Origin of the sequence: Streptomyces sp. NBC_00019, assembly GCF_045041015.1 — a bacterium.
Taxonomy (GTDB): domain Bacteria; phylum Actinomycetota; class Actinomycetes; order Streptomycetales; family Streptomycetaceae; genus Streptomyces.
In genome coordinates this window covers 4,318,624-4,433,966 of sequence record NZ_CP108302.1, presented here as the reverse complement: position 1 = coordinate 4,433,966, position 115,343 = coordinate 4,318,624, and the positions used below count along the sequence as shown (strand labels likewise).

The 115,343-nt window shown below is 69.4% G+C and carries 87 protein-coding genes, 3 rRNA genes, 1 other RNA gene and 4 pseudogenes (2 of these 95 only partly in view); 58 read left to right on the top strand and 37 right to left on the bottom strand.

The genetic code is table 11. The features are described 5' to 3' along the window. Positions 1-25 carry the 3' portion of a hypothetical protein gene (locus OHU89_RS20785; protein ID WP_405644881.1) on the top strand. Its footprint begins 590 nt before the window's first position, so 25 of the gene's 615 nt are visible here — the last part of the coding sequence; the start codon falls outside the window, past its left edge; its stop codon occupies positions 23-25. Between the two features lie 17 nt (positions 26-42). Here OHU89_RS20785 and OHU89_RS20780 read toward each other — a convergent pair whose 3' ends face one another. After that, on the bottom strand, positions 43-978 hold the full coding sequence (locus tag OHU89_RS20780; RefSeq protein ID WP_405644879.1) for an RDD family protein: 936 nt from the start codon (positions 976-978) through the stop codon (positions 43-45). 130 nt (positions 979-1,108) lie between these two features. On the opposite strand from OHU89_RS20780, the gene OHU89_RS20775 reads away from it, so the two are divergent. The 4 genes from OHU89_RS20775 to rrf all read left to right on the top strand — a co-directional run bounded on the left by OHU89_RS20775 (position 1,109) and on the right by rrf (position 7,848). After that, entirely contained in the window at positions 1,109-2,116 is a 1,008-nt protein-coding gene (locus OHU89_RS20775) for a stage II sporulation protein M (RefSeq protein ID WP_405644877.1), read from the top strand. A gap of 560 nt (positions 2,117-2,676) precedes the next feature. Further along, positions 2,677-4,202: ribosomal RNA gene (locus tag OHU89_RS20770) — 16S ribosomal RNA — on the top strand. 310 nt (positions 4,203-4,512) lie between these two features. Continuing rightward, positions 4,513-7,635: ribosomal RNA gene (locus tag OHU89_RS20765) — 23S ribosomal RNA — on the top strand. Positions 7,636-7,731: 96 nt separating this feature from the next. Then, positions 7,732-7,848: ribosomal RNA gene (gene rrf / locus OHU89_RS20760) — 5S ribosomal RNA — on the top strand. The 16S, 23S and 5S rRNA genes sit together here, the layout of an rRNA operon. Positions 7,849-7,940: 92 nt before the next feature. Here the strand turns inward: rrf and OHU89_RS20755 are convergent. From OHU89_RS20755 to OHU89_RS20735, 5 genes are read right to left on the bottom strand one after another with little or no spacing between them, the layout of a single operon-like run. After that, the gene (locus tag OHU89_RS20755; protein WP_405644875.1) at positions 7,941-9,251 is read right to left on the bottom strand and encodes a DUF58 domain-containing protein; all 1,311 of its coding nucleotides are present in this window, start codon (positions 9,249-9,251) and stop codon (positions 7,941-7,943) included. Then, positions 9,251-10,240 carry an AAA family ATPase gene (locus OHU89_RS20750; RefSeq protein WP_384163497.1) on the bottom strand — a complete coding sequence of 330 codons (990 nt, stop codon included), beginning with the start codon at positions 10,238-10,240 and terminating at the stop codon, positions 9,251-9,253. The genes OHU89_RS20755 and OHU89_RS20750 overlap by 1 nt, the downstream gene beginning before the upstream one ends. Further along, the gene (locus OHU89_RS20745; RefSeq protein ID WP_405644873.1) at positions 10,240-11,430 is read right to left on the bottom strand and encodes a DUF4350 domain-containing protein; all 1,191 of its coding nucleotides are present in this window, start codon (positions 11,428-11,430) and stop codon (positions 10,240-10,242) included. Before OHU89_RS20745 ends, OHU89_RS20750 begins: the two co-directional genes overlap by 1 nt. Then, positions 11,427-12,149: a DUF4129 domain-containing protein gene (locus OHU89_RS20740; RefSeq protein WP_405644871.1), complete on the bottom strand. Its 723-nt coding sequence runs from the start codon at positions 12,147-12,149 to the stop codon at positions 11,427-11,429. Before OHU89_RS20740 ends, OHU89_RS20745 begins: the two co-directional genes overlap by 4 nt. Positions 12,150-12,192: 43 nt before the next feature. Next, positions 12,193-13,521: a hypothetical protein gene (locus OHU89_RS20735; protein ID WP_405644870.1), complete on the bottom strand. Its 1,329-nt coding sequence runs from the start codon at positions 13,519-13,521 to the stop codon at positions 12,193-12,195. 140 nt (positions 13,522-13,661) lie between these two features. Here OHU89_RS20735 and mtnA point away from each other — a divergent pair, with 140 nt between their 5' ends. From mtnA to OHU89_RS20695, 8 genes and pseudogenes are all read left to right on the top strand, one after another. After that, positions 13,662-14,804, top strand: a complete 1,143-nt coding sequence (gene mtnA / locus OHU89_RS20730; RefSeq protein WP_405644869.1) for an S-methyl-5-thioribose-1-phosphate isomerase — start codon at positions 13,662-13,664, stop codon at positions 14,802-14,804. A 198-nt stretch (positions 14,805-15,002) separates the two neighbouring features. Further along, the gene (gene mtrA, locus OHU89_RS20725; protein ID WP_199924729.1) at positions 15,003-15,692 is read left to right on the top strand and encodes a two-component system response regulator MtrA; all 690 of its coding nucleotides are present in this window, start codon (positions 15,003-15,005) and stop codon (positions 15,690-15,692) included. Position 15,693: 1 nt separating this feature from the next. Beyond that, positions 15,694-17,739: an MtrAB system histidine kinase MtrB gene (mtrB, locus tag OHU89_RS20720; protein ID WP_405644868.1), complete on the top strand. Its 2,046-nt coding sequence runs from the start codon at positions 15,694-15,696 to the stop codon at positions 17,737-17,739. Continuing rightward, a complete protein-coding gene (locus tag OHU89_RS20715) occupies positions 17,729-19,576 on the top strand; it encodes an LpqB family beta-propeller domain-containing protein (RefSeq protein WP_405644866.1) in 1,848 nt (615 codons plus the stop codon). The genes mtrB and OHU89_RS20715 overlap by 11 nt, the downstream gene beginning before the upstream one ends. 122 nt (positions 19,577-19,698) lie before the next feature. Then, positions 19,699-20,025 (top strand): annotated as a pseudogene (locus tag OHU89_RS20710) (ComF family protein); the annotation flags it as partial. Between the two features lie 510 nt (positions 20,026-20,535). Then, positions 20,536-21,222: a ComF family protein gene (locus OHU89_RS20705; protein ID WP_405654588.1), complete on the top strand. Its 687-nt coding sequence runs from the start codon at positions 20,536-20,538 to the stop codon at positions 21,220-21,222. Positions 21,223-21,533: 311 nt separating this feature from the next. Continuing rightward, entirely contained in the window at positions 21,534-22,226 is a 693-nt protein-coding gene (hpf, locus tag OHU89_RS20700) for a ribosome hibernation-promoting factor, HPF/YfiA family (protein WP_405644865.1), read from the top strand. A 201-nt stretch (positions 22,227-22,427) separates the two neighbouring features. Next, positions 22,428-23,174 (top strand): response regulator transcription factor, encoded by a 747-nt coding sequence (locus tag OHU89_RS20695; RefSeq protein WP_365402026.1) that lies wholly within the window; start codon positions 22,428-22,430, stop codon positions 23,172-23,174. A 25-nt stretch (positions 23,175-23,199) separates the two neighbouring features. On the opposite strand, the gene OHU89_RS20690 is transcribed toward OHU89_RS20695, so the two are convergent. Both OHU89_RS20690 and OHU89_RS20685 read right to left on the bottom strand, forming a co-directional pair. After that, on the bottom strand, positions 23,200-24,372 hold the full coding sequence (locus OHU89_RS20690) for a winged helix-turn-helix domain-containing protein (protein ID WP_405644863.1): 1,173 nt from the start codon (positions 24,370-24,372) through the stop codon (positions 23,200-23,202). 247 nt (positions 24,373-24,619) lie between these two features. After that, on the bottom strand, positions 24,620-25,204 hold the full coding sequence (locus tag OHU89_RS20685; RefSeq protein WP_405644862.1) for a GNAT family N-acetyltransferase: 585 nt from the start codon (positions 25,202-25,204) through the stop codon (positions 24,620-24,622). A gap of 270 nt (positions 25,205-25,474) precedes the next feature. Between OHU89_RS20685 and secA the strand changes: the two genes are divergently transcribed. Beyond that, a complete protein-coding gene (gene secA, locus OHU89_RS20680) occupies positions 25,475-28,312 on the top strand; it encodes a preprotein translocase subunit SecA (protein ID WP_266891607.1) in 2,838 nt (945 codons plus the stop codon). A gap of 133 nt (positions 28,313-28,445) precedes the next feature. On the opposite strand, the gene OHU89_RS20675 is transcribed toward secA, so the two are convergent. After that, positions 28,446-29,063, bottom strand: coding sequence for an Rv3235 family protein (locus tag OHU89_RS20675; RefSeq protein WP_405644859.1), 618 nt, complete (start codon positions 29,061-29,063; stop codon positions 28,446-28,448). A gap of 321 nt (positions 29,064-29,384) precedes the next feature. Here OHU89_RS20675 and OHU89_RS20670 point away from each other — a divergent pair, with 321 nt between their 5' ends. Beyond that, positions 29,385-29,900, top strand: coding sequence for a DUF6912 family protein (locus OHU89_RS20670; RefSeq protein ID WP_405644857.1), 516 nt, complete (start codon positions 29,385-29,387; stop codon positions 29,898-29,900). Between the two features lie 69 nt (positions 29,901-29,969). After that, positions 29,970-30,644 (top strand): HAD family hydrolase, encoded by a 675-nt coding sequence (locus OHU89_RS20665; protein WP_266891613.1) that lies wholly within the window; start codon positions 29,970-29,972, stop codon positions 30,642-30,644. Positions 30,645-30,770: 126 nt separating this feature from the next. Here OHU89_RS20665 and OHU89_RS20660 read toward each other — a convergent pair whose 3' ends face one another. After that, the gene (locus OHU89_RS20660) at positions 30,771-31,337 is read right to left on the bottom strand and encodes a DJ-1/PfpI family protein (RefSeq protein WP_046260964.1); all 567 of its coding nucleotides are present in this window, start codon (positions 31,335-31,337) and stop codon (positions 30,771-30,773) included. Positions 31,338-31,846: 509 nt separating this feature from the next. Here OHU89_RS20660 and OHU89_RS20655 point away from each other — a divergent pair. The 3 genes from OHU89_RS20655 to OHU89_RS20645 all read left to right on the top strand — a co-directional run bounded on the left by OHU89_RS20655 (position 31,847) and on the right by OHU89_RS20645 (position 39,122). Continuing rightward, positions 31,847-36,778: an NAD-glutamate dehydrogenase gene (locus OHU89_RS20655; protein ID WP_405644853.1), complete on the top strand. Its 4,932-nt coding sequence runs from the start codon at positions 31,847-31,849 to the stop codon at positions 36,776-36,778. Positions 36,779-36,903: 125 nt separating this feature from the next. Continuing rightward, positions 36,904-37,365, top strand: a complete 462-nt coding sequence (locus OHU89_RS20650; RefSeq protein WP_405644851.1) for a GtrA family protein — start codon at positions 36,904-36,906, stop codon at positions 37,363-37,365. Between the two features lie 143 nt (positions 37,366-37,508). Continuing rightward, complete coding sequence (locus tag OHU89_RS20645) at positions 37,509-39,122, top strand: IS1634 family transposase (RefSeq protein ID WP_405638699.1); 1,614 nt, start codon at positions 37,509-37,511, stop codon at positions 39,120-39,122. Between the two features lie 24 nt (positions 39,123-39,146). On the opposite strand, the gene OHU89_RS20640 is transcribed toward OHU89_RS20645, so the two are convergent. Further along, entirely contained in the window at positions 39,147-40,019 is an 873-nt protein-coding gene (locus OHU89_RS20640) for an ABC transporter ATP-binding protein (protein WP_405654587.1), read from the bottom strand. Then, complete coding sequence (locus OHU89_RS20635; RefSeq protein ID WP_266891623.1) at positions 39,994-40,923, bottom strand: ABC transporter permease; 930 nt, start codon at positions 40,921-40,923, stop codon at positions 39,994-39,996. The genes OHU89_RS20640 and OHU89_RS20635 overlap by 26 nt, the downstream gene beginning before the upstream one ends. 198 nt (positions 40,924-41,121) lie before the next feature. Here OHU89_RS20635 and OHU89_RS20630 point away from each other — a divergent pair, with 198 nt between their 5' ends. Next, positions 41,122-41,748, top strand: coding sequence for a TetR/AcrR family transcriptional regulator (locus tag OHU89_RS20630; RefSeq protein ID WP_405644849.1), 627 nt, complete (start codon positions 41,122-41,124; stop codon positions 41,746-41,748). Here the strand turns inward: OHU89_RS20630 and OHU89_RS20625 are convergent. Continuing rightward, on the bottom strand, positions 41,697-42,479 hold the full coding sequence (locus tag OHU89_RS20625) for a Crp/Fnr family transcriptional regulator (protein WP_405644847.1): 783 nt from the start codon (positions 42,477-42,479) through the stop codon (positions 41,697-41,699). The genes OHU89_RS20630 and OHU89_RS20625 overlap by 52 nt on opposite strands. Positions 42,480-42,594: 115 nt before the next feature. On the opposite strand from OHU89_RS20625, the gene OHU89_RS20620 reads away from it, so the two are divergent. Further along, complete coding sequence (locus OHU89_RS20620; protein ID WP_405644846.1) at positions 42,595-42,870, top strand: YciI family protein; 276 nt, start codon at positions 42,595-42,597, stop codon at positions 42,868-42,870. On the opposite strand, the gene OHU89_RS20615 is transcribed toward OHU89_RS20620, so the two are convergent. The 4 genes and pseudogenes from OHU89_RS20615 to OHU89_RS20600 form a co-directional block, all read right to left on the bottom strand. Next, positions 42,855-43,787: an ADP-ribosylglycohydrolase family protein gene (locus tag OHU89_RS20615; RefSeq protein ID WP_405644844.1), complete on the bottom strand. Its 933-nt coding sequence runs from the start codon at positions 43,785-43,787 to the stop codon at positions 42,855-42,857. The genes OHU89_RS20620 and OHU89_RS20615 overlap by 16 nt on opposite strands. 99 nt (positions 43,788-43,886) lie before the next feature. Further along, on the bottom strand, positions 43,887-44,885 hold the full coding sequence (gene galE / locus OHU89_RS20610) for a UDP-glucose 4-epimerase GalE (protein ID WP_405644843.1): 999 nt from the start codon (positions 44,883-44,885) through the stop codon (positions 43,887-43,889). A gap of 159 nt (positions 44,886-45,044) precedes the next feature. Next, positions 45,045-45,707 (bottom strand): annotated as a pseudogene (locus OHU89_RS20605) (glycosyltransferase family 2 protein); the annotation flags it as partial. Between the two features lie 153 nt (positions 45,708-45,860). Next, entirely contained in the window at positions 45,861-46,328 is a 468-nt protein-coding gene (locus OHU89_RS20600; RefSeq protein ID WP_361496496.1) for a MarR family transcriptional regulator, read from the bottom strand. Between the two features lie 136 nt (positions 46,329-46,464). Between OHU89_RS20600 and OHU89_RS20595 the strand changes: the two genes are divergently transcribed. Then, on the top strand, positions 46,465-46,878 hold the full coding sequence (locus OHU89_RS20595) for an organic hydroperoxide resistance protein (RefSeq protein WP_266891637.1): 414 nt from the start codon (positions 46,465-46,467) through the stop codon (positions 46,876-46,878). On the opposite strand, the gene OHU89_RS20590 is transcribed toward OHU89_RS20595, so the two are convergent. The 6 genes from OHU89_RS20590 to OHU89_RS20565 all read right to left on the bottom strand — a co-directional run bounded on the left by OHU89_RS20590 (position 46,868) and on the right by OHU89_RS20565 (position 58,492). Continuing rightward, positions 46,868-48,256, bottom strand: a complete 1,389-nt coding sequence (locus OHU89_RS20590) for a hypothetical protein (RefSeq protein ID WP_405644841.1) — start codon at positions 48,254-48,256, stop codon at positions 46,868-46,870. The genes OHU89_RS20595 and OHU89_RS20590 overlap by 11 nt on opposite strands. A 183-nt stretch (positions 48,257-48,439) precedes the next feature. After that, positions 48,440-50,698 carry a CDP-glycerol glycerophosphotransferase family protein gene (locus tag OHU89_RS20585; RefSeq protein WP_405644839.1) on the bottom strand — a complete coding sequence of 753 codons (2,259 nt, stop codon included), beginning with the start codon at positions 50,696-50,698 and terminating at the stop codon, positions 48,440-48,442. Positions 50,699-50,862: 164 nt separating this feature from the next. Continuing rightward, positions 50,863-51,744 (bottom strand): carbohydrate ABC transporter permease, encoded by an 882-nt coding sequence (locus OHU89_RS20580; protein ID WP_405644837.1) that lies wholly within the window; start codon positions 51,742-51,744, stop codon positions 50,863-50,865. Next, positions 51,741-53,093 carry a carbohydrate ABC transporter permease gene (locus OHU89_RS20575; protein ID WP_405644835.1) on the bottom strand — a complete coding sequence of 451 codons (1,353 nt, stop codon included), beginning with the start codon at positions 53,091-53,093 and terminating at the stop codon, positions 51,741-51,743. The genes OHU89_RS20580 and OHU89_RS20575 overlap by 4 nt, the downstream gene beginning before the upstream one ends. Before the next feature lie 4 nt (positions 53,094-53,097). Next, positions 53,098-54,471, bottom strand: a complete 1,374-nt coding sequence (locus OHU89_RS20570) for an ABC transporter substrate-binding protein (RefSeq protein WP_405644833.1) — start codon at positions 54,469-54,471, stop codon at positions 53,098-53,100. Between the two features lie 184 nt (positions 54,472-54,655). After that, on the bottom strand, positions 54,656-58,492 hold the full coding sequence (locus OHU89_RS20565; protein ID WP_405654586.1) for an FtsK/SpoIIIE domain-containing protein: 3,837 nt from the start codon (positions 58,490-58,492) through the stop codon (positions 54,656-54,658). 330 nt (positions 58,493-58,822) lie between these two features. Between OHU89_RS20565 and OHU89_RS20560 the strand changes: the two genes are divergently transcribed. The 4 genes from OHU89_RS20560 to OHU89_RS20545 all read left to right on the top strand — a co-directional run bounded on the left by OHU89_RS20560 (position 58,823) and on the right by OHU89_RS20545 (position 63,904). Further along, positions 58,823-60,445: a serine/threonine-protein kinase gene (locus tag OHU89_RS20560; RefSeq protein ID WP_405654583.1), complete on the top strand. Its 1,623-nt coding sequence runs from the start codon at positions 58,823-58,825 to the stop codon at positions 60,443-60,445. Between the two features lie 133 nt (positions 60,446-60,578). Continuing rightward, the gene (locus tag OHU89_RS20555; RefSeq protein ID WP_266891649.1) at positions 60,579-61,817 is read left to right on the top strand and encodes a serine/threonine-protein kinase; all 1,239 of its coding nucleotides are present in this window, start codon (positions 60,579-60,581) and stop codon (positions 61,815-61,817) included. Between the two features lie 82 nt (positions 61,818-61,899). Further along, positions 61,900-63,003 (top strand): peptide chain release factor 2, encoded by a 1,104-nt coding sequence (prfB, locus tag OHU89_RS20550; RefSeq protein WP_266891651.1) that lies wholly within the window; start codon positions 61,900-61,902, stop codon positions 63,001-63,003. A 289-nt stretch (positions 63,004-63,292) separates the two neighbouring features. After that, positions 63,293-63,904, top strand: a complete 612-nt coding sequence (locus tag OHU89_RS20545) for a hypothetical protein (protein ID WP_405644830.1) — start codon at positions 63,293-63,295, stop codon at positions 63,902-63,904. A gap of 96 nt (positions 63,905-64,000) precedes the next feature. Here OHU89_RS20545 and OHU89_RS20540 read toward each other — a convergent pair whose 3' ends face one another. After that, entirely contained in the window at positions 64,001-64,192 is a 192-nt protein-coding gene (locus OHU89_RS20540) for a hypothetical protein (protein ID WP_307029951.1), read from the bottom strand. Between the two features lie 231 nt (positions 64,193-64,423). On the opposite strand from OHU89_RS20540, the gene ftsE reads away from it, so the two are divergent. The 5 genes from ftsE to ssrA all read left to right on the top strand — a co-directional run bounded on the left by ftsE (position 64,424) and on the right by ssrA (position 68,389). Then, positions 64,424-65,113, top strand: coding sequence for a cell division ATP-binding protein FtsE (ftsE, locus tag OHU89_RS20535; RefSeq protein WP_030780423.1), 690 nt, complete (start codon positions 64,424-64,426; stop codon positions 65,111-65,113). Between the two features lie 34 nt (positions 65,114-65,147). Next, positions 65,148-66,065 (top strand): permease-like cell division protein FtsX, encoded by a 918-nt coding sequence (ftsX, locus tag OHU89_RS20530; protein ID WP_405644828.1) that lies wholly within the window; start codon positions 65,148-65,150, stop codon positions 66,063-66,065. A 67-nt stretch (positions 66,066-66,132) separates the two neighbouring features. Further along, positions 66,133-67,302 (top strand): S41 family peptidase, encoded by a 1,170-nt coding sequence (locus OHU89_RS20525; RefSeq protein ID WP_405644826.1) that lies wholly within the window; start codon positions 66,133-66,135, stop codon positions 67,300-67,302. Between the two features lie 58 nt (positions 67,303-67,360). Continuing rightward, positions 67,361-67,903, top strand: coding sequence for an SsrA-binding protein SmpB (smpB, locus tag OHU89_RS20520; protein ID WP_266899558.1), 543 nt, complete (start codon positions 67,361-67,363; stop codon positions 67,901-67,903). Positions 67,904-68,001: 98 nt separating this feature from the next. Next, positions 68,002-68,389, top strand: a transfer-messenger RNA (tmRNA) gene (gene ssrA / locus OHU89_RS20515). 1,123 nt (positions 68,390-69,512) lie between these two features. Here the strand turns inward: ssrA and OHU89_RS20510 are convergent. Further along, positions 69,513-69,950 (bottom strand): hypothetical protein, encoded by a 438-nt coding sequence (locus OHU89_RS20510; protein ID WP_405644824.1) that lies wholly within the window; start codon positions 69,948-69,950, stop codon positions 69,513-69,515. A 243-nt stretch (positions 69,951-70,193) separates the two neighbouring features. Between OHU89_RS20510 and OHU89_RS20505 the strand changes: the two genes are divergently transcribed. The 4 genes and pseudogenes from OHU89_RS20505 (at position 70,194) to OHU89_RS20490 (ending at position 72,684) form a co-directional block, all read left to right on the top strand. Beyond that, a complete protein-coding gene (locus tag OHU89_RS20505; RefSeq protein WP_405655110.1) occupies positions 70,194-70,367 on the top strand; it encodes a hypothetical protein in 174 nt (57 codons plus the stop codon). Then, positions 70,337-70,489 (top strand): annotated as a pseudogene (locus tag OHU89_RS20500) (DUF4232 domain-containing protein); the annotation flags it as partial. The gene OHU89_RS20505 and the pseudogene OHU89_RS20500, both read left to right, overlap by 31 nt. 449 nt (positions 70,490-70,938) lie before the next feature. Further along, positions 70,939-71,169, top strand: coding sequence for a hypothetical protein (locus OHU89_RS20495; protein WP_405655108.1), 231 nt, complete (start codon positions 70,939-70,941; stop codon positions 71,167-71,169). Positions 71,170-71,448: 279 nt separating this feature from the next. Further along, positions 71,449-72,684, top strand: coding sequence for an RNA-guided endonuclease InsQ/TnpB family protein (locus OHU89_RS20490; RefSeq protein WP_405644822.1), 1,236 nt, complete (start codon positions 71,449-71,451; stop codon positions 72,682-72,684). A gap of 91 nt (positions 72,685-72,775) precedes the next feature. On the opposite strand, the gene OHU89_RS20485 is transcribed toward OHU89_RS20490, so the two are convergent. From OHU89_RS20485 to OHU89_RS20455, 7 genes are all read right to left on the bottom strand, one after another. Further along, on the bottom strand, positions 72,776-75,682 hold the full coding sequence (locus OHU89_RS20485; RefSeq protein WP_405644821.1) for a glycoside hydrolase family 3 C-terminal domain-containing protein: 2,907 nt from the start codon (positions 75,680-75,682) through the stop codon (positions 72,776-72,778). 58 nt (positions 75,683-75,740) lie between these two features. Then, complete coding sequence (locus tag OHU89_RS20480) at positions 75,741-76,751, bottom strand: LacI family DNA-binding transcriptional regulator (RefSeq protein ID WP_046260942.1); 1,011 nt, start codon at positions 76,749-76,751, stop codon at positions 75,741-75,743. Next, positions 76,751-79,000 (bottom strand): alpha-xylosidase, encoded by a 2,250-nt coding sequence (gene yicI, locus OHU89_RS20475; protein ID WP_405644820.1) that lies wholly within the window; start codon positions 78,998-79,000, stop codon positions 76,751-76,753. Before yicI ends, OHU89_RS20480 begins: the two co-directional genes overlap by 1 nt. 11 nt (positions 79,001-79,011) lie before the next feature. Beyond that, positions 79,012-79,836 (bottom strand): carbohydrate ABC transporter permease, encoded by an 825-nt coding sequence (locus OHU89_RS20470; RefSeq protein WP_266891672.1) that lies wholly within the window; start codon positions 79,834-79,836, stop codon positions 79,012-79,014. Further along, the gene (locus OHU89_RS20465; protein ID WP_266891674.1) at positions 79,833-80,777 is read right to left on the bottom strand and encodes a carbohydrate ABC transporter permease; all 945 of its coding nucleotides are present in this window, start codon (positions 80,775-80,777) and stop codon (positions 79,833-79,835) included. Before OHU89_RS20465 ends, OHU89_RS20470 begins: the two co-directional genes overlap by 4 nt. Continuing rightward, on the bottom strand, positions 80,774-82,045 hold the full coding sequence (locus tag OHU89_RS20460) for an ABC transporter substrate-binding protein (protein WP_405644818.1): 1,272 nt from the start codon (positions 82,043-82,045) through the stop codon (positions 80,774-80,776). Before OHU89_RS20460 ends, OHU89_RS20465 begins: the two co-directional genes overlap by 4 nt. A 165-nt stretch (positions 82,046-82,210) precedes the next feature. Beyond that, positions 82,211-83,569 carry an MFS transporter gene (locus OHU89_RS20455; RefSeq protein WP_405644816.1) on the bottom strand — a complete coding sequence of 453 codons (1,359 nt, stop codon included), beginning with the start codon at positions 83,567-83,569 and terminating at the stop codon, positions 82,211-82,213. Positions 83,570-84,007: 438 nt separating this feature from the next. Here OHU89_RS20455 and OHU89_RS20450 point away from each other — a divergent pair, with 438 nt between their 5' ends. The 5 genes and pseudogenes from OHU89_RS20450 (at position 84,008) to OHU89_RS20430 (ending at position 90,267) form a co-directional block, all read left to right on the top strand. Further along, entirely contained in the window at positions 84,008-85,231 is a 1,224-nt protein-coding gene (locus OHU89_RS20450; RefSeq protein ID WP_405644814.1) for an RNA-guided endonuclease InsQ/TnpB family protein, read from the top strand. A 94-nt stretch (positions 85,232-85,325) separates the two neighbouring features. Further along, a pseudogene (locus OHU89_RS20445) lies at positions 85,326-85,794 on the top strand (LysR family transcriptional regulator); the annotation flags it as partial. A 311-nt stretch (positions 85,795-86,105) separates the two neighbouring features. Further along, on the top strand, positions 86,106-86,843 hold the full coding sequence (locus OHU89_RS20440) for a hypothetical protein (protein ID WP_405644812.1): 738 nt from the start codon (positions 86,106-86,108) through the stop codon (positions 86,841-86,843). Further along, positions 86,843-89,038 carry a glycosyltransferase gene (locus tag OHU89_RS20435; protein WP_405644810.1) on the top strand — a complete coding sequence of 732 codons (2,196 nt, stop codon included), beginning with the start codon at positions 86,843-86,845 and terminating at the stop codon, positions 89,036-89,038. Before OHU89_RS20440 ends, OHU89_RS20435 begins: the two co-directional genes overlap by 1 nt. Continuing rightward, entirely contained in the window at positions 89,035-90,267 is a 1,233-nt protein-coding gene (locus tag OHU89_RS20430) for an acyltransferase (RefSeq protein ID WP_405644808.1), read from the top strand. The genes OHU89_RS20435 and OHU89_RS20430 overlap by 4 nt, the downstream gene beginning before the upstream one ends. Before the next feature lie 87 nt (positions 90,268-90,354). Here OHU89_RS20430 and OHU89_RS20425 read toward each other — a convergent pair whose 3' ends face one another. The 3 genes from OHU89_RS20425 to OHU89_RS20415 form a co-directional block, all read right to left on the bottom strand. Next, positions 90,355-90,591 carry a helix-turn-helix transcriptional regulator gene (locus OHU89_RS20425; protein ID WP_266891688.1) on the bottom strand — a complete coding sequence of 79 codons (237 nt, stop codon included), beginning with the start codon at positions 90,589-90,591 and terminating at the stop codon, positions 90,355-90,357. Further along, positions 90,591-91,214, bottom strand: coding sequence for a hypothetical protein (locus OHU89_RS20420; protein WP_405644807.1), 624 nt, complete (start codon positions 91,212-91,214; stop codon positions 90,591-90,593). The genes OHU89_RS20425 and OHU89_RS20420 overlap by 1 nt, the downstream gene beginning before the upstream one ends. Positions 91,215-91,301: 87 nt before the next feature. Beyond that, complete coding sequence (locus tag OHU89_RS20415; RefSeq protein WP_405644805.1) at positions 91,302-91,988, bottom strand: hypothetical protein; 687 nt, start codon at positions 91,986-91,988, stop codon at positions 91,302-91,304. A 163-nt stretch (positions 91,989-92,151) separates the two neighbouring features. Between OHU89_RS20415 and OHU89_RS20410 the strand changes: the two genes are divergently transcribed. The 3 genes from OHU89_RS20410 (at position 92,152) to OHU89_RS20400 (ending at position 95,952) form a co-directional block, all read left to right on the top strand. Then, entirely contained in the window at positions 92,152-93,072 is a 921-nt protein-coding gene (locus tag OHU89_RS20410) for a hypothetical protein (RefSeq protein WP_405644804.1), read from the top strand. 216 nt (positions 93,073-93,288) lie between these two features. Continuing rightward, entirely contained in the window at positions 93,289-94,674 is a 1,386-nt protein-coding gene (locus tag OHU89_RS20405; RefSeq protein ID WP_405644802.1) for a nitrate/nitrite transporter, read from the top strand. A 123-nt stretch (positions 94,675-94,797) separates the two neighbouring features. Continuing rightward, positions 94,798-95,952, top strand: coding sequence for a uroporphyrinogen-III synthase (locus OHU89_RS20400; RefSeq protein ID WP_405644800.1), 1,155 nt, complete (start codon positions 94,798-94,800; stop codon positions 95,950-95,952). Between the two features lie 174 nt (positions 95,953-96,126). Here the strand turns inward: OHU89_RS20400 and OHU89_RS20395 are convergent, their stop codons facing one another. Then, positions 96,127-96,609: a DUF1772 domain-containing protein gene (locus OHU89_RS20395; RefSeq protein WP_405644798.1), complete on the bottom strand. Its 483-nt coding sequence runs from the start codon at positions 96,607-96,609 to the stop codon at positions 96,127-96,129. A gap of 195 nt (positions 96,610-96,804) precedes the next feature. Here OHU89_RS20395 and OHU89_RS20390 point away from each other — a divergent pair, with 195 nt between their 5' ends. The 6 genes from OHU89_RS20390 (at position 96,805) to OHU89_RS20365 (ending at position 103,931) form a co-directional block, all read left to right on the top strand. Next, positions 96,805-97,401 (top strand): CGNR zinc finger domain-containing protein, encoded by a 597-nt coding sequence (locus OHU89_RS20390; protein ID WP_405644796.1) that lies wholly within the window; start codon positions 96,805-96,807, stop codon positions 97,399-97,401. Positions 97,402-97,719: 318 nt separating this feature from the next. Beyond that, positions 97,720-98,241 carry a sigma-70 family RNA polymerase sigma factor gene (locus OHU89_RS20385; RefSeq protein ID WP_010039908.1) on the top strand — a complete coding sequence of 174 codons (522 nt, stop codon included), beginning with the start codon at positions 97,720-97,722 and terminating at the stop codon, positions 98,239-98,241. Next, positions 98,241-99,068 (top strand): zf-HC2 domain-containing protein, encoded by an 828-nt coding sequence (locus OHU89_RS20380; protein WP_405644794.1) that lies wholly within the window; start codon positions 98,241-98,243, stop codon positions 99,066-99,068. Before OHU89_RS20385 ends, OHU89_RS20380 begins: the two co-directional genes overlap by 1 nt. Positions 99,069-99,137: 69 nt before the next feature. Further along, positions 99,138-101,606 (top strand): HelD family protein, encoded by a 2,469-nt coding sequence (locus tag OHU89_RS20375; protein ID WP_405644792.1) that lies wholly within the window; start codon positions 99,138-99,140, stop codon positions 101,604-101,606. 298 nt (positions 101,607-101,904) lie between these two features. Next, the gene (locus OHU89_RS20370) at positions 101,905-103,317 is read left to right on the top strand and encodes an NAD-dependent malic enzyme (RefSeq protein ID WP_365406670.1); all 1,413 of its coding nucleotides are present in this window, start codon (positions 101,905-101,907) and stop codon (positions 103,315-103,317) included. 332 nt (positions 103,318-103,649) lie between these two features. After that, positions 103,650-103,931, top strand: a complete 282-nt coding sequence (locus tag OHU89_RS20365; RefSeq protein WP_007382399.1) for an HU family DNA-binding protein — start codon at positions 103,650-103,652, stop codon at positions 103,929-103,931. Between the two features lie 99 nt (positions 103,932-104,030). On the opposite strand, the gene murA is transcribed toward OHU89_RS20365, so the two are convergent. After that, positions 104,031-105,377: a UDP-N-acetylglucosamine 1-carboxyvinyltransferase gene (gene murA, locus OHU89_RS20360; RefSeq protein ID WP_046258926.1), complete on the bottom strand. Its 1,347-nt coding sequence runs from the start codon at positions 105,375-105,377 to the stop codon at positions 104,031-104,033. Positions 105,378-105,630: 253 nt separating this feature from the next. On the opposite strand from murA, the gene OHU89_RS20355 reads away from it, so the two are divergent. From OHU89_RS20355 to OHU89_RS20315, 9 genes are all read left to right on the top strand, one after another. Then, positions 105,631-106,203, top strand: coding sequence for a YqgE/AlgH family protein (locus OHU89_RS20355; protein ID WP_405644789.1), 573 nt, complete (start codon positions 105,631-105,633; stop codon positions 106,201-106,203). 29 nt (positions 106,204-106,232) lie between these two features. Continuing rightward, complete coding sequence (locus OHU89_RS20350; protein WP_046259009.1) at positions 106,233-106,532, top strand: DUF3039 domain-containing protein; 300 nt, start codon at positions 106,233-106,235, stop codon at positions 106,530-106,532. A gap of 206 nt (positions 106,533-106,738) precedes the next feature. After that, a complete protein-coding gene (locus tag OHU89_RS20345) occupies positions 106,739-108,040 on the top strand; it encodes an extracellular solute-binding protein (protein WP_405644787.1) in 1,302 nt (433 codons plus the stop codon). A gap of 35 nt (positions 108,041-108,075) precedes the next feature. Continuing rightward, positions 108,076-109,041 carry a carbohydrate ABC transporter permease gene (locus OHU89_RS20340; protein WP_405654580.1) on the top strand — a complete coding sequence of 322 codons (966 nt, stop codon included), beginning with the start codon at positions 108,076-108,078 and terminating at the stop codon, positions 109,039-109,041. Continuing rightward, on the top strand, positions 109,038-109,895 hold the full coding sequence (locus OHU89_RS20335) for a carbohydrate ABC transporter permease (RefSeq protein ID WP_405644785.1): 858 nt from the start codon (positions 109,038-109,040) through the stop codon (positions 109,893-109,895). Before OHU89_RS20340 ends, OHU89_RS20335 begins: the two co-directional genes overlap by 4 nt. A gap of 1 nt (position 109,896) precedes the next feature. Next, a complete protein-coding gene (locus OHU89_RS20330) occupies positions 109,897-111,516 on the top strand; it encodes a beta-N-acetylhexosaminidase (RefSeq protein ID WP_405644783.1) in 1,620 nt (539 codons plus the stop codon). Positions 111,517-111,768: 252 nt separating this feature from the next. After that, complete coding sequence (locus OHU89_RS20325) at positions 111,769-112,662, top strand: FAD binding domain-containing protein (protein ID WP_405644781.1); 894 nt, start codon at positions 111,769-111,771, stop codon at positions 112,660-112,662. Beyond that, complete coding sequence (locus OHU89_RS20320; RefSeq protein ID WP_405644779.1) at positions 112,659-114,242, top strand: 2Fe-2S iron-sulfur cluster-binding protein; 1,584 nt, start codon at positions 112,659-112,661, stop codon at positions 114,240-114,242. Before OHU89_RS20325 ends, OHU89_RS20320 begins: the two co-directional genes overlap by 4 nt. Then, positions 114,239-115,343, top strand: the beginning of a protein-coding gene (locus OHU89_RS20315) for a xanthine dehydrogenase family protein molybdopterin-binding subunit (RefSeq protein ID WP_405644777.1). The gene runs 1,205 nt beyond the window's last position; only the first 1,105 of its 2,310 coding nucleotides appear in the window; the start codon lies at positions 114,239-114,241; the stop codon falls past the right edge of the window. Before OHU89_RS20320 ends, OHU89_RS20315 begins: the two co-directional genes overlap by 4 nt.

The following is a 115,343-nucleotide window of genomic DNA, read 5'->3' as shown; positions in this document are numbered from 1 at the left end:
ATCGCCGCCGTCCGTCTTCGTGTGAGCTGGGGGCGGTAGGGCTTACGCAGGAGGCGCGAATCCGCTACCAGGACGCTCAGGCGACGGCGTCTCCCGCGTCTCCGCGGGACCGGCACCGGGTGCCGGAGGCTGAGGCGCTGCAGCGGAGCCGTAGAAGGGAGGCGGAGCCGCGGTAGCCGGTGAGAGCGAAGGCGGCTGAGCAGGCTGCGTTCCGTGCACCCCCGCCGATCCGTTCCCGAAAGCGCGCCGAGCCTCCCGGGCTTGCCGCTCCTGCACCACCGCCGCGAGATACGCCGCCGGCGGAACACCCTGTGGCGCCGGGGTCCCCGTACGCGCCGCGACGTCCGCGGCGAGCCGCTCGGCCATCGCCCAGCCGACCTGCGGGTCCAACTGCTGCATCCGCCCCAGGTACTGCCGGATGGCGAGCCACAACCCGTCAGGAACGGCCGACAGGTCCAGCCCGGAGAAACGCCCGGCCAGCCAGGGCGGCGGCGGAGGCAGGAACCCCGCATGTGCGACCGGAACTCGCTCCCGTACGACCAGAGTCCCCGCGAACACGTCCCCGAGCCGTCGCCCCCGCGCCGAAACGAGCGACGCGACACAGGCGACGACCCCGAACGTCAGCAGGATCTCGATGACGCCGATCCCGCCGCGCACCAGCGCATGCCGGAATCGGATCGGCCCGCCGTCGTCCCGCACCACACGCAGCCCGAACGCCATCTTCCCGAGCGAGCGGCCGTGGCTCAGCGTCTCGACCGCGATGGGACCGCCCACCATGACCAGCACGAACGCCGCGAGAGACACCGCGAACTGGGCCACCTCGTCCAGGGAAGCCGTGGAAGCCACCAGCGCGATGGTCACGACCACATAGACGATCACACCCACCAGCAGATCGAGCAGTACGGCCAAGGCCCTGCTCGGCAGCCGCGCAGGACGCAGCTCCAGCGCCACCGCCTCGCCCGTCACCAGCTCACTCACGTCCGCCGTCCTTCCCCTGGCCCGCCCCGAGAACGGCCAGTCTGCCAAGCTGAGGGCGCATCGCACCGCAGTACGACAAGCTGACACCCACGACGAGTCGCCGACGAGCAGCCGAGGAGCAGCCGAACCGATGGACCTCGACGTCTTCGTCTCCGCTCACCGAGCGGAGTGGGATCGCCTCGACGCCCTGCTCCGACGCCAGCGAAGGCTGACCGGCACCGAGGCCGACGAACTCGTCACTCTCTATCAACGCACGGCCACCCACCTCTCCCTGATCCAGTCCAGTGCCCCCGACCCACAGCTGACAGGCAGGCTCAGCCAACTCGTGGCACGCGCGCGTAGTGCCGTGACAGGCACCCGCCGCGCCTCCTGGCGCGACGTCACGCGCTTCCTGACGCACGGTTTCCCCGCGGCGGTCTACAGAGCACGTCATTGGTGGGTCCCCACTGCGCTTCTCTCCACAGCCCTGGCAGCCCTCCTGGGCTGGTGGATCGGCACCCACCCTGAAGTACAGGCCACCATCGCGGCCCCCAGCGAGCTCCGCGAGCTCACCCGCCCGGGCGGGCAGTACGAGTCGTACTACTCGAGCCACCCCGCGGCCTCCTTCGCCGCCCAGGTCTGGACGAACAACGCGTGGGCCGCCGCGCAGTGCCTGATCCTCGGCGTCTTCCTCGGCCTCCCAGTCCTCTGGATCCTCTTCCAGAACATGCTCAACCTCGGCGTCGGCTTCGGCCTGATGTCCTCGGCAGGCCGTCTCGACACCTTCCTCGGCCTGGTCCTGCCCCACGGACTGCTGGAGCTGACCGCGGTGTTCGTCGCCGCGGGAACAGGCATGCGCCTCGGCTGGACCGTCATCGACCCGGGCCCACGCACGCGTCGAGCCGCCCTCGCAGAGGAAGGCCGTGCGGCGATCGGCATGGCCATAGGCCTCGCCCTCATCCTCTTCGTCTCCGGAGCCATCGAAGGCTTCGTCACCCCGTCCGGCCTGCCCACCTGGGCGCGCATCAGCATCGGGGTCGTCGCCGAACTGGTCTTCCTTGCGTACGTCTACATCCTCGGCGGGCGCGCTGCCCGGGCCGGAGAATCGGGCGACGTCGCGGAGGCCGAACGCAGCGCCACGGTCCCCATGGCGGCCTGATGTGCGTACGGGGCTGCTGAGCTGCTAGTGTCCTCTTCGCCCCGCAGGAACCGTTGACACGGAGAGCGTGGGGAGGTAGATTCGAACAGTTGCCTAGAACTGGATCTCGTCCGGTCGGCAACAGTGAGTGTTTGTCTGCTTCTTGAAACTTCGTTTTCGAAGAAGCCCCTCCCGATGATTCGGAAATGAGTGGCCGGTCAGTCCGGCCCGGAACTTCTGATAAAGTCGGAACCGCCGGAAAGGGAAACGCGGAAGCGGAAACCTGGAAAGCACCGAGGAAATCGGAACCGGAAACGGTCTGATAGAGTCGGAAACGCAAGACCGAAGGGAAAAGCCCGGAGGAAAGCCCGAGAGGGTGAGTACAAAGGAAGCGTCCGTTCCTTGAGAACTCAACAGCGTGCCAAAAATCAACGCCAGATTAGTTGATACCCCGTCTCCGGCCGTCATGGTCGTAGATGAGGTTCCTTTGAAGAAATACACAGCGAGGACGCTGTGAACCATCGGCTTATTCCGCCGGTGGTTCCGCTCTCGTGATGTGTGCACCCGATTACGGGTAAACATTCACGGAGAGTTTGATCCTGGCTCAGGACGAACGCTGGCGGCGTGCTTAACACATGCAAGTCGAACGATGAACCACTTCGGTGGGGATTAGTGGCGAACGGGTGAGTAACACGTGGGCAATCTGCCCTTCACTCTGGGACAAGCCCTGGAAACGGGGTCTAATACCGGATACCACTACCGCAGGCATCTGTGGTGGTTGAAAGCTCCGGCGGTGAAGGATGAGCCCGCGGCCTATCAGCTTGTTGGTGAGGTAATGGCTCACCAAGGCGACGACGGGTAGCCGGCCTGAGAGGGCGACCGGCCACACTGGGACTGAGACACGGCCCAGACTCCTACGGGAGGCAGCAGTGGGGAATATTGCACAATGGGCGAAAGCCTGATGCAGCGACGCCGCGTGAGGGATGACGGCCTTCGGGTTGTAAACCTCTTTCAGCAGGGAAGAAGCGAAAGTGACGGTACCTGCAGAAGAAGCGCCGGCTAACTACGTGCCAGCAGCCGCGGTAATACGTAGGGCGCAAGCGTTGTCCGGAATTATTGGGCGTAAAGAGCTCGTAGGCGGCTTGTCACGTCGGGTGTGAAAGCCCGGGGCTTAACCCCGGGTCTGCATTCGATACGGGCTAGCTAGAGTGTGGTAGGGGAGATCGGAATTCCTGGTGTAGCGGTGAAATGCGCAGATATCAGGAGGAACACCGGTGGCGAAGGCGGATCTCTGGGCCATTACTGACGCTGAGGAGCGAAAGCGTGGGGAGCGAACAGGATTAGATACCCTGGTAGTCCACGCCGTAAACGGTGGGAACTAGGTGTTGGCGACATTCCACGTCGTCGGTGCCGCAGCTAACGCATTAAGTTCCCCGCCTGGGGAGTACGGCCGCAAGGCTAAAACTCAAAGGAATTGACGGGGGCCCGCACAAGCAGCGGAGCATGTGGCTTAATTCGACGCAACGCGAAGAACCTTACCAAGGCTTGACATACGCCGGAAAGCATCAGAGATGGTGCCCCCCTTGTGGTCGGTGTACAGGTGGTGCATGGCTGTCGTCAGCTCGTGTCGTGAGATGTTGGGTTAAGTCCCGCAACGAGCGCAACCCTTGTCCTGTGTTGCCAGCATGCCCTTCGGGGTGATGGGGACTCACAGGAGACCGCCGGGGTCAACTCGGAGGAAGGTGGGGACGACGTCAAGTCATCATGCCCCTTATGTCTTGGGCTGCACACGTGCTACAATGGCAGGTACAATGAGCTGCGATACCGTGAGGTGGAGCGAATCTCAAAAAGCCTGTCTCAGTTCGGATTGGGGTCTGCAACTCGACCCCATGAAGTCGGAGTTGCTAGTAATCGCAGATCAGCATTGCTGCGGTGAATACGTTCCCGGGCCTTGTACACACCGCCCGTCACGTCACGAAAGTCGGTAACACCCGAAGCCGGTGGCCCAACCCCTTGTGGGAGGGAGCTGTCGAAGGTGGGACTGGCGATTGGGACGAAGTCGTAACAAGGTAGCCGTACCGGAAGGTGCGGCTGGATCACCTCCTTTCTAAGGAGCACTTCTTACCGGGTTCGCTCGGTCAGAGGCCAGTACATCGGCGAATGTCTGATGCTGGTTGCTCATGGGTGGAACGTTGATTATTCGGCACTCTCAGTCATCTCGGGCTGCAAGTACTGCTCTTCGGAGCGTGGAAAGCTGATCACGAGTGGCGAGGGTGCCGGGCACGCTGTTGGGTGTCTGAGGGTATGGCCGTATCGGCTGCCTTCAGTGCCGGCCCCAGTGCACTCGAACCGGATGGTTCGGGGTGATGGGTGGCTGGTCGTTGTTTGAGAACTGCACAGTGGACGCGAGCATCTGTGGCCAAGTTTTTAAGGGCGCACGGTGGATGCCTTGGCACCAGGAACCGATGAAGGACGTGGGAGGCCACGATAGTCCCCGGGGAGCCGTCAACCAGGCTTTGATCCGGGGGTTTCCGAATGGGGAAACCCGGCAGTCGTCATGGGCTGTCACCCATACCTGAACACATAGGGTATGTGGAGGGAACGCGGGGAAGTGAAACATCTCAGTACCCGCAGGAAGAGAAAACAACCGTGATTCCGGGAGTAGTGGCGAGCGAAACCGGATGAGGCCAAACCGTATGCGTGTGAGACCCGGCAGGGGTTGCGCATTCGGGGTTGTGGGATCTCTCTTTCACAGTCTGCCGGCTGTGAGACGAGTCAGAAACCGTATGGATAGGCGAAGGACATGCGAAAGGTCCGGCGTAGAGGGTAAGACCCCCGTAGCTGAAATCTGTACGGCTCGTTTGAGAGACACCCAAGTAGCACGGGGCCCGAGAAATCCCGTGTGAATCTGGCGGGACCACCCGCTAAGCCTAAATATTCCCTGGTGACCGATAGCGGATAGTACCGTGAGGGAATGGTGAAAAGTACCGCGGGAGCGGAGTGAAATAGTACCTGAAACCGTGTGCCTACAAGCCGTGGGAGCGTCGCGCATTGAGTTTACTCAATGCGTCGTGACTGCGTGCCTTTTGAAGAATGAGCCTGCGAGTTTGCGGTGTGTTGCGAGGTTAACCCGTGTGGGGAAGCCGTAGCGAAAGCGAGTCCGAATAGGGCGGTATAGTAGCGCGCTCAAGACCCGAAGCGGAGTGATCTAGCCATGGGCAGGTTGAAGCGGAGGTAAGACTTCGTGGAGGACCGAACCCACCAGGGTTGAAAACCTGGGGGATGACCTGTGGTTAGGGGTGAAAGGCCAATCAAACTCCGTGATAGCTGGTTCTCCCCGAAATGCATTTAGGTGCAGCGTCGTGTGTTTCTTGCCGGAGGTAGAGCACTGGATAGGCGATGGGCCCTACCGGGTTACTGACCTTAGCCAAACTCCGAATGCCGGTAAGTGAGAGCACGGCAGTGAGACTGTGGGGGATAAGCTCCATGGTCGAGAGGGAAACAGCCCAGAGCATCGACTAAGGCCCCTAAGCGTACGCTAAGTGGGAAAGGATGTGGAGTCGCAGAGACAACCAGGAGGTTGGCTTAGAAGCAGCCACCCTTGAAAGAGTGCGTAATAGCTCACTGGTCTAGTGATTCCGCGCCGACAATGTAGCGGGGCTCAAGCGTACCGCCGAAGTCGTGTCATTCCAGCATGAGGGCCAACGCCCGCTGGGATGGGTAGGGGAGCGTCGTGTGCCGGGTGAAGCCGCGCCGGAAGGCAGTGGTGGACGGTTCACGAGTGAGAATGCAGGCATGAGTAGCGATACACACGTGAGAAACGTGTGCGCCGATTGACTAAGGGTTCCTGGGTCAAGCTGATCTGCCCAGGGTAAGTCGGGACCTAAGGCGAGGCCGACAGGCGTAGTCGATGGATAACCGGTTGATATTCCGGTACCCGCTGTGAAGCGTCAAACATCGAACCCATTAATGCTAAGGCCGTGAAGCCGTTCCGGACCCTTCGGGGAAAGGAAAGTGGTGGAGCCGCCGAACCAAGGTGGTAGTAGGTGAGTGATGGGGTGACGCAGGAAGGTAGTCCAGCCCGGGCGGTGGTTGTCCCGGGGTAAGGGTGTAGGCCGAGTGGTAGGCAAATCCGCCACTCACCAGGGCTGAGACCTGATGCCGAGCCGATTGTGGTGAAGTGGATGATCCTATGCTGTCGAGAAAAGCCTCTAGCGAGTTTCATGGCGGCCCGTACCCTAAACCGACTCAGGTGGTCAGGTAGAGAATACCGAGGCGTTCGGGTGAACTATGGTTAAGGAACTCGGCAAAATGCCCCCGTAACTTCGGGAGAAGGGGGGCCATCACTGGTGATCCGATTTACTCGGTGAGCTGGGGGTGGCCGCAGAGACCAGCGAGAAGCGACTGTTTACTAAAAACACAGGTCCGTGCGAAGCCGTAAGGCGATGTATACGGACTGACGCCTGCCCGGTGCTGGAACGTTAAGGGGACCGGTTAGTCCGACTTCGGTCGGGCGAAGCTGAGAACTTAAGCGCCAGTAAACGGCGGTGGTAACTATAACCATCCTAAGGTAGCGAAATTCCTTGTCGGGTAAGTTCCGACCTGCACGAATGGCGTAACGACTTCTCGACTGTCTCAACCATAGGCCCGGTGAAATTGCACTACGAGTAAAGATGCTCGTTTCGCGCAGCAGGACGGAAAGACCCCGGGACCTTTACTACAGTTTGATATTGGTGTTCGGTTCGGCTTGTGTAGGATAGCTGGGAGACTGTGAACTCTGGACGCCAGTTCAGGGGGAGTCGTCGTTGAAATACCAGTCTGGTCGTGCTGGATGTCTAACCTGGGTCCGTGATCCGGATCAGGGACAGTGTCTGATGGGTAGTTTAACTGGGGCGGTTGCCTCCTAAAGAGTAACGGAGGCGCCCAAAGGTTCCCTCAGCCTGGTTGGCAATCAGGTGTTGAGTGTAAGTGCACAAGGGAGCTTGACTGTGAGACCGACGGGTCGAGCAGGGACGAAAGTCGGGACTAGTGATCCGGCGGTGGCTTGTGGAAGCGCCGTCGCTCAACGGATAAAAGGTACCCCGGGGATAACAGGCTGATCTTCCCCAAGAGTCCATATCGACGGGATGGTTTGGCACCTCGATGTCGGCTCGTCGCATCCTGGGGCTGGAGTCGGTCCCAAGGGTTGGGCTGTTCGCCCATTAAAGCGGTACGCGAGCTGGGTTTAGAACGTCGTGAGACAGTTCGGTCCCTATCCGCTGCGCGCGCAGGAATATTGAGAAGGGCTGTCCCTAGTACGAGAGGACCGGGACGGACGAACCTCTGGTGTGCCAGTTGTTCTGCCAAGGGCATGGCTGGTTGGCTACGTTCGGGAGGGATAACCGCTGAAAGCATCTAAGCGGGAAGCCTGCTTCGAGATGAGTATTCCCACCCCCTTGAGGGGTTAAGGCTCCCAGTAGACGACTGGGTTGATAGGCCGGATCTGGAAGCACGGTAACGTGCGGAGGTGACCGGTACTAATAGGCCGAGGGCTTGTCCTCAGTTGCTCGCGTCCACTGTGTTGGTTCTGAAACCACGAACAGCCCCATACCCGTAAACCGGGTGTGGTGCGGCATAGTTCGACAGTTTCATAGTGTTTCGGTGGTCATAGCGTGAGGGAAACGCCCGGTTACATTCCGAACCCGGAAGCTAAGCCTTACAGCGCCGATGGTACTGCAGGGGGGACCCTGTGGGAGAGTAGGACACCGCCGAACAAACTTTAGAAAAGGCCCACGCCATCATGGCGTGGGCCTTTTTCTATTTCAAGACCTTTCTTTTCTTTCCGATTTCCTTTCCGAGTGCTGAATTACAGGCGTCCCGCCGTCTTCAGGGCCAGATACGCATCAGCCAGTGCCGGGGCCAGCTCATCCGGTGTTGCGTCGACGACGGTGACACCGTGACGTCGGAGCTGTTCCGCGGTGCGATGACGTTCGCTCTGTGCTTGGGCGGCTGATGCGGCCTCGTAGACGGCATTGGTGTTTCCGCGGGCTTTTGCCATGCGGGAGACATGGGGGTCGGCCACGGATGCCACGAGGACGGTGTGGCGCTGGGTGAGCTGGGAGAGGACGGGAAGCAGTCCTTCTTCGACCGGGGCGGCGTCGAGGGTTGTCAGCAGCACGATCAGGGAGCGGCGTGGGGCAGTCTTGAGCGCAGTGGCCGTAAGGCCGCGTGCGTCTGTTTCGACGAGTTCCGGTTCGAGTGTCGCCATTGCGTTGACCAGGGACGGTAGGACGTCGCTTGCTGTGCGCCCCTGGACCAGGGCGCGTAGCCGGCGGTCGTAGGCGAGGAGGTCGACGCGGTCGCCGGCGCGGGAGGCGAGTGCTGCCAGGAGTAGTGCCGCGTCCATGGAGGCGTCGAGGCGTGGGGCGTCGTCCACACGGCCGGCTGAAGTACGGCCGGTGTCGAGGACGACGAGGATGTGGCGGTCGCGTTCGGGGCGCCAGGTGCGTACGGCGACCGCGGACTGGCGGGCTGTGGCGCGCCAGTCGATGGAGCGGGTGTCGTCGCCGGGGACGTATTCGCGAAGGCTGTCGAATTCTGTGCCCTCGCCGCGGGTGAGCACGCTGGTGCGGCCGTCGAGTTCGCGTAGTCGGGCGAGCTTCGAGGGGAGGTGCTTGCGGCTGGTGAACGGGGGCAGGACGCGTACCGTCCAGGGGGCGTTGTGGGTGCCTTGGCGGGAGAAGAGGCCGAGGGGGCCGTAGGAGCGGATCGTCACGCGGTCGGCCTGACGGTCGCCTCGGCGGGTGGGACGTAGGTGGGTTGTGAGGCGGCGGCGTTCACCGGCGGGGACTGTGAGGCGGTGGCGGGAGGCCGTTGTCTCCGTGCCTGGGAGCCAGCTGCTGGGGGGCCAGGCGTCGCGGAGGTGAGCCCGGAGCGGGCGGTTGGACGGGTTGGTGACCGTCAGCGTGACGTCGGCCGCCTCTCCCAGGCGTACGGAAGTGTCGCCGGAGCGGGTCAGGCGCAGGCGGCGTACGGGGGCTGCGAGGGCGAAGTCGCAGGCGCAGGCCAGGGCCAGGGGGGCGTTCACGGCGAGGAGGCCCGTCAGGCCGGGTTCCCAGATGCCGATGGGGATCGAGCCCAGGGCCGCGAGGAGTGCGGCGCGTCCGGTGAGTGCCATCAGCGGGGGACGGGGACGTGGGCGAGGATCGCGTGGATGACGGAGTCGGCTGTCACGCCCTCCATTTCGGCCTCCGGGCGGAGTTGTACGCGGTGCCGGAGGGTGGGGAGCGCGAGGGCCTTCACGTCGTCGGGGATGACGTAGTCGCGGCCCGTCAGCCAGGCCCAGGCGCGGGAGGTCGCGAGGAGGGCCGTGGCGCCTCGGGGGGACACGCCGAGGGTGAGGGACGGGGATTCGCGGGTGGCGCGGCAGATGTCGACGACGTAGGCCGTGATCTCGGGGGAGATGGTCGTCTTCGCGACCGCTGCTCGGGCGGCTTCCAGGTCTGCGGGGCCTGCTACCGGGCGGATGCCGGCGGCGTGCAGGTCGCGGGGGTTGAAGCCTTCGGCGTGGCGGGTGAGGACGTCGATCTCGTCCTGGCGGGAGGGGAGGGGGATGGTGAGTTTGAGGAGGAAACGGTCCAGCTGGGCTTCGGGGAGGGGGTAGGTGCCCTCGTATTCCACCGGGTTCTGGGTCGCGGCGACCAGGAAGGGGTCCGGGAGTGGGCGTGGGGTGCCGTCGACCGTGACCTGGCGTTCCTCCATCGCTTCGAGGAGGGACGACTGGGTCTTGGGGGGCGTGCGGTTGATCTCGTCCGCGAGGAGGAGGTTGGTGAAGACCGGGCCGGGCTGGAAGGAGAACTCGGCGGATCGGGTGTCGTAGACGAGGGAGCCCGTCACGTCGCTCGGCATGAGGTCCGGGGTGAACTGGATTCGCTTGGTGTCGAGTTCGAGTGCGGATGCGAGGGCGCGGACGAGCAACGTTTTGGCGACCCCAGGGACTCCTTCTAGTAGAACGTGTCCGCGGCAGAGAAGGGCGACGACAAGACCGGTCACGGCGGGATCCTGGCCGACCACGGCTTTGGCGATCTCGGCGCGCAGGGCTTCCAGGGAGGCCCGGGCGGTGTCCGGATCCCCGGTGTACCCGGCGTTGTCAGTGGTCGGGGCCATCATGAACGGCGTACCTCTCTTTCGAGGGCGTCGAGTTGGTCGGCGAGAGAGACGAGGGCTGCGTCGTCGCTGGGCGGCGGGCCGAAGAGCAGGGTGGGCAGTGCCTGTCCGTCGTTGTGGAGATGCGCGGACAGAGCGGGGAGCAGGGCTTCGGGCGCGTGTGCCTGGGCGACGGCAACGCCTACGAGGGGGGCGAGGCGGGTGCGGGTGGTGGAGCGGAGAGCGGCGGCCGCGCGGTCGCGGGCGTTGGTCTTGCGGTAGAGGCGGGCTCGGCCTTCGACGGTTTCGGAGGCGCGGATCGCCACGGGGAGTCTTTCGGGCACGAGGGGGCCGAGCCGGCGTGCCCGCCAGAGGGCGGCCAGGGCTGCGGCGACGAAGAGTTGCAGGGTGCCCCAGCGCCAGCCCGAGGGGAGCAGGTCGAAGAAGCTGCGTTCGTCGTCGTCGGCGGCCGACGCGTCGGAGAGCGAGGGGAGGTACCAGACCAGATGGGGGCGGGAGCCGAGGAGTTGGAGGGCGAGGGAGGCGTTGCCCTGCTCGTCGAGGCGGTCATTGCGGAGGATGTCGGGCGCGCCGAGCACGACGGTGTCGCCGCCTCCGGTCGCCGGGACGCGCAGCAGGGTGGCCAGGCGCTGGCTGGGGTAGCAGGAGTCCGCGTCGAGGTGGGTGGTGGTGTAGCGGATGCCGCCGGTGTCGGCGGCGCCCGCGCGCCGGGCGGCGGGCAGGTCGCAGTCGGGCTCGAGCGTGGAGTCGGCGCTGGTGGCGGGGTCTGCCGTGACGTCGGGGGCGAGCCCTTCGACGGACGCGCTGCCGGGGGCGACGAGGACGGTGCGGCCGCCGGATTCGGCGGTCGTGGAGTGCAGACGGGTCTGTTGACGGTGCGTCAGCAGGTCGGGGAGCGCGACCAGGAGGGTGGTGTCCGGGCCGACCGCGGCGCGTGCCTCGTCCAGGGTGGCGACCACACGCGTGGACACCCCGCGGTCGGCGAGAAGTTCGGCGACGGCGCGGCTGCCGTAGGGGTCGGCGGAGCGCGGGTCGAGGTTGCCGTGCCGGGCGTCGGAGCGCATCACGGCGATCGTCACGGCCGCGGCCAGGAGGGCGATGAGGGCGAGTGCGATGCCTCGCGTGCGGGTCCACAGCTGGCGTGCGGTGGGCGAGGCCGAGGTGGACGGGAGGGTGGCCTCGGTGGTCATTCGGCGGCTCCCTGGCGGGTGTTGGGGGCCGCGCTATGGGTGCTGCTCGCGAGTTGGGGTTTGGTGCGTTCGAGGTCGCGGTCGAGTTCGGCGATGCGCTGGTACGACTGCTGGCTCGCCCTGCGGCCGCCGTATGTGACGTCGTCGAAGTCGCGGGCGGCGGTGTGCAGCCGGTCCGCGCGGGAGGGCAGGGTGCGGGAGGCTTCCGCGGCGGCTTCGTCGGCGGTGCGGCCGGGGCGGATGTCGAGGAGGGCGCGTTCCTCGAGGGAGCGGACGATGGCCCGCATGCGTTCCTGGACCGCGTGGTTCCAGTGGCCCTGGGCGGCGTGCGCCTCGGCGGCCGCGCGGTGTTCGACGGCGCTGCGGGGGCGGTCGTCGAACAGGGCGGCGGAGGAGGCGGGTTCGCGGCGCGGGGTGCCGAGGCGCCACCACAGGGCGCCCAGGACCGCGAGGACGGCCAGGACGATGACGACCAGGCCGAGCGCGCCGCCGGGGGTCGCGGTCGCGGCTGTGCCGAACAGTTTGCCGACCCAGTCCCAGAAGGCGTTGAGGGCACGCTGGAACCAGCTGGGGTCGTTCTCGTGGTACAGGCGCTTGGACAGCTCGCGTCGTGCCGCCTCCCGCGCGGGATCACGCGGGACGGTGATCGGCGGTTCGCCGTCGGAGCGCGACAGCGACAGCACGAAAGTGTCGCCGGCGCGCACGACTGCGCTCGGCATCGCCGGCAGCGATGCCAGAACTCCCCCCGTCAGGCTCACCGCATCAGCCTCCGGGCGTGGGGCCGGGTGTGCCGGAGCCGGAGTCCTGGATGCCGGCCGCGCGGGAGAGTTCGAGGTCGAGGGCCTCGCGGCGGATGCGCTGGTCGATGTAGAGGAGCACGGTGACGCCCGCGGTGATCGGGAAGGTGATCATGGCGCCGATCACCGAGCCGATGCCGCTGACGATGAGGTACGTCCAGCCGAGATCGCTTCCGCTGTTCACGAGGCCGGTGAAGCCCTCGCCGTCCAGGGCGGAGGCGATGAAGGCGAAGGGGAGGACGACGATCGAGGCGACGATGTTGGCGATGAGCGTGGCGAGCAGCTGGATGCCGAAGACGCGCCACCAGGAGCCGCGGACCAGCTTCGCGGAGCGGCTCAGCGACTTGAGGATGCTCTGCTTCTCCAGCATCAGCGCGGGCGAGGCGAGGGAGAAGCGGACCATCAGCCACAGGGCGACGACGCCGGTGGCGAGGCTGCCGAGGACGATGAGGGCTGCTCCCGCGTCGCCGGCTCCCGCGACGACGGCGAGGATGCCCGGCAGGGCTCCGACCGCGACGACGGCGACGGCGATGAGGATCAACAGGAAGATCAGGCCGAAGAGCTTGGCCACCTGAGGCCGGGCGTCGCGCCAGGCCTCGCCGGTGGTCACCGACTTGCCGAGGACCGCGCGGCTGGTGACCGTCGTGAGCAGGGCGGTCGCCACGATCGTGCCGATCAGCGAGATCAGGAAGACGACACCGGTGCTGAGCATGGCGTCGCCCAGGGCGCGGGTCAGTTCGTCGACGCTGGCACTGGGGTCGTCGAGAGCCGCGGTGCTGGCGTCGTTGAGGACCAGGCCCTCGAGGAGGATGACGACGATCTGCGTGACGACCGCGACGGTCAGGGAGATGCCCAGGACCGTGCGCCAGTAGGTGCGCATGGTGGAGACCGCGCCGTCGAGGATCTCGCCCACGCCGAGCGGGCGCAGCGGGATCACACCGGGTTTGGCCGCCGGCGGGGGGCCGCCCCAGCCGCTTCCCCAGCCTCCGTACCCGCCGTGTCCGCCTTGGCCGGCACCGGGACCGCCGGGGCCAGCCGGGGGACGGGCGCCCCAGCCCGGGCCGGGCGGTGGGGGCGGCGGGGTCTGGCCGGGGTTCGCCGGTCCGGTCGGTGCGGACCACTGGGCGGGTGGCGGCTGCTCCTTGGACCACTTCGAGCCGGGGCCCTGCGGGGCCGTGCCGGGCTGGTCCGAGGGGTCGGGACGGTCTGCGGGCTCGGCAGGGCCGGACGCACCGGGCTCCTGCCCGTCGGACGGGGCAGATCCGGGCGAGGCCCAGCCCGGAGTGTCTTTCATCGTCGCTCCTTCACGGTGCCCGTCCGCGGTCGCGGTGGCAGGTTGGCAGCCATCGTGCCATGGGGTGGTCGCCGGGGGACCGGGCACGGTATCGGCTGCACACCTTCAATTGTCCGCCGGATACGGGGCAGACTGACCGCATGGCTGATCAGTACGCGCAATCCGGCGAGGACAGCAGGCCGACCGGGATACCGACGATCCGCTGGGAAGAGCCACCCGAAGGTCCCGTCGTGGTCCTTCTGGACCAGACGAGGCTGCCGGCCGAGGAGGTCGAGCTGGTCTGTACGGACGCGCCCGCGCTGGTGGAGGCGATCCGTTCGCTCGCTGTGCGCGGGGCGCCGGTGCTCGGCATCGCGGGGGCGTACGGCGTCGCGCTCGCCGCCGCGCGCGGCTTCGACGTGGACGAGGCCGCGACCGGGCTCGCGGGTGCCCGGCCCACCGCGGTGAACCTTTCTGTCGGCGTGCGGCGGGCGCAGTCCGCGTATCGGGCCGCGCTCGCCAGGAGCGGCGACGCGGGGCAGGCCGCGGTGGCGGCGCTGGTCGCGGCGCGGGCGTTGCACCGGGAGGACGCCGAGGCCAGTGCTCGGATGGCGGAGCGAGGGCTGGTGCTGTTGGACGAGTTGTTGCCCGGCGGTGGGCATCGGATCCTCACGCACTGCAACACCGGTTCGCTGGTTTCGGGTGGCGAGGGGACGGCGTTCGCGGTCGTGCTCGCGGCGCATCGGGTAGGGCGGCTGAGGCGCCTGTGGGTGGACGAGACGCGTCCGCTGCTGCAGGGTGCTCGCCTGACGGCGTACGAGGCGGCTCGCAGCGGGATGGCGTACACCCTGCTCACCGACAACGCGGCGGGGTCGCTGTTCGCGGCGGGGGAGGTGGACGCGGTGCTGATCGGGGCGGACCGGATCGCGGCCGACGGGTCGGTGGCGAACAAGGTGGGGAGCTATCCGCTCGCGGTGCTCGCGCGGTACCACCATGTGCCGTTCATCGTGGTGGCGCCGGTGACGACGGTGGATCCGGACACGCCGGACGGGGCGTCCATCGAGGTCGAGCAGCGCCCCGGGTTCGAGGTGACCGAGGTCGCCGCGCCGCAGGTGCCGGTGACGGGAGCGGGGGGCGGGATGCCGGTGGCGCCGCTGGGGACCCAGGCGTACAACCCGGCGTTCGACGTGACGCCGCCCGAGCTGGTCACGGCGATCGTCACGGAGGAGGGCGTTGTTTCGCCGGTGACGGCCGAGGCGCTGGAGGAGCTGTGCGCCCGGTCGCGCGAGGTGACCATCGGGTAGCGGTCCGATGGCGGGCGATGCCCGGCCGAAAGCCGTAGGGCCGACCATGAGGTGAAGGTGCGCCTACGCTGGGTGGCTGACAGCCGTTACTGACATCGACGTCGCCGGACGGGGGCAGACAGTGACGACCTGGTACGACTATCGTCACGGGCCAGTGACCCTGCTCACCAGCGCCTCTGTCACTGTTATGAGAATGGGATGATGGCGTTTATGAAGGGACGAGTCCTTGTCGTCGACGACGACACCGCACTGGCCGAGATGCTCGGCATTGTGCTGCGTGGTGAAGGTTTTGAGCCGTCTTTCGTAGCCGACGGCGACAAGGCGCTGGCCGCATTCCGTGAGACCAAACCCGACCTGGTGCTCCTGGACCTGATGCTGCCCGGTCGGGACGGCATCGAGGTGTGCCGCCTGATCAGGGCGGAGTCCGGGGTGCCGATCGTGATGCTCACGGCGAAGAGCGACACCGTCGATGTCGTCGTGGGCCTGGAGTCGGGTGCCGATGACTACATCGTGAAGCCGTTCAAGCCGAAGGAGCTCGTCGCCCGCATCCGGGCGCGGCTGCGGAGGTCGGAGGAGCCGGCGCCCGAGCAGCTCTCCATCGGTGACCTTGTCATCGACGTGGCCGGTCACTCCGTGAAGCGGGACGGGCAGTCGATCGCGCTGACGCCGCTGGAGTTCGACCTGCTGGTCGCGCTGGCGCGCAAGCCGTGGCAGGTGTTCACCCGTGAGGTGCTGCTCGAGCAGGTGTGGGGTTACCGGCATGCCGCCGATACCCGTCTGGTCAACGTGCATGTGCAGCGGCTGCGCTCCAAGGTCGAGAAGGACCCGGAGCGGCCCGAGATCGTGGTGACCGTTCGTGGCGTGGGATACAAGGCAGGACCCAGCTGACATGTCCGGAGACAGTGCCGCTTCGTCGCCCGGGCGGACCGGGGCCCGTGCGGAGCGGCCTGTCGGCCGGAAGACGTCGGGATCCCGCTGGGGACGTTTCTTCGAGGGCGGGCTGCTGCAGGGCGGAGTCCAGGGCAGCCCGGTCCTGAGGCTGTTCATGCGCTGGGTGCGACGGCCGCTGCTGCCTGTCATGCGGCTGTGGCGGCGCAACATCCAGCTCAAGGTCGTCGTCACCACGCTGCTGATGTCGCTGGGCGTGGTGCTGCTGCTCGGGTTCGTCGTCATCGGGCAGGTGCGCAACGGGCTGCTCGACGCCAAGGTGAAGGCGTCGCAGAGCCAGGCCACGGGTGGCTTCTCGGTGGCCAAGCAGAAGGCCGACGCGGCGGTGAGCGCGGGCGGCGAGGACGCCGCGGGCGCGGACGGGCGGGCCAACCAGAACGTCAGCCAGTGGATGGGCGACCTCGTGGAGTCCCTCTCCAGTGGCGGCCAGGGCGCCTTCGACGTCGTCACGCTGCCTGCGGGTGGAGACAGCGGGGGGCGCGGTCCGCGCGCCTCCGGCAACGTCTTTCCGACGACGAGTGTGCCCCAGGACCTGCGGGACCGCGTCGACAGCAGCCTGCTCCCGGCCCAGAGCTACACCCGGATCGTGTACACCGACGGTCAGGAGTCGCAGCCTGCGCTGATCATCGGCAAACAGGTCAACGACCCGAACAACGAGCCGTACCAGCTCTACTACCTCTTCCCGCTCACCCAGGAGGAGAAGTCGCTGAGCCTGGTCAAGGGGACGCTGGCGACGGCCGGGCTCTTCGTCGTCGTACTCCTGGGGGCCATTGCCTGGCTGGTGGTGCGTCAGGTCGTCACGCCGGTGCGGATGGCGGCCGGGATCGCCGAGCGGCTGTCCGCGGGGCGTCTGCAGGAACGTATGAAGGTCACCGGTGAGGACGACATCGCCCGGCTCGGTGAGGCCTTCAACAAGATGGCGCAGAACCTTCAGTTGAAGATCCAGCAGCTGGAGGACCTGTCGCGGATGCAGCGGCGGTTCGTGTCCGACGTGTCGCACGAGCTGCGGACGCCGCTGACGACCGTACGCATGGCCGCGGACGTCATCCATGACGCGCGCGAGGACTTCGATCCGGTGACCGCGCGGTCGGCGGAACTGCTCGCCGACCAGTTGGACCGGTTCGAGTCGCTGCTCGCCGACCTGCTGGAGATCAGCCGGTTCGACGCGGGTGCGGCGGCGCTGGAGGCGGAGCCGATCGATCTGCGGGTGGTCGTGCAGCGGGTCGTCAGCGGGGCCGCGCCGCTCGCCGAGCGCAAGGGCACGCGGATACGCGTCCTGGGCGACCAGCAACCCGTGGTCGCCGAGGCCGACGCCCGGCGTGTGGAGCGGGTGCTGCGCAACCTCGTCGTCAACGCCGTGGAGCACGGCGAGGGCAAGGATGTCGTGGTCAAGCTGGCCTCGGCGGGCGGGGCGGTCGCGGTCGCGGTGCGCGACTACGGCGTGGGGCTCAAGCCCGGTGAGGCGACCCGGGTCTTCAGCCGCTTCTGGCGGGCCGACCCGGCACGCGCGCGTACCACCGGTGGTACGGGTCTGGGGCTGTCCATCGCCCTGGAGGATGCGCGGCTTCACGGCGGCTGGCTGCAGGCGTGGGGCGAGCCGGGTGGTGGCTCGCAGTTCCGGCTGACGCTGCCCAGGACGGCGGACGAGCCGTTGCGGGGCTCACCGATACCGCTGGAGCCCAAGGACTCACGCCGTAATCGTGGACTTAATGACGCCGGCCTGTCCCGCGCGGGGGACGGGGAGAAGCGCGCCACCGTGCCGGTGCAGACATCGAGCGAGCCGGCGCCGCTCGCGCCGAGGATGTCCGCCGCCCCCACCGCGGATCCGACGGCGCTGCCCGGCAACGGCGCGCGCGTGGTCCCGCGGCCCACCGGGGGAGCGAGGCCGGCGGACGACACGGGCGTCGCGGACTCGCAGTCCTCGGATGCCCGGAACGGCGGTCCTGAGGACCGGAACAAGCAAGGGGAGGCAAGTCGTGGGCGCTGACCGCATGGGGGGCGGCCGGCGGGGGCCGGTGCGCACGGTGGTGTCGGTCGCCTGCGGCGCCGTACTGCTGGCGGGGTGCGCCTCGATGCCGGACAGCGGGGACCTGCGCGGGGTGGAGTCCACGCCGCGGCAGGACCCGCAGGTACGGGTCTACGCACTTCCGCCCCGGGAGAACGCCGAGGCGCCGGAGATCGTGGACGGCTTTCTCGAAGCGCTGACCAGCGACGACTCCGATTTCGAGACGGCGCGAAAGTATCTGACCGCCGACGTCGCGCGCACCTGGAAGCCCGAGGCGTCGCTCACGGTGCTCGCGGACGGGCCGGACTCGTCCGAGAAGCTTTCGAGCGGCGGGAAGGACTCGTCCGACGCCGTGTTCTCGCTGACCGGCAAGAAGGTCGCCACCGTCGACGGACAGCAGGTGTACTCGCCCGCCGACGGCCAGTACGACAGGACGCTGCACCTCGTGCGTGAGAAGAAGTCCAAGCAGTGGCGCATCGACTCGCCGCCGCTGGGCGTGGTCATGGGCAAGTCGGACTTCCTGCGTAACTACACGTCGGTCAACAGGTACTACTTCGCCTCGAACTCCTCGACCGAGTCGGACGGTCAGCCGGTGGCCGTCGCCGACCCCGTCTATGTGCGCAAGAAGGTCGACCCGATGACACAGACCGTGAGTCTGCTGCTCGCCGGGCCCTCTCGCTGGCTGAATCCGGTCGTCAGGTCGAGCTTCCCCACCGGTACGGCGCTGAAGAAGGACGTCACCCAGTTGACGCCCGACGACCAGAACCGGCTGACGGTGCCGCTGAATGCCAAGGCGGACCGGGTCGGTTCGAAGAAGTGCCGCGAGATGGCCGCCCAACTCCTGTTCACGTTGCGGGACCTGACCCCCACCGGGGTGAGCTCGGTCGAACTGCAGCGCTCCGACGGCACGCAGCTGTGCGACCCCCTCGACGAGAGCGGCGCCGAGACCGCGGTGGTGCACGAGATCACGAAGGACGGCTACCAGTACTTCATCGACAACAAGCACCGCCTCGTCAGGCTGGCGAGCGCGAGCGCCAACCCGGAGTCCTACGCGGCGGTGCCGGGTGCGCTCGGTGAGGGTGAGAAGGAGCTGCGGTCGGCCGCGGTGTCCCGGGACGAGCGCAAGGCGGCCGGGGTGTCCCTCGACGGCAAAGCGCTGTACGTCGGGTCGCTCGTGTCTGGGACCTCGCTCGGCGAGCCGGTCCTGAGCAGCGACGGCAAGACGCAGAACGACCGGCTCACCACGCCCAGTTGGGACGGCGAGGGCGATCTGTGGGTGGCCGACCGCGACCCCGACCACCCTCGGCTGCTGCTTCTGAAGAAGGGTGCGGGCGAGCCCATCGAGGTCGACACCACGGGGCTCGACGGACGTATCGACGCGGTGCGGATGGCCGCCGACGGAGTGCGGATCGCGCTCATCGTGGAGAAGAAGGGCGGTAAGAAGTCCCTCTACGTCGGGCGGATCGAGCGGGGTGACAAGGCCAGCGGGCAGAAGCCCATCGCGGTCGTCGAACCTCGCTCGGTGGCACCGCAGTTGGTGGAGGTCACCGCCATGTCGTGGGCTGGGGACAGTCGGCTCGTGGTGGTGGGGCGCGAGGACGGTGGCGTGCAGCAGATGGCGTACGTCCAGGTCGACGGCTCCACTCCGGTGGGGTCGGCGCCTGCCGCGCTGACGGGTGTGAAGGCCCTGGCCTCGTCGGAGGACGAGCAGCTGCCGTTGATGGCGTACTCGGAGGAGGACGGCATCGTCCGGCTCCTGTCCGGGGCGAAGTGGCAGCAGGTGGTGAAGGACGGGACGGCGCCGGTCTATCCCGGGTAGGTGCGGCCCGGGTCGGTGTGGTGGGCGGTTTCTGACCGGGGCACGAGCGGTGCCGGGAGTTGTCCACAGGGGGTTGTCCACAGGGGTGGTCGGGCGGCGCGGGCGTTGGCACAGTGGTGGGCATGCGGGGGTGGTGGCAGGACCTGACCGACCTGGTGCTGCCGGCCGAGTGCGGTGGCTGCGGGAGGGCTCGCACGGTGCTCTGTCCGGAATGCCGTGCCGCCCTGAGCGGGACCGTGCCGTGCCGGGTGCGACCGGAGCCGGAGCCGACGGGGCTGCCGGCGGTGTATGCGGCTGCGCGGTACGCCGACGAGGTGCGGGCGGTGCTGCTGGCGCACAAGGAACGTGGCGCACTGACCTTGGCGGCGCCGCTGGGCGCGGCTCTGGCGGGGGCGGTGCGGGCGGGGCTGCGGGAGGCGTGGGCCGGGGGTGCGGCGGGGGGCTGCGGTGCGGTCACGGGGGTTGGTGCGCGGCCGACGGGGGCCGGCTGGGGCTCTGAGGGGCCTGGGTGGGGTTCTGAGGGGGCTGAGCGGGGGCGTCGTGTCGTTGGTCCGGGGTGCTCCCGCGAGGGGCCTGGGGTGGCTGGTGGCGCGTTCGGAGGCCTGACAGGGGGTGGTGGTCGGGAGTCCGTAGGGCCTGGGTGGGCCGGAGGTGTCGCGGGGTGGGGTCTGGCGGAGCCCGTGGAGGGGCGGACGGGTGATTCTGCGGTAGGTGCCGACTGGGGGTCGGAGGGTGCCTCGGTCGGGTGTGGTGGCGGTTTGGCGGGGGCGGGTGGTCGAGGTTCCTTGAGCGCGGCCGCGGGGCGTGGCGGCGGTTCCGCGGGCGCCGGGGCGGAGCACGGCGGCGGTTTGGTGGGCGTGCGCGTAGGTGCGAGCGAAGGCGCGGAGCGTGGTGGCGGATTGGCGGGCGCCTGGGCGGGGTGTGGCGGCGGTTCGGCGGAGGTCGGTGGTCGGGGAGCGGTGGGTGGTGCTGCGGGGTTTGCTGGGGTTGCTGTCGGGCCTGGGGTGAAGTCGGCGGGAGACGGTTCCGGGTTTGTGGCGGCAGCGGGAGCCGGGGGTTCAGGAGCGGGGGGCGGGGTCGTGTTGCTTGTTCCTGTGCCGTCTGCGCGGCGGGTGGTGGGGGCTCGGGGGCATGATCCGGCGCGGCGGATCGCGCTTGCGGCGGCGGGGGAGCTGCGGCGCAGCGGGGTGGCGGCGCGGGTGGTCGGGGTGTTGCGGCAGCGGCGTGCCGTGGCTGATCAGTCGGGGCTCGATTCGCGGGAGCGGCTGGAGAATCTCGCGGGTGCGCTCGAGGTCGTTCCCGGTGGTGGGCGGTTGCTTCTCGGCGGTCCGGTCGTGCTCGTCGACGACCTGATGACGACGGGGGCGTCCCTGACGGAGGCGGCGCGTGCCGTGCGGGCGGCTACGGCTCCGGCTGCGGAGGCGGTCGCGCGGGGGCGTGAGGGCGGCTCGGTCGCGTACGGCTCAGCCGTAACGGCTGTGTACGGCGCGGCCGCTCGGGAAGGCACAAGGGGACGGAGGAATCGATTGGCGGAGGCAGACATGGGCCGTGGGCCCGGAATGGTGCGGACCTATCGTGCCGGTGACGTCATCTGCGCGGCTGTGGTCGCGGCGGCGCCAGGTTCTTTCGAAATAAACCGGAACTGACTGCGAAGTTGCATCGTTGCAGGTAATGAGAGGGCCAATTCACCTGAACGGAGGTACGCCGCGGTAGAGGGTGACGACATCCGTCCGGGCGAGATATGTTCGGTTGTGAGGAAAGGCGCAGGCCACACCTCTCATATCCGATTGCCGTGCCGCGGGTTTTTCACAATCACCCGTCCCGGTGGAGTGGAGATCTTGCCCACGGGGGAGGAGGTGGACGTCACCGAGTCCGAGGTTCCGGGGCTCACCGGGACCTGGTGCAAAAGGGAGATGCTCCGCCAGAGGCGCGGAGTGATCCGGGAACGGAGTTCTGCGTGGACATCGTCGTCAAGGGCCGCAAGACCGAGGTGCCCGAGCGGTTCCGCAAGCACGTGGCCGAGAAGCTGAAGCTGGAGAAGATCCAGAAGCTCGACGGCAAGGTGATCAGCCTCGACGTCGAGGTGTCCAAGGAGCCGAACCCCCGACAGGCCGACCGCTGTGACCGAGTGGAGATCACGCTCCGCTCCCGCGGTCCGGTGATCCGGGCGGAGGCGGCAGCAAGTGATCCGTACGCGGCGCTCGACCTGGCGGCGGAAAAGCTCGACGCCCGGCTGCGCAAGCAGCACGACAAGCGTTACTCCCGTCGCGGCTCACGCCGGCTCACGGCGGCCGAGGTCCCCGACCACGTCCCGGGCGCGGCGACGCTCAACGGGAACGGCAACCCGGTCCATGAGCAGGAGTCGGACGGCGTCCCCACCAAGAAGATCGGCTCGCTGGAAGTGAAGGGCGAAGGCCCCCTCATCGTCCGCGAGAAGACCCACGTCGCCTCCCCGATGACCCTTGACCAGGCTCTTTACGAGATGGAGCTGGTCGGGCACGACTTCTATCTGTTCGTCGACTCCGAGACCAAGGAACCGAGTGTCGTCTACCGGCGGCACGCCTACGACTACGGCGTCATCCACCTCAGCACGGACCCGATGGTCGCCCAGGCGCCGCCGCCCGCGGCCGGCGGCACGCTGGGTGGCTGACGCGCCCGGCTGACGGCTGAGCGGTGCCCCTGGAGCGCGTGTGCGCCCCCAGGGGCACCGGTGTGCGACCACTTCGCGCCCGGCTCTGTCACCGCAGTGTCGTCCGGGCATGAAATCATGGCCGCATCGGCCCAACCGGTGGGTCGTTGCCTTGGGTTGGCGATGGCACATGACCAGCCACAGCCTTCAGGGGGAGGAACGATGGCGGACAGCTTCGGACCGATGCATGACGGGGACGCCGGCGACGGCGTCGTCGGCATGGGATCGGACACGGGCTCACCACGCAAGGAGCCCATCCGTGTTCTGGTCGTCGACGACCATGCCCTCTTCCGACGGGGACTGGAGATCGTGCTCGCGGCCGAGGAGGACATCCAGGTCGTGGGCGAGGCGGGCGACGGCGCCGAGGCCGTCGACAAGGCCGCCGATCTGCTGCCCGACATCGTCCTGATGGACGTACGGATGCCCAAGCGGGGCGGTATCGAGGCGTGCACCTCCATCAAGGAGGTGGCACCCAGCGCCAAGATCATCATGTTGACGATCAGCGATGAGGAAGCCGACCTCTACGAGGCGATCAAGGCGGGCGCGACCGGATATCTCCTCAAGGAGATCTCCACGGACGAGGTGGCCACCGCCATTCGCGCGGTGGCCGACGGGCAGTCGCAGATCAGCCCGTCCATGGCGTCGAAACTGCTCACCGAGTTCAAATCGATGATCCAGCGGACGGATGAACGCCGACTTGTGCCCGCGCCGCGGCTGACGGACCGGGAGCTGGAGGTTCTCAAACTCGTCGCCACGGGTATGAACAACCGCGATATCGCGAAGGAGTTGTTCATCTCCGAGAACACCGTGAAGAACCACGTGCGCAACATCCTGGAGAAGCTGCAGCTGCACTCCAGGATGGAGGCCGTCGTCTATGCGATGCGGGAGAAGATCCTCGAGATCCGCTGAGGTCCGTTGAGGCCCGGCGGTTCCGTCAAGCCAGTGCTCGGGTGAGTTCACTGGTCAGGGGCTCGCGGAGTTCCGGCGCGTCCACTCTTTCGACGCGTACGTCCGTGCAGTCCACCCAGCTCGCCGCCTCGACCAGCGCCTGGGCCACCGCCGGGACCGCCTTCGGGCCGTCCAGGGTGACCTGCCTGGCGACGAGGGTGCGGCCCTCGCGCGCCGGGTCGACGCGGCCGACGAGACGGCCGCCGGCCAGGACCGGCATCGCGAAGTAGCCGTACACCCGCTTCGGCTTGGGGACGTAGGCCTCCAGGCGGTGGGTGAAGCCGAAGATCCGCTCCGTGCGCGCGCGTTCCCAGATCAGGGAGTCGAAGGGCGACAGGAGGGTCGTACGGTGGCGGCCGCGCGGGGGTGTCTCCAGGGCCGCGGGGTCTGCCCAGGCCGGCTTGGACCAGCCCTCGACCGTGACCGGGACCAGGCCCGAGTCGTCGATCACCGCGTCGACCTGGTCGCCCTTGAGGCGGTGGTAGTCGGCGATGTCCGCGCGGGTGCCGACGCCGAGGGACTGGCCGGCGAGGCGGACGAGGGTGCGCAGGCACTCGGCGTCGTCCAGGTCGTCGTGCAGCAGGGCTGTGGGGACGGCGCGTTCTGCCAGGTCGTACACGCGCTTCCAGCCGCGGCGCTCCACGCAGACCACCTCGCCGTACATGAGCGCGCGCTCCACGGCGACCTTTGTGCCGGACCAGTCCCACCACTCGCTGGTCTTCTTCGCGCCGCCCAACTCCGTGGCGGTGAGGGGGCCTTCGGAGCGGAGTTGCTTGATGACCTGGTCGTAGGTGCCGTCCGGGAGGGTGTGGTTCCAGTGGGGGCGGCTGCGGTAGGCGCGGCGGCGGAAGGCGAAGTGGGGCCATTCCTCGATGGGGAGGATGCAGGCGGCGTGGGACCAGTACTCGAAGGCGTGGGTGTCCGTCCAATAGGCGTCCTCGACCGTTTTGCGGCCTACGGCTCCCAGGCGGGCGTACGGGATGAGTTCGTGGGAGCGGGCCAGGACCGAGATGGTGTCGAGTTGGACCGCGCCGAGGTGGCGAAGGGTGCCGCGGACGCCGGCCTTGCGATTGGGGGTGCCGAGGAAGCCCTGGGCGTGGAGGGCGATGCGGCGGGCCTCGTCTGCGGAGAGCGCTGCGGTGGGGCGCGGGGTCGTCATGCTTCCGCACGATAGGAGGTGGGACTGACAGTGGGAGGTGACCTGGGGGTTCTTTGGGGAGTGCGCTGTGTTGGGGTGCTGTCGGGGTATTTCGCCCCCGCCGCCCCTACCCGTCCCGTCCTCCAGGGGCGCTGCCCCTTCGACCCCGTCCCTTCGACCCTGCCCCTGGGGGCTCCGCCCCCAGACCCCGTCGGCCCTGAAGGGGCCTCGTCCTCAAACGCCGGACGGGCTGAAAGCACGGGGCAGGTCAGGAGGTGGATGGTGTGTGCGCCGGCAGATATGGCGCCGTTGACGGCAGACCCAGGTCCGAGGGCAGCAGGGAACCCACCCAGCAGTCTCGTCGTACGCCCTTGTTGTTGACCGCGGAGCGGAGGGTGCCTTCGAGGGTGAAGCCGGCGCGTTCCGCCACCGCGCGGGAGGGGGTGTTGCCTACTTCCGCGCGCCATTCGATGCGGTCGATGGAGAGGGCTGTGAAGGCCCAGCGGGCGGTCGTGGTGGTGGCCTCGGTGATGTAGCCGTTGCCGCGGTGCTCCTTCGTGGCCCAGAAGCCGATTTCGGCGACGCCGAGGGAGCGCATGGTGATGCCGAGCATGCCGACGAGTTCGCCGGAGGGAAGGAAGACGCCGAAGGTGAACATGGAGTTGTTGGCCCAGCCGTCGGGGGCGAACTGTTCCGTGAAGGCCTGTGCGTGCTCGTGGAGATAGGGCGAGGGGAACTGGGAGAGCCAGCGCTGCATCTCGGGGTCCTGGGCGGCGGCGTACACGGCGTCGGTGTCGTCGGGACCGACGGTGCGCAGAACCAGGCGGCCGGTGGTGAGCGTGACGGGTTCCATCGGCCGATTCTGCTCGGGATTCGGCCGCGGACGCCATCTTTTTGCTCTGTGTGAGCGGGCGATCACACTTCGCGCAAATCGTCGGGGGAGCGCGGCACCATCCGCAACCTCCGTCCGTTGTCCCCTTTGACGGAGATTTGAAGCAGCGGACGGTCGGCGTCCTCGGCAGGCTCCCGGCGTGGCCGGGTCCTCGCATACGATGGCCGTTGCTCAGTCAAGTCAAATGGAAACCGACCGTCCCAGGCCCGACCGGCAAGGAGACTTACCCCCGTGTCCGTCCTCTCGAAGATCATGCGTGCAGGCGAAGGCAAGATCCTGCGCAAGCTGCACCGCATCGCGGACCAGGTCAACTCCATCGAAGAGGACTTCGTCGACCTCTCCGACGCCGAGCTGCGGGCCCTCACTGATGAGTACAAGCAGCGGTACATCGATGGTGAGACGCTGGACGACCTGCTGCCCGAGGCGTTCGCCACCGTGCGCGAGGGCGCCAAGCGCGCGCTCGGCCAGCGTCATTACGACGTGCAGATCATGGGTGGCGCCGCCCTCCACCTCGGCTACGTGGCCGAGATGAAGACCGGCGAGGGCAAGACCCTCGTCGGCACCCTGCCCGCGTATCTGAACGCGCTGTCCGGCAAGGGCGTCCACCTGATCACGGTCAACGACTATCTGGCCGAGCGCGACTCCGAGATGATGGGCCGCGTCCACAAGTTCCTGGGCCTGGACGTCGGTTGCATCCTCGCCAACATGACGCCCGCCCAGCGCCGTGAGCAGTACGCGTGCGACATCACGTACGGCACGAACAACGAGTTCGGCTTCGACTACCTGCGCGACAACATGGCGTGGTCCAAGGACGAGCTCGTCCAGCGCGGCCACAACTTCGCGATCGTCGACGAGGTCGACTCCATCCTGGTCGACGAGGCCCGTACGCCGCTGATCATCTCCGGCCCGGCCGACCAGGCCACCAAGTGGTACGGCGACTTCGCCAAGCTGGTCACCCGCCTGAAGAGGGGCGAGGCCGGCAACCAGCTCAAGGGCATCGAGGAGACCGGCGACTACGAGGTCGACGAGAAGAAGCGCACGGTCGCCATCCACGAGCCCGGTGTCGCCAAGGTCGAGGACTGGCTGGGCATCGACAACCTCTACGAGTCGGTGAACACCCCTCTGGTGGGCTACCTGAACAACGCCATCAAGGCGAAGGAGCTCTTCAAGAAGGACAAGGACTACGTCGTCATGGACGGCGAAGTCATGATCGTCGACGAGCACACCGGCCGTATCCTCGCCGGCCGCCGCTACAACGAGGGCATGCACCAGGCGATCGAGGCGAAGGAAGGGGTGGACATCAAGGACGAGAACCAGACGCTCGCCACGATCACCCTCCAGAACTTCTTCCGCCTCTACAAGCGCCACGACCACAACGACAAGGAACAGCCCGGCCTCTGCGGCATGACCGGTACGGCGATGACCGAGGCCGCCGAGTTCCACCAGATCTACAAGCTCGGCGTCGTCCCGATCCCGACCAACCGGCCCATGGTCCGCAAGGACCAGTCGGACCTGATCTACCGCACCGAGGTCGCGAAGTTCGAGGCGGTCGTCGACGACATCGTCGAGAAGCACGAGAAGGGCCAGCCGATCCTCGTCGGTACGACGTCGGTCGAGAAGTCCGAGTACCTCTCGCAGCAGCTCAGCAAGCGCGGAGTCCAGCACGAGGTGCTGAACGCCAAGCAGCACGACCGGGAGGCGACGATCGTCGCCCAGGCCGGCCGCAAGGGTGCCGTGACCGTGGCCACCAACATGGCCGGCCGTGGTACCGACATCAAGCTCGGCGGCAACCCCGAGGACCTCGCCGAGGCCGAGCTGCGCCAGCGCGGCCTCGACCCCGAGGAGCACATCGAGGAGTGGGCGCAGGCACTGCCCGCCGCCCTGGAGCGTGCCGAGCAGGCGGTCAAGGCGGAGTTCGAGGAGGTCAAGGACCTCGGCGGGCTCTACGTCCTCGGTACCGAGCGGCACGAGTCGCGTCGTATCGACAACCAGCTGCGCGGTCGTTCCGGCCGTCAGGGCGACCCGGGTGAGTCCCGCTTCTACCTGTCGCTCGGCGACGACCTGATGCGTCTGTTCAAGGCCCAGATGGTCGAGCGCGTGATGTCGATGGCGAACGTCCCGGACGACGTGCCGATCGAGAACAAGATGGTCACGCGCGCGATCGCGTCCGCCCAGTCGCAGGTCGAGCAGCAGAACTTCGAGACGCGTAAGAACGTCCTGAAGTACGACGAGGTCCTCAACCGCCAGCGCGAGGTCATCTACGGCGAGCGGCGCCGCGTCCTGGAGGGCGAGGACCTGCACGAGCAGGTACAGCACTTCATGAACGACACGATCGACGCGTACATCGGCGCGGAGACCGCCGAGGGCTTCGCGGAGGACTGGGACCTCGACCGGCTGTGGGGCGCGTTCAAGCAGCTCTACCCGGTGAAGATCACCGTCGAGGAGCTGGAGGACGCGGCCGGTGACCGGGCCGGGCTGACCGCCGACTTCATCTCCGAGTCCATCAAGGACGACATCCACGAGCAGTACGAGGGGCGCGAGGCGCAGCTCGGCTCCGAGATCATGCGTGAGCTGGAGCGCCGGGTCGTGCTGTCGGTCCTGGACCGCAAGTGGCGCGAGCACCTCTACGAGATGGACTACCTCCAGGAGGGCATCGGCCTGCGCGCGATGGCGCAGAAGGACCCGCTGGTCGAGTACCAGCGCGAGGGCTTCGACATGTTCACCGCCATGATGGAGGGCATCAAGGAGGAGTCCGTCGGCTACCTGTTCAACCTGGAGGTCCAGGTCGAGCAGCAGGTCGAGGAGGTCCCGGTCGAGGACGACAAGCCGTCGCTCGACAAGCAGGACTCGGTGCCGGCGCAGGCGGGTGCGCGTCCGGAGATCCGTGCGAAGGGGCTCGACGCTCCGCAGCGTCGGGATCTGCACTTCTCCGCGCCGACCGTGGACGGCGAGGGTGGTGTCGTCGAGGGCGAGTTCGCCGACGACGAAGAGCCGGTGCGGTCCGAGGCGGATGGCCTCACGCGGGCGGAGCGGCGCAAGCAGTCGCGTGGGCGGCGCCGCAAGAAGTGACGGTGTCCGCGACGCTGTAGCGGTGTGAAGGGCCGGGCCACCTGGGGTGGCCCGGCCCTTCGGCGTTCGTCTGCGGGTGCGTGGGGGGCACCCGCACCGCCTGTGCGGGCCTGTCCTGCGAGGGCTCCTGGTGTCAGGCGTCGTCCGTGCGGCTGCCCCTGGGGCCGCCCAGTTCCACCGCTGCGCAGCGCCAGCGGCGGTCCCGGCCCTGTTCCAGGCGGAAGGCCATGGCGCGGAGCTGGTCGCCGGCGCCGATGCGGGCGAAGGCCTCGACCGCGCCGTCGCGGGGGACGTAGTAGCCGATGTCGCGGACGACGGGGCGGGTGCCGTGGGTGCGGAGGGGGCCGCGTTCGGCGAGCACGGCGAGTTCGTCGTAGGCCTGGCCGATGGTGTGCCGGAGCATCGAGTGGACGGGGCGCTGGCCGCTGAGGACCGCGAGGAGGAGGTCGGCGAAGAGGTCGGTGGGGCGAGGCTGGGGAATGGGCCCGCGAGGGGTCTGGGAGGGGACGACAGGGGCGCCGAGGGGCCTTTCGCGGGCCTCTGAGTGAGCCGTCGGCGGGCGGTTGTCGGCGGGGGCGGTGCGCGGGCCGGTGCCGGTCCGTGAGCGCGGCGGGCGGCCGTCGTCCGCGGCGGTGCGGGGCGTGCCGCCGGTCGGGGTGCGGGGCGGGGTGGTGCCGGGGCGGCGTGCGTCACGGCGGCCCGGGGGGCGGGTGCCCGGACGGTTCTGTGCCCTGGTCATGACCTTGTTCATGGGGTCCCCGTTCGGTGAGCCCGGAGTTGTACCGGGCGGTAACTTTTCGTGTTGGGGATCTTGTACGGGGCCGCGGGTGGCAGCGGCAAGGAAGCCCAGGGTCAGGTCGAGCGGCCGGAATGTTCACTTATCCGAGTGAGCGAGGCGGGCTGAAGGCCATGACCGCGGGGGCACACCGGGTGAGTTCCCGGACCGGGGTGGACGCCTGCGGACGTAGAGGCAGGGACTCGAAAGGGGACGCCCGCACGTATCCTGAAGGCCTTCACCGAGGCCCCGGCGGAGCACTCAGACCCCGCCCTCCGACCACGAAAGCGGCAGCCCATGCGCGTCTACGTCCCCCTGACCCTCTCCGGTCTCGCCGAGGCGTACAAGACGGGCGAGCTGGGGTCCGGACCGCTCGTCGCCTACGCCGTGACGCCCGCGTTGCGCGAGTGGTACCTCTCCGACGACATCGAGGAGCTGGAGTACGCGGCGCTGAACCGGGCCGCGCTCGCCTCGCTGCGGCTGCTGGCGGCCGATCCTGAGGCGGTACGGCGCCGGGTCGTGGTCGCCGTCGACGTGCCCGACGGCGCGGCGGTCTCCGACCCCGACCGAGGGCTCGACCCGGCCGCGCTGGGCGAGGTGCGGGTCGACCGGGCCGTACCGCTGGGCAAGGCGGCCGCCGTGCACGTCGACGCGGGTGACGCCGAGACGGATGTGACCGCGGCCGCGCAGGCGCTCGCGGCGGCGGACGGCGGGGACGACGACGCGCAGTTCGTCGTGGACGGAGCCGAGGACCACGAACTGCTCTGGTTCGCCACGCAGGAGATCCCGAACCTGGTCGGGCTGGGGAACTGAGGGGCCGGCCGTGCCTCTGTGACCTGCTGGTCACTTGATTGTCAGTGGCGGCGGGTACATTTTTTTGACATGGGGAAGCAAACGGGCGCGCACATTGTGTGGGACTGGAACGGGACGCTGTTCCACGACAATGATGCGATCATCGGGGCGACGAACGCGGCGTTCGCCGAGCTGGGACTCGCGCCGATCACGATGGAGCGGTATCGGGCGCTGTACTGCGTGCCGGTGCCGAAGTTCTACGAGCGGCTGTTGGGGCGGCTGCCGACCGACGCCGAGTGGGTCGTCATGGACGAGACCTTCCATCGGTACTACACCGAGCATCGGGTCGGTTGCGGGCTCACGGTGGGTGCGGCCGAGCTGCTCGCGGGGTGGCGGTCGGCGGGGCGCAGCCAGTCGATCCTCAGCATGTACGGGCACGAGGAACTGCTTCCGCTGGTCCGGGGGTTCGGGATCGAGGCGCACTTCATACGCGTCGACGGACGGACCGGGCCCTCCGGGGGCAGCAAGGCCGAGCACATGACGCGACACCTCGCGGCACTGACGGGGGCGGCGGGAGTGGACCCTGCGCGGACCGTGGTGATCGGGGACGCGGCCGACGACGCGGTGGCGGCGCGGCATGTGGGGGCGCGGGCCGTGCTGTACACGGGGGGTTCGCACAGCCGGGCCAGTCTGGAGGAGGTCGGGGTGCCGGTGGTGGACACTCTGGCGGAGGCGGTTGTGGAGGCGGAGCGGCTCGCGGCGTAGCTGCGGGGCCGGCTCATCAGGTTCCCGGGGGCGGGGGCTGAGCGGTGGCGGTGCGTGGGTCGGTGGGATCCGCGCGACCAGCCTCCACCCAGCCGCAGTCGAACGGCTACCTCACCGGCACGCCCCTCACGTCACCGGCGCCTTCGCCCGCAGGATCGTCAAGAACTCGCGCATCCAGCGGGAGTGGTCCGGCCAGGCCCGGGCAGAGACCAGCGTGCCGTCCACGACCGCCTCGGCGTCCTGGAAGGTGGCCCCGGCCGCCTGCATGTCGAGTTCCAGGGCGGGGTAGGCCGTGACGCGGCGGCCGCGGAGGCCGTCGATCGCGGCGGTGAGCAGGGGACCGTGGCAGATCTGGGCGACCGGCTTGTCCGCGTCGAAGAAGGACTTGACGATCTTGCGGAGCTCGGGGTCGTTGCGCAGGTACTCGGGGGCGCGGCCGCCGGGGATGACGATCGCGGCGTACTGACCGGGGTCGACCTCGGCGAAGGCGAGGTCGGCGGGCCAGGTGTAGCCGGGCTTCTCGGTGTAGGTGTCGAAGCCGGGTTCGAAGTCGTGGACGACGAACCGGAGCTTCTTGCGGGTGGGGGCCGCGATGTGGACGTCGTAGCCCTCTTCACGGAGGCGCTGGTAGGGGTACAGGACCTCCAGTGACTCCGCTGCGTCGCCGGTGACGATCAGGATTTTGGCTGTCATGTCGGCAATGTGCATCCGGAACAGGCCCTTGCCAAGGGGGCTGGCCGATGACGCCCACCGCATGATGTGCCGCTCTCTGCCCCTGTGCAGAACGTCAAAGTTCTACCCCCGGTTTTGTACACATACGGCTCATGACGGGCCCCCTGTAAGGAGCGATAGCCTTAGTGGCGTGATCAGCGCGATAGCTCGCGGGGGCATCGTTGCCCCTGCCCTGCGCCCGGAGAGCACGGACCACATCCGTGACCGGGCGGCGGTCGCTGGTCTTCGCGGGCGGGGCGGGGGCACATGGGCCCCCGGGGCGCCGCGCACATCCCCTGGAGCGGCGTCGCAGAGAGCAGCGTCACATCCGTCGGGCGTGCCAAGAATGGCTGATAACCCCCCGCTCATCTCACCTTGCGGCATAGCGTCGGAGCAGACCGGACACCCCGCGTCACGGCGTCACGTCGCAAGGGAAGAGACCGTACTTCCTTCAACGTCACGCAACGGCGCGCGACAGGAGCCAGAGGACAATGCAGACCAAGCTGGACGAAGCCAAGGCCGAGCTGCTCGAGAGGGCCGCCCGGGTAGCTGAGAACAGCCCGGTCGGGGGGCACCTACCCACCGGGACGACGGACGAGAGCACCCCTGACCGGGAGACCGTGCTCGCGTTCCTCCAGCGCTACTACCTGCACACCGCCCCGGAGGATCTCACCGGTCGTGACCCGATCGATGTCTTCGGAGCCGCTTACTCGCACTATCGGCTGGCTGAGAACCGGCCGCAGGGCACTGCCAGTGTGCGGGTCCTCACGCCCACCGTGGAAGAGAACGGATGGGCGTGCACACATTCGATCGTCGAGGTCGTCACCGACGACATGCCCTTCCTCGTCGACTCCGTCACCAACGAGCTGACCCGGCAGGGGCGCGGCATCCATGTCGTCATCCACCCGCAGGTCGTCGTCCGGCGGGACGTCACCGGCAAGCTCATCGAGGTGCTCGCCCAGCGCCCCAGCGGCGAGCTTCCGCACGACGCGCACACCGAGTCCTGGATCCACGTCGAGATCGACCGCGAGACCGACCGCGCGGACCTGAAGCAGATCACCGCCGATCTGCTGCGCGTCCTGTCGGACGTCCGCGAGACCGTCGAGGACTGGGAGAAGATGCGGGACTCGGCGCTGCGGATGGCCGAGGAGCTGCCCGCCGAGCCCGTCGCCTCCGACCTGCGTGAGCAGGACATCGAGGAGGCCCGCGAGCTGCTGCGCTGGCTGGCCGCCGATCACTTCACCTTCCTCGGCTACCGCGAGTACCAGCTCCGCGAGGACGACTCCCTCGTCGCCGTGCCGGGCACCGGCCTCGGCATCCTGCGCTCCGACCCGCATCACGCCGAGGACGAGAGCCACCCCGTCAGCCCCTCCTTCGAGCGGCTGCCCGCCGACGCCCGCGCCAAGGCGCGCGAGCACAAGCTCCTGGTGCTGACCAAGGCCAACAGCCGGGCGACCGTGCACCGGCCGTCGTACCTGGACTACATCGGTGTGAAGAAGTTCGACGCCGAGGGCAATGTCGTCGGTGAGCGCCGCTTCCTCGGGCTCTTCTCCTCCGCCGCCTACACCGAGTCCGTCCGCCGGGTCCCCGTCATCCGTCGCAAGGTCGACGAGGTGCTGCAGCGCGCGGGCTTCTCGCCCAACAGCCACGACGGGCGTGACCTGCTCCAGATCCTGGAGACCTACCCGCGCGACGAGCTCTTCCAGACCCCGCCCGACGAGCTGCAGTCGATCGTCACCTCCGTGCTGTACCTCCAGGAGCGGCGGCGGCTGCGGCTCTACCTGCGCCAGGACGAGTACGGGCGCTACTACTCCGCCCTCGTGTACCTGCCGCGCGACCGGTACACGACCGGGGTGCGCCTCAGGATCATCGACATCCTGAAGGAGGAACTCGGCGGCACCAGCGTCGACTTCACGGCCTGGAACACCGAGTCGATCCTGTCCCGGCTGCACTTCGTGGTCCGGGTCCCGCAGGGCACCGAGCTGCCGCAGCTCAGCGACACCGACAAGGAGCGCATCGAGGCGCGGCTGGTCGAGGCCGCGCGGTCGTGGGCCGACGGATTCGCCGAGGCCCTCAACGCCGAACTCGGCGAGGAGCGCGCCGCCGAGCTGCTGCGCCGGTACGGCAACGCCTTCCCCGAGGGCTACAAGGCCGACCACACCTCGCGCTCCGCGGTCGCCGACCTCGTTCACCTGGAGAAGCTCACCGAGGAGAACAACTTCGCGCTGAGCCTGTACGAGCCGGTCGGCGCCGCCCCCGAGGAGCGCCGCTTCAAGATCTACCGCAAGGGTGCCGCGATCACCCTGTCCGCCGTGCTGCCGGTCCTCAACCGGCTCGGCGTCGAGGTCATCGACGAGCGGCCCTACGAGCTGCGCTGCTCGGACCGCAGCATCGCCTGGATCTACGACTTCGGGCTGCGCATGCCCAAGTCGCAGAACGGCGCCGGGGACTACCTGGGCGACGACGGCCGCGAGCGCTTCCAGGAGGCCTTCGCGGCGACCTGGACCGGCCTGGCGGAGAACGACGGCTTCAACGCCCTCGTGCTGAGCGCCGGGCTGAACTGGCGGCAGGCGACGGTGCTGCGGGCGTACGCCAAGTACCTGCGGCAGGCGGGCTCCACCTTCTCGCAGGACTACATGGAGGACACCCTCCGCAACAACGTCCACACCACCCGGCTGCTCGTCTCCCTGTTCGAGGCGCGCATGTCGCCGGACCGGCAGCGCGCCGGGCACGAGATCGTGGACGCCCTCCTCGAAGAGGTCGACGCCGCACTCGACCAGGTCGCCTCGCTCGACGAGGACCGGATCCTCAGGTCGTTCCTGACCGTCATCAAGGCGACCCTGCGCACGAACTTCTTCCAGGAGGCGCTCGGCGGCAAGCCGCACGAGTACGTGTCCATGAAGTTCGACCCGCAGATGATCCCGGACCTTCCGGCGCCGCGCCCGGCGTTCGAGATCTGGGTGTACTCGCCGCGCGTCGAGGGCGTGCACCTCAGGTTCGGCAAGGTCGCGCGCGGTGGTCTGCGCTGGTCCGACCGGCGTGAGGACTTCCGGACCGAGATCCTCGGCCTGGTCAAGGCGCAGATGGTCAAGAACACCGTCATCGTGCCGGTCGGCGCCAAGGGCGGCTTCGTCGCCAAGCAGCTGCCCGACCCGGGCGTGGACCGGGACGCGTGGCTGGCCGAGGGCATCGCCAGCTACAAGACGTTCATCTCGGCGCTGCTCGACATCACCGACAACATGGTGGCCGGCGAGGTCGTGCCGCCCGCCGACGTCGTCCGGCACGACGAGGACGACACCTACCTCGTCGTCGCCGCAGACAAGGGCACCGCGACCTTCTCGGACATCGCCAACGGGGTCGCCGAGTCGTACAACTTCTGGCTCGGCGACGCCTTCGCCTCCGGCGGCTCCGCGGGCTACGACCACAAGGGCATGGGCATCACCGCGCGCGGTGCCTGGGAGTCCGTCAAGCGGCACTTCCAGGAACTGGATGTGAACACGCAGGCCGAGGACTTCACGGTCGTCGGCATCGGCGACATGTCCGGTGACGTGTTCGGCAACGGCATGCTGCTCAGCGAGCACATCCGCCTGGTCGCCGCCTTCGACCACCGGCACATCTTCATCGACCCGAAGCCGGACGCGGCCACCTCCTACGCCGAGCGCCGCCGCGTCTTCGAGCTGCCGCGCTCCAGCTGGGCCGACTACAACTCCGAGCTCATCTCGACCGGTGGCGGCGTATATCCCCGCAGCGCCAAGGCCATCCCGGTCAACGCGCACGTCCGCGAGGCCCTCGGGATCGAGGGCAAGGTCGCCAAGATGACGCCGGCCGACCTGATGAAGGCCATCCTCAAGGCGCCGGTGGACCTGCTGTGGAACGGCGGCATCGGCACGTACGTCAAGGCCTCCACCGAGACCCACGCCGACGTCGGCGACAAGGCCAACGACGCGATCCGCGTCGACGGCGCCGACCTGCGGGTCAAGGTCGTCGGCGAGGGCGGCAACCTGGGGCTCACCCAGCTCGGCCGGATCGAGTTCTCGCTCACCGGCGGGAAGATCAACACCGACGCCATCGACAACAGCGCGGGCGTGGACACCTCCGACCACGAGGTGAACATCAAGATCCTGCTCAACGGCCTGGTCGCGGACGGCGACATGACCGTCAAGCAGCGCAACAAGCAGCTCGCCGAGATGACCGACGAGGTCGGCCGGCTGGTGCTGCGCAACAACTACGCGCAGAACACGGCCATCGCCAACGCGCTGGCCCAGTCCAAGGACATGCTCCACGCCCAGCAGCGCTACCTGCGCCACCTGGTGCGCGCGGGTCTGCTGGACCGGGCCCTGGAGTTCCTGCCCACCGACCGCCAGATCCGTGAACGCCTGGGCGCCGCACAGGGCCTGACCGGCCCGGAGACGGCCGTCCTCCTGGCGTACACCAAGATCACGGTCTCCGACGAGCTGCTGCACACCTCGCTCCCGGACGACCCGTATCTGCGCGGTCTCCTCGGCGCCTATTTCCCGAGCGCGCTGCGCGAGAAGTTCGCCCAGCACATCGACAACCACCCGCTGCGCCGCGAGATCATCACCACGGTGCTGGTCAACGACACGGTCAACACGGGCGGTACGACCTATCTGCACCGGCTGCGCGAGGAGACCGGCGCTTCGCTCGAGGAGATCGTCCGGGCGCAGACGGCGGCCCGCGCGATCTTCCGCTCGGCCGTGGTGTGGGACGGGGTGGAGGCGCTCGACAACCAGGTCGAGGCCGCCGTGCAGACCCGGATCCGGCTGCACTCGCGCCGTCTCGTCGAACGCGGCACGCGCTGGCTGCTCAACAACCGGCCGCAGCCGCTGCAGCTCGCCGAGACCGTCGAGTTCTTCTCCGAGCGCGTCGAGCAGGTCTGGTCGCAGCTGCCGAAGCTGCTGCGGGGCGCGGATCTGGAGTGGTACCAGCAGATCTACGACGAGCTGACCGGCGCCGGCGTCCCGGACGAACTCGCCACGCGCGTGGCCGGGTTCTCCTCCGCCTTCCCGACGCTCGACATCGTCTCGGTGGCCGACCGCATGGGCCGTGAGCCGCTGGATGTCGCGGAGGTCTTCTACGACCTCGGCGACCGGCTGCGGATCACCCAGCTCATGGACCGCATCATCGAGCTGCCCCGCGCGGACCGCTGGCAGTCCATGGCCCGCGCCTCCATCCGCGAGGACCTCTACGCGGCCCACGCGGCACTGACCGCCGATGTGCTCGCGGTGGGCAACGGCACCTCGACTCCCGAGCAGCGCTTCAAGGCGTGGGAGGAGAAGAACGCGGCGATCCTGGGCCGGGCGCGCTCGACCCTGGAGGAGATCCAGGGCTCGGAGGCCTTCGACCTCGCCAACCTGTCGGTGGCGATGCGGACCATGCGGACGCTGCTGCGGACGCATTCGTAGGCGACACGACGAGAGGGGCGCCCCGGGCCGTCACGGCTCGGGGCGCCCCTTTCTTGGCCCGGCTTTTGGTCTGGCTTAGGGAAAATCCGGCGGGCGGCTTACCCAGGGCGGCTAAGCCTTGTGCGGTGACTGTGAACCTCTCCGAGGAGCGAGTGGCCGCTCCCGCCGTGCCGTTCGAGCGGGTCCGACGGATCGTCCGTGAAGTGGTGAACTTCGGGGTCGTCGGAGGCAGCGGTGTCGTGGTGAACTTCCTCGTCTTCAACGTGCTGCTGCACGGCCTCGGCAGGCGGGCGATGGTGGCGACGGTGCTGGCCAGCCTCGTCGCCATGGGCACGAACTACCTCGGCTTCCGCTTCTTCACCTATCGCGACCGGGATGCGCGCACACGTCAGCAGGTCGTGCTGTTCTTCGTCTTCAGCGCCATCGGCGTGGCGATGGAGAGCGGCCTCTTCTACGTCGGCTATCACGGCCTCGGCCTTCACGGTCCGCTCTCGTCGAACGCCGTGAAGGCCACGTCGATCGTGCTGGCCTCCGCCTTCCGGTTCCTGGTCTACCGGACGTGGGTGTTCCAGCGCGAGGTGCGCTAGACCCGTATTTCGCGGGTCGCTGATTCGTATGGTGTGACCGGCCCGGGGGTGTCCCGGGCCGGGGTGGCGGCGTTAGGCCGGGTGTGTCGATGACTTCCCGGTCCCCGCGGCCACGGTCTGTCCGTCAGCGTCAGCGTCTTGAAGTGGCGGTGACGTCCGTGGTGGAGAAGCGTCTGGGCGCTCTGCCTGTCGCTGCCGAGTTTCTGCGCCGGCTGGATGTCGCCGGGATCGTCGACGAGGTATGTCCTGGTGGCGCGAGTGCGCTGGTGACGCACGGGCAGGTGATCGAGGCGTTGGTGGCCAACCGGCTGACTTCGCCCGCGCCGCTGGTGCGGGTGGAGGACTGGGCCAGGTGCTGGGCGGTGGAAGAGGTCTTCGGGATCGAGCCCGGTCTGCTCAACGATGATCGTCTGGCCCGGGCACTGGATGCGATCGCTCCGCACCTGGAGCACATCGCGGGCACGGTCGGGGCACGGGCGATCGGTGAGTTCGGGATCGATGTGGCCCGGATGCACTGGGACATGACCAGCATGTCCGTGCACGGGGCCTTCCCGGTTGAGGGTCAGGACGAGGACTTCCCCGTCATCGGCTACGGGCATCCCAAGGACCGGCGCTTCGATCTGAAGCAGGTCCAGGCCGGACTCGCGGTGTCGGCCGACGGCGGCATCCCGCTCCATGCCCGGGTCTTCGGCGGTGGTGCGGCCGAGGTCAGCCAGGTCGTCGGCGCGATGAAGGACCTGCGGGCCATGGCCGGTGAGCGCGGCTTCCTGATGGTCGCCGACTCCAAGCTGGTGTCCTACTCCAACGTCGGTGCCCTGCTGGCGGCCGGGGTTGAGTTCATCGCCCCGGCCCCGGCCGTGCAGGTCAAGGACGAGGTCTATGCCGCTCTGGATCTCGCGCAGGCCACCGTCGTGGACTGGACGCCGGACCGGGAGGCGGGCAAGCCCACCGAGCGGCGTGAGACCTACCGCGTGCTGGAGGACACCCACACCCTGACCGGGCCCCGCAAGAGCGATCCTCACCTCACCGTGCGACGGATCCTGGTCCACTCCACCGCGAACGCCGCCGGCCAGCAAGCCGCCCGGGACAGACGCCTGGCCAAGGCCGCCCAGGACCTGAACAAGCTCACCACCGCAGCCGGCGGACGCCACTACAAGACCCGGGAGAAGATCGTCGCCCGGATCGGTGTCATCGCCGCCAAGCGCCGTGTCACCTCCTGTCTGCGCTGGGCCGTCACCGATAACGAGGACGGCACCCCGGTCCTGGCCTGGCACTTCGACACCGACGTGCTGAAGGCCGAAGCTGCTGTCGACGGCTGGTACGCACTGCTGACGTCCGTCCCCGCCGACCAGGCGGACGCTGGACAGGCCCTGATCCACTACAAGGGCCAGGGGGCGGTCGAGCGCAGATACCACGACTTCAAGGGCCCGCTCGCGGTCGCGCCAGTCTTCGTGCAGCACAACCGGCGCGTCGCCGCCCTGATTCAGGTCATCTGCCTGGCCCTGCTGGTCTTCTGCCTGATCGAGCGGCAGGTCAGACGGGCACTCGGCCCCGAGCAGACCATGAGCGGCCTCTACCCCGACAACCGCCGCGTCCGCCCCACCGGCCGCATGATCTTCTACCACCTCGGCGAACTCACCCTGCGGATCGGCAACGTCACCGACCCGCCCACCGTCCAGATCACCCGCGGCGTCCAACTCCACCTTCTCGACCTCCTCGACACCGACATCGGACAAACCCGCTGGCCGCAGACCTGAAACGGTGAACCGCGAAGTCCGGGGCTAGACGGCGACCTTGGGCTTCGGCTTCGGCTTGGGCTTCGGCTTCGTCGTCTTGTCGCCGGTGAAGGCCTCGTACTCCTTCAGGACGTCCTCGGTCGGGCCGTCCATGCGCAGTTCGCCGCGCTCCAGCCACAGCACGCGGTCGCAGGTGTCGCGGATCGACTTGTTGTTGTGACTGACCAGGAACACCGTGCCGGCGTGCTTGCGCAGCTCGCGGATGCGCTGCTCGGAGCGCTTCTGGAAGGCGCGGTCGCCGGTGGCGAGGGCCTCGTCGATGAGGAGGACGTCGTGGTCCTTGGCGGCGGCGATGGAGAAGCGGAGGCGGGCGCCCATGCCGGAGGAGTACGTGCGCATGGGCAGGGTGATGAAGTCGCCCTTCTCGTTGATGCCGGAGAAGTCGACGATCTCCTGGTAACGGTCCTTGACCTGCTCGCGGGACATGCCCATCGCGAGGCCGCCGAGGTAGACGTTGCGCTCGCCGGTCAGGTCGCCCATCAGGGCCGCGTTCACGCCGAGGAGGGAGGGCTGGCCGTCGGTGTAGATGGCGCCGCTCTCCACCGGCAGCAGACCGGCGACCGCCTTGAGCAGGGTCGACTTGCCGGAACCGTTGGTACCGATCAGACCGATCGCCTCGCCGCGGTAGGCGACGAAGGAGACCTTCTTCACCGCGTGCACCTTGCGTACGCCTGACGCCCGTTCGGTCTTCTCGCGGCGCAGGATGCGGTTGAGGGCGGCGGTCGCGGAGCCGCGGCCGGCGCCGGTGCCGTTGACGCGGTAGACGATGTCGACGTTGTCGGCGACGACGGTGGGGATCAGGTCGGTCGGGGTTGCGGGGTTCTCGAGGTTCTCAGCCACGGCCGTACGTCTCCTCAGCCTTCCAGAAGTAGATGAAACCGCCGACGCCGGCGAGCAGGGCCCAGCCCGTGGCGATCGCCCACACGTGGTGCGGCAGCTGGCTGGAGTGGAAGCTGTCGATCAGGGCGTAGCGCATCAGGTCGATGTAGACCGCGGCCGGGTTGGCCTGGAGGACCGGGCCGACCCAGGACGGCAGGTCGTTGTGCTTGCTGAGCAGGTGGTCGATGCTCCACATCACGCCGGAGACGTACATCCACGTGCGCAGCACGAACGGCATCAGCTGGGCGATGTCCGGGGTCTTGGCGCCGAGCCGGGCCATGACCATCGAGACGCCGGCGTTGAAGGTGAACTGCAGCACCAGCGCCGGGATCGCCAGCAGCCAGGACGCCGAGACCGGTACGCCGAAGCAGAGCAGGATCACGACCAGGGCGGCCATCGAGAACAGCAGCTGCTGGAGCTGCTGGAGGCAGAACGAGATCGGCAGCGCGGCCCGCGGGAAGTGCAGGGCGCGGACCAGGCCGAGGTTGCCTGAGATGGCGCGGGTGCCCGCGAGGATCGAGCTCTGGGTGAACGTCCAGATGAACACGCCCGTCACCAGGAACGGGATGTAGTCCGGGACGCCCTTCTTGGTGCCCAGCAGCACGCCGAAGATGAAGAAGTACACCGCCGCGTTGAGCAGCGGGTTCATCACCTGCCAGACCTGGCCGAGCTTCGCCTGGCTGTACTGGGCGGTGAGCTTGGCGGTCGAGAACGCGGTGATGAAGTGGCGCCGGGCCCACAGCTGGCGGATGTACTCGGACAGGGTCGGGCGGGCACCGCTGACGGAGAGGCCGTGGCGGGCGGCGAGGGCCGCGAGGTCGCCTTCGGCGGGCGGGGGAAGGGTCGCCGTCGTCGGAGGCGGTGTGTGGAGGACCTGGCTCACATCCGCTGCTTTCGGTTGGGGGGTGTGTCCGGCACCCGACGTTTCCTTACGCTTCTCTTCGCGTTCTCTTACGTCGGGACGGGACCGTATCGTCGCAACGTGAGCGTAGGCCGAGTCGGCGTCGGAACGCAACCGTTTCGTCGTGACGTCTTGCGTGGGGACGGGACCGTATCGTCGTAACGCCCTATGCTGGTCCGTATGACGACGAACGCCGACGAGCCGCAGACCCGTCCGCGCCGCCGGGCCCCCGCCGGAGCCGCCGTGCTCCGGGAGGATGTGACGGAGGCCATCCGGGCGGCCGTCTTCGAGGAGCTCGCGGTCGTCGGCTACGCGCGGATGTCCATCGAGGGGATCGCGCGCCGGGCGGGTGTCGGCAAGACCGCGGTCTACCGGCGCTGGCGCTCCAAGCTGCACCTCGTCCTCGACGTGGTGTCGGCCCTCGCCGTGCAGGGACTGCCCGCGCCGGACACCGGTGCGCTGGAGAGCGATCTGCGGCTGCTGTACGAGGTGACGTCCCGTGCGCTGCGCCACCCCATCGCCTCGCAGATCCTCCCCGACCTCCAGGCCGAGGCGGCCCGTAACCCCGAGATCGCCGAAGCGGTGCAGAAGGCGCTGCGGGACGGGCAGGAGGGTGTCGCCAGCAAGATCCTCGTGGCGGCGGAGCAGCGGGGCGAGGTCCGGGCGGGGCTCGATGACGAGCTGGCGCTCGATCTGATCTCCGGGCCGCTGTACTGGCGGTCCGTGGTGATCCGGAGTCCGAAGCTGCCGAAGGGCTACCTGGACGCGCTGGCGCGCGGGACGGCCGCGGCGCTCAAGGCGCTGTAGCCGGGCGGCCGGGCTCGGTCCGCGTCGTGGCGCCGGCTGTCCGGTGCCGCGCGCAGGGCGAGGAGTTCCGGGGCGAGCACCTCGATACGTCCGTCGGCGGCGGGCCGGATCAGTCCGTCGCGGCGGAGCCGGGACAGGGCCCGGTTGACCGTGACGCGGGTGACGCCCAGCAGGTCGGCGAGTTCGCGCTGTCCGCCGGGCAGGGGTACGGGGGAGCCGAGGCCGTCGGCCGAGGCGTCCAGCAGCCAGGCCGCGAGCCGCGCCTCGCACGGCAGTGTCGCGGTGTCCGTCAGCCGGTGCTGCTGGGCGCGGGTCTGGGCCGCCAGGAGGCGGAACACATGGGCGCGGACCGCAGCGGAGTCGTCCAGCAGCGCGGTGAATCGGGCCCGCGGTACCGCCCGTACGGCACACGGGGCGAGCGCGGTGAACGTCGCTGTGTGACCGGCGCCGTCCAGCAGCGCCACCTTGTCCAGCGCGCACGGTGCCCGCCACGTCCCGAACCGCACCACGCGCCCGCCCGCGGTGGTCGCGTCGGCCGCCGCGCGGCCCGTCAGCAGGACGAGCAGGTGATCGGCGGGGGCGCCTTCAGCGCGCAGGATCTCGCCGGTGTCGTAGCGGCGCGGGACGGAGGCGTCCCACAGGCGGCGCAGGTCGCTGTCCGCCAGTGGCCGGAACAGCGGCACGTTCCGCAGCCGCCGCCAGCCGTCCTCCTCGTACCCGTGTCCGTCCATGGCGTCCCACCTCCTGCCGTCTGTATCGGCCGATACAGCGCCGGGCGCGGGCCGAGCCTAACCTCGGGGTCGTCGTCGTACGCCAGGTACGTCATGGCCGTAGGAAGGAACCGTCGTGCTCGTCGTGGAACTCGCCTTCACCCCCGCCCCCGAACGCCTCGCCGCCCGCCCCGCCCATCGCGCCGCGCTCGCCCGTCTGCACACCGAGGGAAAGCTGCTCGCGGCGGGGCCGTGGGCCGACGACGCGGGGGCGCTGCTCGTTTTCGCGCTGGAGCGGGCGGAGTTGGACGAGGTCATGGATGAGGACCCGTACTACCGCCGCACACCCGGCGTCGAGGTGCGGTCGGTTCGGGAGTGGGCGCCGATCGTGGGCCTTCAGCCGCGCAGTTGACGCGCGAGGTCCGCCAACTCCGGTGCGCGCAGGATTCGTTCGCCGAAGCCGGGGAGCGGGACATGCAGTGCTTCCGTCCATCGGGCGGGGATGGCGTCGACGCCGTGCACCGCTCCCGCGAGGCTGCCGGTGACCGCGGCGACGGTGTCCGTGTCGCCGCCGAGGTCGATCGCGGCGCGTACGGCCTCCTCGTAGGAGGAGGTGGTGCGCAGGGCCCAGACGGCGGAGCCGAGGCAGGGCCAGACGGCGCCATTGAACTCCGTAGCCCGGTCGGGGTGCCAGTCGGGGGCGAGGACGGTGGCGTACCTCTGCCGGTGGTCGGGGTGTACTGCGGCGAGTGCGGCGGGGAGGGCGGCGAGCGGGTCGGCGCCGGTGAGGGCTGTGCGGATCAGCTCATGGAGGATCGCGGTGCCTTCCCAGGCCGCACGGTCGCCGTGGGTGAGGGCGGAGAGGCGGCGGGCGGCGTCCATGGTGGGCTCCCGTCCCTGGGGCGCGAAGAAGACCGCGGAGGGCGCCGCCCGCATCAACGCGCCGTTCCCTGCGGCCCGTTGGCTGGTCTGGAAGTGCAGGGCGGCGGCCAGGTCCCAGGGGTCGCCGCTGCTCAGCACGGCCTCGGTCTGCAGGCCGATGTCCTTGGGGTCCGCGGCGGCCCAGCGCCGGAACCGGCGGAAGACGTCCGGGAGTTCGAGGCCGCCGTGCTCCAGCAGCGACTCGGCGACCAGTACGGCCATCTGCGTGTCGTCGGTCGCCTCGCCCGGGTCCCAGCCGCCACCCCCGCACATCTCGCCGCCGTGCCCCGGATGGGGAAAGCGGGCGGAGAACGCGCCCTCGGGGCCGAACTCGAAGGGGGCACCCAGGGCGTCGCCGACGGCGGAACCGATGACGGCGCCCAGGGCTCGGGAGGTGAGGTCGGTCATCGGGGCAGGTTAGGGCCTGCCCGGTGCGGGGCGTCGGGACGGGGTCGCTCGGCGGGCCGCTGAGCGCGGGCGGCCCCAGCCCTCACGCAGCCTCTGCCCCTACCCCCGAGCCGCCTCCGGGTGCAGTCGTACCCAGCCCTCCCAGGCCGAGGTGATCATGTCCTGGATGTCGTACTTGGCCTTCCAGCCCAGCTCCGCGGTGATGCGGTCGGCGGAGGCGACGACTCGGGACGGGTCGCCGGGGCGGCGGGGGGTGACTGTCGGGGGGCGGTCGTAGCCCGTGACGGCGTTGATGTGGTCGATCATTTCGCGGACCGAGACGCCCTCGCCGCGGCCGACGTTGAGGGTGAGGTCGCGGCCGGGGGAGGAACGCAGGGCGCGGGCCGTGGCGACGTGGGCGTCCGCCAGGTCGAGCACGTGGATGTAGTCGCGGACGCAGGTGCCGTCCGGCGTGGCGTAGTCGTCGCCGAAGATGCGTGGGGGCGCGTTCTCCGTCAGCTTCTCGAAGACCATGGGGATCAGGTTGAAGACGCCCGTGTCCGCGAGGTGCGGGGTCGCCGCGCCCGCCACGTTGAAGTAGCGCAGGGACGCCGTGGCCAGGCCCGTCGCCCGGCTCGTTGCGCGGACCAGCCACTCGCCGGCCAGCTTCGTCTCGCCGTAGGGCGACATGGGCACGCACGGCGTCTCCTCCGTGACCAGCTCCACGTCCGGCATGCCGTACACCGCCGCCGAGGACGAGAAGACGAAGGAGGCCACCCCGGACGCTCTCGACATCCCGCCCCCGGTCACCTGCTCCAGCAGGACGCGCAGGCCCTCGACGTTCTCCCGGTAGTAGTGCAGCGGCAGATCGACCGACTCACCCACCTGCTTCTTCGCCGCCAGATGCACGACCCCGGTGACGGCGTGGTCCGCGAGGGCGCGCGCCACGCGCTCCGCGTCCAGAATGGAGCCCACGACCAGCGGCACCCCGTCCGGGACGCGCTCGGCGATCCCCGTGGACAGGTCGTCGTACACCACCGCGCGTTCGCCCGCCTCGGTCATCGCCCGTACGACGTGCGCCCCGATGTAGCCGGCGCCGCCGGTGATCAGCCAGGTCATGTACGGCCGTCCCCTCGTCAGATGGAGCGAGATGTGCGTGTGGTGCGCGGTCGGACACCGGCTTCAGTCAATCAGGCGCCGGAGCCCACTGCGGACAACTGCGACAACTCCCCGTGAGCGGGACACCACGTGCGGTACCGGCTCCGCCGCCCCGTGCCCGGCGCGCACCGCCCTCGCCAGCTCCTCCCGTCCGGCGGCCAGCAGGATGTCGTACGCCAGCCGGTAGGCCTCCGTGAGCGCTCCACTGTCGGGGGGCTGCGGGGCGCGCGGCACGTGCACCCGCTCCGGCACGAGCGCGATGTCCGGGTTCGCGGCCAGCACGCGCGCGTGGAAGACGACGTTCTCGTGGGCGAAGCGGCCCTCGGGGAAGCGGATGCCGTTGTCGTGCAGGAAGTCGGTGCGATAGAGCTTGTTGCCGCAGACGGTGTCGTGCACCAGGAGCGGGCGCTGTGCGGGACGCGCGCACAACCCGCTCGCGACCTCCGCGCGCGCCCCCAGCAGCGCGGTCATCGCGCCGGGCAGCAGCGCGTCACCACCGTCCAGGAACATCACGTACGGCGAAGTCACCCGGTCCAGCCCGGTGTTGCGCGGGCTGCCGTGGCCGCCGCTGTGCACCCGGCGCCGCAGCACGCGCACGCGTGGGTCGATCGAAGCGAGGCGGGCCAGCAGTTCCGCGCCGCCGTCCGTCGAGCCGTCGTCGACGACGAGGACCTCGCGGACGGCGGATCCCTGGGCGAGCACGGAGCGCACGGTCGCCCGCACGCGCGGGGCGTCGTCGTAGCCGGTCACGACGGCACAGGCCTGGGGGGCGTGAGGGTCCATGGTGGTCGTGTTCCGGGATCAGGGGGTGGTCAGCTCGATCCGGAAGACGGTGGGAAGTCGCGCCGGGTTCATTCGTGGGCATGGGGCGGGAATTCACGCCGAAGAGGGAGTGCGGCCGTGGCGGTGTGACCCTCCGCCGCTACGTCGGAGGCGTCAGGAGTTCTCGTCCAGCTGCGCCGAGTCCAGCGCCGTCGTCAGCTCGTCCAGCCGGGCCCGCAGCTCGCGGATCTCGTCCATGTCGAAGGTGGTCGCCGCGGCGATCCGGCGCGGCACCTCCAGTGCGCGCTCGCGCAGGGCGACGCCCTCCTCGGTGAGCCGGACCTCCACGGAACGCTCGTCGCGGGCGCTGCGCTCGCGGCGTACCAGACCGGCCGACTCCAGCCGCTTGAGCAGCGGGGAGAGCGTGCCGGAGTCGAGGCGGAGGTGCTCGCCGAGCTTCTTGACGGGCAGGTCGCCGTGCTCCCACAGCACCAGCATCACCAGGTACTGCGGATACGTGAGCCCGAGGTCCTTGAGGATCACGCGGTAGACGCCGCCGAAGGCGCGCGAGGCGGCGTTCAGGGAGAAGCAGATCTGCTGGTCGAGGCGGAGCCAGTCGGTGGTGGGCGGAGGCGTGGTCATGTCTCCAGGGTAGCGCTTGTTCGCCATTTAGTTGTGCACAACTTAATTGTGTGCTCTACTTGTGGTCGTGAGACGGCCCGGACCGCAGTGAAAGGGCCGGCCGCCCCCGTCACCACGTTTGAGAGGGATGGAACCCATGGACGCGCTCTACACCGCTGTCGCCACCGCCACCCACGGCCGCGACGGTCGCGCCGTCAGCAACGACGGTCAGATCGACCTCCAGCTGGCCCCGCCGGCCGCGCTGGGCGGCAACGGTCAGGGCACCAACCCGGAGCAGCTGTTCGCCGCCGGCTACGCCGCCTGTTTCGGCAGCGCCCTCGGTCTCGTCGGCCGCCAGGCCAAGGTCGACGTCAGCGACGCCGCAGTGACCGCCGAGGTCTCCATAGGCAAGGAGGGTGAGGGCTTCGGTCTCGCCGTCGTGCTCCGCGTCGAGCTGCCCGACACCCTGGACGAGACGACCGGCCGCAAGCTCGTCGAGGCCGCCCACCAGGTCTGCCCCTACTCCAACGCCACCCGCGGCAACATCGAGGTCGAGCTCGTCATCGAGTAGTCACCGGAGCCGGCACCGGCCCGACGACCCGAGCCAGCACCTCCCCCGTGCGCGCGCTCCACGCCACCACCACCGCCTCCTCGGGCACCCTGTCCTGCCGCGTCAGCAGCAGCCAGCGCACTCGGTGGCGCCGGACCACGGCGGCACGGTCGGCGCGGGTCGACGCCGGGGCGAGATAGGCCCGTACGTCCGGCTCGTGGCCCTTCGCCACAGGGCCGGGCGGAACGAGATTCGCCCCGAACCCCGCGAGCGCCAGGGCGGCGTGGCGGTCGGCCGTGAGGACCACCTCACCGCGTCCGACATGCCGCGCCGCCCACTCGTACGTCGGCGGCGCCGCCGGCCTCGGCGCCGTGAGAAGCCCGAGGCAGGCCACCGCGGCCACGACCCCGGCGTACCCCCTCCGCCGCGCACCCCACGGCCGGGGCGCCGCCAGTTCCACGGCCGCCGCGCACACCAGCGCCACGAGCCCGGCGATCCCGCCGTACCCACACGCCGCCACCGGGCAGCCGAGGACGAACATCAGCGTCAGCGGATCCCGCCGCCCCCGCGGCCACAGCGCCGGCAGCCCCACCAGCGCCGGCCAGAACCGCCAGGGAACCGGCACCCGATCCGGCGCGACCAGGTCGAAGTACGGCCACCCCGCGGCGACCAGCACCGCCACACCGGCCGTCACCGCCCAGCGCACCCCGACGGCCCGCCCCCACCCCCGCTGCCACCCCGCGACAAAGGCGACGGCCCCCGCGGCCGCCCCCACCGCGGTGACCGGATCGACCAGCAGGACCGCCCCGTACAGCACACCCGGCCCCACATACCCGGCGATCCCCGGCAGCCCGCTCGGGCCCACATACCGAAGCGCCCCGTCATTGCGCGCCCGCGCCCCCGTCAGCGCCCAGGCCCACAGGGTCAGCCCGACCGCGAAGGCCGCCGGGGAGCCGAGATCCCCGGTCATCAGCAGGACCGGCAGCGCCAGGACCGGTGCCCACGGCCGGGGCGTCAGCACCCGCACCAGACGGCCGAGGCCGGTCAGCAGCACCAACAGGTTCAGTGGCCCGGCCAGTCGCACGACCTCCCAGCCACCCAGCCCCGTCAGCCGCGCGAACACGCCCTGCGCCACCGCGTACGGCGAGTAGTACGGGCTGCCCGCACCCGGCAGATCCGCCAGGGGATGCCGCGGATGCCACAGATCCACCCGCAGCCGCTCGATCACCGCCGCGTGCAGCCCCGCCTCGCAGCACAGCGGCGCCGCCCAGTACGCCAGCGACATCGCCAGCCAGTACAGGAAGCCGAAGACCAGATACGGGCCGGGACGCCAGGCACCGCCGCCGCGCAGCGCCGTGGCGCCACGAAGAGACCGCCGGCTGAGGAGACCGCTGCTCACCGCACCAGCCTTCCCGTCAGAGTCGGCCGCCGCGCCTCGCATCACACGCCTGGCGCAGCGACGCTCTCCTCGGCCGCCGGGTCAGCGGCCGGGGCGGCCGGCGGGGCGCCAGGTGTGGGGTCGGGTCGGGGTGGGCCGCGACGGGCTGGAGGGCATGGGAACTCCCCTGGGTGAGGACGGCGTTCAGACGGTTTCGGTGACGAGCGACGGGGCCGCGGGCCGCTCCACGGTCGCCTGCGGCGACAGCTCCAGCGCCGCCGCCGCGGACGGCACCGGGAAGCGCTCGGCGAGCGGCAGGAACGGCGCCGGTTCGGACTGGCCCAGCACCACATGGCGTACGACCCGCTCGGCGGCGCGTCCGTCGTCGTAGGGGCAGAAGCGCTCGCGGAACGCCGAGCGCAGCTGTGTGGAGCGGGAGCCCCGCCAGTGGCCGCTGGCGAAGATGTCGGTCAGCTCGTCCTCGCTGCGCGCGACCGCGCCCGGCGGGAAGGCGCGCAGGTCGAAGTAGGTGCCGCGGGCCGCCTCGTACACCTCCCGGTCGTCGGAGTGGATCACGATCGGGCGGTCCAGGTTGGCGTAGTCGAACATCAGGGACGAGTAGTCCGTCACCAGGGCGTCCGAGGCGAGACACAGGGACTCGACGCTCGGGTGGTCGGTGACGTCGATGATCCTGCCGGTGCTCGTCGCCAGGGGGCCGCCGTGCCGGTGGTGGGCGCGGGCCAGGACGACGAAACGGGGGCCCAGACGGCGCAGGACGCGGTCCAGGTCGAGGGCGGGGCGCTGGGTGCGGCGGTAGTCGCGGTGGGTGGGGGCGTACAGGATCGCGACCGTGCCCTCCGGGATGCCGAGCGACTCGCGCAGCCGGCGTACGTCCTGCGAAGTCGCCTGCTGGAACACGTCGTTGCGGGGATAGCCGTACTCGAGCGTCGTGTATGTGCCCGGGTAGACGCGCTCCCAGGTCAGGGTGGTGTGGCGGTTGGCGGACAGCAGGTAGTCCCACTTGTCGACGCCGTCGAGGAGGGCCGTGAAGTCGATGCCGCGGGCGGCCGCCGGGCGTTCCTGGAGGTCCAGGCCCATGTGCTTGAGGGGCGTGCCGTGCTGGGTCTGGACGAAGACCTGGCCGGGGCGCTTGACCAGACGGCGGTCGAAGTCGTCGTTGGTGACCAGGTACTTGGAGCGGGCGAGCGCCGTCCAGTACGCGGCCGAGCCGGGGCGCAGCCGGCGGACGGCGGTGGGGATCGTGTGGTGGTGCTCGGCGCCGGCGATCCACGCCGTGCGGATGTGCGGCGCGTGGGTGCGGAACGCCTGCTCCAGGGCGCCCGGGTTGCAGCTGTGGCCGCGGTTGCCGTAGGCGGCGAAGACGGCGTGGTCCGCGCGCAGGGGGAGACGAAGCTGGACGCGGTAGTGGAGCCGCAGGGCCGCGGTGCGCAGGGCTTTCGCGAGGCGGGCGGCACGGAGGGCGGTCCGGCGGCTCAGCCTCTTGGCCAGCTCCAGCGCGCGGTAGGTGCGATGCAGACCCAGGTGGACCAGGGTGTGGCGCAGGAGGGAGCGCAGCGGGACGGGGTGGCCCGGGGTGCGGTAACGGCGGTAGTGGGCGCGGGCCTTGAGCAGGAACTCGGCCCGGATGCCGCGCGGCAGCCGGTGCCGGTCGGTGAAGAGCGTCGACAGGTGGTCGACCATGCGGCGGAACAACACCGGGCGCCACTGGGCGAGTCGGGGGTGCTGGTCGACGTACGCGAAGACCCTGTCGTACTGGTCGAAGACATCGAAGTGGCCGCGGCTCGTGCCGAGGACGGTGCCCTGGCGGTGCCGGCGGTGGTGGACGCACACCCGGTCCAGGGTCGCGAGGGTCTCCGCCGTCATCAGGGCCGGATACGTCCAGGGGGTGTCCTCGTAGTGGCCCGGCGGGAAGGAGAAGCCCGCGTGCTCCACGAACTCCCGGCGGTACACCTTGTTCCAGGCCACCGTCATCAGGCGCAGCAGCCCCGGGCGGTCCTCCAGCCGGAAGGGCGCCGGGCCCTCCTCGGTGAGCTGCGTGGCGAAGCCGTCGCGGACCGGCTCGCCCGTCCAGTCGGTCAGCGCGTGGTCGTGGACCAGGACGTCCGGGTCGCCCGTCTCCTTCAGCCGGTCGGCGATCGCCCTCAGCGCGTCCGGGGTGAGGGTGTCGTCGCCGTCCAGGAACACCAGGTAGTCACCGGTCGCCGCCGCCAGACCGGCGTTGCGCGCGCCGCCCGGACCCCGGTTCTCGGCCAGGTGCACCGGCCGCACACGCGGGTCCCGGGCCGCGAACTCGTCGACGATCGCCCCACAGGCGTCCGGCGAGCAGTCGTCGACGGCGATCAGCTCCAGATCCGTACACGACTGGGAGAGCACCGAGTCCAGGCATTCGTGCAAATACGCCTGAACCTTGTACGCGGGGACGATGACACTGAACCTGGGCAAGGCACATCCAAGAGTCGGCGCGGGCGGTGGGCCGTGTCGGCCTTGCCCGGGAACTGCCGGTGATGTGACTTGGTTACGTGGTGTGCGGCATACGGGGGATTCTCGGCGAAGACGAAGGGGCGGACCGGCTGCGGTCCGCCCCTTCAATTGGGCTGTCGTACGGGCTACTTGACCGCGCCCGCCATCACCCCGGTCACGAACTGCCGCTGGAACGCGAAGAACACGAGCAGCGGGATCACCATCGAGATGAAGGCGCCGGTCGCCAGGATCTCGATGTTGCTGCCGAACTGCCGTACCTGCTGCTGCAGGGCGACCGTCAGCGGCTGCGAGTCGGCGTTGGTGAACACCAGCGCCACCAGCATGTCGTTCCACACCCACAGGAACTGGAAGATGCCCAGCGAAGCGAGCGCGGGTGCCGCCAGCGGCATGACCACCGTCGCGAACAGCCGGGCCTCGCCCGCCCCGTCCAGGCGCGCCGCCTCCAGGAGCTCCCGGGGGATCTCCGCGAAGAAGTTGCGCAGCAGGAAGATCGCGAACGGCAGACCGAAGGCGACATGGAAGAGGATGGCGGCGATGATGTCGCCGAAGATCCCGATGTCGCGGAAGAGGAACGTCAGCGGGATCAGCGCGATCTGCACCGGCACCACGAGCAGCCCCACCACGACCATGAACCACGTGTCACGGCCCTTGAAGTCCATCCACGCGAAGGCGTATCCCGCCATCGCCCCGATGATCACGACGAGCAGGGTCGAGGGGACGGTGATCCAGATGGTGTTGAACAGGGAGCTGGTGATCGTGTCGTTCTTCAGGATCGTCTCGTAGCTGTTCGCGGTCAGCTGTCCCGGTGCGGTGAACACCTTCCACCAGCCCGAGGTGGCGATGTCGGTCGGGTCGCGGAACGAGGAGACCAGCAGCCCGAAGGTCGGCACCAGCCACACCAGCGCGATGACGATCAGGAAGACCCGCATCACCCCGCCGGCCGCCCCGCTCGCCAACCGGGCGGCGAGCGAGCGCTTGGCGCGCACGGTCGTGTCGAGAGCGGTCATCGCTCACGCTCCTTACGCAGCCGTCGGAGGTTGACCCACATCACCGGCAGCACGAGCAGCAGCAGGATGACGCCGATCGCGCTGCCGATGCCGTAGCTGGCGCCGCCGCCGAACGACGACTGGAACAGTTGCAGCGCCAGCACGTTGGCGTCGTCCTGACTGGGCTGCGGGGCGATGATGTAGACCAGGTCGAAGATCTTCATCACGTTGATCATCAGCGTGACGAGGACGACGACCAGGACCGGCGCCAGCATGGGCACCGTGACCTTCCTGAACACCTGCCACTCGTTGGCGCCGTCGACCCGGGCCGCCTCCAGGAGGTTGCGGTCCACCCCCGCGAGCCCGGCCGCGATCAGGATCATCGCGAAGCCCGCCCACATCCACACATACGCCCCGATGATCGCCGGGGTGATCAGCGTCGGGCCGAGCCAGTCGATGCCGTTGTAGGGCGCCGAGAAGTTCGAGCCGGGCAGCCGCAGTTGGGCCCCGTCGGCCTCGCCGGGCAGATTGAAGGTGCCGTCGGCGCCGCTCTTGGTGGAGGCGACCACCTTGCCGTCCTTCACGGCCTCGACCTTCACGCCCTTCAGCGCCTTCTCACCGGGGTCGATCTGGCCCTTCGTGCCGCCGCCGCCCAGTTTGAAGTCCAGCCAGACGGTGCCCGTGACACCGTCACCGGTGGCCGCCTTGGCGGCCTCGGGGCTGCCGGGGAGCTTGTTGGGCGCGATACCGACGAGCGGGAGCAGCGCGGGCGTGCCCGCCTGCGCCGTGCCGGTCGAGGTGAACGAGCCGCCGCCCGAGGCCTTCAGATCGCTCACCGCGGCGTTCGGCCGGGCCTTCGGATAGACCGAGGAGTCCACGAACGTGTCGTGCACGGTCGTCACCACCGCGTTGGCGACACCCTGGTCCGGGTCCGCCGAGTACACCAGCCGGAAGATGATGCCCGCGGCCAGCATCGAGATCGCCATCGGCATGAAGACGATCAGCTTGAACGCCGTGCCCCAGCGCACCCGTTCGGTGAGCACCGCGAAGATCAGACCGAGCGCCGTGACCACGGCCGGGGCGACCGCGACCCAGATCGCGGTGTTCTTGACCGCGGTCAGCGTCGCGTCGTTGCTGAAGATGTCGCCGTAGTTGTCGAGGCCGACGAAACCGGAGCCGTCGGCGTCGTAGAGACTGCGCCAGACCGACCACCCGATCGGGTAGACCACGAGCGCGCCGAGAAGGATCAGCGCGGGCAGCAGGAACAGCACCGCCACCCACAACCGCGTCCTCGTCACACTCTTGCGCGGAGACACGGGGGGCGTCGGCAGTGCGCCGGCGCCCCCCGTCGAGTTCGCCACGGAGGCCATGGCGTCAGCCGGCCCCGTACGCCTTGGCGGCGTCGGCCTCCAGCTTCCGCTGGGCGCCCGCGACATCGCTCGGGTTGCTGAGGAAGTCCTGCAGGTCCTTCCACTCGCCGGTGCCCTGTGTGCCGCCGAAGGCCGCCGGTGCCTGGTCGGACATGTCGAACCGGAAGTCGTCACCCGCGTCGATGAGCGCCTTGGCGATCTGCCGGGTCACGTCGTCCTTGTACTTGCCCTGGTCCATCTCCTTGTTCGGGGAGAGGATGCCGCCCTGCGCCGCCCAGACCTCGGCCGCGTCCGTCGAGGCGAGGAAGGTCAGCAGCGCCTGGGCGCCCTTGCTGTCCTTCAGCGCCACGGCCACGTCGCCGCCGCTGACCACCGGGGACTCGGCGCCCACCGCCGGGAACGGGAAGACCTTGGCGTCCGTGCCCACCTTCGCCTTGGTGTCGGCGTTGATGTTCGCGGTGACGAAGTCGCCCTCGAAGACCATCGCGGCCGGGGTGTCACCGGTGAAGGCCTGGGTGACCGACTTCGGGAACTCCGTGTCCAGCGCGCCCTTGCGGCCGCCCGCGAGCAGTTCGTCCTTGCCCCACAGTTCGGCGAGTGTGCTGAGGGCATCCTTGACGGAGGGGTCCGTCCACTTGATCTCGTGCTTGGCGAGCTGGTCGTACTTCTCCGGCCCCGCCTGGGACAGATAGACGTTCTCGAACCAGTCGGTGAGCGTCCAGCCGTCCGCGCCGCCGACGGAGACGGCGGGGGAGCCGGCGTCGGACAGCGTCTGCGCGGTGGAGATGAACTCCTTCCACGTCTTGGGCGCCCCAGTGATCCCGGCCGCCTCGAAGGCCGCGGTGTTGTACCAGATCAGGGACTTGTTGGCGGCCTTCGCGTAGACGCCGTACTGCTGGCCGTCGACGGCCCCGAGGTCACGCCATCCCTGGGAGAAGTTCTTGTCCAACTGCGCCTTGGCTTCCGCGCCGAGGGGCTTGAGCCACTTCTTCTCCGCGAACTGGTGCAACACGCCGACCTGCGGCAGGAACGCCACGTCCGGGGGCTGACCGCCCTCGATCTTGGCGGCGAGGAAGGTGGAGGTGTTGTTGCCGGTCGGTACGAACTTGACCTTGGCGCCGGTGCGTTTGGTGAACTCGTTCAGGACCTTGGTGAAGTTCTCCTGTTCGGCTCCGGTCCAGACGGCGGCGACCTCCAGCGTCTGGCCGTCGAGCTTGGGGAGCGTGACGGAGGTGCCGCCGGTCTCCGTGCCGTTGGTTGCGTTGTCGCTGCCGCTGTCGTCGTCCCCGCCGCACGCGGTGAGCGTCAGGGCTCCCGCCAGGAGGGCGGCGGCTGTCGCGGTGACCCTTCGTGTCCGGTATGTGCTCGTGCTGCGCATCACTGCCCCGTTCTTCGTTCGTCGTCGAACGCCGAGCGCTGTCCCGTGGCTCTGGTCTACGCCGGGGGCCTGGGGTCGGCAAGACCGCGCGCGGTGTCAAGTGGGGGATCGTTGTCGCGTCGTAACGGGACACAGGCGTTGGACAGATCTCGTCGACCGGAACCGGACCGGAACCGGACCGGAACTAGAGGAGTGACGGGACCTCCGTGGCCGCCACCTCGCGTGCCGCCCGCTCCAGCGCGCTCGCCAGCAGCGCCAGGTCCGTCGGCCCGTTGCCCAGCTCCCGTACCGGGCGGCGGGTCGGCGGGTCGCCCATGCGGTGCCAGTCCAGGGGGACCACCGTCGGGCGCAGCGTGGCCGTCCGGGGGATACGTCCGGTGACCCGCCCGCCCTGGAGGGGTGTGACCCTTCCGTCCGCGGAGGTCAGGCGGCCGCGCCCCGGCGCGGGTTCGTCCGGGCCGGGTGCCGGGGTGTCCAGGGTGACCCGCAGGGCCGCCCTCCTGGCCGCGTCCGACTCCGCCGTACGACCACCGGAGGCCGCCGCGGCCACCAGATGGACGCCGAGCCGGTCGCCCTCCCTCGCCACGGCCTCCAGCGCGCGCATCACCGAGCCCGCAGAGGGCCGGCCCGGCGAGCCGAGCGCGGGGGAGACCAGGGCGTCCAGGTCGTCGACGACCACCACGAGGCGGGGCAAGGGCGGTGCGGACTCGGTCTGTTGACGGGCCGCGGCGGGGCGCAACCGAATGGTCGAGCTGGTCGGGGCGTCGAGGTCACCGGCCCCGCCGGCGGACCCCCGCTGGGCGACCATACGGCCCGACAGTTCCCGTCCGGTGTGCCACTCGGCGAAGTCGGAGCGGCCCAGCAGCTCGGCCCGCCGCTTCAGCTCGGCGCTCAGGGACTGGGCGAACTCCCGCATCCGCACGGGGTCGTTGGCGGTGAGGTGGGTCGTGACATGCGGTACGTCCGTACAGACCCGCAGGCCCTCGCCGTGGCCGCCGCCCGTGCCCACGCTGTCCCGGCCGTCCATCAGGACGATGCTCAGCCGGTCCGGCCGCTCGGCGGCGGCCAGCGAGGCGACGACCGCCCGCAGCAGTTCCGTACGGCCGCTGCCCGCCGGGCCCTCGATCAGCAGATGCGGGCCGTCGGCCACGAGGTCCGCGCAGACCGGCCCGCGCGGACCGGCGCCGAGCACGGCCCAGGCGCGTCCGCCGAGCGCCTCCGTGTCGTCCGCCGCGTCCGCCCAACGCGTCATCAGCGACGCCGGGGTGGCCCGAGCCAGCCCCAACTCGTCCAGCAACCGCGCCATCTGCGGCAACGGCGCCGACACCCGCGCCTGCCGCTCACCACCCGCGCCGTCCGTGCGCAACGGTGCCAGCGCCCGCGCGAACCGCTCCGCCCAGGCGGGGGAGACGGCGTCCACGGCGGCGACGGTGCCATGGCCCACGGGGCCGGTGGTGTGGGCCTGGGGGGCGGGGTGACCGGCGGGGGTCTCGCCGACGGGACCGCGCTCTGCGGGACCGGAGGACCGGCCGGGTGCAAGCGTGTTGTCGGAGCTGAGTACGACGGTGCCGTCCGAGCCGGGAACTCCGCCCCGCGCCACCCGCATCAGCCGCAACGCCGTCGCCACGTCCCCGCTGAGCAGCGCGACCGCGCCGCACTCCCGGAACGCCGGGGACGCCGCGCACGCCGTCTCGTACGTCTCCGTCACCGGGGACGCGGGCGAGGCCGGTGACGTCTCGGCGAGACACACCACATGTATCCCGGCCCGCGGGCCCTCCAGCGCCAGCCGCGCCACGGCCTCGCGCACATCGGCGCCGCCGGGGTCGCTGTCCACGAGGAGGACGGTGTACGGCCCTTCGAAGCCGGGTGCCTTGTCGGCCCTGTCGTCGTCCCGCGCCCAGGAGGGCCGCCGGGTCGCGCCACGGGCCTCGGCCGGGGTGTCGCCTCGGCCGCCGCTCTCGATGCCGCCGCGGGTCGAGTTGCGCCCCCGGTCCTGTTCCGCGAGCCCCTTGCCGCCGGGCGCCTGAGCCGGGCGCCCCGGTCGGCGCTTCGATCCCGCCGTCTGCGGTGTCTCGTCCAGGCGCCGCAGGAGCTCCTCCGTGCGGGCCGTCGCCTGTTCGCGGTCGTAGGCGAGGAGGAGGCGGCAGTCCTGTCCGTGGGCCGGGCGCAGATGCGGGAGCCAGCCCAGCCAGGACCACTCGGCGGTGCGCTCGGCCAGGGGGCGGGAGCGGTCGGCGCTGATCAGGACTATCTCGAGGGTGTCGGGGGAGTGCAGCGCGGCGAGTTGGGCCACCACCGCGCGGGCCAGCCCGGCCAGCCGTGCGCGCGGGCCCGCCAGCCCCAGCGCCCCCACCTCGCGCAGATCGGCGGTGACCGGCACCGCGGGCAGCAGCCCCGAGCCGTCGGGTGCCGCCCGGTCCGCCGTGCCCAGCCGCACCGTGAGCGCCTCCGGGTGGTCCGGCCCGCGCTCCCAGAGTCGCGGTCCGGGGCCCAGCGCGGTCAGCAGCAGTGCCGCCGGGTCCGGCCAGGTGTCCGGCTGCTGCGGGGTGACGGCCGAGGGGACGGGCGGGGTGTCGGCCACTTCCTCGTCGTACGTCTCGCTCCCGGCGGTCGTGCTCTGCTCACCGCGTCCGCCGGTCAGCTTCCGTGCCCACGCGCCGAGGCCTCCGCGTTTGCGCACGCCCTGCGGTACGTCGGTACCACGCAGGGGGGTGCCCTTGCGACGGCTGCCTGCCGGGGTGTCCACGGCGCGGGTGTGCTCGTCGCCGGAGCCTGTGCCGGCGGAGGCCTGTGCGGAGTCGGCCGACCCGCCGTGGCCCGGGGTGGACCGGGAACCGGTCGTCCCGCCGGGTGCGCGGGTGTCTCCGGAGCCGAAGGTCCCGCCGGTTGCGGCGATGCCACGAGGGTCGGCGGGGCCACCGCGCGTCGCCGCACCGCGCGGAAGTCCGCCGGAGGCCGGGATGCCACCCGGGCCGGGGTGGCCGCTCGCGGCTGCTCTGTCGTCGGAGGCCGGGCCGGACGGGGCAGCGCCGCCCGCGGTCGCCGGACCGCCGAAACCCCCGTCGGAGGCGCCCGCGCCGAGCCGGCCGCCATGGGTCTCCCCACTGCCCCCGGCACCGGCGCCCGGCGCCCCGGAGAGCCCCGCGACCCCGGACACCCGCCGACGGGACACGGGGCCCTTCGCCTCGTACGCCCGCGCCCCTCTGCTCTCGATCCGTGGTGCCTGTCCCTGGCCGGGCACGACGGGCTGTTCCCCGTCGTCCTGCGCCGGTGCGGTGCTCAAGTCGGCGGTGCCGTACGCATACCGCGTCGGCCCGGAAGGCGTCCCCGAACCGGTGTCGGCCTCCGCGGGAGGCGCCACGCGCACGTGCCCCTCGCCGTCCGGCGCCGTGCGCAGCCGCGCGCCCGGGCCGCCGGGCGGAGCCAGTCGCAGGGCCGACTCGCCGACGCGCAGCAGCGCTCCCGGTGCGAAGCGGACGGGGCGGGTGCCCACGCGGAGGCCGTCCAGGACCGTGCCGTTGGTGGAGTCGAGGTCGGCGACCGAGACGCGGCCGTCGGCGGCGACCGTCACCGCGCAGTGCAGCCGGGAGACGTCCGGGTCGTCGAGCGGGACGTCGGCGTCGCCGGAGCGGCCGATCTCGATGCGGCCGCCGTGCAGCAGATGGACCCCGCCCGCGTCCGGTCCGGCGACCACGTCGAGGCGCGTGGGTGCGTCGTCCACCTCGGGGTGCGGTTCGGGGTCGGTGGGGGCGCCGAGGGAGAGCACGGCGCCGTCGGTCAGCGGGGGCTCGCCGATGGTGCAGCGCTGGGCGTCGAGCCGCTCGGCACCGGCGTACAGCACGGGCTGTCCGGTGCCGGAGGCGAGCACGCCTTCGCCGGAGACCGCCGAGGCCAGTGCGGACGTTATCGCCGCCAGGGCCGTACCGGCGGGTGCTGTGACCAGCACGTCGCAGCTCGCGGCGCGGACGTGGGCCTCGGCAGGCGGGCCCAGCGGGTCTACGACGGTCAGCCGGATCTGCATCGCCGTCAGCGGTCCCTTCTGCCCGGGCGCGGAACTGTCCCCCACCCCACACGAGCACATCGGCCAGTACTGAAGGCATCCTCGCACCTGCCACTGACAACGCGCCCCGCTCCCGAGGATAAGTGATCTTGATTGGTCGGCTCTGCCCCTAAAAGTGCCTGACCAGTGCATCGTCGACGATCACTTGAGATCGGTCACGTCAAGCTCCGGCAACCAGGAGACCGAGTCGGGCGTCTTTCCTGCGAACAGGCTTCGCAACGCCTACGTAGTGCTCAGGGAGACGGCACTACAGTGGACCGGAACACAGGCAAGCAGCAGGGAGCGCATGACGTGCGGCCGGTAGGCAGCAAGTACTTCCTCGAGGAGCCGCTGGGACGCGGTGCCACGGGGACCGTCTGGCGAGCCCGCCAGCGTGAGGCCGCGGGCGCCGAGGCCGCCGTGCAGGGGCAGGCCGGCGAGACGGTCGCGATCAAGGTCCTCAAGGAGGAGCTCGCGAGCGACCCGGACATCGTGATGCGGTTCCTGCGGGAGCGCTCCGTCCTGCTCCGGCTCACCCACCCGAACATCGTGCGGGTGCGCGACCTGGTCGTCGAGGGCGATCTGCTCGCCCTGGTCATGGACCTCGTCGAGGGCCCCGACCTGCACCGCTACCTCCGCGAGAACGGCCCCTTCAGCCCGGTCGGCGCCGCCCTGCTCACCGCGCAGATCGCCGACGCGCTCGCCGCCAGCCACGCGGACGGCGTCGTCCACCGCGACCTGAAGCCCGCCAACGTCCTGCTCAAGCAGCACGGCGGCCAGATGCACCCGCTGCTCACCGACTTCGGCATCGCGCGCCTCGCCGACTCCCCCGGCCTGACCCGCACCCACGAGTTCGTCGGCACGCCCGCGTACGTGGCCCCCGAGTCCGCCGAGGGCCGCCCGCAGACCTCCGCCGTCGACATCTACGGCGCCGGCATCCTGCTGTACGAGCTGGTCACCGGCCGCCCGCCGTTCTCCGGCGGCTCCGCCCTGGAGGTGCTCCACCAGCACCTGAGCTCCGAGCCGCGCCGCCCCTCCACGGTCCCCGACCCGCTCTGGACGATCATCGAGCGCTGTCTGCGCAAGAACCCCGACGACCGGCCCAGCGCCGAGAACCTCGCGCGCGGTCTTCGGGTCGTCGCCGAGGGCGTGGGCGTGCACGCGAACTCCGCGCAGATCGCCGCCGCCGAGAACGTCGCGGTTCTCCTCGCGCCCGACCCGGCCCCCGCGGCCGTACCGGGCTCCGCCGACCCCACCCAGGTGCTGCCGCACGGCGCCGGCGCGTACGACCCGAACGCCGCGACCAACGTCCTGCCGCACGTGGGCGCCGCCGACCCGACGGCCGTCCTGCCGCCGGTGCCGCCCGGGCAGCCGGGTCAGCAGGGACAGGGCGGACCCGAGGACCCGCACCCCTGGCAGAACCAGCTGCGCGCGGCCCGCGACCGCAACGAGCAGACGCAGGTCCAGTACCTCGACCCGAACCAGGACCCGCTGCGCCGCCGCCCCCAGCGGCAGGTCGCGCGCCCGCAGCAGCCGCCGCAGCGTCAGCAGCGCCCACAGCCTCAGCAACCCCAGCAGGGCTACGGCGGTCATCCGCAGCAGCAACAGCAGCCCCAGCGGTACGCACCGCCGCCGCAACCCCAGCCCCAGCCGCAGCGGTACGCACCGCCCCAGCAGCCGCAGCAGCCCCAGCGCGAGCCCCGGCAGCCGCGGCAGCGCAGCTCCAGCCCGATGCGGATCCCGGGTCTCGGCTGCCTCAAGGGCTGTCTGTTCACGATCGTCATCCTCTTTGTCGCGGGCTGGCTGATCTGGGAGCTGAGCCCGCTGCAGGACTGGATCGGCACGGGCAAGAGCTACTGGGACCAGATCGGCGACTGGATCGGCACGGTGTCCGGGTGGATCGGGGATCTGGGCGGCAGCTCCGGCGGCCAGTAGCCCCCGCGGGCCGCCGGATCGGTGGCGACTCTGGAGATTTGTCGACACCTGGCGGGTGATTTCCGCCTCCACGGTGAAGGTGGGCTCGTCGGACGCGTAGTTTTGTCGCCAACACGCGTCTGTAGGAGCAGCCTTGGCACGGAAGATCGGCAGCCGGTACACCGCCAACCAGATCCTGGGGCGGGGCAGTGCCGGCACGGTGTGGCTGGGTGAGGGGCCCGAGGGGCCCGTCGCCGTCAAGCTGCTGCGCGAGGACCTCGCGTCCGACCAGGAGCTCGTCGGGCGGTTCGTGCAGGAGCGCACGGCACTGCTCGGGCTCGAGCACCCCAACATCGTCTCGGTCCGCGACCTGGTGGTGGACGGCAACGACCTCGCGCTGGTCATGGACCTCGTCCGCGGCACCGACCTGCGCACCCGGCTCGACCGGGACAAGCGGATGGCGCCCGAGGCGGCGGTGGCGATCGTCGCGGACATCGCGGACGGGCTGGCGGCGGCCCACGCGGCGGGCGTCGTGCACCGGGACGTCAAGCCGGAGAACGTACTCCTCGACATGCAGGGCCCCCTGGGACCCGGCGGCTCGCACCGCGCGCTGCTGACGGACTTCGGGGTCGCGAAGCTTATCGACACCCCGCGCCGCACCCGTGCCACGAAGATCATCGGCACGCCGGACTATCTGGCGCCGGAGATCGTGGAGGGGCTGCCGCCGCGCGCGGCCGTGGACATCTACGCGCTGGCGACGGTGTTGTACGAGCTGCTGGCGGGCTTCACGCCCTTCGGCGGCGGACACCCGGGCGCGGTGCTGCGACGCCATGTGACCGAGACCGTGGCGCCGCTCCCCGGCATCCCCGACGAGCTGTGGCAGCTGCTCGTGCAGTGCCTCGCCAAGGCGCCGGCCTCCCGGCTGCGCGCCTCCGAGCTGGGGGCGCGGCTGCGGGAGCTGCTGCCGTTGCTGGTCGGGATGGCGCCGCTGGACGTGGACGAGCCGGACGCGGAGGACGACGAGGAGGAGCCGTACGAGGCGCCGTCGGAGCAGCCCGCGTCCTCGGCGCCGGTACGGCGCGGTGCGGTGCCGTTGGTGCCGGGGGCGAAGCCGGCCGACTCCAACCGGGACACGCATACGTCGATGAGGGTGCCGGCGCCGGACGAGCTGGCGGGAGGCGCGCGAGGGACGGCGCGGGTGCCGCGGGCGGCCGGGGCGCCTCGGCCTGGCTCCGCGCGCAACCGGGCCGCGACGCGTAGGCGCCGGGTCGTGGTGAGCGTCGCCGCGGTGGTGCTCGTGGCGGCGGCCGGGGTGGGCACATGGGCGGCGACCTCCGGGGACGACGCGGGGACTCCCCAGGACACGAAGAACTCGGCACCTGCGTCTCCGTGACGGTGGGTGGGGGGATGTGCCGGGTTTCCTGCCGCGATACCGCTCGGCGCTGGTCGGTTGCCACAGCCGTTAGGCTGGAGGCGTGGCAGTCGTCGATGTATCCGAAGAGCTCAAGTCCCTCTCCTCGACCATGGAGTCGATCGAGGCCGTTCTGGACCTCGACAAGCTGAGGGCAGACATCGCCGTGCTCGAGGAGCAGGCGGCCGCGCCGTCCCTGTGGGACAACCCGGACGAGGCGCAGAAGATCACCAGCAAGCTCAGCCACATGCAGGCCGAGGTCAGGAAGGCCGAGGCGCTGCGCGGGCGGATCGACGATCTCTCCGTGCTCTTCGAGATGGCCGAGGAGGAGGACGACCCGGACACCCGTGCCGAGGCCGAGTCCGAGCTCACCGCCGTCAAGAAGGCGCTGGACGAGATGGAGGTCCGGACGCTGCTGAGCGGTGAGTACGACGCCCGTGAGGCGCTCGTCAACATCCGCGCCGAGGCCGGTGGCGTCGACGCCGCCGACTTCGCCGAGCAGCTCCAGCGCATGTATCTGCGCTGGGCCGAGCGCCACGGCTACAAGACCGAGGTCTACGAGACGTCGTACGCCGAAGAGGCCGGCATCAAGTCGACCACCTTCGCCGTACAGGTGCCGTACGCCTACGGCACGCTCTCCGTCGAGCAGGGCACCCACCGGCTCGTCCGGATCTCACCCTTCGACAACCAGGGACGCCGCCAGACCTCCTTCGCGGGTGTGGAGATCCTTCCCGTCGTGGAGCAGACCGACCACGTCGAGATCGACGAGTCGGAGCTGCGCGTCGACGTCTACCGTTCCTCGGGCCCCGGCGGCCAGGGCGTGAACACGACGGACTCCGCGGTCCGGCTGACGCACCTCCCCACCGGCATCGTGGTCTCCTGCCAGAACGAGCGCTCGCAGATCCAGAACAAGGCCACGGCCATGAACGTGCTGCAGGCCAAGCTCCTCGAGCGGCAGCGCCAGGAGGAGCGGGCGAAGATGGACGCCCTCAAGGACGGCGGCAGCTCCTGGGGCAACCAGATGCGTTCGTACGTCCTGCACCCGTACCAGATGGTCAAGGACCTGCGCACCGAATTCGAGGTCGGCAACCCGCAGGCCGTGCTCGACGGCGAGATCGACGGTTTCCTCGAAGCCGGAATTCGCTGGCGCAAGCAGCAGGAGAAGTAAGTTTGTCGACAAGGCAACTACTGCCCCCACGGCGGTAGTTGCCTTTTCTGTGCCCGGATGTCTGGGTTTTACGTCACACTCACAGACTCCATCCCCTGGCAAAGAACCCTTACCCGGACATCGCGTACGCAACGGCCTTGACGTTGCTTTGAAAAATGGGAAGGGTGAAGCGCGGCATGCGTATCTCTGGGGCGCATGTGAACCGGGGGACTCGCACGCAGCCACCCCCGTCGATCACGGCCCCCGAGCGCCGCCTCACTGACGATGAGCTACTGGGGGTAGCAACCTTATGACCAAGAAGACGCGCATCCGGATCGCGCGCATAGCCGCCGGCGCCGTGATCGCGGCCGGTGCCTCCCTGACCGCCGCCGGTGCCGCTTCCGCGGCCGAGACGGACGAGTGCCTGCTCGGCATCCTGTGCGGCGAGGAGTCGCCGTCTCCGGACCCGACGCCGACGGACACGGTCCCCACCGACCTCCCGACGGACCTTCCCACGGAAGAGCCGCCGATCACCGAGGACCCCACCGACGAGCCCACCGAGCCCACGGAGGAGCCCTCCGAGGACCCGACGGACGAGCCCACCGCGGACCCGACCGACGACGGCAACAACGGCGGCGGCAACGACGACGGTGGCAACGACAACGGGGGCGGCAACAACACCAACCCCGACGGCGGCTCCGACACCTCCGCCCAGCAGCAGGGCTCCTCGTCCCTGACCGACACCGGCTCGGAGACCTCCACCGACACGTCGGCCCAGGGCGGCGGCGCCGAACTCGCCGAGACCGGTGCCAACGACAAGACCACGTTCCTGGTCATCGGTGCCGCGACGATGATCGCCGGCGGTATCGGCTTCCGCATCCTGCCGCGCCTCGTGGGCGGCCGCGGCGGTGCCGCAGCCTGACGGTGACCCCGCGCACACGACAGGTGTGCATGGCGTACGACGAGGGGCCCGGAGCGAGTGATCGCTCCGGGCCCCTCGGGCGTTCCGTACGGGCGCCTACGCGGTCTGGTGGGCCAGCAGGGCCAGCGCCGCGATCAGCACCGCGAGCAGAGCGATCAGCGTCATGGGGTTGAGCTGGCCGAACAGGTTGTCCTGGGTGAGCCGCTCACGGTTCGCGCGGCAGACGGGGCAGCGGCCCTCATTCACGGGCGCGGCGCAGTTCGCGCACACCAGCCGGTCGTACGTCATGCGCTCGCCCTCCTAGTGCCGGTTCCTACTACAGAACGCTCTCCGGGTCCGGAACGTTCCCCCTCCACTGTGCCAGGTTCCTCCGGAAACGGCTCGAGCGCTCTCGGAGTGACCCCCTGAGCAGGTACACAAAAGGCACATCCAGCACGCAACCGCAACCGGTGCCTGCGCCCGCACACCCCGGTCGCGTATGGTCACGCTCATCTACCCCCGGCTAACCGTGGTGCATCCGTGATCCGATTCGACAACGTCTCCAAGGTCTACCCCAAGCAGACCCGCCCCGCACTCAGGGATGTGTCCCTGGAAGTGGAGAAGGGCGAGTTCGTCTTCCTCGTGGGGTCCTCCGGCTCCGGAAAGTCCACCTTCCTGCGACTGGTGCTCCGCGAGGAGCGGACCAGCCACGGCCAGGTGCACGTCCTGGGCAAGGACCTCGCACGCCTCTCCAACTGGAAGGTGCCGCAGATGCGCCGCCAGCTGGGGACGGTGTTCCAGGACTTCCGGCTCCTGCCGAACAAGACGGTCGCGGAGAACGTGGCCTTCGCGCAGGAGGTCATCGGCAAGTCGCGCGGCGAGATCCGCAAGTCCGTGCCGCAGGTGCTCGACCTCGTCGGGCTCGGCGGCAAGGAGGACCGGATGCCGGGCGAGCTGTCCGGTGGTGAGCAGCAGCGCGTGGCCATCGCGCGGGCCTTCGTCAACCGGCCCAAGCTGCTGATCGCCGACGAGCCCACCGGCAACCTCGACCCGCAGACCTCCGTCGGCATCATGAAGCTGCTCGACCGGATCAACCGGACGGGCACCACCGTGCTGATGGCGACGCACGACCAGAACATCGTGGACCAGATGCGCAAGCGCGTCATCGAGCTGGAGCAGGGCCGCCTCGTTCGCGACCAGGCGCGCGGCGTCTACGGCTACCAGCACTGACCGCACAGTCCACGGAAAGGCCCAACCAGACGCCATGCGCGCCCAGTTCGTACTGTCCGAGATCGGTGTCGGTCTCCGTCGCAATCTGACGATGACCTTCGCCGTCGTCGTCTCCGTCGCCCTGTCACTCGCCCTGTTCGGCGGGTCGCTCCTCATGAGCGATCAGGTCAGCACCATGAAGGGCTACTGGTACGACAAGGTCAACGTCTCGGTCTTCCTCTGCAACAAGAGCGACGCCGAGTCCGACCCCAACTGCGCCAAGGGCGCGGTGACCGACGACCAGAAGAAGGAGATCCTCTCCGACATCAAAAAGATGTCGGTCGTCGAGAAGGTCACCTACGAGACCCAGGACCAGGCGTACAAGCACTACAAGGAGCAGTTCGGCGACTCCCCGCTGGCGGCCTCCCTCACGCCGGACCAGATGCAGGAGTCGTACCGCATCAAGCTGAAGGACCCGGAGAAGTACCAGGTCGTCGCGACCGCCTTCGACGGCCGGGACGGCGTGCAGTCCGTGCAGGACCAGAAGGGCATCCTGGACAACCTCTTCGGCCTTCTCAACGGCATGAACTGGGCCGCGCGAGCGGTGATGGCGCTCATGCTGGTCGTCGCCCTGATGCTGATCGTCAACACGGTGCGCGTCTCCGCGTTCAGCCGACGGCGCGAGACCGGCATCATGCGCCTGGTCGGCGCCTCGGGCTTCTACATCCAGGCCCCGTTCATCATGGAGGCCGCGGTCGCCGGGCTCATCGGAGGCGCGGTCGCCTGCGGATTCCTGGTGGTCGCCCGCTACTTCATCATCGACCACGGCCTGGCCCTGTCCGAGAAGCTCAACCTGATCAACTTCATCGGCTGGGACGCCGTACTGACAAAACTCCCCCTCATCCTGGCGACAAGCCTGCTGATGCCGGCACTGGCGGCGTTCTTCGCGCTGCGCAAGTACCTGAAGGTGTGACACATGCCAAGAGGGCCGTACGGGCAACCGACCGTGCGGCCCTTCGCGTTGTCCTAGACTCACCCGCATGTCAGGCCGAGACCTGTTCTGTCAGCCCCGTCGCATCGGCCGCGGGGCGGCTCTGACGTTGGTGTTCGCGAGTGTGCTGGTGGCGGGGGCCGCGACCGGGTCGTTGCCCGAGGCCGACCGGAAAGGCACGCAGGACAGGGGCGGTTCGGCCGTGCCGGCCGGGCGGCAGGAGAATGTCGCCGAGGCCGCCGCCGAGGCCATGGCCGCGGGGAAGTCGCCCGTGGAGGCGGCTGAGCGGGCCGTCAGCCGTAGTGGGGACCGGTGGGGTGCCGTCTACTCGCCGGGGGAGTACGAGGAGTTCGAAGAGGCCCTCGACGGGCGGTACACCGGCGTCGGGCTGTGGGCGCGGCGGGAGCGGGGCGGGCGGATCGAGGTGACCAAGGTGCGCGCCGGGTCGCCCGCGGCGGTCGCCGGGATCCGGGCCGGAGACCGGCTGCGCAGTGTCGACGGGCGGAAGGTCGACGGGCGGCCCGTCACCGAGGTGGTCTCCTTACTGCGCGGTGACGCCACCGACGCGGCGGCCGGTACGGCGGTCACGCTCGGGCTGGAGCGGGGCACGCGCGCGTGGGACGAGACGGTGCGGCGGGCCCGACTGTCCACGGACTCGGTCACCGTTCGAGAGCTCGCCGGCGGGATCACCGTCATCAAGATCGACTCGTTCACCAAGGGCTCCGGCGACGCCGTCCGCACCGCCGTACGACAGGCCCCCGCCGCCTCCGGCATCATCCTCGACCTGCGCGGCAACTCCGGCGGCCTGGTCACCGAGGCCGTCACCGCCGCCTCCGCCTTCCTCGACGGCGGCCTCGTCGCCACCTACGACGTCGACGGCGCCCAGCAGGCCCTGCACGCCGACCTCGGCGGCGACACCACCAGACCCCTGGTCGCGCTCGTCGACGGCGGCACGATGAGCGCGGCCGAGCTGCTCACGGGTGCGTTGCAGGACCGGGGGCGCGCGGTGGTCGTGGGGTCCCGCACCTTCGGGAAGGGCTCGGTGCAGATGCCCAGCCGGCTCCCCGACGGGTCGGTGGCCGAGCTGACCGTGGGGCACTACCGGACGCCGTCCGGGCGCGGCGTCGACGGCACGGGCATCACCCCCGACCTGGACGCCGACCAGCAGGTGATCGAGCGCGCGGAGACGGTCCTGGGCGGATTGGGCCCCCCGTCGTAAACGACTTCCCGCACACCCCCTCCGTAGTGCGAAAATGGGCAGCACTATGAGCAAGGGAATGTACGTACCGAAGGAGTCCCAGCCCAAGCAGGGCGGGACGGCCGCCACGGGCCGGGACGGCGAGAAGGGCGGCAAGCGCAAGATCGTCGCCCAGAACAAGAAGGCCCGGCACGACTACGCGATCATCGACACCTACGAGGCCGGCATCGTGCTGAGCGGCACCGAGGTCAAGTCGCTGCGCGAAGGACGGACCTCGCTGACCGACGGCTTTGTCCAGATCGACCAGGGGGAGGCGTGGCTGCACAACGCCCACATCCCCGAGTATCACCAGGGCACCTGGACCAACCACTCCGTGCGCCGCAAGCGCAAGCTGCTCCTGCACCGCGAGGAGATCGACAAGCTGGAGTCGAAGGCCCAGGAGACGGGTCACACGATCGTGCCCCTCGCCCTGTACTTCAAGGACGGCCGGGCCAAGGCCGAGATCGCGCTCGCGCGAGGAAAGAAGGAGTACGACAAGCGGCAGACCCTGCGTGAGCAGCAGGACCGGCGGGAGTCGGACCGGGCGATCGCGGCGGCGAAGCGGAAGCAGCGGGGCCAGTAGGAATAGGCTGGCACCCCGGTGCGTTGGTCACGTACGATGGGTACTGCACCTCAGCGAAGGTGCGCACCCCTCTCCGGAGGGGATTGAAAAAACAACATGGGGATGATCGGTTTCGACAGCGGATGTCGAAGCAGGGGAAGCGTGTCGAGGAAGCGGCAATGATCTCGTAAACCATATGTCGCAACCAATAATCGCCACTAACAAGAGCGATTCCCGCGCCTTCGCCCTCGCTGCCTAATAAGCAGTGAGTGGAGGCCCATAACGGGTGTCAGCCCGGGAGTGTTCCCGACCCGGATCCTGGCATAATCTAGGGAACTAAACCATCGAGCCCGGTCACGGGGTTCGATGGGAAATCAAACAGTGACTGGGCCCGTCGGCGACTTGTTCGCGTGATCGCCGGGGCCGAGAAAATCACAGCGAACTGCACACGGAGAAGCCCTGATTCTGCACCGTTGGACGCGGGTTCGATTCCCGCCATCTCCACTCGTCCCTCCGGGGACAACCCCATGTTTTTTTAATTGATCACAGTGGCAATGGTCTCGCTGCTTTCGAGTGGCGGGGCCATTGCCATGCTTGGTGGGTGCCAATCGCTTCGCGCGCAGTTCCCGCCGTCCTCACTGGTGTTCTGCTTTTTGCCGTGTGTGGTCATTAGGGGGCCGGGAGTCAGGGCAGTGCCGATGCGTCATGTGCGTCGGACTCTCTGGCGCACGAAGCCGTGAAGATCACCGGCTGCACGGCTGGTCTCTCCGCCGAGTTTGTGGCGACCAACTCAGAGGTGGAAGCGGCCACTTACACAGTGACCTTCAGGTTTCCCTTCGGGTTCCGTACGGGAGTCGGGGTCGAGCACGTCACGCAGACGGCGGAGGCGGTCGGTCCTGGGCGGACCGACAAGGGCCCAAGACCCTCTACCTACTTGGGAAGCTCGGATTTCTGACGGTGATTGCTGCGCTGACCCGCAGCGGGCCGATATCGGTGCTCAGGTTGAACTGCGGTCGGTCCCCGCAGTTCCCCGTGGTTCCCCGCAGGATCTGGCGCGTGAATGGCACGACCCATTCGCCACGGAGAACCCCCGGGCGGAAGCTCGGTCCTGAGGTCTGAGCCCCAGCTGACGACAGTCAGCCGCGAAGGTGGGTGCGTCGACCGATCAGGCGCGCGCGTATGTCTCGCTGCGCCCCCACCGGCCGCAGCGACGCTATCCAGAGTTTTCGTCGACCAGAGCAACCCGTGGCGGCGGACCCGTGACGATCTCGCCGCCTCTGATCCGTAACTCTGGAGAGATCGGTCATTGGAGGCCATACAGGCTGGAGGGAGGGTCGTGAGGGCTGGTGCCGGTCATTGGTGGTTACTGGGGTTGTACTGCGTTGTTGTACAGCAGGATCCCGACCGGGGGTGAGGCCGTGGAGCGGGAACAGCTCGAACGGGCGCTGGGCGCGGGGCGGTGGCGACGAGACGTCGCTGGCCGCTGCGCTCGCGGAACTTGACGTAGCTGGTGTCGACGGGGATCCGCTTGTAGGGAGCTGCGGTCTCCGCAAAGCTCGCTGCCGTCGAACACGGTGAGACGGCCCGCCATCAAACCGACGGGCCGTCTCACGGTCAGTACGTCGTCTCGCTACGCGTGGCCCGAGTAATACGGGGAACAGACGCTGTTCAAATCTTGGTGCATGCAAATTCTCATCCTGACGGAGGTTCCTTCCGTCAAGTCGCCAGACTTCCAGCCGGTCTTATAGGGAGCGGCGTGTCCATCGGTGCTTGCAAGGCGGTAAGGAGACTCGAGAATGGCATTCACGCCCCAACCGTCTCCATAGTAGTCCGCGGCGCGCATCGAATCCCCCGGATCTTCGCCTAGCGGATCTGCCTGCCAGATCGCGATGCCGGAATAGGTGCCGTTGGTATAGACGGCGATGCAGAAACCGCCATTTGATACGACTCCGCACTTCTCGAAGGTGAAGTCGGGTGCGGCTGCTGCGCTGCTTGCCCCAAATGTGAGGGAGCCACCCGTAAGGAGTGCACTGGCTGCTAGTAGCGTGATTACTCGGTTCTTGCGCATATTTATCGAGAACCCCCCAATGGGTAAGCGGATGAGCCCAGGTCATCGACGGTAGATCGTCTCTTGATATTGCTGGCCGGTCAAGCCGTCGGCTTGGTGTCGATCCTGGGTCCGCCTCGGGCCGCACGGCCCTGAGCCTGACGGGTGGCAGGAGCGGAGCGACGGGGCTGGATGTGTGAGATGTCGGATTGAGGGAGAGTCGCTGCCGGGAATCCCGGACCGAATCATCGCCCAAATCATGGGATGGGAGCCGACCGGTGCCGCGCGGACTGCGGTACCCAGCCGTATCGGCTCGACGGATACCCGAAGCTCCAACTCCTCGACGAGGAGCACGAATACGTCGACGGTGTACGGACCCTCCTGGGACGGAACAGATCAGCACCGCCGTGGGTGGGGACGGCAGCCCGAAGGCTGTGACCCTTCAGGTCGGCGAGGCCGCTCAGGCAACCCTCGCGTGGCGGAACACGACCGAGGCCGGTGTCGACGACCTGGTGAACGTGCCGTACGTCCGCGTGCGGGCGAAGTCCGGCTCCGACCCCGTGATGGTGGTCCCGGAACTGGACCTCGGGACGACGGGGAAGCTCGGCGTGGGGCTGTGGAAGATCGACGAGACGTATCGAGGCGCCGACACCGACCCCGCCCGGCCGACGGCCGCGCCCCCTCCCCGTGACCGCTCCCCTCGTCGTCCTTGCCTCTGCGGTCGTGCTGCTCCTGCTCGGCCGTCCGAGGGTCGCGCCCGCCATCAAGGCCTCGCCCTCACCGCACCCCCGGTGGCCGGGTTGGTCTGGCTTCTGGACGAGGTCATGGAGGAGACCACAGCCGCCGTTGCCGTCGTTGCGGTGTACGTCGTCGTACTGATCGTACTGAACGGGCTTTTCGCCCATCCCCGGCTGCCGACCTGGGCGAAGGTGACCGTGTTCCTGACGGTTCCGGTGGCCGCAGTGGCCCGGCTGCTGGTCGTGAGCGCGGACTACGCGCTCAAGGACCCGTGCTCCATGCGCTACGGAGGCGTCGGCGTCTCCAAGGCGTTTCCCCCCCGCTGGCGTACTGCCTCTACGAGGACGGCAGCACCCACAACCTCGCGACCGGCGCCCAGTTCGTGTTCTGGGTCTGCTTCGTCAGCAGTGTGCTGTTGCTCGGGGCCGGGCTGTGGCAGGTCGCGCGGAACCCCGGGACGCTCGTGCGGCAGTTCCTCACGGAGGACTCGTCCACTTCCTGAACCACCATGGCGGACACGTCCGTTGTGGGTGTGCAGCCCCATTTTGACAACCTGTTCGCCAGTTCCTTATGACACCTCGTCTACGTCTGCAGCGAGGGTGCACCGTGCAGAACGGAGCGTCGCTGTGTCCGATTCAGGGTGCGGCGGGCGCGTATTGCTGCCCGATGCCGAAGCGAACGTACGCTCCCGTGATCCCTGGTTGGGGTGATAGCTGCGTGATTCGGGTACATGAGTGCGTCACTCGTACATACGGTCCTTACCGAGGTTCGGGATGTTGCAATGTCTCGCCCGGGTTCGCGATGGGGGTGGAGTGTGGCGCAGGCAAGGGCGGCTGCGGAGGCCGGGCGTGCCAGGTATACCTACCGACTGCGCGTGTCCTCGGTGGCCGGGGCAGGGCTGTTGGCGGAGTGGGACCGGTGCCGATGGGTGTGGAACGAGTGCGTTGCCCGCTCAAAGAAGGCACACCGGGATGGGGAGGAGTGCGGCCCGGCACGGCTGGACCGGATGCTGATCGAAGCCCGCGCCGCTACCCCGTGGCTGGCCCAGGGCTCCTCGGTGTCGCAGCAGCAGCTGATTCGCGACTTTGGCAAGTCCCGCGCGAAGTCGCTCAAGGACATCAAAGAACGCAAGCCGGTACATCAGCGGGCTGGCATGCCGAAGTACAAGAAGAAGCGCGAGGCTGATCTCACGCTCAATTACACCCGTCGCGGCTTCCGCCTCAAGGATGGCCGTCTGCACTTGGCGGGCGGAATCATGGTGTCCGTGGTCTGGTCGCGGCAGTTGCCCGCCGAGCCGTCCTCGGTCCGTGTGTACCGGGACAGCGTCGGCCATTGGTACGCCTCGTTCGTCGTCCCAGCCGAAGTCCAGCCGTTGCCTCCCACTGGACGGGTGCTCGGCGTCGACTGGGGTGTGAAAGAGATCGCGACCACCACGAGCGACGTCCACGACCTCCCGCACCCCGAGCACGGCAGGAAGGCCCGGCAGAAACTGTCCCGGTACGACCGGATGATGGCCTGCCGCAAGCCGAAGAAGGGCCAGGCGGCCTCGAAGGGATACCGGGAGGCGAAGCAATGGCGGGCGAAGACGTACCAGAAGATCGCCCGGCAGCGGCAGGACCATGCGCGTAAGTGGGCCAAGAAGGTCGTACGCGACCATGACGTGATCGCGGTGGAGGGCTTCAAGCCGAAGTTTCTGGCCAAGACGAACATGGCCCGGAAGGCTGCCGATGCCGCGATCGGCGCCACCAAGAAGGCCCTGCTGGAGATGGGCCGCAAGCATGCGCGGGACGTACGCCTCGTCCATCCCGCGCACACCACCATGGACTGCGGCCGGTGCGGAGCGAGAGCCAAGCACGCCCTGCCGCTGTCGGAACGCACCTACACCTGCACCGCATGCGGGTTTGTCTCTCCCAGGGACAAGAACTCCGCGCGCGTAATGCTCGTCCGGGCAGGTCTGGACCCGGCTGGTGAAGAGGGCGTAAGACCTCCTGGAGCGCCGCTCCAGGAGGCAGCCTGAGCCAGGAATCCCCTCGCAGTGAGGGGAGCATTCAAGCTTCTACGGTCCCTCCCCTGTTCGAGCTTCGACATGGGCACACGCGTCGTTCAGGTCAGCGCAGACCGAACGTCGCCAGGCGCAGGCCCTCTCCCTTCAGCACCAGGTAGACGTCGGTACGGCCCTTCGCCGCGCGCGAGAGGTCGGCGGTCACCGTCTCGTAGGCGTACGGCGACGAGGTGCCGGCGAAGGCCGCCGTACCGGCGAGGGTGCCGGTCGGGGAGCCCAGCCGGACCTCGACCGTGCCGGAGGCGCCGGCCACGCGGGCCGTGAACTTCGAGGCGCCCGAGCCGAGCCGGGCGTCCCCGTACTTCAGCCACGCCCGGTCGGCCGTCACCCCCACCGCCGTACCGCGCTCCTTCGACTCGTCGACGAGACGCGTGCCGTCGTAGTCGTCGAAGTTCTCGGCGCGGGTCGTGCGGGAGAGGTCGCGGGCCGGGATCGTCTCGCCGGACACCTGCCAGGTCGTGCGTGTGCGGATGTCCGCGGAGGAGGAGCCGGCGAGGACGTCGTAGGTGCCCTGTTCCACCACCCACTTGGAGCGCGTGACGTCCCAGTGCGCGAGGTCCTTCTTCGCCAGCTTCAGCCTGACCGTCTTCGTCTCGCCCGGCTTCAGCGTCACCCGCTGGAAGGCCTCCAGCTGCTTCAGGGGCTGCTTGTCGCGGGAGACGCGCTGGTGGGCGTAGAGCTGGACGACCTCGTCGCCGGTGCGGCTGCCGGTGTTGGTGACCTTCACCTCGTAGCCGTCAGCCGACTTCCGAAGGTCGCCGTAGCGGAAGGACGTGTAAGAGAGCCCGTGGCCGAAGGGATAGAGCGGGCTGCCCTTGAAGTACTGATAGGTGCGGTCGGACTTGATGATGTCGTAGTCGAGGATCGACGGGAGGTCCGACTCCGAGCGGTACCAGGTCTGGGTGAGGCGGCCCGAGGGGTTGGCGTCGCCGTAGAGGAGGTCGGCGAGGGCGTTTCCGGTCTCCTGGCCCGCGTGGGAGGTCCACAGGACGGCCGGGACCTCCTTCTGGAGGGCGCCGAGGGTGGTCGGGTAGCTGTTCTCGACGATCACCACGACCCGGGGGTTGGCCGCCTTGACCGCCCTGACCAGGGCTTCCTGCGCCGGGGCCAGGCCCATGTCGGTACGGTCGTGGGCCTCGCGGCCGTTGATGGACGGGTTGGAGCCGACCACGACCACCGCGTTGTCCTTGCCCTTGACCGCGGCCACGGCCTCGTCGACACCGCTGCGGACGACGTCCTTCGTGTAGTGCGCGGCGGCGTCCTTCGCGACCAGGCCGAGCGTGCCGTCCGCACCGGTCGGGCCGAGGTAGACGGGGTTGGCCCACCAGGGCTCCTCGGTCTCGTATCCGGCGTACCGCAGGAGGTATGTGCCGTCCGTCTGCTCCTCCAGCTGGAACTGCTGCTGGACGTACCAACCGTTCGGCTGCACCTGGTCGTTGACGAAGTTCGCCCAGTTGTAGCCGACGTACTTGCCGTTGGCGGCGGAGCGCAGGGTGACGATGCCCGCGCCCCAGTCGAAGACGTCGAACTGGGCGCTCGTGTCCGAGGCCGACGTCTCCTTGAGCGGCTCGCCGTCCGCGTCCGTGCCCGCCGTGACGTAACGGCCCGTCTCCGCGTTCTTCAGCGCGATCCGGTCGACGCCCTCATTGGTCGTGACGGCGGTGCCGAGCTTGGCCGCGATGCCCTCGGCCGGGGTGACCGCGTAGGGGAGCGTGCCCGAGTACCAGTCGGTGTAGAGGGTGTCGGCGAGCGGGCCGACGACGGCGACGTCCTTCGCGGACTTCTTCAGGGGCAGGGTGCCCGTCTGGTTCTTCAGCAGCACGGCACCTTCCGTCGCCGCCTTGCGTGCCAGCTTCTGATGGGCGGGGCTGTTGATGACGGACTTGTCGATCGAGCCGTACTTGCCGCCGCCCGGGTCGAACTCGCCGAGCCGGACGCGCACGGACAGGATGTGCCCGGCGGCCTCCTCGACGTCCGACTCCTTCAACAGGCCTTGTTGCAAGGCGGATTTGATCGCTCCGGTCGTCACCGAGGAGTTCGCGTCGTTGTCGGTGAAGCTGTCGATGCCGGCCTTCATGGCCGCGGCGTCGCCCTCCGTCACGCTCGGGTAGTACTTCTGGTCGCCGGGGAGGTTGCCCGGGGCGAAGGCGTCGGTGACGTTCAGGAGGTCGTAGGAGGTCCACTTCCGTACGACGCCGTCCAGGTCCGGATTCACCGTCGCGGGGCGGCCGTTGACCAGGTTGTACGAGGACATGACCCCCGTCGCCGCGTTCGCCTCGATCGCCGGTTTGAAGGCCGCCTCGTCGTACTCCTTCGCGACGCGCGGGCGCAGGTCGGAGGAGGTGGTCGTGCGGTGCCACTCGTTGTTGTTGGCGAGGTAGTGCTTGAGGGTGGGCGCGGTCTTCAGATGGTCGGGGTCGCCGCCGGTCAGGCCCTCGCCGTACGCCGTCGACAGCGCGCCGGTCAGCTCGGGGTCCTCGCTGTAGCCCTCCTCGTTGCGGCCCCAGCGCGGGTCGCGGAGCAGGTTCACCACGGGTGCCCAGAGGTTGAGGCCCCAGCCGGCCGGGCGTTCCTGCTGGAAGCCGCGTGCCTCGTCGCCGACCGCCGAGCCGACCTGTTCCATCAGGGCCGGGTCCCAGGTGGAGGCGAGCCCGACGGCCTGGGGGAAGACGGTGGTCTCGCCGAGCCAGGCGACGCCGTGCAGGGCCTCGGTGCCGGTGCGGAAGGACTCGATGCCGAGGCGGGGAATGGCGGGCTGGTACTGGTGGAGAAGGGAGATCTTCTCGTCGAGGGTGAGCCGGTCCAGCAGGTCGTCGACGCGCCGGTCCACGGTGAGGGAGGGGTCGCGGAAGGGGTACGGCGTATCGGCGTGGGAGGGAACAGTGGCGCCGAGCCCTGCGATCAGGGCCAGCGCCACCACGAGTGTGGATCTACGTCTCTTGCTGCCTTTCATGTCACGGCTCCTTCGAGTAGGGCCTTGCATCTACGGGCATACAGGGCATCTGTGGGGTTCAGGGGGCGTTCCTCGGCGCCGTGCTCGCGCGTTCCGTCATCCGGGGCGGCAGCAGCGTGGCCTCGGGCACCGTCTTGTGGTCGAGCTTTTTCATCAGCAGCTCCACGGCCCGGGTGCCGACCTCGGCGGAGGGCAGGGCGACCGAGGTGACGGGGACGCGGAGGTTCCCGGCGAGTTCGTCGGGGCAGATGGCGGTGACGGAGAGATCGGCGGGGACGCGCAGGCCGAGCTGCTCGAAGGCGTCGATGAGGGGTTCGAGGATCGCCTCGTTGTGGACGACGACCCCGGTCAGCGCGGGCTGCTCGCGCAGCAGTTGCTCGGCGACCTCGCGGGCGGCGGCGGGCGAGGCCTCGCACGGGTGGACCGAGGAGGCGAGCCGGCCCCGGTCCGCGGCGGCGGTGAAACCCTGGACCACACGCTGGGCGAACGCGGTCTGGCGGACGTACACCTCGGGCGGCGACCCGACCAGCGCGACCACCCGGTGCCCGAGCCGCGCCAGATGCTCCACGCACGCCTCGCCGGCCGCCTTGAAGTCGAGGTCGATACAGGTCAGACCGTCCGCCTCGGCCGGGAACCCGATCATCACCGACGGCCGCTCCAGCGAGCGCAGCAACGGCAGCCGGGGGTCGTCGAGCTGGACGTCCATGACGATCATCGCGTCCACCAGTGCCGTGTCGGCGACCCGGCGCAGCCCGTCCTCGCCCTCCTCCTGCGTCAGCAGCAGCACGTCATGGTCGTAGCGCCGTGCCGTCGTCACCACCGACACCGCGAACTGCATCACCACCGGGACGTGGATCCCGGTGCGTAAGGGCACCACCAGCGCCAGCACGTTCGATCTGCTGCTGGCCAGCGCCCGGGCGCCCGCGTGCGGCCGGTAGCCCAGTTCGCGGATGGACGCCTCGACGCGCTGCCGGGTCTCCTCGGAGATCGGGCGCTTGCCGCTGAGCGCGTAGGAGACGGTGCTGGGGGAGACGCCGGCGTGCCGGGCCACATCAGTGATCTTCACCATCAGCCCAGCTCCACCGTGAGAAACCCGGTCCCGGCCTGCGCCCGCCCGACCCGCTCCCCGGCCGCCAGCGCCCACGGCGCCGAAGGGGCGCCGCACGAGGCCCGCAGCGTGTCCCCTTCGCGTACGACGGTGTAGGCCACGTCCCCGACCCGTACCGTCACCTGGGCGCCCCGCTCCAGGCCGTAGGCCCGCAGGGTCACCCCGTCGGCGTGGTCGTAGTCGGGCCGGTCGTCCACCGCGCCGACCGGGATCACCGCACCGGGCCGCACGAGCAGCGGCACGCTGAGGAAGTCGTGCTGCTCGCGCACCCAGCGCGGTCCGGTGACCGTCTGCCCGCTGACGAAGTGGGTCCAGGTGCCTTCGGGGACGTAGTACGAGACGTCGTCGGAGTCGCTGAACACCGGCGCCACCAGCAGATCGGGGCCGAGCATGTACTGCCGCTCCAGATGCGCGCACCCCGGGTCGTCCGGGAACTCCAGCACCATCGCCCGCATGACCGGCACGCCCTCGGTGTGGGCGGTGCGGGCGGCCTCGTACAGATACGGCATGAGCCGGAGCTTGAGCCGGGTGAAGTGCCGCAGCACGTCGACCGATTCCTCGTCGAAGAGCCACGGGACGCGATACGACGAGCTGCCGTGCAGCCGGCTGTGGGAGGACAGCAGCCCGAACGCCAGCCACCGCTTGAAGAGTTCGGGCGTCGGCGTGCCCTCGAAGCCGCCGATGTCATGGCTCCAGAACCCGAACCCCGAGAGGCCGAGGGAGAGTCCGCCGCGCAGTGACTCCGCCATCGACTCGTACGTCGCCTCGCAGTCGCCGCCCCAGTGCACCGGGAACTTCTGGCTGCCCGCCGTCGCCGACCGGGCGAAGACGACCGCCTCCTCCTCGCCCCGGTGCTCGCGCAGGACGTCGAAGACGGTGCGGTTGTAGAGGTACGTGTAGTAGTTGTGCATCCGCTCCGGGTCCGAGCCGTCGGACCACTCCACATCCAGCGGCACCCGCTCGCCGAAGTCGGTCTTGAAGCAGTCGACGCCCTGCGCGAGCAGCCCCACCAGCTTGGACGCGTACCACTCGCGCGCCGCCGGGCTGGTGAAGTCCACGATCGCCATCCCCGGCTGCCAGAGGTCCCACTGCCAGATCCTGCCGTCCGGCCGCTTCAGCAGATGCCCGAGCGCCTTGCCCTCCGCGAAGAGGGGGGAGCGCTGGGCGATGTACGGGTTGATCCAGACACAGACCCGCAGCCCGCGCTCCTTGAGCCGCTTGAGCATGCCCTCGGGGTCCGGGAACACCCGTGGGTCCCACTCGAAGTCGCACCAGTTGTGCTCGCGCATCCAGAAGCAGTCGAAGTGGAAGACGGACAGCGGGAGTTCGCGTTCCCGCATGCCCTCGATGAAGGAGGTCACCGTCTCCTCGTCGTAGGAGGTGGTGAAGGAGGTCGAGAGCCACAGGCCGAAGGACCAGACGGGCGGGAGGGCCGGGCGGCCGGTCAGGGCCGTGTACTTGCGGAGGATGTCCTTCGGCGTCGGACCGTAGATGACGTAGTACGTGAACTCCTGGGTCTCCGCGCTGAACTGCACCCTGGAGACCGCCTCCGAGGCGACCTCGAAGGAGACCTTGCCCGGGTGGTCGACGAAGACGCCGTAGCCCGCGTCCGTCAGATAGAACGGGACGTTCTTGTAGGCCTGTTCGGTGGTCGTGCCGCCGTCGGCGTTCCAGATGTCGACGACCTGGCCGTTCTTGACCAGCGGGCCGAATCTCTCGCCGAGACCGTAGACGCTGGTGCCGACCGTGAGGTTGAGCTGCTCACGCAGATAGTGGCCGCCGGCCGCGTCCCGCATGATGCCCATGCTCTTGTGGCCGCTGCTGGTCAGGACACGGCCGTGGGCACGGAAGTCGAGGTGCCAGGGGCCTTCGGTGGCGAAGCGGACCGAGAGGTCGCCGGAGGTCAGGGTCGCGTGGTCGTCGTCGTAGGAGATCTGTGCGGCGGGGTTGTCCGTGCTGAGCTCGAACGCGGGGCCGGTGGGCTGTTCGCCCTCGAAGTGGGTGAAGGTGACGCCTACGACGTCCGGCATCGGCGTGTGGGCGTTGATGGTCATGACCGGTCCCGTCATCAGGTCGCCGCGGCTGAGGATGGGCCGGGAGGGTGCGTGGATCTCCAGGCCGGACTCGGTGGGGGTGACGTCGAGGACCTGGGCGGGGTGGTCCGCCGTGACGCCCTCGCGCAGCAGCCAGTAACCGTCGGTGAACTTCATGTGGGGGGTCCTTATTTGACGGCACCCACGGCGATGCCGCGGGTGAGGGTCCGCTGGAACAGAAGGAAGAAGACGATGGCCGGGAGGACGCCCAGGAGCGCTGCCGCGTTGGTCATCGTGGCGTCCATGAGGCGCTGGCCCTGGAGGACGCCGAGGGCCACCGACACCGTCTGGTTGTCGTTGGAGATCAGCATGACCAGGGGGAGCAGGAACTCGTTCCAGGTCCAGATGAAGAAGAAGACCAGCAGTACGCCGATGGTGGGGCGGCTCACCGGGACGACGATCCGCCACAGGATCTGCCACTTGTCGGCGCCGTCGATCTTCGCGGCCTCGATGATCTCGCGGGGGAACTGGCCCAGGACGGAGGAGAGGAGATAGGTGCCGAACGCCGCCTGGATCACCGTGAACACGATGATCACGCTGAGCCTGGTGTCGTAGAGCCCGGCTTCCTTGCTCAGGTAGTAGATCGGGTAGACCAGCGCCTCCTGCGGCAGCATGTTCGCCAGCACGAAGAAGGCCAGCACCCAGGTGCGGCCCTTGATGCGGCCGATGCCGATCGCGTACGCGTTGAGGACGGAGAGGATCACCGCGAAGATCGCGACTCCGCCGCTGATCAGCAGGGAGTTGAAGAGCTTCTGGCTGTAGTCGACGCGCTCCCAGAAGTCCTTCAGGCCGTCCAGGTAGAGGCCGTCGGGGAGGCTCAGGGGGCCGTTCTGGGAGTACTCGGCGGGGGACTTGACCGCGTTGACCGCGACGATCAGGAAGGGCACGACCATGAAGAGGGCCGCGACGCACAGGGCGACGAGGACGGGGTAACGGCGTAGCGCGGTCCTCATGCTTTCGCCTCCGCGCGGGTCTGGAGCTTCAGGCCGATCAGGGACAGGGCCAGGATGATCACCGTGAGAACGGTGGAGATGGCGGCGCCGTAGCCGACCTGCGTCTTCTCGAAGAACGTGGTGAAGGAGAAGTAGGACGGGACGTTCGTGGCGCCGCCCGGGCCGCCCTTCGTCAGGACGTACACCGCTCCGAAGACCTTCAGCGCGGCGATCGTGCACCAGGTCAGGACGACGTAGATCTCCGGGCGGATCTGCGGCAGCGTGATGTGCCAGAACCGGCGCCACCAGCCGGCGCCGTCCAGCTCGGCCGCCTCGTGCAGCTGCGGGTCCACGCGTTGCAGGCCCGCCATGAAGATGACGAGCGGGAAGCCGAGCTGGACCCAGACCATCACGCCCATGACGCTGTAGAGCGCGATGTCGGGGTCGCCGAGCCAGTCCTGCTGCCAGCTCGACAGCCCTATGGCCTTGAGGAGTTCGTTGAGGGAGCCGTCGGTGGGAGCCAGGATCCAGCTCCAGACGATGCCCGCGACCGCGATCGGCAGCACCTGGGGGAGGTAGAAGCAGGCGCGCAGTACCGCGACGATCCTCGACCCGAAGTGCTTGCCGATGTAGTCGAACAGCGCGGCGGCCAGGACCAGTCCGACCGCCGTGGGTACGGCCGCCATGGCGACGACCATGAACAGGCTGTGCCGGAACGACTCCCAGAACTCCGAGTCGTCCATCAGCTCGCGGTAGTTGGCGAGCCCGGTCCAGCTGGGGGAGCCCACGCCCTGCCAGTCGGTGAAGCTGACGCCCGTGTTCATCAGGAACGGGACGACGATGACGGTGAGGAAGGCGAGGACGCCGGGGAGGAGGAAGAGGGCGTAGGAGTCGCGGGGGCGGCGAGGGTGACCGGCGTGGCTCTCCTTGCTGGTCACCCTCTTCTCGACGGTCACCGTCATTGCTTCGGCGCGCCCTTGTCGTACGCCTCCTGCAAGGCGTCGAGATAGCCCTCCGGCTTCTCGCTGCTCGTGATCAGCTTCTGGGTCTCGGAGACGAGGACGTCGTAGTAGCCGGGGACCGGCCAGTCGGGGTAGAAGGCCAGGCCGTCCCGTTGGGAGAGGACGTTGAAGTTGTCGATGAGGGCCTTCGACTTCGCGTCGGTGATGGCGCTCGCATCGGCCGCGACGGGGACACCGCCCTTGTTGCCGAGGAGGTTCTGGATCTTCTTCGACATGGTGATGTCGATGAAGTCGTAGGCCAGCTTCTTGTTCTTGGCGCCCTTGGGGACGACCCAGAGGTTGCCGCCGGAGCCGAGGGTGAGGTTCGAGTCGGGCCACAGGAAGGTGCCCCAGTCGAACTTCGCCTCGTCGACGAAGCGGCCGTACCACCAGCTGCCGGAGAACAGGATCGGCGACTTGCCCTGGATGAAGGAGACGCCCGCGTCCTCGGCCTTGGCGCTGTTGGTGGTCTTGGCGATGTAGCCCTTCTTCACCCAGTCCGCGAAGGTGTCGGCGGCGTAGCTCCAGGCGGTGTCGTGGAAGTCGGTCTTGCCCTTGTAGAGCTCGTACGAGTCGACCCAGGAGCGGTCGGCCTTCGACAGGGCGAGCTGGTAGAGGTACTGCTGGGCGATGTACTCGGCGCCGGCGTTGGCGAGCGGGGTGACCTTGTTCTGGACGAACTTGTCCATCGCGGCGGTCAGTTCGTCGAACGACTTCGGTTCGGCGATGCCGTACTTCGCGAAGAGGTCCTTGTTGTAGAAGACCATCGTGTACTCGGCGTAGTTGGGGACGCCGTACCACTTGCCGGAGCCCATCACGCCGTTGGTGTCGTACACGCTGGTGGTGCGGACGCTCGCGCTGAGTTTCTTGTCCCAGCCGCGGGTGGTCGCCTCTTGGGTGAGATCGGTGAGGAGCCCCTGCTTGGACAGGAGTCCCGCCGTCGCGTTGCCCTTGTTGTACTCCATGACGTCGGGTGCGTCGGAGGAGTTGAGGACCATCGGGGCGGTCTTCTGGATCTGTTCGAAGCCCTTCGCCTCGAACTCCACCTTCACGCCCGGGTGCTTGGCCTTGAACTCCTTGACCGCCTCGTCCCAGGCCTGTCCCATCGCGCTGTTGGGGGCCTCGTAGTGCCACAGTTTGAGCGTCTTGCCGTCCTCGGAGGACCCATTGTCCGAGTCTCCGCAGGAGGCCAGGAGCAGTGACCCGGTCAGGGCCACCGCCATCGCCATCACACGCCTTCGTGCCGTCAACATCCCGTGCCTCCAGGGAAGTCGGAGCCGGATGGTTCTCGGAGCGGCGTCACGCGGTTCGGTTCGACAGGGGTCGTCGAATCGATTCGATGCGTGACGTCGAAGCGCTTCGACGGGCGAAGGTATGTGCGAGCTGTGAGGGCGTCAATGGGGTGCGCGCGAATTGGAGCGCGAGTTCGACGGGTCGATCAAGCGGCTCTCGGTGTCGCGGCGGACACCAGGGGTGAGGCAAGCCCGCCCCAGCGTGATCATCAGGGCCACCGCGGCCGCGGCCACCGGCACGCCGAACCCCGCCGTCGCCGACACGTGTTCGGCCATCCAGCCGCCGAGCGCACTGCCCCCGGCGATCCCGCCGAGCAGGCCGGTCACCGCGAGGGTCATGCCCTCGTTGAGGCGGCCCTCGGGGGTGTTTTCCTGGACGAGTGCCAGACCCGTGACCATCGTCGGCGCCGTCGCCATCCCGGCGATCAGCAGTGCGACCGCGAGGACGAGCAGGGAGCCCGTCAGGGACGCTGCGAGCAGCGGCAGGGTCATCAGCGCGGTCATCGCGGCCACGCACCACGGGTAGCGTCGCTCGGCGGGACCGGACGGCTTCCACGCGCCGTACAGCAGGCCGGCCGCGCAGGAACCGGCCGCCTGGAGTGCCAGGACGACACCGGCCGCCGAGGGGTGTCCCCGCACGTCCGCGAACGCGATGGTGACGACCTCCATGGACCCGAACACCGCGCCCATCGCGAGGCAGACGACGAGGAGCGGGGGGACACCGGGGGCGCGGAGCGGGGCCTTGGTCCGCTGGAGCGAGCCGGACACCGGCGGCTCCGTCGACCGCTGTGCCGCGAACACCAGGATCCCGGTCACCAGCAGGGCCACCCCGACGAGCGTCCCCGCCTCCGGGAAGAGCGAACCGCACAGCAGTACCGCCAGCACCGGGCCCAGCATGAAGCACAGTTCGTCCGCGGCCTGCTCGAAGGAGTTCGCGGTGTGCAGGGCCTTGTCGTCGCCCCTGAGCAGATGGGCCCAGCGGGCCCGGGACATGCCGCCGGTGTTGGGGGTGGTCGCGGTGGCGGCGTACGCGGCGAACAACGTCCAGTCGGGGGCGCCCCGGTGGACGCACAGCACCAGGGCGAGCGAGCCCAGCGCCGCTAGGAGCGTGGCCGGTACGGCGACCCGGGCCTGTCCGTACCGGTCGACGAGCCGAGCCGTCCAGGGCGCGACCAGCGCGGTCGCCGCCAGGCCGGTCGCGGTGACGGCGCCGGCGAGGGCGTACGAGTCCCGCGCGGCGACGATCATGATGACCGCGCTCACGCTGAACATGCCCATGGGCAGGCGGGCGAGGAGGTTTCCGACGGTGAAGGCGCGGGTGCCGGGGTGGGCGAAGAGACGGCGGTAGGGGCCGGGTTCCCTCCGGGGGGTTTTCGGAGTACGGGGGGTCCGGAGGGTCCTGGGGGTGAGGTCGACGGCTATGAGCATGTCCCCGGTCGTCGTGAACATGGGCTGCGGCATGGGTTCACCATTGCACCGAAGCGATCAAGGGGGCCAACACTTAATTGGTGGGCATTCACGCACTTCCGTTGTAAACGGGCCGGACGTCCGCCCCCACCGATCTCGCTCTCCGCCTCCTGCGCGCCTTCCACGCCGTCACCGGGAAGCTGAACCGGGCCCGCGAACTCGCCCCCGACCTGTAGCTGATGGCCCGCTACCGGGATGCATTCGTAGTGCAGCGGGCTTCAGCCCGCTGATGAATCTCAAGTTCGCGACGCGGGGCGTCGCTGTGTCCTGCCCAGCGGAACACGGTGGTGCGGCTGCTGGGGGCACGCCCCCAGTGGTCATCGGCGGGCGCGAGCTGTCGCACTTGGACGCGAATATCAAACGGGCAGGCGATCGTGATCGATTCCGATCTTCTGGGGCCGTGTCCCAGAACGCGTACCTAGGGTGAGGGTCATGCGGCTCAGGTACAGCTTTCGCCTGTACCCGGACCACACCCAACGCGGAGCGTTGGCCAGGGCGTTCGGGTGCGCCCGTGTCGTGTTCAACGACGCTGTCCACGCCCGTGAGGACGCTCGGAAGGCCGAGCAGCCGTTCCCGACGGCCGGTCAGCTGTCCACACGTCTGATCACCGAGGCCAAGCGGACAGCCGAGCGGTCCTGGCTGGGTGAGGTGTCCGCGGTGGTGCTCCAGCAGTCCCTGCGGGACGCCGAGACCGCCTACAAGAACTTCTTCGCCTCCCTCAACGGCACCCGCAAAGGACGGAAACTGGGCCCGCCTCGCTTCAAGTCCCGCAAGGATCCTCGGCAGTCGATCCGGTTCACCGCCAACGCCCGCTGGCACATCACCGACAGCGGCCGTCTGAACCTGCCGAAGATCGGCGCGGTGAAGGTGAAATGGTCCCGCACTCTGCCCGCCACCCCCACCTCCGTCACCATCATCAAGGACGCGGGCGGGCGGTACTTCGCCTCCTTCGTCATCGACACCGACCCCGCCGCCGATGCGACCCGGATGCCGGAAACCGACCGCACCATCGGCATCGATCTCGGCCTCACCCACTTCGCGGTCCTCTCCGACGGCACGAAGATCGACTCCCCGCGCTTTTTGCGGCGCGCGGAGAAGAAACTGAAGAAGGCCCAGCGGGAGCTGTCCCGCAAGCAGAAGGGATCAAAGAACCGGGCCAAGGCCCGCCTCAAGGTCGCACGCGCCCACGCCAAGGTTGCTGACGCACGCCGTGAGTTCCACCACCAGCCCTCCACCAGGCTGATCTCCGAGAACCAAGGAATCGCCGTGGAGAACCTGTCGGTGGCGGGACTGGTTCGCACCAGACTGGCCAAGTCCGTCCATGATGCGGGCTGGGCATCCTTCATCGGCATGCTGGGGTACAAAGCCGCCCGGTACGGCCGCACTCTGGTCAAGATCGGCCGGTTCACACCGACCTCCCAAACCTGCTCCACCTGCGGCGCCGTGGACGGGCCCAAACCCCTGCACGTCCGGGAACGGACCTGTAGCGCCTGCGGCACCCTCCACGACCGGGATATCAACGCCGCGATCAACGTGAAGACGGCCGCCGGACTGGCGGTATCGGCCTGCGGAGCGCCGGTAAGACCGGGAGCAATCCCGGCACAGCGCGAAGAAACAGGAAGCCACGGATTCCCGACCCAACCCCGTGCCGCCTAGCGGCACAGCAACGAGTCGGAAAGGCCAAAATCCTCGGGCTTCAACCCGAGGAGCAAGTCAAGAGAGCGGTCTGACCGGGCGCGCGCCGCCCCCGAAGCCCATAGCGGTCGTGCTCCGAGGACCACCGGCTGGCGGCGTCGGCGGAGGTGCCGCTGGCCGAGCTGGCGGGGGAGGAGGTGTACGCGGGGGCCGGAAATCCGCGTACGCCGGAGTGGACCGATCTCGCGCGCCGGCTGTTCGACGGACGGGGGATCGAGGTGGCCTCGCCCGCGCCGCTCGCGGTCGGTCACGAGGAGTTCCGGCGTGTCATGGCCAGAACACGTAACCCGGTCCTCGCGGTGGTGGACTTTCCAGCCATGCCGAACGCCGTGCTGCGTCCGCTCGTCGATCCGGTGCCTCTGTCACCCGTGTCGCTGGTGTGGCGCAAGGGGCTGGTGCACCCCGGAATCGACGCGCTGCGCCGGGCGGCGGCCGAACTTTCGGCGGCTGAAAAATGGCTTCACCGGCCTGCCGGGGCATGGATTCCGGCCATTGACATGAAGATCATCAATGTCCACAACTGACACACGGCAAACACATGAGCCGTCGGTGCGCTACATTCGTGGCCTGAGCACGCTGTGGTAAAGGGGGCGCTCGGGCCGGGTGGGGGCTCGGTTCGGTCGACGAGTGCTCGGGGTCGTATGCGCACCCAGAACTGTCCCGTGGGGGGATGTGCGTGCGCGAGAATTGGCGAGAAGACGCCCAACCGGAATGGCCCTCAGTGGCCGCCGGGACCAGGGGGTTCCCCGCGCCGGGGAACGGCACCCAGGCATTTCCGGAGACAAGAGGAGCGGATGTCCTCGCATCGGCGGACCAGACCGAGGTGCTGCCCAGGGTGAGCCCCGAGGGGGCGGCCTTCGGCGACCCGTGGAGCAACACCCATGACCCGCACGAGGTGACCGTCCAGCTGGACGCGGTCGCCCTGCGGGCCGACAACCGCCTGGTCGGCCAGGCCGGCGGCGACACCGCGGAGGGCTCCGACGGGCCGGTCTTCGTCGACGAGTCGGGCCGCAGAAGCCGCAGATACCGCCGTATCGGCATCTTCGTCGGACTCGCCTGCGCGATCTACGCCGTGGTCATCGTCACGACCCTGCTGTCCGGCAACTCCAACGCCCCCTGGCTGCCCGTACCGGGCCAGGGCGAGGGCAAGGAGGCCGGCCAGGTCGACAACTCCCCGCTGCCCGGGGAGACGGTCCTGCCCACCGACGGCGGCACTCTCTCGCCCGGCGTCTCGCCGTCCCCGAGCGGCACCACGACGGCGTCGCCGGGCGCCGACGCCACCGCGCCCGGCGCCACCGCGACCGCCCAGAACCCGGGCGCGGTGGCGGACCCGGAGCCGACGGCGACGAAGACCACCTCGGGCACCGGCAGCAACCCCACCCCGAACCCCGAACCGACCGAGCCGGCGACGAGCAGTCCGCCCGAGCCGACGCCGACCGAGGAGCCCACGCCCGACCCGACGGAGACACCGGTCGGCGACAACGGCGGCACCGGCACCGACACGGTGGCCGGCGGCGCGAACGAACCCGCGCCCCTCAGCACCACGACACCGTCCCCGGAGAGCACCGTCTGATGGCAACCCGCACCCGCCGTCCCCGGGCCGCGTCCCCGGCCCGCGACGGCTCTCGGCGCCGCCTGCCCATGCGCCTGCTGCTGCCCTGCCTGGTCCTCGTCGCCATGATGGCGATGCTGATGCTGCGCGGATACGTCCACAGCGAGATCCTCGCCGACCACCGCGTCCAGGCCCCCGCCGCGGCCGACAAGGTCCCGGAGGAGATCCTCGAGGGCGGGCCGGTCATCGACACCCGCAGCGGCCGCACCCAGAGCCTGAGCCTCAGGGACCACCGCCTCGTCCTCACCTTCGACGACGGCCCGGACCCGGAGTGGACCCCGAAGGTCCTGGACGTGCTGAAGGAGCACAACGCCCACGCGGTCTTCTTCGTCACCGGCACCATGGCCTCGCGCTATCCGGACCTGGTGCGGCGCATGGTCGCAGAGGGCCACGAGGTCGGCCTGCACACCTTCAACCACCCCGACCTGTCCTACCAGTCGAAGAAGCGGGTCGACTGGGAGCTGTCCCAGAACCAGCTCGCGATCACCGGCGCCGCCGGCATCCGCACCTCGCTCTTCCGCCCGCCGTACTCCTCCTTCGCCGACGCCATGGACAACAAGTCCTGGCCGGTCACCGAGTACATCGGCACCCGCGGCTACATCACCATCGTCAACAACACCGACAGCGAGGACTGGCGCAAGCCCGGCGTCGAGGAGATCATCCGCAAGGCCACGCCCAAGGGCGGCAAGGGCGCGATCGTCCTGATGCACGACTCCGGCGGCGACCGCCACCAGACCGTGCAGGCGCTCGACCGGCTGCTGCCCCAGCTGAAGGCCGACGGCTACGAGTTCGACAGCCTCACCGAGGCCCTCGGCGCCCCCAGCGCGCACACCCAGGTCACCGGAGCCGAGCTGTGGAAGGGCAGGGCGTGGGTCTTCCTGGTCGGCGCCTCCGACAACATCACCGCCGTACTGGTGGTCGCCCTCGCGATCATCGGCTTCCTCGTCATCAGCCGCTTCGTCCTGATGCTCCTCCTGTCCGGCGTCCACGCCCGCCGGGTGCGGCGCCGCGGCTTCCGCTGGGGGAACCCGGTGTTCGAACCGGTGTCGGTGCTGGTGCCGGCGTACAACGAGGCCAAGTGCATCGAGAACACCGTCCGTTCCCTGATGGCGAGCGAACACCCCATCGAGGTCATTGTCATCGACGACGGCTCCAGTGACGGCACCGCGCGGATCGTGGAGGCGATGGGCCTGCCGAACGTGCGGGTGGTCCGCCAGCTGAACGCGGGCAAGCCCGCCGCGCTCAACCGCGGTCTGGCCAACGCCCGTTACGACATCATCGTGATGATGGACGGCGACACCGTCTTCGAGCCGTCCACCGTCCGTGAACTGGTCCAGCCCTTCGGCGACCGGCGCGTCGGGGCCGTGGCCGGCAACGCCAAGGTCGGCAACCGGGACTCCCTCATCGGCGCCTGGCAGCACATCGAGTACGTGATGGGCTTCAACCTGGACCGCCGTATGTACGACATCCTGCGCTGCATGCCGACCATCCCGGGCGCCGTCGGAGCCTTCCGTAGGTCGGCTCTGGAGCGGGTCGGCGGCATGAGCGACGACACGCTCGCCGAGGACACAGACATCACCATGGCGATGCACCGCGACGGCTGGCGGGTCGTCTACGCCGAGAAGGCGCGGGCCTGGACCGAGGCGCCGGAGACCGTCCAGCAGCTGTGGTCGCAGCGCTACCGCTGGTCGTACGGCACCATGCAGGCGATCTGGAAGCACCGCAGGGCGCTGGTGGAACGGGGACCGTCGGGCCGCTTCGGCCGGGTCGGCCTGCCGCTGGTCTCGCTCTTCATGGTCCTGGCGCCGCTGCTGGCCCCGCTGATCGACGTGTTCCTGATCTACGGCCTGGTCTTCGGCCCCACACAGAAGACGGTCGTGGCCTGGCTGGGCGTCCTGGCGATCCAGCTGGTCTGCGCGGCCTACGCCTTCCGTCTCGACCGCGAACGCATGACCCACCTCATCTCGCTGCCGCTCCAGCAGATCCTGTACCGCCAGCTCATGTACGTCGTCCTCCTCCAGTCCTGGATCACCGCCCTGACCGGCGGCCGGCTGCGCTGGCAGAAGCTGCGGCGCACCGGTGTCGTCGAGGCACCCGGCGGCGCGGTACCGCGTCAGCGGACGGGCAGCGGGAGCGATCGGAGGCCGGTGGGATGACCCACGGACACACACAGTCGTACGACGTACCCGCCACGCCCGCGCCGGCGGTGCCCGCACCTGCTGCGGCCGCCCCGAAGAAGCCGGGCCGCGACCGCTACCTGGATCTGCTGCGCTCGATCGCCCTGGTCCGCGTGGTCGCCTACCACCTGTTCGGCTGGGCCTGGCTGACGGTTCTGTTCCCCTCCATGGGCGTGATGTTCGCGCTCGCGGGCTCGCTGATGGCGCGCTCGCTGAAGCGTCCGGCGTGGGGAGTGATCCGGGGCCGGATCAGGAGGCTGCTCCCGCCACTGTGGGCGTTCAGCGCGGTGGTGCTGGTGCTGCTGTTCGCGGGCGGCTGGGACCTGTCGAAGGACCCGGACCACGGCGGGGCCTGGGGCCTGGTCGAGATGGTCAACTACGTCATCCCGTTCGGCGCCCCGCCCTTCCCGTGGAGCATCGGCTCCCAGTCCGGGCTGCTGGAGAACACCTGGGCCGTACAGGCGGCGGGACCGCTCTGGTATCTGCGGGCCTACCTCTGGTTCGTCGTCGCCTCCCCCCTTCTGCTGTGGGCGTTCCGCCGGGCGCCGTGGCCGACACTGCTCGCCCCGCTGGGGCTGACGGCCGTGGTGGGCACGGGGCTTGTCTCCATCCCGGGCGAAACCGGCAACGCGGTCACCGACTTCGCCGTCTACGGCGGCTGCTGGGTCATGGGCTTCGCCCATCACGAGGGCCTGCTGGCCAAGGTCCCGCGCTATCTCGCGGTCTCCTGCGCGGTGCTGCTGATGGCGTTCGGCCTGTGGTGGGCGTCGGGTCATCTGGGCCCCGACGGCTGGGACCTCAACGACATCCCGCTGGCCCAGGCGACCTGGTCCTTCGGTTTCGTGGTGCTCCTGCTCCAGTACTCCCCGTCCTGGCAGGAACTGCCCGGCCGACTGGCGAAGTGGGACAAGCTGGTCACGCTCTCCAACAACCGCGCGGTCACGATCTACCTCTGGCACAACATGCTGATCATGGCCACGGTCCCGATCCTCGACCGGCTCTATGAGCTGCCGTTCATGCAGAGCGACCGCGCGGTGTCCGCGCTGGACTCGACGTACATGATCTGGATGTTCTTCCTGGTCTGGCCGCTGATCGCGCTGGCGATCCTCGGTGTGGGCTGGATCGAGGACCTCGCGGCCAAGCGGAAGCCGCGGTTGTGGCCGAACGGGGCGAAGAAGAAGCGGGCACGGGCGGGGCACCGGGCCTGACCGGGCGCGCCCTTCCTCGCCGGTCCGAGGGGCTCAGCGGAGCTTGAGCCACACGGCCGTCCATGGTGCTGAACATGCGGGTCTTCTTCAGGGCTTGCGGTAGCTGAGCAGGTCGCCCGGCTGGCACTGCAGGACTTCGCAGATGCGGGTGAGGGTGGTGAAGCGGATCGCCTTGGCGCGGCCGTTCTTGAGAACGGAGAGGTTGACGTTGGTGACGCCCACGCGCTGGGCGAGTTCGGTGACGGTCATGCCGCGATCGCTGAGGAGCCTGTCGAGGTGGACCTCGATGCGGTGGTCCTCGTGGTCGTCGTCCGTGCCGGCCATCAGACGACTCCTTCGAGGTCCTCGCGCATGGCCGTGCCCGCGCGGGTGATCCGGGCGAAGGTCAGCAGGCCGAGGCCGGTCAGCACGGCGAGGTAGGGGAAGTCCCACATCTGCAGCCAGGAGCCGACCGAGTAGTCCGAGTCCCTGGACAGTTCCGCGAGCACGGCCGCCTGGGTGTTCGCCTCGACGAGTTCGACGACCAGGCTTCCGGCGAGCAGCCACCAGCCGAGCAGGCGGAGCCGGGAGGCCGTCAGAGTCGTGTGGATGCCGTCGCGTCCCGCTCCCTGGAGGAGCCGGTGCAACAGGAACAGGCTGCTGATCAGCAGCAGGGTCGAGGCCGTCGTGCCCAGTTCGTCCAGGAGGCGCAGGCCGGCGTCGGGGTTCTCGGCGCAGTAGTAGGGGACCGAGGCGATCTGCGCCCCGGGCTCGGGGGCGAAGCTGCCGGGGGCGACCGAGCTGGTGGTGGACTCGTCGGTGATGCAGACGCTGTCGCTGCCCCAGCTGCCGCGGACCACCGAGAGGATGAGCCCCGCCGTCGCGAGGCCGACCAGGAGGCGCAGCGCTATGGACACGACCGTGGCCATGGGCTCGAGCATCTTGCGGTCCTCGGTCACTTCAGTCATGGCTCCCCCGCTTGTTTATCGTTTATCGATGTTATCGAGAAACGATAAGCGTGAAGGGTGCGGGAAGCAAGCTCTGCCCGTTTTGGGTTACTTGTCGAGTGTGCTGACGTCCAGCACCTTCGCGGGCGGTCGCACATCCATGGGCTTGTCGAAGCCGCTGTACGTGGTGGTGGTGTGGAAGTCGGTGCCCTTGTACACGACCTTCAGGATGTACGGCTTGCCCTCGGTGGCCACGTAGAAGGTGTACTTGCCGGTCTTCACCGACTTGTCGGTCACGATCAACGCGAGCGCGGGGGTGCCGTCGACCTGGGTCGGCTTGCCCTTCTTCGTCGTCCCGAAGGAGGTGAAGTCCCGCGGACAGGCGGAGAGTCCGTCACCCCGCTGAGCCTCACTCGCGGGAGTCCTGAACCAGGTCTTCTGGGCCCCGCTCATGGGCTTGTCCGACCACCACTCGATGTACGCGCGGTTCGGGCGGACGTAGTCCGTCTCGCCAATCCGGATCTGTTCGAGGGCGGCGCCGTTAAAGTTCCAGGTGGTCCTCGAGGTGCACCTGCTCTTGAGGTCGGTCGTCAGACGGCCGGTGAAACCCTCGCCCTTGGCGTTGCTGGTCTTTCCTTCGACGGTCACGGACGTCAGCTCACTCATCGTCTTGTTCGCGCCGTCGAGGATCTCCTGCGCGGAGCGCTCCGTCGCGCCACCGCCATCCCCTTCCGCGCATCCGGCCACCACCAGGCACGCCAGCACAGCCGTCATCACGGTCGCACGCGTTCGCACAGTCCCCCCACAGATCACAAGTGACCGAGAGGTTACCGGGCCGGACGGGCGTGCCAAGGTCCTGTAAACCCAAGGGGACAGCGGTTTCCCTGCGCCGTACGGGCGTGCGAGACTGCGTCGGTTGCGGAAGTGAACGGGGTGGCCCGGTGGGGAGCGGACGGCTATGAGCAAGCGGCAAGTGCAGAAGATGCTCCGGTTGATGGCGAGCGGGGAGCCCGTAGAGCTCACCAGTGCCATGGCCTCCGTGAAGAAACTCGGTCGACTCGCCTTCATCGCCCAGCAGTTCGGGTACGAGTACGCCGACGTACGGCAGAGCTCCGGACGCAACGGCGCGCTCGTCATGCTGCTCGTCCCGGACCCCAGCCCGCAGGCCCGTACCCGTGCCGCCCAGAACTGGGCCCAGTATCCGAACGCGAGCGACGGGGTCTCCGTGCCGCCGCTCGTGCCGGACGCCTTCGAGCTGCTCAAGGCCCGCATCAACTTCGACCTCACCGGCAAGAACGCCGAGAAGCGTATGGGGTACGGCGCCCTCGGCGTCACCATCGGATGCGTGATCCTCGCGTTCCGGCTCGGCGGGGGCCCCGGCGACTTCGTCGCGGCGGCCGTCACCTGGGTCGTCTTCATGGCGATCTTCGGGATCGGCCTCCTCGTCACCCGCAAGCGCAACGCCAAGTTCGCGGCCCGGCTGCACGCCGCCGGGTTCATGCCCGTCAGCGACGAGACCGGGCGGGTGCGGTATCTGCCGCCGGGGGCGCAGTTCCCCGGGCAGCAGGCCAACCCCTTCGCCGCCGGCCAGTACGCCAACGGTCCGTACGGCAATGCCCCGGCCGCGCCGCCCGCCCCGGGCTACGGCCAGCAGCCGTATCCCCAGCAGCAGCCGCAGGCGTACCCGCCGCAGCAGCCGCAGCCCTACGGCGCCCAGCCCGCGGCCGCCCCCTACCCGCCGCAGCAGCCGTACCCCCAGCAGCCCCCGGCCCCCGGCCCGTACGCCGCCCAGCCGCCGTACCCCCAGCAGCAGCAGCCGTACCCGCCGCAGCAGCCCTACCCCCAGCAGAACCCGAACTGGCAGTCCCCTCAGCACTGACCTCCGGGGCAAGGCTTCCCGGTCGGTGACCGGCCCGGTGGGAGCTGTTCGTAACGTAAGGCGACAGAACCTCTCATCCCGCGTTAGCGCGGGGTGAGAGCAAAGTTCCTTTCCGGTCACCGGGTGCCACAGCCAGGAAACGCGCCCTCCCTACCTTCGGGACATCACCGCTCAGCACGAATGCACCAGCGAGCCCCGGAGCCCCGTGGAGGCGCAATGACAGCCCCTAGCACCGTCCCCGCACCACCGACCAGGGGAGGACGCTGGATCGAGCACTGGGATCCTGAGGACGAGACCTTCTGGAACGAGACCGGTGAGAAGGTCGCCCGCCGGAACCTGCTCTTCTCCGTCCTGTCCGAGCACATCGGTTTCTCCATCTGGACCGTGTGGTCCGTGCTGGTGCTGTTCATGGGGCCCGAGTACGGGCTCACCCCGGCAGACAAGTTCTTCCTCGTGTCGATGGCGACCCTGGTCGGTTCCCTCGTCCGGGTGCCGTACACCTTCGCCGTCGCCCTCTTCGGCGGCCGGAACTGGACGATCGTCTCGGCGAGCATGCTGCTGATCCCGACGGTCGCGGCGTTCATCGTGATGGAGCCGGGCACCTCGTACAACACCTTCCTGGTGTGCGCGATGCTGGCCGGCGTCGGCGGTGGCAACTTCGCCTCGTCCATGACCAACATCAACGCCTTCTTCCCGCTGCGGAAGAAGGGCTGGGCGCTCGGCCTGAACGCGGGCGGCGGCAACATCGGTGTGCCCGTCGCGCAGCTGGCCGGCCTCGCGGTCATCGGCGCGAGCGGCGGACCGCGCGTGCTGCTCGGGATCTACATCCCGTTCATCGTGATCGCCACCGTCCTCTGCGCGGTCTACATGGACAACCTCTCGACGATGAAGAACGACACCGGGGCCGCCAAGGACGCCGTGAAGGAGGGCCACACCTGGATCATGTCCTTCCTCTACATCGGCACCTTCGGCTCCTTCATCGGCTACAGCTTCGCCTTCGGTCTCGTGCTCCAGACGCAGTTCGGCCGTACGCCGCTGCAGGCCGCGTACGTCACCTTCATCGGCCCGCTGCTCGGCTCGCTGATCAGGCCCGTGGGCGGCTGGCTCGCCGACAAGTACGGCGGCGCGAAGATCACGCTGTGGAACTACGTCGCCATGGCTGCGGCCACCGCTGTCATCATCGTCGCCAGCATGCAGAAGTCCCTGCCGCTCTTCACCACCGCCTTCATCGCCCTGTTCGTGCTCACCGGGCTCGGCAACGGGTCGACGTACAAGATGATCCCCGGCATCTTCCACGCGAAGGCGCTCGCCAAGGGGCTCCAGGGTGAGGAGGCCGCCGCGTACGGCCGGCGTCTGTCCGGCGCCTCCATGGGGCTCATCGGGGCCGTGGGCGCGCTCGGCGGGCTCGGCATCAACCTCGCCTTCCGCCAGTCCTTCCTCTCCAACGGCTCCGGCACCGGCGCCTTCGTCGTCTTCCTCGCCTTCTACGCCGCCTGCTTCGTGGTCACCTGGGCCGTATACCTTCGCCGCCCGGCCTCCCGGATTCAGGCCTCCTCGGCCACCTCCGAGGCGAAGCCGCAGCTCAACTACGCCGAGGTGTGACGTAACACTGGCGACATCAAGTCGAACCGAGCCTGTCACGCACCGTTGACAGGCTCGCTCGGCATGCAGGTGCCATCACACCCCGTGTAGGTGCAAACGACTCGAGTGCGGGACGAGAGTTATATGTACGACGAACAGCAGCGACCAGAACAACACGGCCCCCTGGCCGGTTTCACGGTAGGCGTGACAGCCGCGCGCCGGGCCGACGAGCTGGGCGCACTGCTGCAGCGACGGGGAGCCGCCGTCCTGCACGCACCTGCGCTGCGGATCGTGCAGCTCGCCGACGACAGCGAGCTCCTCGCCGCGACCAAGCAGGTCATCGACGAGGTACCGGATGTCGTGATCGCCACGACCGCCATCGGCTTCCGGGGCTGGGTCGAGGCCGCCGACGGGTGGGGTCTGGGCGAGGACCTGCTGGAGCGGCTGCGCGGGATCGAGCTGCTCGCACGCGGCCCGAAGGTCAAAGGCGCGGTACGGGCCGCCGGCCTTACCGAGGACTGGTCGCCGGAGTCCGAGTCGATGGCCGAGGTGCTCGACCGGCTGCTGGAGGAGGGTGTCGAGGGCCGCCGTATCGCCATCCAGCTGCACGGTGAGCCGCTGCCCGGGTTCGTGGAGGCGTTGCGGGCCGGGGGAGCGGAGGTGCTCGGGATCCCTGTCTACCGGTGGATGCCGCCGGAGGACATCGGGCCCGTGGACCGGCTTCTCGACGCGACGGTCTCCCGTGGCCTGGACGCGCTGACCTTCACGAGTGCGCCTGCCGCGGCGTCCTTGCTGAACCGGGCGGAGGAGCGCGGACTCCTGCCGGAGCTGCTGGCCGCCCTGAACCACGACGTCCTGCCGGCCTGCGTGGGCCCCGTCACCTCGCTGCCGCTCCAGGCCCGTGGCGTCGACACGGTCTCACCCGACCGCTTCCGTCTCGGCCCCCTGGTCCAGCTCCTCTGCCAGGAGCTCCCGGCCAGGGCCCGTTCCCTCCCCATCGCCGGTCACCGGGTCGAGATCCGCGGCCACGCGGTCCTCGTCGACGGTGTCCTGCGCCCCGTGCCGCCGGCCGGTATGTCATTGCTGCGCGCCCTGTCCCGCCGTCCCGGCTGGGTGGTGGCCAGGGCGGAGCTGCTGCGTGCGCTCCCGGGCGCGGGGCGCGACGAACACGCCGTGGAGACGGCGATGGCTCGCCTCCGCACGGCACTCGGTGCGCCGAAGCTCATCCAGACGGTAGTGAAGCGCGGTTACCGCCTGGCCCTGGACCCGGCGGCCGACGCGAAGTACTCGGACACGTAAGCCCCGACCTTTTCCTCGCCCCCGCCGCCCCTACCCGTCCCATCCCTGGGGGCTGCGCCCCCAGACCTCCGCTGTCGGCCCTTAAGGGCCTCGTCCTCAAACGCCGGACGGGCTGAAACCCCTCCGGCGTTTGAGGAGCGGGGGGCCAGGGGGCAGCGCCCCCTGGGAGCGAGATCAGGGAGACGTCAGGCGGGCGTATCGGACCAGCGCCCTTGCCAGGCAGCCCAGCGCCACCGTCGACAGCAGCGCCCGCACCACGTTCCACGCCACCCACGCATCCTCGAACTCCTCCCGGGCCGCAGCGGAGTCCGTCGCGCGGTCGAGGGCGTCGTTCAGCGGGATGTTGAAGGCGACGGTCACCAGGAAAGCGGGGGTGTAGGCGATCAGCCCCGCCCACACCCACCGGCGGTACCCCGCCCCCCGCGCCTGCCACGCCGCCACCCCCGTGAGCACCAGCGCCCCGAGGAAGCTCATCATGAACACCGGATTCTGGATCACGTCGTTGATGTTCCGCATCACCTCGACGTAGACCTCGTCGTCGCTGCGCGCGAGCCCCGGCATCACCGCGCAGGCGAAGACGTAGAAGGCCCCGGCGATCAGGCCCATCGCGACCGTGGCCGCCCCCAGTACGGTTCCCGCGCTCTTCTTCGTCGTCATGCCCTCCAGTCAACGGCCGGCACATCGACCGGAACATGGTCCAAAGGCGCATCCCCATACGCACACGTCCACGCCTCACCGGTACAAGGGGTTCCGACGGCGAGAGCGGGAAGGCACTGTGAGAGGGAGCTTTTTCTCCCAGCCCCTTCTCACCGGCCCCTCACGCGCAGGGCACCTCTAGGCGGTGACAGGCACATGGCACTGGGTACGGCCACGGCCCCGTACGAGCTGCGGTTCGACGCGGGGCGGATCTGCCTCGATCTCCTCGCGACCACCCACCCCGTCGAACGGCTCGACTCGACCGAGGCGCTGTTCGCCTGGATCACCGGAGCCGGGCTCGTACCACCGGACACCCCGTTGGCACACGCCGACGCGTCCTGGCTCGTAGGGTTTCGCGAACTTCGTGGGCAGACAGGCCAATTGGTACGCGCAGGACTCGTCCCCGAGCCCCGGCCGTCGTACGACCTCGCGCTCGCCCGCGTCAACGACCTGGCCCGCACCGCACCCCCGGCACCGCGTGCCGTGCAGGGGGAGGACGGCACGCTCGTCAGGGAGTTGGCGAGCCCTCCCGAACTCGCCGCGCTGCTCGGCGCGATCGCCCGGGACGCCGTGGAACTGCTCACCGACCCCGTCGCGCGGGCGTGTCTGCGGCAGTGCGCCGGCGACAACTGCCCGATCGTTTATCTCGATACGTCCCGGGGGCGCAGGAGGCGCTGGTGCTCCAGCGAGGTCTGCGGGAACCGTGAAAGGGTGGCAAGGCACCGGCGTCGAGCGGCACTCGCACGCGCCTGAGGGGGTGTTATGTCCCTTCTGTGGAACGGGTGTCGAAGTGATTTCGATTACATGCCGTTTACTCGCGGCGGCGCACGGGCAGTCCCGGCGTTCGAGCCAATGTGGCGGAAATGTAAAGATCAAGGGGTGGGTATGTGCACCCATGTCCCCCTAGTCTCGGCATCCTGAAGAAAACTGTCGTGTCACTTTGAACACTCAACGGCCCGCGTCCGTACCCCGTGTTGAGCGACCGGTCGGGGGAACCCCCGGACATCGGAGGTGGGCGTGCGCAAGGATTCCGTCGTGGCCAATGAACGTGGATCGAGGGCCCGACATCGCATGTCCCAGCCCTCGGAACCTGATGAGGAGCTCATGCGTGCTCTGTACAGAGAGCACGCAGGACCCCTGCTCGCCTATGTACTGCGGCTGGTCGCCGGAGACCGCCAAAGAGCAGAGGACGTCGTGCAGGAGACGCTGATCCGTGCCTGGAAGAACGCCGGTCAGCTCAATCGAGCGACCGGATCTGTACGCCCCTGGCTGGTGACGGTCGCCCGGCGCATCGTCATCGACGGCCACCGAAGCCGGCAGGCCCGGCCGCAGGAGGTCGATCCGTCGCCGCTGGAGGTCATCCCCGCGGAGGACGAGATCGACAAGGCGCTGTGGTTGATGACGCTGTCGGACGCGCTCGACGACCTGACTCCCGCACACCGGGAGGTGCTCGTCGAGACGTACTTCAAGGGGCGTACCGTCAATGAGGCGGCCGAGACGCTCGGGATACCCAGCGGCACCGTTCGCTCGAGGGTCTTCTATGCCCTGCGGTCGATGAAGCTGGCACTGGAGGAGCGGGGGGTGACGGCGTGATGAGTGTTTACGGGGGAAACCAGGGATTCGGTAGTGGTGGTTCGGGTATGTCTGGCTCCATGCAGGGTTCTCCGGTGCCGAACGAGCACGAGACCGTCGGCGCCTACGCCCTCGGGATTCTCGACGACGCCGAGGCAACCGCTTTCGAGATGCACCTCGCGACCTGCGAGTGGTGCGCCCAGCAGCTCGACGAGCTCGCCGGGATGGAACCGATGCTGGCCGCGCTCGCGGACCTGCCCGGCTCCGGCACCCCCGCGATCGGCGAGTCGCTGTCCGCCAAGCCCAGTCCGCGGCTGGTGAACAAGCTCGTCGACGAGGTCTCCGAACGCCGCGCCCAGAAGCGCCGGCGCGCCTTCTACATGGTGGCCGCGGCGGCCGCCCTGATCATCGGCGGTCCTCTGGTAGCCGTAGGGGCGACCGGTGACGACTCCGACGGAAACGTCTCCGCGCACACGACGAGCAGCAGCCCCGCCAAGGAAGCCTTCGACACCATCGACGACAAGCTGACGGCGACCGACCCCAGCACGGACGTCAGTGCGACCGTCGCCGTGGAGGAGAAGGCCTGGGGCACCCATGCCGTCCTTCAGCTGAAGAACGTCAAGGGCCCGGAGAAGTGCTCCCTCATCGCCGTCGGCAAGAACGGCGAGCGTGAGACGGTCACCTCCTGGTCCGTCCCGACCTGGGGTTATGGCATCGCCAACGCCAAGACCGAGCAGGCCAAGGAGCCCCTCTACGTCCACGGCGGCGCCGCTTTCGACCTGAACGACATCGATCACTTCGAGGTCATGACCTTCGGCGGCAAGCGACTCGTCGAAGTCGACGCGTAGCTGACGTAGCTGCATCGGGTCCCCTTCGCGTACGGTTGACGGCTGCCCAGCACGTCAGAAGGGGGCCCGGTGGCCGCTCAGGCTCAACAGACTGCGGTCGACTCGATTCACGACTCGGTTCGGGATCGAGAGATCAGCGTCGAACAGGAACACCTTGACCGGGTGTACCGGCGTCTCGAGGAGAAGATCCACGAGGCGGAGTTCCTGATGAACGACGCGGCCAAGCGTGGCCAGGTCGGCACCCCCGGCGCACTCGCCGAGCGGGACGCGCAGGTTTTCCGGGCGGGGGTGCACCTCAACCGGCTCAACAACGAGTTCGAGGACTTCCTCTTCGGCCGGATCGATCTGCTCCTAGGCAAGGACGGCAAGAAGGGGCCCGACGGCGCCTACACCGCCGTGGAACCCGCCGACGGCGCGGTGCGGGACGACAACACCGCCGACATCGCCGAGACCCTGCACATCGGCCGGATCGGAGTCCTGGACTCCGAGTACGCGCCGCTCGTCATCGACTGGAGGGCCCCGGCCGCGGCGCCCTTCTACCGCTCCACCCCGGTCGACCCCGGCCGGGTGGTGCGCCGACGGGTCATCCGCTCCAAGGGTCGCCGCGTCCTCGGTGTCGAGGACGACCTCATGCGCCCCGAGCTCAAGGCCTTCCTCGACGGCCACGAGCTGGCCGTCATCGGCGACGGTGCCCTGATGGCCGCCCTCGGCCAGGCCCGCAGCCACACCATGCGGGACATCGTCGCCTCCATCCAGGCCGAGCAGGACCTGGTCATCCGGGCGCCCGCGGCCTCGGTGACCTACGTCGAGGGAGGCCCGGGGACGGGCAAGACGGCCGTGGCCCTGCACCGCGCCGCCTACCTGCTCTACCAGGACCGGCGCCGCTACTCCGGCGGCATCCTCATCGTCTCGCCGACCCCGCTCCTGGTGGCGTACACCGAGGGCGTGCTCCCCTCGCTGGGCGAGGAGGGACAGGTCGCCATCCGGGCGATCGGCTCGCTCGTCGACGGCGTGGAGGCCACGCTGTACGACTCTCCGTCCACGGCCCGCGCCAAGGGCTCGTACCGGATGCTCAAGGTGCTGCGGAAGGCGGCACGAGGGGCGCTGGAGGCAGGCTCGGGCAACAGCGCGTCCGCGGGCGGCCCGGCCGGGCAGCGCGGCCCCGGTGGCGCGGGCGGCTCCGGGAGGCGGCGCCGTCGCGGCGAGGCGGCCGGCCAGCTCTCCTTCGGCGCCGGTGACGCGGACCAGCTCACCTTCGGTGACGACGACACCCCCGACCGGGCCCCCGCGGGCCCGGCCTCCCGTCTGCGCGTGGTGGCCTTCGGGCGCCGCCTGGAGCTGGAGGCGCCGGAGCTGGAACGTATCCGCCACACCGCGCTCAGCGGCACCGCCCCCGTGAACCTGCTGCGCCCACGGGCCCGCAGGCTCCTCCTGGACGCCCTGTGGGCCCGCTCCGGCGCCGGCGGCCGGCACACCGACCCGGAGCTCGCCGCCGAGCTGCGCTCCTCCTTCGACGAGGACGTCAGCACCGAGGACAGCTTCATCGACTTCCTGAACGCCTGGTGGCCGGAGCTCACCCCGAAGGCCGTCCTCACCGCCATGGCCGACGAGCGCCGCCTGGGCCGCTGGGCGCGCCGGATCCTCAACCCCGGCGAGGTCCGCAAGGTCGCCCGTTCGCTGCGGCGGGACGGGTACTCCGTGCACGACATCGCCATGCTCGACGAGCTCCAGGCGATCCTCGGCACCCCGGCCCGCCCCAGGAAGAGGCGCGACCTGGACCCGCTCGACCAGCTGACCGGCCTGGAGGAGCTGATGCCGGTCCGCGAGGAGACCCAGCGCGAACGCGCCGAGCGGCTCGCCGAGGAGCGCACCGAGTACGCCCACGTCATCGTCGACGAGGCCCAGGACCTCACGCCGATGCAGTGGCGCATGGTCGGCCGCCGTGGCCGGCACGCCACCTGGACGGTCGTCGGCGACCCGGCCCAGTCCTCCTGGTCCGACCCCGACGAGGCCGCCGAGGCCAGGGACGAGGCCCTGGGCACGCGTCCGCGGCGGCGCTTCCAGCTCACCGTGAACTACCGCAACCCCTCGGAGATCGCCGAGCTCGCCTCCAGGGTGCTGGCCCTCGCGATGCCCGGCTCCGAGTCCCCGAGGGCCGTACGGTCCACCGGCGTCGAACCCCGCTTCGCCGTCGTACGGGAATCCCTCGCGAGCGCCGTCCGCGAGGAGGCCGCCCGTCTCCTCGACCGGGTCGACGGCACGATCGGCGTAGTCGTCGCCATGCAGCGCCGCGAGGAGGCCGTCCGCTGGCTCGCCGGGCTCGGCGACCGGGTGGTGGCCCTGGGCAGCCTGGAGGCCAAGGGTCTGGAGTACGACGCGACGGTCGTCGTCTCCCCGGCCGAGATCGCCGACGAGTCCCCGGCCGGCCTGCGGGTGCTGTACGTGGCCCTCACCCGGGCGACCCAGCAGCTGACGGTCGTGTCGGGCGAGCGCGACCAGCCCGACGCGACCGGGGTGCCCGACCTTCTCAGAGATTGATCGATATGAACTGTCGAGACGGGAATGGCCTTACGGGATCTGTTTGTTAGCCTGGGTGTGACACCGGCCCGATCCAAGCCCCCGGGCCCAACCTTCGTCCCTCAGAGGGACCACTTGCCGCGAGGCGAGCATGGCGGGTCGGTGTCACTGACTGCGAGAGAGGCCCACGTCCACGGACGTGGGCCTCTCTCGTTGTGAACAAAACGTTCGCAATCCAACGCGGCTACCGCCTACTCGACAGTAGGTGCGACGATCGGACGGCATACAGCATCAAAGGTGAAAGCAGAGGAAGTCGGCCATGGCAACGGCGCCCAGCGTCTCCTACTCGATCACGGTCCGTCTGGAGGTGCCCGCGAGCGGAACCGCGGTCTCCCAGATCACCACGGCCGTGGAGTCCCACGGAGGCTCGGTGACCGGCCTCGACGTGACCGCTTCCGGCCACGAGAAGCTCCGCATCGACGTCACCATCGCGGCGACCTCCACGGCCCACGCCGAGGAGATCGTCGAGCAGCTGCGCGGCATCGAGGACGTCACGCTCGGCAAGGTCTCCGACCGTACGTTCCTGATGCACCTCGGCGGCAAGATCGAGATGCAGTCCAAGCATCCCATCCGCAACCGTGACGACCTGTCCATGATCTACACCCCGGGCGTCGCCCGCGTGTGCATGGCGATCGCCGAGAACCCCGAGGACGCGCGCCGCCTCACCATCAAGCGCAACACCGTCGCGGTCGTGACGGACGGCTCGGCGGTCCTGGGTCTGGGCAACATCGGGCCGATGGCCGCCATGCCGGTCATGGAGGGCAAGGCGGCCCTGTTCAAGCGCTTCGCCGACATCGACGCCTGGCCGCTGTGCCTGGACACCCAGGACACCGACGAGATCGTCGCGATCGTCAAGGCGATCGCCCCGGGCTTCGCCGGCATCAACCTCGAGGACATCTCCGCGCCCCGCTGCTTCGAGATCGAGGCCCGGCTGCGCGAGGCCCTCGACATCCCCGTCTTCCACGACGACCAGCACGGCACCGCGATCGTCGTCCTCGCCGCGCTGAAGAACGCGCTGCGGGTCACCGGCAAGGCGATCGAGAACATTCGCGTCGTCATGTCCGGTGCGGGCGCGGCCGGTACGGCCATCCTCAAGCTGCTGATCGCCGCGGGTGTCAAGAACGCCGTCGTCGCCGACATCCATGGCGTCGTGCACGCGGGCCGCGAGGACCTGGTGTCCGCCGCCGCGGACTCGCCGCTGCGCTGGATCGCCGACAACACCAACCCCGAGAGCCTGACGGGCACGCTGAAGGAGGCCGTGCGCGGCGCGGACGTCTTCATCGGCGTCTCCGCCCCGAACGTCCTGGACGGCGACGACGTGGCCGCCATGGCAGAGGGCGCCATCGTGTTCGCGCTCGCGAACCCCGACCCCGAGGTGGACCCGGCGATCGCCCGCCAGACGGCGGCGGTCGTGGCCACCGGCCGCTCCGACTTCCCGAACCAGATCAACAACGTGCTGGTCTTCCCGGGTGTCTTCCGCGGTCTGCTGGACGCGCAGTCCCGCACGGTGAACACGGACATGATGCTGGCCGCCGCGACCGCCCTGTCGGACGTGGTGACCGAGGACGAGCTGAACCCGAACTACATCATCCCCAGCGTCTTCAACGACAAGGTCGCGGGCGCGGTCGCCGGAGCGGTTCGCGAGGCGGCGAAGGCGGCGGCGTCCTCGTAGGACGATGTGCGCGGGCTGTGAGGATCACCACGGCAAGGCCTTGCATCGGCGCGTCGTGGAACCCGGGGCTCCTGGCCGACGTTTATCGTGTCGGCCAGGCTCGGGGCCTCTCTTCGTGTGACACCCAAGGGTGTTCTCACGATTCCTACGGGTGCCGGATTGGCTTTCGCGCCGCAGGTGGGGGCAGGATGCGTCTCTGGGCGCGAGGGTCTGACGACGGACCCGGGTCCGGGGCCTTACCGAGAACCCTGGCAGCATCGGCATCGCTGTGCCGAATGTGCGGCTACGCCGCGTGGCACGCCCCAACGGCAAAAGAACACGGGAGTAACAACATGAACCGCAGTGAGCTGGTGGCCGCCCTGGCCGACCGCGCCGAGGTGACCCGCAAGGACGCCGACGCCGTGCTGGCCGCGTTCGCCGAGACCGTCGGCGAGATCGTCGCCAAGGGCGACGAGAAGGTCACCATCCCCGGCTTCCTGACCTTCGAGCGCACCCACCGTGCCGCTCGCACCGCGCGCAACCCGCAGACCGGCGACCCGATCCAGATCCCCGCCGGTTACAGCGTCAAGGTCTCCGCGGGCAGCAAGCTCAAGGAAGCCGCCAAGGGCAAGTAAGGCCTGACGGTACGTCCGGTACGACGTACGAGGCAGTTAACGCCAATGGGGCGGCCCCTTTTCCAGGGGGCCGCCCCATCGTCGTACTCAGCCACTGGGCTACCCGAGCGCCTTGCCCGGCAGTTCGACCTTCGCGCCCAGCTCGACCAACTTCTCCATGAAGTTCTCGTAGCCGCGGTTGATGAGGTCGATGCCGTGGACCCGCGAGGTCCCCTGGGCCGCGAGGGCGGCGATCAGGTAGGAGAAGCCGCCGCGGAGGTCGGGGATGACCAGGTCGGCGCCCTGGAGCTTCGTCGGGCCCGACACCACGGCCGAGTGGAGGAAGTTGCGCTGGCCGAAGCGGCAGTCGCTGCCGCCCAGGCACTCGCGGTACAGCTGGATGTGAGCACCCATCTGGTTGAGCGCGGAGGTGAATCCGAGGCGGGACTCGTAGACCGTCTCGTGGATGATCGACAGGCCCGTGGCCTGGGTGAGCGCCACGACCAGCGGCTGCTGCCAGTCCGTCTGGAAGCCCGGGTGCACGTCGGTCTCGAGCGCGATGGACTTCAACTGGCCACCGGGGTGCCAGAAGCGGATCCCCTCGTCGTCGATCTCGAAGGCGCCGCCCACCTTCCGGTAGGTGTTCAGGAACGTCATCATCGAGCGCTGCTGGGCGCCGCGGACGTAGATGTTGCCTTCGGTCGCCAGCGCCGCGGAAGCCCACGAGGCGGCCTCCAGGCGGTCCGGAAGGGCGGCGTGGTTGTAGCCGCCGAGCTGGTCCACACCGGTGACACGGATCGTGCGGTCGGTGTCCATCGCGATGATGGCGCCCATCTTCTGCAGAACGCAGATGAGGTCCTCGATCTCCGGCTCCACCGCGGCGTTGGAGAGCTCGGTGACACCCTCGGCGAGGACCGCGGTGAGCAGCACCTGCTCGGTCGCGCCCACGGACGGGTACGGCAGCCGGATCTTCGTACCGCGCAGGCGCCGCGGCGCTTCCAGGAACTGCCCGTCCGCCCGCTTCTCGATCGTCGCGCCGAACTGCCGCAGCACCTCGAAGTGGAAGTCGATGGGCCGGCCGCCGATGTCGCAGCCGCCGAGACCGGGGATGAAGGCGTGCCCGAGGCGGTGCAGCAGCGGGCCGCACAGCAGGATCGGGATACGGCTGGAACCCGCGTGGGCATCGATGTCAGCGACGTTCGCGCTCTCGACATGCGTGGGGTCCATCACCAGCTCGCCCGGCTCCTCACCCGGACGGACCGTCACCCCGTGCAGTTGCAGGAGACCGCGTACGACCCGCACGTCACGGATGTCCGGAACGTTGCGCAGTCGACTCGGTCCGCTGCCCAGCAGGGCGGCGACCATGGCCTTCGGTACGAGGTTCTTCGCACCGCGAACACGGATCTCGCCCTCCAGCGGGGTGCCGCCGTGGACAAGCAGTACATCGTCAGAGCCGTTGACGGTCATGTATCTCGCGTTCCGATTGGTGGGGCAGGTGGCCAGAAGGGAAAGGGTAATCGCCGCCCACCCCCCTTCCGTAAGCCCAAGTGCCGCCCAGCTACGTCATAGCTGTGTCACAACACGTGCCGTGCGTTCCCGGGCACATGGGGTCACGGGGGCAGTTGTGCGCGTGGGGCGCGTGGTTGCGCTCTGAGCTGCATTCACGGCCGTACCGGCATTGCCTCCCCGCTCGCGGGGAAGATGCGGGATCATGTCTGGCATGACCGAGGTGTCCTCGCTCACAGGGCGGTTGCTCGTGGCAACGCCCGCCCTGGCGGACCCGAACTTCGACCGTGCGGTGGTGCTCCTTCTCGACCACGACGAGGAGGGCTCCCTCGGTGTCGTCCTCAACCGGCCCACCCCGGTGGACGTGGGCGACATCCTGGAGGGCTGGGCGGACCTCACAGGTGAGCCCGGCGTCGTCTTCCAGGGCGGCCCGGTCTCCCTCGACTCCGCGCTCGGCGTGGCCGTCATCCCGGGCGGCGCGTCCAGCGAGCGCGCCCCGCTGGGCTGGCGCCGGGTGCACGGCGCGATCGGTCTGGTCGACCTGGAGGCACCACCGGAACTTCTCGCCTCGGCCCTCGGGTCGCTGAGGATCTTCGCCGGGTACGCCGGCTGGGGGCCCGGCCAGCTGGAGGACGAGCTGGTCGAGGGTGCCTGGTACGTCGTCGAGTCCGAACCCGGCGACGTCTCCTCCCCGTCCCCGGAAAGACTCTGGCGCGAGGTTCTGCGCCGCCAGCGCAACGAGCTGGCGATGGTGGCCACGTATCCGGACGACCCTTCGCTCAACTGATGTCTGTGAGCTTCAGTACGCTTGCCTTTATGAGCACTCTTGAGCCTGAGACCCAGCCGCAGCGCGGGACTGGTACGGGGACCCTCGTAGAGCCGACGCCGCAGGTGTCCCATGGTGACGGTGACCACGAGCGCTTCGCCCACTATGTCCAGAAGGACAAGATCATGGCGAGCGCCCTCGACGGGACCCCCGTCGTGGCGCTGTGCGGCAAGGTCTGGGTGCCGGGCCGCGACCCGAAGAAGTACCCCGTGTGTCCCATGTGCAAGGAGATCTACGAGTCCATGGGTGCCGGCGGGGACGGCGACGGCAAGGGCGGCGGCGACAAGTAGGCCCGCTGTCGGGCCCGCTGCCTGACTGAGCTTCGCGAGGCCCCCGGGGCGCGTTTCGGCGCGCTCCGGGGGCCTTTCGCATGCCCTTGCATGTCACGAAGTGGTTGAGACCTCTTGTGGGCATGTTCATGTAGTCCCTAGCCTCCGTTGTGCAGAGCGAAACTGTCATTGCATATGTTGCAACGCATGCTCGGAGGCCCCACTCCATGAAGCGCTCCCCCCGATCCCCCCGCCTGGCCGTCCTGCTCACGGCCCTCGTCGTCACCGCCTGCGCCCCGCAGACCTCCACCAACTCCTCCTCCGGCAAGGACGAGAAGACCGGCACCCTGCGCGTCTGGCTCTTCCAGGAGGTCGGCAACAAGCCCAAGGAGAAGGTCGTCGACTCGGTCGTGACCGCCTTCCAGAAGGCCCACAAGGACACGAAGGTCGACGTCGAGTACATCCCGATCGACACCCGCGCCCAGCGCGTCAAGGCCGCCTTCAACGACCCGAAGTCCGCGCCCGACGTCATGGAGTACGGCAACACCGACACCGCCGGCTATGTGAAGGACGGCGGACTCCTCGACGTCACGAAGGAGTTCGGCGCCTGGAGCGAGGCGAAGGACACCGACCCGACGGCGAAGCAGTCGGTCACGGTGGACGGCAAGGTGTACGGGGCGCCGTTCTACGTCGGCGTGCGCGCCCTGTACTACCGCACGGACGTGTTCAAGGAGCTCGGCCTCGACGTGCCGAAGTCGATGGCCGAGCTGGCTTCCACGGCCCGCAGGATCCGTGCCGCCGAGCCCGAGTTGTACGGCCTGGTCGTCGGCGGCGCCTACACCTACGGCGCGATGCCGTTCGTGTGGGCCAACGGCGGCGAACTCGCCACCGGCACGGCGGGCTCGTACACCTCCGCGATCGACAGCGCGGCGGCCCAGAAGGGCATCAAGGCGTACACGTCCCTGTTCTCGGACGACAACTGTCCCGCCGCCAAGTGCGCGGGCTTCGGCGGCAACGACACGATCACCGCGTTCGCGGCCGGCAAGGCGGGCATGGCGATCGGCGGCGACTTCAGCCACACGGCGGTCGAGGCGGGGAAGGTCAAGGGCAAGTACGCGGTCGTCCCGCTGCCGGGGGTCGCGTCCGGCTCGATCGCCCCCGCCTTCGCGGGCGGCAACAACATCGGCGTACTGAAGAGCACGTCGCATCGGACGCTGGCCGTCGAGCTGATGGAGCAGCTGTCGTCGAAGAAGACGCAGGCCTCGATGTTCGACGCGATGGGCTTTCTGCCGACGTTCACCGATGTACGGCAGCAGGTGGCGGCGGAGGAGCCGTATGTGAAGCCGTTCGCGCGGACGCTGGGGGCGGGGACGAAGTTCGTGCCGGCGTCGCCGGGGTGGTCGCAGATCGACTCGTCGCTGGTGCTGCCGACGATGTTGCAGGAGGTCATCAGCGGTAAGAAGGGTGTGGCCGCGGCTTCGAAGGATGCGGCCGTGAAGATGGACGAGGCGTTTGGCTCCGCCGGGTGAGCGCCACGCCTACGAGCTCGGGGGCTGCGGAGCGCTTGCGGGTGCGGGAGGGTCGTGGCTGGTCGCGCCCACGCGGCGGTAGCCGCAAATTCGACACAGCCCCGCGCCCCTGGGTGGGTGGGGGTTCGCGGCGTCAGAAGGGTCCCTGGCTCTATCTTGCTCCCGCTCTCATCGTTCTCGGCTCGCTGCTTGTCTATCCCATCTATCAGCTCGGGCTGATCTCCCTCTTCCAGTACACCCAAGCCCAGGTCAGCGGTGGTGAACCCACTACCTTCGAAGGGTTCGGCAACTACGCGGAGGTCTTCGGCGACTCGCAGTTCTGGCAGGTGCTGCTCGCCACCGTCGTCTTCGCCGCGGCCTGTGTCGTGTCCACGCTTGGCGTCGGGTGTGCCCTCGCCGTGCTGCTCACGCGGGTGCGGGCCGTGCCGCGGCTGGCGTTGATGCTGGCCGCGTTGGGGGCGTGGGCGACCCCGGCCGTCACGGGGTCGACGGTGTGGCTGTTCCTGTTCGACGCGGACTTCGGGCCGGTGAACCGGGTCCTGGGCCTCGGTGACCACTCGTGGACGTACGGACGCTTCAGTGCCTTCTTCCTCGTACTGCTCGAAGTGGTGTGGTGCTCCTTCCCGTTCGTGATGGTCACGGTCTACGCCGGTATCCGCGCCGTCCCGGGCGAGGTGCTGGAGGCCGCGGCCCTCGACGGTGCCTCGCACTGGCGGATCTGGCGGTCCGTGCTGGCGCCGATGCTGCGGCCGATCCTGGTGGTCGTCACCATCCAGTCGGTCATCTGGGACTTCAAGGTCTTCACACAGATCTACGTCATGACGAACGGCGGCGGCATCGCGGGCCAGAACCTCGTCCTGAACGTCTACGCCTACCAGCAGGCGTTCGCCTCCTCGCAGTACGGTCTCGGCTCGGCGATCGGGATCGTGATGCTGCTGATCCTGCTCGCTGTGACGCTGGTGTATCTGCGACTGCTCCGCAGGCAGGGGGAGGAACTGTGAATCTTGTACGAGCCGGAGCGCGGCCTTTTGTGAGGCGTCCGTGGCGGTTGGCCGCCGAGGCGTCCGCGCTGCTGATCGCGGTGGTCGTCGCCTTCCCCCTCTACTGGATGGTACTGAGCGCCTTCAAGCCGGCCGGGGAGATCGAGTCGACCGAGCCGCGGCCCTGGACGCTTTCGCCCTCCCTGGATTCCTTCCGGCGCGTGTTCGGCCAGCAGGATTTCGGTCGGTATTTCGTCAACAGCCTTGTCGTGGCGTGCACCGTGGTGATCGCCTCCGCACTGATCGCGTTTCTCGCGGCGACCGCGGTGACACGATTCCGCTTCCGCTTCCGGACCACGCTGCTGATCATGTTTCTCGTGGCGCAGATGGTGCCGGTGGAGGCACTCACCATCCCTCTCTTCTTCCTCATGCGGGACCTCGGTCAGCTGAACACGCTGGGGTCGCTGATCCTGCCGCACATCGCCTTCTCGCTGCCCTTCGCGATCTGGATGCTGCGGGGGTTCGTGAAAGCGGTGCCCGAGGCGCTGGAGGAGGCCGCGTACATCGACGGGGCGAGCCGGGCGCGATTCCTGTGGCAGATCCTTTTCCCGCTCGTGTTCCCCGGGTTGGTGGCCACGAGCGTGTTTTCCTTCATCTCGGCCTGGAACGACTTCCTGTTCGCCAAGTCGTTCATCATCAGCGACACGTCCCAGTCGACGCTGCCGATGGCCCTGCTGGTCTTCTACAAGCCGGACGAGCCGGACTGGGGTGGCGTGATGGCGGCCTCGACGGTGATGACGGTTCCGGTGCTGGTGTTCTTCGTACTCGTACAGCGACGGCTGGTCTCGGGGCTGGGCGGAGCGGTAAAGGACTGACGTGACTTCTGTGACGGATCTGATTCCCGAGCCCCGCGCCATCGAAGGGCCGATGCGCTGCGGTGTCCTGCTGGACGAGGGCACCACCCTGTGGGCCGGACCGGGCACCGGCACCACGGAGCGCTGGCTGCGCTCCACGCTCGGCCCGGCGCTGGGCCTGCCGCTGCGGCCGGGGCCGCAGGACGCCCGTGACTCCGTACGGCTGTGCGTCGACGACAGCCTGGAGCCGGAGGCGTACAAGCTCTCCGTCATCGCTGACTGGGGCGTCGAGATCCGGGGCGGCGACGCGGCCGGCGTCTTCTGGGGTGCCCAGACACTGCGTCAGCTCCTCGGCCCCGAAGCCTTCCGCAAGGCCCCCGTCCGACCGGACATCAAGCGTGGAATCCCGCATCAGATCATCGAGGACGGCCCCCGCTTCCGCTGGCGCGGCCTCATGCTCGACGTCGCCCGGCACTTCATGCCCAAGGACGGTGTCCTGCGCTACCTCGACCTGATGGCCGCCCACAAACTCAACGTCTTCCACTTCCACTTGACGGACGACCAGGGCTGGCGGATCGAGATCGAGAGGTACCCCCGGCTGACCGAGGTCGGCTCATGGCGGGCGCGTACCAAATTCGGCCACCGGGCCTCGCCGTTGTGGGAGGAGAAGCCGCACGGTGGCTACTACACGCAGGACGACATCCGGGAGATCGTGGCCTACGCCGCCGAGCGGCATATCACCGTCGTCCCCGAAATCGACGTACCGGGACACTCGCAGGCGGCCATCGCCGCGTATCCGGAACTCGGCAACACCGACACCTCCCTCTCCGTCTGGGACACCTGGGGTATCTCTCCGAACGTACTCGCCCCCACTGACAACACCCTGCGCTTCTACGAGGGCGTCTTCGAGGAACTCCTGGAACTGTTCCCGAGTGAGTTCATTCACGTCGGCGGCGACGAATGCCTCAAGGACCAGTGGCGGGCCTCACCCACCGCACAGGCCCGGATCAAGGAACTCGGGGTCGGCGACGAGGACGGGCTGCAGTCGTGGTTCATCGGTCACTTCGACAAGTGGCTCTCCGCGCACGGCCGTCGGCTCATCGGCTGGGACGAGATCCTGGAGGGCGGTCTCGCCCGGGGCGCGGCCGTGTCCTCGTGGCGCGGATACGAGGGTGGCATCACGGCCGCGCGCGCGGGCCACGACGTCGTCATGTGTCCTGAGCAGCAGGTGTACTTGGACCACCGTCAGCACGAGGGCGCGGACGAGCCGGTCCCCATCGGTTACGTCCGCACGCTGGAGGACGTGTATCGCTTCGAACCCGTTCCACCCGAGCTGACCTCGACGGAGGCGGCGCATGTCCTCGGCACGCAGGCCAACCTGTGGACCGAGGTGATGGAGGACCAGGCGCGCGTGGACTACCAGGCGTTTCCCAGGCTTTCGGCCTTCGCCGAGGTCGCCTGGAGCGATCTGCCCGCACCGGCCGAGCGTGACTTCGACGGCTTCGAGCGGCGAATGGTCCGGCACTACGAGCGACTTGACGCCCTGGGCGTCTCCTACCGGCCGCCCGCCGGACCGCTGCCCTGGCAGCGGCGCCCAGGAGTGCTCGGCCGCCCGATCGAGGGACCGCCACCGAACCGGTAGGTCTCCCGAACAGGTTACGGATAAAGCCCGCAAGCATCACCGAAGAGTGTCAATCCGTACGCACCGGTGATGCCGTACGAAAACGGACCATCTCCCCGACGACGTGGGCGAATGCCTCCTAGCGGACCCCTGTCTTCGGCCCCGGCGAAGATGTGCCAGAGTTGCCACGTCCGCCCTGTCAGCACGTACCGTACGGCAGCAACAGGTGGGACCAGCTGGGACCAGGTGGGGCAGCGGGAAGGGGCAGCCGGTTTGACCACGCACGCACCGCAGGCGGCGCAGGCCGTCACGCTGCCCACGACGCTGGACGAGGCAGTGACGGCCCTCACCGCCATGCCCGCAGCCGTGCCCGTCGCGGGCGGCACCGACCTCATGGCCGCCGTCAACTCCGGCCAGCTCAGGCCCGCCGCCCTGGTGGGCCTCGGCCGCATCAGCGAGATCCGTGGCTGGCAGTACCAGGACGGACACGCCCTGCTCGGCGCCGGACTCACCCACGCGCGGATGGGCCGGCCCGACTTCGCCGCCCTCATCCCGGCGCTCGCCGCCTCGGCACGCGCGGCGGGCCCGCCGCAGATCCGCAACGCGGGCACCCTGGGCGGCAACATCGCCACGGCGTCCCCGACCGGCGACGCGCTCCCGGTCCTCGCCGCTCTCGAGGCGACGCTGATCATCGCGGGCCCGGGCGGAGCCCGCCGGGAGATCCCGGTGTCGCATCTGCTCGCGGGCATGGAGATGCTGCGCGCCGGCGAACTCATCGGCTTCGTGCGCGTGCCGCTGCTGCACGCGCCGCAGGTCTTCCTCAAGGCCACCGGCCGCACCGGCCCCGGACGGGCGATGGCCTCCGTCGCGCTCGTCCTCGACCCCGCCCGGCGCGGAGTGCGGTGCGCCGTCGGAGCCATAGCGCCGATGCCGCTGCGGCCCCTGGACGCCGAGCTGTGGGTCGGCCGGCTGATCGACTGGGACAACAACCGCGCGCTCGTCCCGGAGGCGCTGCAGGCCTTCGGCGAGTACGTCGCCGCGGCCTGCATCCCCGACCCGGCCCCGGAGGGGGACGGCTCCGTGTCACAGCTTCCGCCCGGCGTACTGCATCTGCGGCGCACCGTCGCCGCGCTGGCCCGACGAGCACTGGGGAGGGCGCTGTCGTGACCGACGACCGGCACGGAGAGGCCACGCCCCAGAGCGGCGGCCGCTGGGACCCGCTGCCCCAGGGCGACTACGACGACGGCGCGACCGCCTTCGTGAAGCTCCCCGAGGGCGGCATCGAGGCCCTGCTGGCCTCCGACACTCCGCTCGCCGCGCCCGGCCACGGCTATGTGCCGCCGCAGATAACGGTGGCCCCCGACGGTGCCGCCGGCACCGACCCGGCGGCCACCGGCACCTGGGCCGTGCCCGCCGACGGAACCCAGTGGCCCGACCCGAACGCCTTGCCGCAAAGCGGCGTGGACGACCGGTTCACGTACAACCCGGGCGCGACCGGGCAGTGGAACTTCCAGGAGCACACGGAGGCCTCGGAGATCGCTCCCGCGCCGGGTCACGATGTGACCGGGCAGTGGTCGATCCCCGTCGCCGGCGGCGACCTTCCGGACGAATCGGGCGAGTTCACCACGTCGTCCCTGGTCGAGCAGTGGGGCGGCACACCGCCGGCCACACTGCCCGGCGGCGCGTCCGCGCCGTGGGCGGCGCCGACGGGACAGCCGTGGGACTCCGAGCCGCCGGTCGACGAGCACGCGCACGTGCCGACCGCCGCGCACACCGGCGGCCACGCGGTCGCCGACACTCCGGACCACGCCGTGCCGGACGCCCACGCACGCGTGGAGACGTCCGCCGCACACGCCCCTGCCGAGCCCTCCGTGGACACCCCCGCCCCCGTCGCCTCACGGCCCGCTCAAGGCCCCGGTGAAGCCGCGGCGGCAGCCGATGTGTCCGAAGACGCCCGAGAGGCCGTGGAGACCGCTGAGACGGCCGCCGAGCCGCACGCGGAGCACACCCCGGCCGACGGCGACGACGAAGCCGGGACGCGGACCGCGGAAGAGCACACCGCCGACCCCGAGACCGCCGACGAGTCCGCCGCCACCCCGGACGAGCCCGCGCCCGTGCCCTCCGGCGAGGAACACCCCCTCGCCTCCTACGTCCTGCGCGTCAACGGCGTCGAACGCCCCGTCGCCGACGCCTGGATCGGTGAGTCGCTGCTCTACGTGCTGCGCGAGCGCCTCGGCCTCGCGGGCGCCAAGGACGGCTGCTCGCAGGGCGAGTGCGGGGCGTGCAACGTCCAGGTCGACGGACGCCTCGTCGCCTCCTGCCTGGTGCCCGGCGTCACCGCCGCCGGCAGCGAGGTCCGTACCGTCGAGGGCCTCGCCGAGGACGGGCGGCCCTCCGACGTGCAGCGCGCGCTCGCCAAGTGCGGCGCGGTGCAGTGCGGGTTCTGCGTGCCCGGCATGGCGATGACCGTGCACGACCTCCTGGAGGGCAACCCGGCGCCGTCCGAGCTGGAGACCCGCCAGGCACTGTGCGGCAACCTGTGCCGCTGCTCCGGCTACCGGGGCGTCGTGGACGCCGTCCAGGCGGTCGTCGCGGAACGCGAGGCGCACGCCGCGGCGGAATCTGAGTCGGACACGGACGAGGCACGTATCCCGCATCAGGCGGGCCCCGGAGCCGGCGGCGTCAACCCGTCGGCCTTCGAGCCGCGCCGTGACCAGGCATACGGACAGGACGGAGGCCAGGCGTGAGCAACGAAGCCGCCATCGCGACCACCCCCGCGGAGGCAGCCCCCGCCCCCGAGCCGATCCCGCACGGCATCGGCGTCTCCCTGCCGACCGCCGACGCCCGTGCCAAGACCGAGGGCACCTTCCCCTACGCGGCCGACCTGTGGGCCGAGGGCCTGCTGTGGGCGGCCGTGCTGCGCTCACCGCACGCACACGCGCGCATCGTGTCCATCGACACGTCCCACGCGCGCGAGATGCCCGGCGTACGCGCCGTCGTCACGCACGAGGACGTGCCCGGCAGCCCGGTCTACGGCCGTGGCAAGGCCGACCGCCCGGTCTTCGCCTCCGAGGTCGTACGCCACCACGGCGAGCCCATCGCGGCCGTCGCCGCCGACCACCCCGACACCGCGCGGATGGCCGCCGCGGCCGTCATCGTCGAGTACGAGGTGCTCGACCCGGTGACCGACCCGGAGCAGGCCTTCGAGGCCGAGCCGCTGCACGCCGACGGCAACCTGATCCGGCACATCCCGCTGCACCACGGCGACCCGTCCGTGAGCGGCGAGATCGTCGTCGAGGGCCAGTACCGCATCGGCCGCCAGGACCCGGCCCCCATCGGCGCCGAGGCCGGCCTCGCCGTGCCGCGTCCCGACGGCGGCGTCGAGCTGTACCTGGCCTCCACCGACCCGCACACCGACCGGGACACCGCCGCCGCCTGCTACGGCCTGGAACCCGAGCGCGTCAAGATCGTCGTCACCGGTGTCCCCGGCGCCACCGCCGACCGCGAGGACCAGGGCGTCCAGCTCCCGCTCGGCCTGCTGGCGTTCAAGACCGGCTGCCCGGTCAAACTCACCGCCACGCGCGAGGAGTCCTTCCTCGGCCACGTGCACCGCCACCCGACGCTCCTCAGGTACCGCCACCACGCGGACGCCGAGGGCAGGCTGGTGAAGGTCGAGGCACAGATCCTGCTCGACGCGGGCGCCTACGCCGACACCTCCGCCGAGGCCCTCGCGGCCGCCGTGGGCTTCGCCTGCGGCCCGTACGTCGTCCCGAACGCCTTCATCGAGGGCTGGGCCGTACGCACCAACAACCCGCCCTCCGGCCATGTACGCGGCGAGGGCGCCATGC

Coding starts and splice junctions, on each gene's coding strand:
- OHU89_RS20775 (WP_405644877.1), top strand. CDS start 1,109: ATGGACCTCGACGTCTTCGTCTCCGCTCACCGAGCGGAGTGGGATCGC.
- OHU89_RS20755 (WP_405644875.1), bottom strand. CDS start 9,251: ATGGCACTCACCGGACGCGCCGCACTCCTCGCGGCCCTGGGCTCGATC.
- OHU89_RS20750 (WP_384163497.1), bottom strand. CDS start 10,240: ATGGCCCCGACCACTGACAACGCCGGGTACACCGGGGATCCGGACACC.
- OHU89_RS20745 (WP_405644873.1), bottom strand. CDS start 11,430: ATGACCACCGAGGCCACCCTCCCGTCCACCTCGGCCTCGCCCACCGCA.
- OHU89_RS20740 (WP_405644871.1), bottom strand. CDS start 12,149: ATGCCGAGCGCAGTCGTGCGCGCCGGCGACACTTTCGTGCTGTCGCTG.
- OHU89_RS20735 (WP_405644870.1), bottom strand. CDS start 13,521: ATGAAAGACACTCCGGGCTGGGCCTCGCCCGGATCTGCCCCGTCCGAC.
- mtnA (WP_405644869.1), top strand. CDS start 13,662: ATGGCTGATCAGTACGCGCAATCCGGCGAGGACAGCAGGCCGACCGGG.
- mtrA (WP_199924729.1), top strand. CDS start 15,003: ATGATGGCGTTTATGAAGGGACGAGTCCTTGTCGTCGACGACGACACC.
- mtrB (WP_405644868.1), top strand. CDS start 15,694: ATGTCCGGAGACAGTGCCGCTTCGTCGCCCGGGCGGACCGGGGCCCGT.
- OHU89_RS20695 (WP_365402026.1), top strand. CDS start 22,428: ATGGCGGACAGCTTCGGACCGATGCATGACGGGGACGCCGGCGACGGC.
- OHU89_RS20690 (WP_405644863.1), bottom strand. CDS start 24,372: ATGACGACCCCGCGCCCCACCGCAGCGCTCTCCGCAGACGAGGCCCGC.
- OHU89_RS20685 (WP_405644862.1), bottom strand. CDS start 25,204: ATGGAACCCGTCACGCTCACCACCGGCCGCCTGGTTCTGCGCACCGTC.
- OHU89_RS20675 (WP_405644859.1), bottom strand. CDS start 29,063: ATGAACAAGGTCATGACCAGGGCACAGAACCGTCCGGGCACCCGCCCC.
- OHU89_RS20670 (WP_405644857.1), top strand. CDS start 29,385: ATGCGCGTCTACGTCCCCCTGACCCTCTCCGGTCTCGCCGAGGCGTAC.
- OHU89_RS20665 (WP_266891613.1), top strand. CDS start 29,970: ATGGGGAAGCAAACGGGCGCGCACATTGTGTGGGACTGGAACGGGACG.
- OHU89_RS20660 (WP_046260964.1), bottom strand. CDS start 31,337: ATGACAGCCAAAATCCTGATCGTCACCGGCGACGCAGCGGAGTCACTG.
- OHU89_RS20655 (WP_405644853.1), top strand. CDS start 31,847: ATGCAGACCAAGCTGGACGAAGCCAAGGCCGAGCTGCTCGAGAGGGCC.
- OHU89_RS20630 (WP_405644849.1), top strand. CDS start 41,122: ATGACGACGAACGCCGACGAGCCGCAGACCCGTCCGCGCCGCCGGGCC.
- OHU89_RS20625 (WP_405644847.1), bottom strand. CDS start 42,479: ATGGACGGACACGGGTACGAGGAGGACGGCTGGCGGCGGCTGCGGAAC.
- OHU89_RS20615 (WP_405644844.1), bottom strand. CDS start 43,787: ATGACCGACCTCACCTCCCGAGCCCTGGGCGCCGTCATCGGTTCCGCC.
- galE (WP_405644843.1), bottom strand. CDS start 44,885: ATGACCTGGCTGATCACCGGCGGCGCCGGCTACATCGGGGCGCACGTC.
- OHU89_RS20600 (WP_361496496.1), bottom strand. CDS start 46,328: ATGACCACGCCTCCGCCCACCACCGACTGGCTCCGCCTCGACCAGCAG.
- OHU89_RS20595 (WP_266891637.1), top strand. CDS start 46,465: ATGGACGCGCTCTACACCGCTGTCGCCACCGCCACCCACGGCCGCGAC.
- OHU89_RS20580 (WP_405644837.1), bottom strand. CDS start 51,744: ATGACCGCTCTCGACACGACCGTGCGCGCCAAGCGCTCGCTCGCCGCC.
- OHU89_RS20575 (WP_405644835.1), bottom strand. CDS start 53,093: ATGGCCTCCGTGGCGAACTCGACGGGGGGCGCCGGCGCACTGCCGACG.
- OHU89_RS20570 (WP_405644833.1), bottom strand. CDS start 54,471: ATGCGCAGCACGAGCACATACCGGACACGAAGGGTCACCGCGACAGCC.
- OHU89_RS20565 (WP_405654586.1), bottom strand. CDS start 58,492: ATGCAGATCCGGCTGACCGTCGTAGACCCGCTGGGCCCGCCTGCCGAG.
- OHU89_RS20545 (WP_405644830.1), top strand. CDS start 63,293: ATGACCAAGAAGACGCGCATCCGGATCGCGCGCATAGCCGCCGGCGCC.
- OHU89_RS20540 (WP_307029951.1), bottom strand. CDS start 64,192: ATGACGTACGACCGGCTGGTGTGCGCGAACTGCGCCGCGCCCGTGAAT.
- ftsX (WP_405644828.1), top strand. CDS start 65,148: ATGCGCGCCCAGTTCGTACTGTCCGAGATCGGTGTCGGTCTCCGTCGC.
- OHU89_RS20525 (WP_405644826.1), top strand. CDS start 66,133: ATGTCAGGCCGAGACCTGTTCTGTCAGCCCCGTCGCATCGGCCGCGGG.
- smpB (WP_266899558.1), top strand. CDS start 67,361: ATGTACGTACCGAAGGAGTCCCAGCCCAAGCAGGGCGGGACGGCCGCC.
- OHU89_RS20510 (WP_405644824.1), bottom strand. CDS start 69,950: ATGCGCAAGAACCGAGTAATCACGCTACTAGCAGCCAGTGCACTCCTT.
- OHU89_RS20505 (WP_405655110.1), top strand. CDS start 70,194: ATGGGAGCCGACCGGTGCCGCGCGGACTGCGGTACCCAGCCGTATCGG.
- OHU89_RS20490 (WP_405644822.1), top strand. CDS start 71,449: ATGTCTCGCCCGGGTTCGCGATGGGGGTGGAGTGTGGCGCAGGCAAGG.
- OHU89_RS20485 (WP_405644821.1), bottom strand. CDS start 75,682: ATGAAAGGCAGCAAGAGACGTAGATCCACACTCGTGGTGGCGCTGGCC.
- OHU89_RS20480 (WP_046260942.1), bottom strand. CDS start 76,751: ATGGTGAAGATCACTGATGTGGCCCGGCACGCCGGCGTCTCCCCCAGC.
- yicI (WP_405644820.1), bottom strand. CDS start 79,000: ATGAAGTTCACCGACGGTTACTGGCTGCTGCGCGAGGGCGTCACGGCG.
- OHU89_RS20470 (WP_266891672.1), bottom strand. CDS start 79,836: ATGAGGACCGCGCTACGCCGTTACCCCGTCCTCGTCGCCCTGTGCGTC.
- OHU89_RS20465 (WP_266891674.1), bottom strand. CDS start 80,777: ATGACGGTGACCGTCGAGAAGAGGGTGACCAGCAAGGAGAGCCACGCC.
- OHU89_RS20460 (WP_405644818.1), bottom strand. CDS start 82,045: ATGGCGATGGCGGTGGCCCTGACCGGGTCACTGCTCCTGGCCTCCTGC.
- OHU89_RS20455 (WP_405644816.1), bottom strand. CDS start 83,569: ATGCCGCAGCCCATGTTCACGACGACCGGGGACATGCTCATAGCCGTC.
- OHU89_RS20450 (WP_405644814.1), top strand. CDS start 84,008: ATGCGGCTCAGGTACAGCTTTCGCCTGTACCCGGACCACACCCAACGC.
- OHU89_RS20435 (WP_405644810.1), top strand. CDS start 86,843: ATGGCAACCCGCACCCGCCGTCCCCGGGCCGCGTCCCCGGCCCGCGAC.
- OHU89_RS20430 (WP_405644808.1), top strand. CDS start 89,035: ATGACCCACGGACACACACAGTCGTACGACGTACCCGCCACGCCCGCG.
- OHU89_RS20425 (WP_266891688.1), bottom strand. CDS start 90,591: ATGGCCGGCACGGACGACGACCACGAGGACCACCGCATCGAGGTCCAC.
- OHU89_RS20420 (WP_405644807.1), bottom strand. CDS start 91,214: ATGACTGAAGTGACCGAGGACCGCAAGATGCTCGAGCCCATGGCCACG.
- OHU89_RS20410 (WP_405644804.1), top strand. CDS start 92,152: ATGAGCAAGCGGCAAGTGCAGAAGATGCTCCGGTTGATGGCGAGCGGG.
- OHU89_RS20405 (WP_405644802.1), top strand. CDS start 93,289: ATGACAGCCCCTAGCACCGTCCCCGCACCACCGACCAGGGGAGGACGC.
- OHU89_RS20400 (WP_405644800.1), top strand. CDS start 94,798: ATGTACGACGAACAGCAGCGACCAGAACAACACGGCCCCCTGGCCGGT.
- OHU89_RS20395 (WP_405644798.1), bottom strand. CDS start 96,609: ATGACGACGAAGAAGAGCGCGGGAACCGTACTGGGGGCGGCCACGGTC.
- OHU89_RS20390 (WP_405644796.1), top strand. CDS start 96,805: ATGGCACTGGGTACGGCCACGGCCCCGTACGAGCTGCGGTTCGACGCG.
- OHU89_RS20385 (WP_010039908.1), top strand. CDS start 97,720: ATGTCCCAGCCCTCGGAACCTGATGAGGAGCTCATGCGTGCTCTGTAC.
- OHU89_RS20380 (WP_405644794.1), top strand. CDS start 98,241: ATGAGTGTTTACGGGGGAAACCAGGGATTCGGTAGTGGTGGTTCGGGT.
- OHU89_RS20370 (WP_365406670.1), top strand. CDS start 101,905: ATGGCAACGGCGCCCAGCGTCTCCTACTCGATCACGGTCCGTCTGGAG.
- OHU89_RS20365 (WP_007382399.1), top strand. CDS start 103,650: ATGAACCGCAGTGAGCTGGTGGCCGCCCTGGCCGACCGCGCCGAGGTG.
- murA (WP_046258926.1), bottom strand. CDS start 105,377: ATGACCGTCAACGGCTCTGACGATGTACTGCTTGTCCACGGCGGCACC.
- OHU89_RS20355 (WP_405644789.1), top strand. CDS start 105,631: ATGACCGAGGTGTCCTCGCTCACAGGGCGGTTGCTCGTGGCAACGCCC.
- OHU89_RS20350 (WP_046259009.1), top strand. CDS start 106,233: ATGAGCACTCTTGAGCCTGAGACCCAGCCGCAGCGCGGGACTGGTACG.
- OHU89_RS20345 (WP_405644787.1), top strand. CDS start 106,739: ATGAAGCGCTCCCCCCGATCCCCCCGCCTGGCCGTCCTGCTCACGGCC.